Annotated in this window: 101 protein-coding genes and 1 pseudogene (2 of these 102 running past the window's edge); 41 read left to right on the top strand and 61 right to left on the bottom strand. The window is 66.4% G+C overall.

The genetic code is table 11. The features are described 5' to 3' along the window. A protein-coding gene (locus BCO18175_RS09005) for an ABC transporter permease (RefSeq protein WP_174980298.1) crosses the window boundary here: on the bottom strand, positions 1–1,379 show its 5' portion. It extends 355 nt beyond the left edge of the window; the window shows 1,379 of its 1,734 coding nt (coding positions 1–1,379); its start codon is at positions 1,377–1,379; the stop codon falls past the left edge of the window. A 258-nt stretch (positions 1,380–1,637) separates the two neighbouring features. Here BCO18175_RS09005 and BCO18175_RS09000 point away from each other — a divergent pair, with 258 nt between their 5' ends. Together BCO18175_RS09000 and BCO18175_RS08995 are read left to right on the top strand one after the other, a co-directional pair. Next, on the top strand, positions 1,638–2,558 hold the full coding sequence (locus tag BCO18175_RS09000; RefSeq protein ID WP_174949903.1) for a DnaJ C-terminal domain-containing protein: 921 nt from the start codon (positions 1,638–1,640) through the stop codon (positions 2,556–2,558). Positions 2,559–2,564: 6 nt separating this feature from the next. Further along, a complete protein-coding gene (locus BCO18175_RS08995; protein WP_174949902.1) occupies positions 2,565–2,915 on the top strand; it encodes a chaperone modulator CbpM in 351 nt (116 codons plus the stop codon). Between the two features lie 104 nt (positions 2,916–3,019). Here BCO18175_RS08995 and BCO18175_RS08990 read toward each other — a convergent pair whose 3' ends face one another. Then, entirely contained in the window at positions 3,020–4,651 is a 1,632-nt protein-coding gene (locus tag BCO18175_RS08990) for an oleate hydratase (RefSeq protein ID WP_174980297.1), read from the bottom strand. A 120-nt stretch (positions 4,652–4,771) separates the two neighbouring features. On the opposite strand from BCO18175_RS08990, the gene BCO18175_RS08985 reads away from it, so the two are divergent. Together BCO18175_RS08985 and BCO18175_RS08980 are read left to right on the top strand one after the other, a co-directional pair. Beyond that, positions 4,772–4,918 carry a hypothetical protein gene (locus tag BCO18175_RS08985; RefSeq protein ID WP_174980296.1) on the top strand — a complete coding sequence of 49 codons (147 nt, stop codon included), beginning with the start codon at positions 4,772–4,774 and terminating at the stop codon, positions 4,916–4,918. A gap of 100 nt (positions 4,919–5,018) precedes the next feature. Beyond that, on the top strand, positions 5,019–5,738 hold the full coding sequence (locus tag BCO18175_RS08980) for a Bax inhibitor-1/YccA family protein (protein ID WP_174980295.1): 720 nt from the start codon (positions 5,019–5,021) through the stop codon (positions 5,736–5,738). Positions 5,739–5,858: 120 nt separating this feature from the next. Here BCO18175_RS08980 and BCO18175_RS08975 read toward each other — a convergent pair whose 3' ends face one another. Further along, complete coding sequence (locus BCO18175_RS08975; protein ID WP_098553581.1) at positions 5,859–6,038, bottom strand: hypothetical protein; 180 nt, start codon at positions 6,036–6,038, stop codon at positions 5,859–5,861. 336 nt (positions 6,039–6,374) lie between these two features. Here BCO18175_RS08975 and BCO18175_RS08970 point away from each other — a divergent pair, with 336 nt between their 5' ends. The 4 genes from BCO18175_RS08970 to BCO18175_RS08955 all read left to right on the top strand — a co-directional run bounded on the left by BCO18175_RS08970 (position 6,375) and on the right by BCO18175_RS08955 (position 8,646). Then, entirely contained in the window at positions 6,375–7,028 is a 654-nt protein-coding gene (locus BCO18175_RS08970) for a response regulator (RefSeq protein WP_174949898.1), read from the top strand. Positions 7,029–7,228: 200 nt separating this feature from the next. Then, positions 7,229–7,702 (top strand): universal stress protein, encoded by a 474-nt coding sequence (locus tag BCO18175_RS08965; protein WP_174949897.1) that lies wholly within the window; start codon positions 7,229–7,231, stop codon positions 7,700–7,702. A 51-nt stretch (positions 7,703–7,753) separates the two neighbouring features. Further along, positions 7,754–8,029 carry a DUF1488 domain-containing protein gene (locus BCO18175_RS08960; protein ID WP_098553584.1) on the top strand — a complete coding sequence of 92 codons (276 nt, stop codon included), beginning with the start codon at positions 7,754–7,756 and terminating at the stop codon, positions 8,027–8,029. Positions 8,030–8,211: 182 nt separating this feature from the next. After that, on the top strand, positions 8,212–8,646 hold the full coding sequence (locus tag BCO18175_RS08955; RefSeq protein ID WP_174949896.1) for an Hsp20/alpha crystallin family protein: 435 nt from the start codon (positions 8,212–8,214) through the stop codon (positions 8,644–8,646). 147 nt (positions 8,647–8,793) lie between these two features. Here BCO18175_RS08955 and BCO18175_RS08950 read toward each other — a convergent pair whose 3' ends face one another. Then, the gene (locus BCO18175_RS08950) at positions 8,794–9,438 is read right to left on the bottom strand and encodes a nitroreductase family protein (RefSeq protein WP_174980562.1); all 645 of its coding nucleotides are present in this window, start codon (positions 9,436–9,438) and stop codon (positions 8,794–8,796) included. 231 nt (positions 9,439–9,669) lie between these two features. On the opposite strand from BCO18175_RS08950, the gene BCO18175_RS08945 reads away from it, so the two are divergent. Continuing rightward, on the top strand, positions 9,670–10,320 hold the full coding sequence (locus tag BCO18175_RS08945; RefSeq protein ID WP_174980294.1) for a BON domain-containing protein: 651 nt from the start codon (positions 9,670–9,672) through the stop codon (positions 10,318–10,320). A gap of 55 nt (positions 10,321–10,375) precedes the next feature. Next, positions 10,376–10,615 carry a hypothetical protein gene (locus tag BCO18175_RS08940; protein ID WP_174949894.1) on the top strand — a complete coding sequence of 80 codons (240 nt, stop codon included), beginning with the start codon at positions 10,376–10,378 and terminating at the stop codon, positions 10,613–10,615. Positions 10,616–10,679: 64 nt separating this feature from the next. Here the strand turns inward: BCO18175_RS08940 and BCO18175_RS08935 are convergent, their stop codons facing one another. From BCO18175_RS08935 to BCO18175_RS08925, 3 genes are read right to left on the bottom strand one after another with little or no spacing between them, the layout of a single operon-like run. Further along, positions 10,680–11,621, bottom strand: coding sequence for an LOG family protein (locus BCO18175_RS08935; protein WP_254608005.1), 942 nt, complete (start codon positions 11,619–11,621; stop codon positions 10,680–10,682). Between the two features lie 26 nt (positions 11,622–11,647). Then, positions 11,648–11,983: a c-type cytochrome gene (locus BCO18175_RS08930; protein WP_174980292.1), complete on the bottom strand. Its 336-nt coding sequence runs from the start codon at positions 11,981–11,983 to the stop codon at positions 11,648–11,650. 50 nt (positions 11,984–12,033) lie between these two features. Beyond that, positions 12,034–13,035 carry an Acg family FMN-binding oxidoreductase gene (locus BCO18175_RS08925; protein ID WP_174949891.1) on the bottom strand — a complete coding sequence of 334 codons (1,002 nt, stop codon included), beginning with the start codon at positions 13,033–13,035 and terminating at the stop codon, positions 12,034–12,036. 175 nt (positions 13,036–13,210) lie between these two features. On the opposite strand from BCO18175_RS08925, the gene BCO18175_RS08920 reads away from it, so the two are divergent. Continuing rightward, positions 13,211–14,200, top strand: a complete 990-nt coding sequence (locus tag BCO18175_RS08920) for a zinc-dependent alcohol dehydrogenase family protein (RefSeq protein WP_174980291.1) — start codon at positions 13,211–13,213, stop codon at positions 14,198–14,200. 34 nt (positions 14,201–14,234) lie between these two features. Here BCO18175_RS08920 and fnr read toward each other — a convergent pair whose 3' ends face one another. Next, a complete protein-coding gene (gene fnr, locus BCO18175_RS08915; protein WP_098553591.1) occupies positions 14,235–15,008 on the bottom strand; it encodes a fumarate/nitrate reduction transcriptional regulator Fnr in 774 nt (257 codons plus the stop codon). Positions 15,009–15,447: 439 nt separating this feature from the next. Here fnr and BCO18175_RS08910 point away from each other — a divergent pair, with 439 nt between their 5' ends. Next, on the top strand, positions 15,448–15,906 hold the full coding sequence (locus BCO18175_RS08910; RefSeq protein ID WP_174980290.1) for a universal stress protein: 459 nt from the start codon (positions 15,448–15,450) through the stop codon (positions 15,904–15,906). A 49-nt stretch (positions 15,907–15,955) separates the two neighbouring features. Here the strand turns inward: BCO18175_RS08910 and BCO18175_RS08905 are convergent, their stop codons facing one another. The 3 genes from BCO18175_RS08905 to BCO18175_RS08895 form a co-directional block, all read right to left on the bottom strand. Then, positions 15,956–16,789 carry a universal stress protein gene (locus BCO18175_RS08905; protein WP_174980289.1) on the bottom strand — a complete coding sequence of 278 codons (834 nt, stop codon included), beginning with the start codon at positions 16,787–16,789 and terminating at the stop codon, positions 15,956–15,958. After that, positions 16,786–17,289: a universal stress protein gene (locus BCO18175_RS08900; RefSeq protein WP_174980288.1), complete on the bottom strand. Its 504-nt coding sequence runs from the start codon at positions 17,287–17,289 to the stop codon at positions 16,786–16,788. The genes BCO18175_RS08905 and BCO18175_RS08900 overlap by 4 nt, the downstream gene beginning before the upstream one ends. Positions 17,290–17,438: 149 nt before the next feature. After that, the gene (locus BCO18175_RS08895) at positions 17,439–18,278 is read right to left on the bottom strand and encodes a universal stress protein (protein ID WP_174980287.1); all 840 of its coding nucleotides are present in this window, start codon (positions 18,276–18,278) and stop codon (positions 17,439–17,441) included. A gap of 150 nt (positions 18,279–18,428) precedes the next feature. Here BCO18175_RS08895 and BCO18175_RS08890 point away from each other — a divergent pair, with 150 nt between their 5' ends. Both BCO18175_RS08890 and BCO18175_RS08885 read left to right on the top strand, forming a co-directional pair. Next, positions 18,429–18,593, top strand: coding sequence for a hypothetical protein (locus tag BCO18175_RS08890; RefSeq protein ID WP_174980286.1), 165 nt, complete (start codon positions 18,429–18,431; stop codon positions 18,591–18,593). Next, positions 18,583–19,329, top strand: a complete 747-nt coding sequence (locus BCO18175_RS08885; RefSeq protein WP_098553596.1) for a beta-ketoacyl-ACP reductase — start codon at positions 18,583–18,585, stop codon at positions 19,327–19,329. Before BCO18175_RS08890 ends, BCO18175_RS08885 begins: the two co-directional genes overlap by 11 nt. A gap of 203 nt (positions 19,330–19,532) precedes the next feature. On the opposite strand, the gene BCO18175_RS08880 is transcribed toward BCO18175_RS08885, so the two are convergent. After that, the gene (locus tag BCO18175_RS08880) at positions 19,533–20,936 is read right to left on the bottom strand and encodes an MBL fold metallo-hydrolase RNA specificity domain-containing protein (RefSeq protein WP_174980285.1); all 1,404 of its coding nucleotides are present in this window, start codon (positions 20,934–20,936) and stop codon (positions 19,533–19,535) included. Between the two features lie 331 nt (positions 20,937–21,267). Here BCO18175_RS08880 and BCO18175_RS08875 point away from each other — a divergent pair, with 331 nt between their 5' ends. Next, on the top strand, positions 21,268–21,717 hold the full coding sequence (locus BCO18175_RS08875) for a hypothetical protein (RefSeq protein WP_174980284.1): 450 nt from the start codon (positions 21,268–21,270) through the stop codon (positions 21,715–21,717). A gap of 17 nt (positions 21,718–21,734) precedes the next feature. On the opposite strand, the gene BCO18175_RS08870 is transcribed toward BCO18175_RS08875, so the two are convergent. From BCO18175_RS08870 to BCO18175_RS08850, 5 genes are read right to left on the bottom strand one after another with little or no spacing between them, the layout of a single operon-like run. Beyond that, positions 21,735–23,207, bottom strand: a complete 1,473-nt coding sequence (locus BCO18175_RS08870; RefSeq protein ID WP_174980283.1) for an efflux transporter outer membrane subunit — start codon at positions 23,205–23,207, stop codon at positions 21,735–21,737. Next, the gene (locus tag BCO18175_RS08865; RefSeq protein WP_174949879.1) at positions 23,185–24,270 is read right to left on the bottom strand and encodes an HlyD family secretion protein; all 1,086 of its coding nucleotides are present in this window, start codon (positions 24,268–24,270) and stop codon (positions 23,185–23,187) included. Before BCO18175_RS08865 ends, BCO18175_RS08870 begins: the two co-directional genes overlap by 23 nt. Then, positions 24,267–24,971, bottom strand: a complete 705-nt coding sequence (locus BCO18175_RS08860; protein ID WP_174980561.1) for an ABC transporter ATP-binding protein — start codon at positions 24,969–24,971, stop codon at positions 24,267–24,269. The genes BCO18175_RS08865 and BCO18175_RS08860 overlap by 4 nt, the downstream gene beginning before the upstream one ends. Further along, positions 24,968–26,104 (bottom strand): ABC transporter permease, encoded by a 1,137-nt coding sequence (locus BCO18175_RS08855; protein ID WP_174949878.1) that lies wholly within the window; start codon positions 26,102–26,104, stop codon positions 24,968–24,970. Before BCO18175_RS08855 ends, BCO18175_RS08860 begins: the two co-directional genes overlap by 4 nt. 28 nt (positions 26,105–26,132) lie before the next feature. After that, complete coding sequence (locus tag BCO18175_RS08850; protein WP_174949877.1) at positions 26,133–26,324, bottom strand: DUF2964 family protein; 192 nt, start codon at positions 26,322–26,324, stop codon at positions 26,133–26,135. A 260-nt stretch (positions 26,325–26,584) separates the two neighbouring features. Between BCO18175_RS08850 and BCO18175_RS08845 the strand changes: the two genes are divergently transcribed. The 3 genes from BCO18175_RS08845 to BCO18175_RS08835 all read left to right on the top strand — a co-directional run bounded on the left by BCO18175_RS08845 (position 26,585) and on the right by BCO18175_RS08835 (position 29,930). Beyond that, positions 26,585–27,235 (top strand): BON domain-containing protein, encoded by a 651-nt coding sequence (locus BCO18175_RS08845; RefSeq protein WP_174949876.1) that lies wholly within the window; start codon positions 26,585–26,587, stop codon positions 27,233–27,235. A 39-nt stretch (positions 27,236–27,274) separates the two neighbouring features. Then, the gene (ftsH, locus tag BCO18175_RS08840; RefSeq protein WP_174980282.1) at positions 27,275–29,167 is read left to right on the top strand and encodes an ATP-dependent zinc metalloprotease FtsH; all 1,893 of its coding nucleotides are present in this window, start codon (positions 27,275–27,277) and stop codon (positions 29,165–29,167) included. A gap of 448 nt (positions 29,168–29,615) precedes the next feature. Beyond that, positions 29,616–29,930 carry a helicase gene (locus BCO18175_RS08835; RefSeq protein WP_174980281.1) on the top strand — a complete coding sequence of 105 codons (315 nt, stop codon included), beginning with the start codon at positions 29,616–29,618 and terminating at the stop codon, positions 29,928–29,930. Positions 29,931–30,128: 198 nt separating this feature from the next. Here BCO18175_RS08835 and BCO18175_RS08830 read toward each other — a convergent pair whose 3' ends face one another. After that, on the bottom strand, positions 30,129–31,730 hold the full coding sequence (locus tag BCO18175_RS08830; RefSeq protein ID WP_174980280.1) for a GMC oxidoreductase: 1,602 nt from the start codon (positions 31,728–31,730) through the stop codon (positions 30,129–30,131). 369 nt (positions 31,731–32,099) lie between these two features. Here BCO18175_RS08830 and BCO18175_RS08825 point away from each other — a divergent pair, with 369 nt between their 5' ends. Together BCO18175_RS08825 and BCO18175_RS08820 are read left to right on the top strand one after the other, a co-directional pair. Next, positions 32,100–32,360, top strand: coding sequence for a hypothetical protein (locus tag BCO18175_RS08825; RefSeq protein ID WP_174966828.1), 261 nt, complete (start codon positions 32,100–32,102; stop codon positions 32,358–32,360). Positions 32,361–33,122: 762 nt separating this feature from the next. Next, positions 33,123–33,383: a hypothetical protein gene (locus BCO18175_RS08820; RefSeq protein ID WP_174966829.1), complete on the top strand. Its 261-nt coding sequence runs from the start codon at positions 33,123–33,125 to the stop codon at positions 33,381–33,383. A gap of 150 nt (positions 33,384–33,533) precedes the next feature. Here the strand turns inward: BCO18175_RS08820 and BCO18175_RS08815 are convergent, their stop codons facing one another. From BCO18175_RS08815 to BCO18175_RS40510, 3 genes are all read right to left on the bottom strand, one after another. Further along, positions 33,534–34,511: an NAD(P)/FAD-dependent oxidoreductase gene (locus tag BCO18175_RS08815; RefSeq protein ID WP_174980279.1), complete on the bottom strand. Its 978-nt coding sequence runs from the start codon at positions 34,509–34,511 to the stop codon at positions 33,534–33,536. Positions 34,512–34,520: 9 nt separating this feature from the next. After that, complete coding sequence (locus tag BCO18175_RS08810) at positions 34,521–36,854, bottom strand: hypothetical protein (protein ID WP_174980278.1); 2,334 nt, start codon at positions 36,852–36,854, stop codon at positions 34,521–34,523. A 136-nt stretch (positions 36,855–36,990) separates the two neighbouring features. Continuing rightward, the gene (locus BCO18175_RS40510; RefSeq protein WP_254608004.1) at positions 36,991–37,320 is read right to left on the bottom strand and encodes a hypothetical protein; all 330 of its coding nucleotides are present in this window, start codon (positions 37,318–37,320) and stop codon (positions 36,991–36,993) included. Between BCO18175_RS40510 and BCO18175_RS08805 the strand changes: the two genes are divergently transcribed. Together BCO18175_RS08805 and BCO18175_RS08800 are read left to right on the top strand one after the other, a co-directional pair. Continuing rightward, positions 37,319–39,520, top strand: coding sequence for a xanthine dehydrogenase family protein molybdopterin-binding subunit (locus tag BCO18175_RS08805; RefSeq protein WP_254608003.1), 2,202 nt, complete (start codon positions 37,319–37,321; stop codon positions 39,518–39,520). The two genes, BCO18175_RS40510 and BCO18175_RS08805, sit on opposite strands and share 2 nt — an antisense overlap. Then, positions 39,448–39,906 (top strand): (2Fe-2S)-binding protein, encoded by a 459-nt coding sequence (locus BCO18175_RS08800; protein WP_174966833.1) that lies wholly within the window; start codon positions 39,448–39,450, stop codon positions 39,904–39,906. The genes BCO18175_RS08805 and BCO18175_RS08800 overlap by 73 nt, the downstream gene beginning before the upstream one ends. Before the next feature lie 19 nt (positions 39,907–39,925). Here the strand turns inward: BCO18175_RS08800 and BCO18175_RS08795 are convergent, their stop codons facing one another. After that, positions 39,926–42,028: a serine/threonine protein kinase gene (locus BCO18175_RS08795; RefSeq protein ID WP_174980276.1), complete on the bottom strand. Its 2,103-nt coding sequence runs from the start codon at positions 42,026–42,028 to the stop codon at positions 39,926–39,928. 441 nt (positions 42,029–42,469) lie between these two features. Here BCO18175_RS08795 and BCO18175_RS08790 point away from each other — a divergent pair, with 441 nt between their 5' ends. Beyond that, positions 42,470–42,688 carry a hypothetical protein gene (locus tag BCO18175_RS08790; protein ID WP_174980275.1) on the top strand — a complete coding sequence of 73 codons (219 nt, stop codon included), beginning with the start codon at positions 42,470–42,472 and terminating at the stop codon, positions 42,686–42,688. Between the two features lie 30 nt (positions 42,689–42,718). Here BCO18175_RS08790 and BCO18175_RS08785 read toward each other — a convergent pair whose 3' ends face one another. Both BCO18175_RS08785 and BCO18175_RS08780 read right to left on the bottom strand, forming a co-directional pair. Beyond that, the gene (locus tag BCO18175_RS08785; protein ID WP_254608002.1) at positions 42,719–42,961 is read right to left on the bottom strand and encodes a hypothetical protein; all 243 of its coding nucleotides are present in this window, start codon (positions 42,959–42,961) and stop codon (positions 42,719–42,721) included. Positions 42,962–43,003: 42 nt separating this feature from the next. Next, positions 43,004–43,549 (bottom strand): lecithin retinol acyltransferase family protein, encoded by a 546-nt coding sequence (locus BCO18175_RS08780; protein ID WP_174980274.1) that lies wholly within the window; start codon positions 43,547–43,549, stop codon positions 43,004–43,006. A gap of 480 nt (positions 43,550–44,029) precedes the next feature. On the opposite strand from BCO18175_RS08780, the gene BCO18175_RS08775 reads away from it, so the two are divergent. After that, entirely contained in the window at positions 44,030–44,314 is a 285-nt protein-coding gene (locus BCO18175_RS08775; RefSeq protein ID WP_174966837.1) for a hypothetical protein, read from the top strand. Between the two features lie 82 nt (positions 44,315–44,396). Beyond that, positions 44,397–45,167 carry a PP2C family protein-serine/threonine phosphatase gene (locus BCO18175_RS08770; protein WP_254608001.1) on the top strand — a complete coding sequence of 257 codons (771 nt, stop codon included), beginning with the start codon at positions 44,397–44,399 and terminating at the stop codon, positions 45,165–45,167. Positions 45,168–45,191: 24 nt separating this feature from the next. Here BCO18175_RS08770 and BCO18175_RS08765 read toward each other — a convergent pair whose 3' ends face one another. The 8 genes from BCO18175_RS08765 to BCO18175_RS08730 form a co-directional block, all read right to left on the bottom strand. Then, positions 45,192–46,502, bottom strand: coding sequence for a sigma-54 interaction domain-containing protein (locus tag BCO18175_RS08765; RefSeq protein ID WP_174980272.1), 1,311 nt, complete (start codon positions 46,500–46,502; stop codon positions 45,192–45,194). After that, positions 46,499–49,570 carry a peptidase domain-containing ABC transporter gene (locus BCO18175_RS08760; RefSeq protein ID WP_174980271.1) on the bottom strand — a complete coding sequence of 1,024 codons (3,072 nt, stop codon included), beginning with the start codon at positions 49,568–49,570 and terminating at the stop codon, positions 46,499–46,501. The genes BCO18175_RS08765 and BCO18175_RS08760 overlap by 4 nt, the downstream gene beginning before the upstream one ends. 18 nt (positions 49,571–49,588) lie before the next feature. Further along, positions 49,589–50,341 (bottom strand): peptidylprolyl isomerase, encoded by a 753-nt coding sequence (locus BCO18175_RS08755; RefSeq protein WP_174980270.1) that lies wholly within the window; start codon positions 50,339–50,341, stop codon positions 49,589–49,591. A 99-nt stretch (positions 50,342–50,440) separates the two neighbouring features. After that, positions 50,441–51,850, bottom strand: coding sequence for an HlyD family efflux transporter periplasmic adaptor subunit (locus BCO18175_RS08750; protein ID WP_174980269.1), 1,410 nt, complete (start codon positions 51,848–51,850; stop codon positions 50,441–50,443). Next, positions 51,828–53,696, bottom strand: a complete 1,869-nt coding sequence (locus BCO18175_RS40850) for an FHA domain-containing protein (protein WP_174980268.1) — start codon at positions 53,694–53,696, stop codon at positions 51,828–51,830. Before BCO18175_RS40850 ends, BCO18175_RS08750 begins: the two co-directional genes overlap by 23 nt. 191 nt (positions 53,697–53,887) lie before the next feature. Next, on the bottom strand, positions 53,888–55,315 hold the full coding sequence (locus BCO18175_RS08740; RefSeq protein ID WP_254608030.1) for an efflux transporter outer membrane subunit: 1,428 nt from the start codon (positions 55,313–55,315) through the stop codon (positions 53,888–53,890). 378 nt (positions 55,316–55,693) lie between these two features. Further along, entirely contained in the window at positions 55,694–56,155 is a 462-nt protein-coding gene (locus tag BCO18175_RS08735) for a DUF4399 domain-containing protein (RefSeq protein WP_438820488.1), read from the bottom strand. 6 nt (positions 56,156–56,161) lie between these two features. Continuing rightward, positions 56,162–56,590 carry a DUF4399 domain-containing protein gene (locus BCO18175_RS08730; protein ID WP_174980557.1) on the bottom strand — a complete coding sequence of 143 codons (429 nt, stop codon included), beginning with the start codon at positions 56,588–56,590 and terminating at the stop codon, positions 56,162–56,164. A 160-nt stretch (positions 56,591–56,750) separates the two neighbouring features. Between BCO18175_RS08730 and BCO18175_RS08725 the strand changes: the two genes are divergently transcribed. Continuing rightward, positions 56,751–58,886, top strand: a complete 2,136-nt coding sequence (locus tag BCO18175_RS08725) for an SUMF1/EgtB/PvdO family nonheme iron enzyme (protein WP_368040713.1) — start codon at positions 56,751–56,753, stop codon at positions 58,884–58,886. A gap of 260 nt (positions 58,887–59,146) precedes the next feature. Here BCO18175_RS08725 and BCO18175_RS08720 read toward each other — a convergent pair whose 3' ends face one another. From BCO18175_RS08720 to BCO18175_RS08680, 9 genes are all read right to left on the bottom strand, one after another. Then, the gene (locus tag BCO18175_RS08720) at positions 59,147–59,530 is read right to left on the bottom strand and encodes a YybH family protein (protein WP_174980267.1); all 384 of its coding nucleotides are present in this window, start codon (positions 59,528–59,530) and stop codon (positions 59,147–59,149) included. A gap of 23 nt (positions 59,531–59,553) precedes the next feature. Further along, positions 59,554–61,332: a PDZ domain-containing protein gene (locus BCO18175_RS08715; RefSeq protein ID WP_174980266.1), complete on the bottom strand. Its 1,779-nt coding sequence runs from the start codon at positions 61,330–61,332 to the stop codon at positions 59,554–59,556. Continuing rightward, the gene (locus BCO18175_RS08710) at positions 61,329–62,102 is read right to left on the bottom strand and encodes a hypothetical protein (protein ID WP_174980265.1); all 774 of its coding nucleotides are present in this window, start codon (positions 62,100–62,102) and stop codon (positions 61,329–61,331) included. Before BCO18175_RS08710 ends, BCO18175_RS08715 begins: the two co-directional genes overlap by 4 nt. Further along, positions 62,099–63,361, bottom strand: a complete 1,263-nt coding sequence (locus tag BCO18175_RS08705) for an NAD(P)/FAD-dependent oxidoreductase (RefSeq protein ID WP_174980264.1) — start codon at positions 63,359–63,361, stop codon at positions 62,099–62,101. Before BCO18175_RS08705 ends, BCO18175_RS08710 begins: the two co-directional genes overlap by 4 nt. A 3-nt stretch (positions 63,362–63,364) precedes the next feature. Then, complete coding sequence (locus tag BCO18175_RS08700) at positions 63,365–65,428, bottom strand: LodA/GoxA family CTQ-dependent oxidase (RefSeq protein ID WP_174980263.1); 2,064 nt, start codon at positions 65,426–65,428, stop codon at positions 63,365–63,367. Continuing rightward, positions 65,425–66,408 (bottom strand): ferritin-like domain-containing protein, encoded by a 984-nt coding sequence (locus BCO18175_RS08695; RefSeq protein WP_217483906.1) that lies wholly within the window; start codon positions 66,406–66,408, stop codon positions 65,425–65,427. Before BCO18175_RS08695 ends, BCO18175_RS08700 begins: the two co-directional genes overlap by 4 nt. Then, positions 66,405–67,973, bottom strand: a complete 1,569-nt coding sequence (locus BCO18175_RS08690) for a hypothetical protein (protein WP_174980261.1) — start codon at positions 67,971–67,973, stop codon at positions 66,405–66,407. Before BCO18175_RS08690 ends, BCO18175_RS08695 begins: the two co-directional genes overlap by 4 nt. After that, positions 67,973–69,703, bottom strand: coding sequence for a hypothetical protein (locus BCO18175_RS08685; RefSeq protein ID WP_174980260.1), 1,731 nt, complete (start codon positions 69,701–69,703; stop codon positions 67,973–67,975). Before BCO18175_RS08685 ends, BCO18175_RS08690 begins: the two co-directional genes overlap by 1 nt. A gap of 570 nt (positions 69,704–70,273) precedes the next feature. Continuing rightward, positions 70,274–72,553, bottom strand: coding sequence for a sigma-54-dependent transcriptional regulator (locus tag BCO18175_RS08680; protein ID WP_174980555.1), 2,280 nt, complete (start codon positions 72,551–72,553; stop codon positions 70,274–70,276). 903 nt (positions 72,554–73,456) lie between these two features. On the opposite strand from BCO18175_RS08680, the gene BCO18175_RS08675 reads away from it, so the two are divergent. Beyond that, positions 73,457–74,827 (top strand): MFS transporter, encoded by a 1,371-nt coding sequence (locus BCO18175_RS08675; RefSeq protein WP_174980259.1) that lies wholly within the window; start codon positions 73,457–73,459, stop codon positions 74,825–74,827. Positions 74,828–74,980: 153 nt separating this feature from the next. Next, positions 74,981–75,193, top strand: coding sequence for a hypothetical protein (locus BCO18175_RS08670; protein ID WP_174980258.1), 213 nt, complete (start codon positions 74,981–74,983; stop codon positions 75,191–75,193). Here the strand turns inward: BCO18175_RS08670 and BCO18175_RS08665 are convergent. The 6 genes from BCO18175_RS08665 to BCO18175_RS08640 all read right to left on the bottom strand — a co-directional run bounded on the left by BCO18175_RS08665 (position 75,180) and on the right by BCO18175_RS08640 (position 81,962). Further along, positions 75,180–75,368 carry a hypothetical protein gene (locus BCO18175_RS08665; protein ID WP_069249558.1) on the bottom strand — a complete coding sequence of 63 codons (189 nt, stop codon included), beginning with the start codon at positions 75,366–75,368 and terminating at the stop codon, positions 75,180–75,182. The two genes, BCO18175_RS08670 and BCO18175_RS08665, sit on opposite strands and share 14 nt — an antisense overlap. A 349-nt stretch (positions 75,369–75,717) precedes the next feature. Then, a complete protein-coding gene (locus BCO18175_RS08660) occupies positions 75,718–76,398 on the bottom strand; it encodes a Fe2+-dependent dioxygenase (protein WP_174980257.1) in 681 nt (226 codons plus the stop codon). A 43-nt stretch (positions 76,399–76,441) separates the two neighbouring features. Then, complete coding sequence (locus tag BCO18175_RS08655; RefSeq protein WP_174980256.1) at positions 76,442–78,814, bottom strand: TonB-dependent receptor; 2,373 nt, start codon at positions 78,812–78,814, stop codon at positions 76,442–76,444. A gap of 36 nt (positions 78,815–78,850) precedes the next feature. Continuing rightward, positions 78,851–79,681: an ABC transporter ATP-binding protein gene (locus BCO18175_RS08650; protein WP_174980255.1), complete on the bottom strand. Its 831-nt coding sequence runs from the start codon at positions 79,679–79,681 to the stop codon at positions 78,851–78,853. Further along, positions 79,678–80,760 carry a FecCD family ABC transporter permease gene (locus BCO18175_RS08645; protein WP_174980254.1) on the bottom strand — a complete coding sequence of 361 codons (1,083 nt, stop codon included), beginning with the start codon at positions 80,758–80,760 and terminating at the stop codon, positions 79,678–79,680. The genes BCO18175_RS08650 and BCO18175_RS08645 overlap by 4 nt, the downstream gene beginning before the upstream one ends. Then, positions 80,757–81,962, bottom strand: coding sequence for an ABC transporter substrate-binding protein (locus tag BCO18175_RS08640; RefSeq protein WP_174980253.1), 1,206 nt, complete (start codon positions 81,960–81,962; stop codon positions 80,757–80,759). Before BCO18175_RS08640 ends, BCO18175_RS08645 begins: the two co-directional genes overlap by 4 nt. 157 nt (positions 81,963–82,119) lie before the next feature. Here BCO18175_RS08640 and BCO18175_RS08635 point away from each other — a divergent pair, with 157 nt between their 5' ends. The 4 genes from BCO18175_RS08635 (at position 82,120) to BCO18175_RS08620 (ending at position 87,691) form a co-directional block, all read left to right on the top strand. Further along, positions 82,120–82,833: a response regulator gene (locus tag BCO18175_RS08635; protein ID WP_174980252.1), complete on the top strand. Its 714-nt coding sequence runs from the start codon at positions 82,120–82,122 to the stop codon at positions 82,831–82,833. A 5-nt stretch (positions 82,834–82,838) separates the two neighbouring features. Next, entirely contained in the window at positions 82,839–84,248 is a 1,410-nt protein-coding gene (locus BCO18175_RS08630) for a sensor histidine kinase (protein ID WP_174980251.1), read from the top strand. A gap of 482 nt (positions 84,249–84,730) precedes the next feature. After that, on the top strand, positions 84,731–85,387 hold the full coding sequence (locus BCO18175_RS08625) for a hypothetical protein (protein WP_174980250.1): 657 nt from the start codon (positions 84,731–84,733) through the stop codon (positions 85,385–85,387). Positions 85,388–85,579: 192 nt separating this feature from the next. After that, positions 85,580–87,691, top strand: a complete 2,112-nt coding sequence (locus BCO18175_RS08620; RefSeq protein ID WP_174980249.1) for a radical SAM protein — start codon at positions 85,580–85,582, stop codon at positions 87,689–87,691. A gap of 83 nt (positions 87,692–87,774) precedes the next feature. On the opposite strand, the gene BCO18175_RS08615 is transcribed toward BCO18175_RS08620, so the two are convergent. Beyond that, complete coding sequence (locus tag BCO18175_RS08615; RefSeq protein WP_174980248.1) at positions 87,775–88,977, bottom strand: WG repeat-containing protein; 1,203 nt, start codon at positions 88,975–88,977, stop codon at positions 87,775–87,777. Between the two features lie 140 nt (positions 88,978–89,117). Here BCO18175_RS08615 and BCO18175_RS08610 point away from each other — a divergent pair, with 140 nt between their 5' ends. Further along, positions 89,118–89,804, top strand: a complete 687-nt coding sequence (locus BCO18175_RS08610) for an HAD family hydrolase (protein ID WP_174980247.1) — start codon at positions 89,118–89,120, stop codon at positions 89,802–89,804. Between the two features lie 84 nt (positions 89,805–89,888). On the opposite strand, the gene gabD is transcribed toward BCO18175_RS08610, so the two are convergent. From gabD to BCO18175_RS08565, 9 genes and pseudogenes are all read right to left on the bottom strand, one after another. Beyond that, on the bottom strand, positions 89,889–91,352 hold the full coding sequence (gene gabD, locus BCO18175_RS08605) for an NADP-dependent succinate-semialdehyde dehydrogenase (RefSeq protein WP_174980246.1): 1,464 nt from the start codon (positions 91,350–91,352) through the stop codon (positions 89,889–89,891). 189 nt (positions 91,353–91,541) lie between these two features. Beyond that, entirely contained in the window at positions 91,542–92,249 is a 708-nt protein-coding gene (locus BCO18175_RS08600; RefSeq protein ID WP_174980245.1) for a GntR family transcriptional regulator, read from the bottom strand. Positions 92,250–92,263: 14 nt separating this feature from the next. After that, positions 92,264–93,352 carry an ABC transporter ATP-binding protein gene (locus BCO18175_RS08595; RefSeq protein ID WP_174980244.1) on the bottom strand — a complete coding sequence of 363 codons (1,089 nt, stop codon included), beginning with the start codon at positions 93,350–93,352 and terminating at the stop codon, positions 92,264–92,266. Between the two features lie 16 nt (positions 93,353–93,368). Then, entirely contained in the window at positions 93,369–94,163 is a 795-nt protein-coding gene (locus tag BCO18175_RS08590) for an ABC transporter permease (RefSeq protein WP_174980243.1), read from the bottom strand. 1 nt (position 94,164) lies between these two features. Beyond that, the gene (locus tag BCO18175_RS08585; RefSeq protein WP_174980242.1) at positions 94,165–95,049 is read right to left on the bottom strand and encodes an ABC transporter permease; all 885 of its coding nucleotides are present in this window, start codon (positions 95,047–95,049) and stop codon (positions 94,165–94,167) included. A 96-nt stretch (positions 95,050–95,145) separates the two neighbouring features. Continuing rightward, on the bottom strand, positions 95,146–96,177 hold the full coding sequence (locus tag BCO18175_RS08580) for an ABC transporter substrate-binding protein (protein ID WP_174980241.1): 1,032 nt from the start codon (positions 96,175–96,177) through the stop codon (positions 95,146–95,148). Between the two features lie 163 nt (positions 96,178–96,340). Then, a pseudogene (locus BCO18175_RS08575) lies at positions 96,341–96,772 on the bottom strand (flavin reductase); the annotation flags it as partial. Positions 96,773–97,036: 264 nt separating this feature from the next. Further along, positions 97,037–97,723 carry a GntR family transcriptional regulator gene (locus tag BCO18175_RS08570; protein ID WP_174966863.1) on the bottom strand — a complete coding sequence of 229 codons (687 nt, stop codon included), beginning with the start codon at positions 97,721–97,723 and terminating at the stop codon, positions 97,037–97,039. Positions 97,724–97,864: 141 nt separating this feature from the next. After that, positions 97,865–98,155 carry a DUF1330 domain-containing protein gene (locus BCO18175_RS08565; RefSeq protein ID WP_174966864.1) on the bottom strand — a complete coding sequence of 97 codons (291 nt, stop codon included), beginning with the start codon at positions 98,153–98,155 and terminating at the stop codon, positions 97,865–97,867. 110 nt (positions 98,156–98,265) lie between these two features. Here BCO18175_RS08565 and BCO18175_RS08560 point away from each other — a divergent pair, with 110 nt between their 5' ends. From BCO18175_RS08560 to BCO18175_RS08530, 7 genes are all read left to right on the top strand, one after another. After that, complete coding sequence (locus BCO18175_RS08560; RefSeq protein ID WP_047853302.1) at positions 98,266–98,868, top strand: amino acid synthesis family protein; 603 nt, start codon at positions 98,266–98,268, stop codon at positions 98,866–98,868. Further along, positions 98,837–99,655 carry an alpha/beta fold hydrolase gene (locus BCO18175_RS08555; RefSeq protein WP_174966866.1) on the top strand — a complete coding sequence of 273 codons (819 nt, stop codon included), beginning with the start codon at positions 98,837–98,839 and terminating at the stop codon, positions 99,653–99,655. The genes BCO18175_RS08560 and BCO18175_RS08555 overlap by 32 nt, the downstream gene beginning before the upstream one ends. Position 99,656: 1 nt before the next feature. Further along, on the top strand, positions 99,657–100,592 hold the full coding sequence (locus tag BCO18175_RS08550) for a flavin reductase (RefSeq protein WP_174966867.1): 936 nt from the start codon (positions 99,657–99,659) through the stop codon (positions 100,590–100,592). An 11-nt stretch (positions 100,593–100,603) separates the two neighbouring features. After that, a complete protein-coding gene (locus BCO18175_RS08545; RefSeq protein ID WP_122477889.1) occupies positions 100,604–101,641 on the top strand; it encodes an LLM class flavin-dependent oxidoreductase in 1,038 nt (345 codons plus the stop codon). Between the two features lie 12 nt (positions 101,642–101,653). Further along, a complete protein-coding gene (locus tag BCO18175_RS08540; RefSeq protein WP_174980240.1) occupies positions 101,654–103,123 on the top strand; it encodes an aldehyde dehydrogenase in 1,470 nt (489 codons plus the stop codon). 109 nt (positions 103,124–103,232) lie between these two features. Next, positions 103,233–104,645 (top strand): purine-cytosine permease family protein, encoded by a 1,413-nt coding sequence (locus tag BCO18175_RS08535; protein ID WP_174980239.1) that lies wholly within the window; start codon positions 103,233–103,235, stop codon positions 104,643–104,645. 122 nt (positions 104,646–104,767) lie between these two features. Then, positions 104,768–105,157 carry a carboxymuconolactone decarboxylase family protein gene (locus BCO18175_RS08530; protein ID WP_174967222.1) on the top strand — a complete coding sequence of 130 codons (390 nt, stop codon included), beginning with the start codon at positions 104,768–104,770 and terminating at the stop codon, positions 105,155–105,157. A 121-nt stretch (positions 105,158–105,278) separates the two neighbouring features. Here BCO18175_RS08530 and BCO18175_RS08525 read toward each other — a convergent pair whose 3' ends face one another. From BCO18175_RS08525 to BCO18175_RS08510, 4 genes are all read right to left on the bottom strand, one after another. Continuing rightward, positions 105,279–107,588: a putative bifunctional diguanylate cyclase/phosphodiesterase gene (locus tag BCO18175_RS08525; RefSeq protein WP_254608000.1), complete on the bottom strand. Its 2,310-nt coding sequence runs from the start codon at positions 107,586–107,588 to the stop codon at positions 105,279–105,281. 74 nt (positions 107,589–107,662) lie between these two features. Further along, the gene (locus BCO18175_RS08520) at positions 107,663–109,717 is read right to left on the bottom strand and encodes a putative bifunctional diguanylate cyclase/phosphodiesterase (RefSeq protein WP_254607999.1); all 2,055 of its coding nucleotides are present in this window, start codon (positions 109,715–109,717) and stop codon (positions 107,663–107,665) included. A gap of 410 nt (positions 109,718–110,127) precedes the next feature. Continuing rightward, on the bottom strand, positions 110,128–112,092 hold the full coding sequence (locus BCO18175_RS08515) for an FAD-dependent oxidoreductase (protein WP_254607998.1): 1,965 nt from the start codon (positions 112,090–112,092) through the stop codon (positions 110,128–110,130). A gap of 2 nt (positions 112,093–112,094) precedes the next feature. Then, on the bottom strand, positions 112,095–112,877 hold the full coding sequence (locus tag BCO18175_RS08510; RefSeq protein ID WP_174967224.1) for an SDR family oxidoreductase: 783 nt from the start codon (positions 112,875–112,877) through the stop codon (positions 112,095–112,097). A 776-nt stretch (positions 112,878–113,653) separates the two neighbouring features. On the opposite strand from BCO18175_RS08510, the gene BCO18175_RS08505 reads away from it, so the two are divergent. Continuing rightward, positions 113,654–113,943: the 5' end (the start) of a carboxymuconolactone decarboxylase family protein gene (locus BCO18175_RS08505; RefSeq protein ID WP_174980236.1), read on the top strand. The gene runs 451 nt beyond the window's last position; the window shows 290 of its 741 coding nt (coding positions 1–290); its start codon is at positions 113,654–113,656; the stop codon falls past the right edge of the window.

Raw genomic sequence — 113,943 nt, 5'->3', positions numbered from 1 at the left:
CCCGCGATCACGTTGAACAGGATGTACCACTGCGTGCCCAGGATCATGAGCGGGCTCAACCAGATCCTCGGCGCGAGGCCGAAGCGCACGATCAGGAAGACCGCCACCGGAAACAGCAGGTTGGCGGGGAATGCCGCGAGAAACTGCGCAATCGGCTGCACGCGCTCCGTCATCCTGGGCCGCAGTCCGATCAGCACCCCGAGCGGCACCCAGACGATCGACGCGATCACGATCAGCACGGCGACCCGCGACAAGGTCAGCAGGCCGTCGTGCGCGACGACGGTGACATCGGCCCAGGCCAGGCGCGGCACGGCGACGCGCAGCAACGCCGAGACCACGTAAGCGAGGCCGGCGGCGCACGAGGCCAGCCAGATCGCGTCGCCCGTGCGCCGGGACAAGGACAGACGCAGCGCGGGCGCATGCCGCGGCAACGCGAGGCGCGCGTGCGCGGTCCGCTGCAGGACCGAGCCGAGCGGCGCGCTTGCGTGCCGGATCAGGCTGGAGCGCCGCAGCAGATCGAGCACCCAGCTGTGCGGCGCGCTTCGGCTGACCGTCTGTTCGAAGCGGAACTTGTCGGCCCAGGCGACCATCGGCCGAAACAGCAACTGGTCGTAGAGCACGATTGCGACGGTCATGGCGAGAATCGCATAGCCGACCGCGCGGAGATCGCGCTGCTCGATCGCCTGCGCGACATACGAACCGACGCCCGGCAGCGCGATTCGCAGGGTGCCGACCGAAATCGCTTCGGAGGCCACCACGAAGAACCATCCGCCCGACATCGACATCATCGTGTTCCAGATCAGGCCGGGCATCGCGAACGGCACTTCGAGCCGCCAGAATCGTTGCCATGCCGACAGCCGCAGGCTGCGGCTCGCTTCGTCCAGATCGTGCGGCACCATCCGCAGCGACTGGTAGAAACTGAAGGTCATGTTCCATGCCTGGCTCGTGAAAATCGCGAATATCGCCGCCAGTTCCGCGCCGAGCACGTTGCCGGGAAACAGCGACACGAAAAACACCACCGTAAACGACAGATAACCGAGAATCGGCACGGATTGCAGGACGTCGAGCAGCGGAATCAGCACCATTTCCGCGCGGCGGCTTTTCGCGGCGAGCGTCGCATAAGTGAAGGTGAAACACAGCGACGCGCACAGCGCGGCCAGCATGCGCATCACCGTGCGCAGCGTGTATTCAGGCAACGCGCCGGGCGCGAGCGTGATGGGCGCGTGCTGAGCGATCACGAGCGGCCCGACCATCTGCCGTGCGCCGGCGCCGACGAGCACCGCCAGGCCGAGCACCAGCAGAACGGCGAGCGGATCGCGCCAGTCGGCCGCGCGCGGGTACCAGCGTCCGCCGCTCAGGATGTCGGCATGGTGCTCCACGTGGCTCCCCCGTTCCGTGTCGTCACATCGTCGACCACGCTTGCCGGTGGGCCGTTGACATGGGTCAATCCCGTTGCCGGATCGCTGAATACGCTGCGAAGGAGGGGGCGCGAACGCGCGTGAACGACGCTTTCGCGCTGCCGTCCCGCGCCGCGCCATGCCGGAATTCACGGCACGGGGCGCCGCTTCGGCCAGGCTGCGGCGACGCATGCGCCGGCCGGTCCGTCGCTCCATCGCTTTTCCCGTCAGGTCTTTCTCATGGAATACAAGGACTACTACGAGGTGCTGGGCCTGGCGCGCGACGCGACGCAGGACGACATCAAGCGGGCGTATCGCAAGCTCGCGCGCAAATATCACCCCGACGTCAGCAAGCATCAGGATGCCGAAGCGCATTTCAAGGAAGTCGGGCACGCCTACGAGGTGTTGAAGGACCCCGAGAAGCGGGCCGCCTACGACAGGCTCGGCGCCGGATGGCACGGCGGCGACGCATTCCGCCCGGAGCCGAACTGGGACGAAGGGTTCGAATTCAGCGGAGCCGGCGCGCCGCCCGACTTCGACGACTATCTGGCGTCGATCTTCGCCGCCGGGCGAGCCCGGCCGGACGGGCCGCTCAACGCCGGGCGCGATCACCATGCAAAGCTCGTCGTCGATCTGGAAGACGCGTATCGCGGCGCGCAGCGCGTCATTTCGCTGAGCCTGCCGGGCATCGACCCGCAGGGACACGTGCGGCTGCAGCCGCGGACGCTGAATGTCTCCATCCCGAAAGGCATCCGGGCCGGACAGTACATCCGGTTGGCGGGACAGGGCGGCGTCGGGCACGGTGGCGGTGCGCCCGGCGATCTGTATCTCGAGATCGCGTTTCGCGACCATCCGCGTTTTCAGGTGAACGACCGGGATGTGACGGTCGATCTCCCGGTCGCGCCATGGGAAGCGGCACTCGGCGCAACGGTCACGACGCCGACGCCCGACGGCGAGGTCGCGGTGACCGTGCCCGGGAATTCGCCATCCGGAAGACGGCTGCGATTGAAAGGCAAGGGGATTCCCGGCGATCCGCCCGGCAACCTGTACGTGAAGCTCAAGATTGTCCTGCCGCCCGCCGATAGCGAGCGGAGCAAGGCTGCCTACGACACCATGCGCCAGTCGTTCGATTTCGACCCGCGCGCGCATTTTTACGGGTGACGCATCATGAAAGAAACCAGAACCGCCTGTCTGCAAGGACAGGTCATCGACGAGCGCGTCGAGCTGACGTTCGTCGAGCTGTGCCGGATCAGCGGCGCGTCCGAGGCGGAACTGACGCTGTGGGTCGCCGAGGGCGCCCTCGATCCGATGGGCGCCGGCCCGCGAGAGTGGCGTTTCAGCGGGGCGGTGCTGCGCCGTGTCGCGATCGCGCAGCGCCTGTCCCGGGATCTGATGATCAACCCGCCCGGCATCGCGCTCGCGCTCGATCTGCTCGACGAGATCGATGCGCTGCGCGCCGTCACCCGGGCCACCTCGGCCGCGCATCGGGAATCGGGCCCGCCCGCGGGGCCCGCCTGATTCAAGTCAAGGACGCGAACCGGTCGCGGGCGCTTGCCGATCGGCCCGGCGCGCGTCGCGCGGGCAGATCGTGAGCGCCGCGCCCGCCGTCCTGCATGCCGCGCTCAGGCATCGTGCAGCGTCGTGAATGCCCGATACAGCACCCGTGGGTCGTGCTGTCCCTTGTAGACCGGGGGCGGCCGGCGGTCGAGATCGAGCAGTGCCGCAACGGCCGTCTGCGCGCTGCGGATCGAGTATTCGACGGTAAACACGACGTCGTCCGGCAACTCGCAGAACTGCCCGACGAAAGCAAGATTGGCCGTGCCTTCCGGCGTCACCTGCGGCCGGTCGCCGTCCTGGCGCGCCAGGAACTGGCTCGTGATGAACGGCATCATGCACGGGATGCAGGTAAGCCCGGCGAGGAGGTCGTCAGCCTGCTCGGCGAGTCGCAGATGTCCGAGCAATTCGGTCATGATCTCGCGCCCCGTGCAGGCCGCCATCGGCTTCTCGACGAAGTTGCCGGGCGCGTCGACGAACAGCCCGTATCCCCACAACACGCTGACGTCCTCGGGCTGACCAAGGAAATGCGGCTGATGCGGCACCACGATCGACATCAGCCAGTTCGACTCCGCGAAGGTGATCAGGCCGCCTTCGCCGGGCACATTGCCGGTCAGGTCGCGAATCCGCTGGAGCAGGGCGGGCTCGCGCAGCGTGGCCGTGAACGACAGCCATTTGGATTCGTCGATGTGATCGGCGAACGCGGCCGGGCGTCCGAACGCCGGCCGTCCGGCCGCGATCTTCTCCCACAGCGCCCATGCGCCGGCGTCGGCCCGGCCGTTGAGCGTCGCGGGGCGGTCCATGCCGCCGAGGCTCGATCCTTCCGTCATGGAGCCCAGCGTGACGATCGCGCAATCGCCTTCGCGCACCGCGATTCGGGTGGTGGCGCCGTCGCGCTCGCAGACGATTTCCTCGACGCGGGTGTCGCCCTCGGTGCGGCTCAACACGAGATCGGTCACGCGGGTATTCGACTCGAACCGCACGCCGCGCTCGTCGAGCCATTTCTCGAGCGGCCTCACCAGCGAATCGTACTGGTTGTAGACCGTGCGCATGATGCCCTGCAACTGGTTGAATCCGGACACCATGTGCGCGAACCGGAGCAGGTAGCGCCTGAATTCGACCGCGCTGTGCCAGGGCTGGAACGCGAAGGTCGTGCACCACATCAGCCAGAAATTCGTCGTGAAGAAACCGGCGTTGAAGTGATCGGAGATCCGGCTGTCTCCGAGCATGCTTTCCGGCTCGATCGACAGGCGCTCCAGCGCGACGATGTGCCCTTCGTCGAGCCCGAAGGGCGGCTTGTTCACCCGTCGGCCGTCGCGCACCAGGCGCGACTTCGACGCGGTCCGCATGGTCTCGTTCCAGTCGAGGATTTCGCGGGTGACGGAACCGCGCTTGTCGAGCGTCGGGATCGACGAAAACAGATCGTAGGTGCAGAGGTACTTGCTTTCGAGCATGCGGCCGCCCCGGATCACGTAGCCCTCGTCGGCCGAACCCGCGCCGTCCAGGCTGCCGCCGAGGCGATCGAGCGCTTCGATGATCGTGATATTGCAGCCGCGTACGTCGCCGTCCCGGATCAGAAAGGCCGCCGCCGCCAGCGATGCGATGCCGCCGCCCACCAGATAGAACCGGCTGTTGTCCCGATCGATGCCGGCCGCGCGTCGGCGGGCGGCTCGATCCGAATCCCGTGTGCTGCGTTGCATGGAAATGCCCCTGTTCAGATTGGGTGAAACCGCTGTCGACGTCCGGGGACGCCGGATCGCGCTGCCGTCATTGGCGAGCGCTCGCGCCACGATATCCGCGTTCCGGGCGCGGCGATTGAGATGCGTCAACCGATCCGGATGCGGCAGGCCATGCCGGTGCGTATCGCGCGCGGCTTGACGCAACTCAAGCAGATCCGCGGCTTCGTGCGCTGCAATTCGGATGCGCGCGAGGCCCTGCGGAGCGGGTGCGGCGCCGGATGGGCTTGATGTGCGTCAAGGTGCCCGGTGACCCGAGGGGCGAGATTGATCACGGGAACGGCCACGACGAAGCGCGGCCGCCACGACTGCGATCCGAGGAGAATCGATCATGGGAAACGACTTTCGACAGGGGGCGCGACCAGAAGAGTCGCAGCGCGTATCGGGCGACGACGACGTCGGCCTTCGGCAGTATGTGCGGCGCATCTACAACTATATGGCCGGGGGCCTGGCGCTGACGGGCGCTGTTGCGTACCTCGGCGCGTCAACCGGGTTTTACCGGTCGATCGCCGGAACGCCCCTCTTCTGGGTGGTGCTGCTCGCACCGCTGGCGCTGGTCATGTTGCTGAGCTTCCGCATCGAGCACATCAGCTTCGGCGCGGCGCAGATCAGTTTCTGGGCCTACGCCGCGCTGGTCGGGCTCTCGCTTTCCGGCATCTTCCTCGTGTATACGGGCGAGAGCATTGCGCGCGTGTTCTTCATCAGCGCGGCCACGTTCGGCGCAACGAGCCTCTATGGCTACACGACACGGGCCGATCTCTCGCGCTTCGGCTCCTTTCTGTTCATGGGGCTGATCGGCATCATCATCGCGGGGTTCGTGAATCTCTTCCTGGTTTCGTCGGCGCTGCAGTTCGTCGTTTCCGTGATCGGCGTGCTCGTGTTCACGGGACTCACCGCGTACGACACGCAACGCATCAAGCGTATCTACATCGCGGGCGAAGCGGACGAGATCGCCGGCAAGAAGGCGATCATGGGCGCGCTTGCGCTCTATCTCGACTTTCTCAACCTGTTCCTGATGCTGATGCGGCTCTTCGGCAACCGCCGCAGCTAGGCGAGCGCCGGGGATCGGGGCGGGGAGCCCCGTGCGGCAAACCCCGGCAGGATCATCGCTGGAGCAAACAGGGGCCGGGCCGTGATGAACCTGGCCCGGCCGTCCGCTACCGGCCGCACATCATGTCGGTCTGGTTTGAACGTTGACGCTGCCCAACGCCTCGAGCGCGCCGAGTCGGGCATTCATCAGCTCAGCATGCAGCTTGATCGCCCGGATCAGAAATTGAACATCCTCGTTTTCGCTTTTCGAAGCAAGGTCATCGAATTCGGCCCACATCTCCTTTATCCGTTCGGCGCGCATGGCGACTCCTTTGGCGTGTGTATGGATGACGTCGTACGGCAGACTGGAACACCGTTGACGCCGTATGAACAGCATCGGCACGGGCCTGCGTTGCGTGCTGATCTGGATCAAGGGGGCGCAACTTCGAGGTATCGCTCGACATTCGGCACCGGGTTTGAACGGACCGTGTCTCGCCCGGAAGCGCGCGCGCCGTGGCGATCCGCCCAGGCCGCCGCACTTTGTACGTCAGCGTGCAGACGACACGCCTTTACGACCCCATGCTTTCAAACAAACCGGTGCCTGTGAATCGCAGGTCATTGCGGGTTCGTTCACCTGCCGAATGGATGGGTGTTTGTCATGATCAAAGTGGTGATTTCCGACGCGCATGCCGTCATGCGGGCAGGGGTGCGCAACGTCCTCGAAGCGGTCGACGGCTTCGATGTCGCCGGCGAAGCGACCGATGGGGCCGGCACACTCGAACTCGTGCGTGCTTTGAAGCCGCGCGTGCTGTCACTCGGATTGATGATGTCCGGCATTCACGGAGTCGACCTGATCAGGCAAATCAAGAAGGAGTACCAGGAGGTCCGGGTGCTCGTGCTGACGGCGCATTCCGAACAGACCCATGCGGTGCGTGCTTTCAGGGCCGGGGCGTCGGGATTTCTTTCAAAGACCTGCTCGAAGTCGGATCTGATCGATGCGGTTCGAAAGCTCGCCGATGGCGGGGTATATGTGAGCACGATGGTGGGCGACTTGTTGGCGCAAGTCACAAACGGCGACAGTGGGGCGCTCGCGCATCATCGTCTGACCGAGCGGGAGTTCGAGGTCCTGGTTGGTTTGGCATCCGGACAATCGATTACGCAGATGGCCGGGAGCCTGGACATCAGCATCAAAACGGTCAGCACGTACAAGTCGCGCATTATGGAAAAACTGGATCTGACCAATGAATCGGACATGATTCGCTTTGCGCTACGTCATCAGTTGCTGGACCTTGGCGACAATATTCTCGGGTAGTCGATCGCTGCGATGGGTGAAACGCCACCCGTGTGCGAAATCGCACGGCAGATCCTGTCGTGCGGTTTCCGCATCGAAATCCGGCGCGATGCCGGACATTTCGCACGGTTGATTTCGGTCAACGTCCGATCTCGACGAGCGGTGATGATGAAGGCAAGTCCAAACGTCGCCTGTACGCCTGTCCATCCCGCGAGGTCCGTATGTACACGAATATCATGGTCGCCGTAGACGGTAGTGCTTCGTCCAGCCAAGCGCTTGACGAAGGCCTGAAGATGGCCAGGTTATACGGAGCCCGTCTGTTTGCCGTTTTCGTCGTCGACAAATCCATTTTGCTCAGTTACGCCGGACGAATCGATCCGAATGCCTTGATCGAGGAAGTCAGACGTGACGGTGTAGCCGTGCTGCGAGAAGCCGAGCGGACGATCGCGCGCGCGGGCGTGAACGGCGATACGGAAATCGCCGAAACGGAGCTCGGTCAGGATGTCGCGGAGCGCCTGCAGCGCTATGTCGCCGAACATGCGATCGATCTGGCCGTACTCGGCACGCATGGGCGGCGCGGGATCCGGCGCATGGTGCTCGGCAGTGTCGCGGAACGCTTCCTGCGCGCGGCGAGCTGCCCGGTACTGCTCGTGCGCGGCGACGACGCGGCGCGGGCAGTCGTTGCGGCCGCCTGACACCCCACCGTGCAAGCGTCGATCGGGGCGCCATCCCGTCAGGAGACCGTCATGGATATCTCGTTTCCCGCCGAACCACCGGCGTATTCCGGGATGGAGCCCGCGCTGGCCTTTTCAGCGCTCATCGAAGGTCGGCGCGTGCAATGCGTGATCACGGCCGAGGCACTGGAAGACCATTTCCGCGCCGCGTCGCCTCGCGAGCCGGATCTCGTGGCCGCGTTCTCGTGCAATCGCCCCGCCATCGAATGCGCGGCGCGCCGCATGCTCGAGGAAGTCGGCGGCCGGCCGATCCTGCTCCACAGCGGATTTTTCCGGTTCTGCACCTGACCACCGCGCGCCGTTGACACGTATCAAGCCGCAGCCGGCCGGCACGTCTACGCTGGATGCCAGACAGGACGGTTCGTTCCTCGCGCGACACGCATGTGCCGCGGCGGCGCGTCCCGCCTTCCGGTCCGGCACCGTCGGGACGAACGCGCCGGGTCGATTCAACCGTTCGAGGAGTGCACATCATGAGCAATCTGATTCACTACGATCCGTTTTCCGTCGACCCTGTCTCCGACCTGTTCCAGGGGCTGTTCAGGCCACTGCGAGGCATGGCGATGACGGACGAACCCAATCTCGCGTCGATGAAGATCGACGTCACGGAAAGCGACGATGCTTATAAGGTCAACGCGGAACTGCCGGGCGTCGCAAAGGAAGACATCGACGTCCAGGTGACGGGCCGGGCCGTCTCGATCAACGCAAAGATCGAGCGCAACAACGAGCAGAAGGACGGCGAGCGCGTGATCCGGCGCGAGCGCTACAGCGGCACGATCAGCCGCTCGTTCTCGCTGCCCGGCGAGATCGACGACGCGAACGCGACGGCGTCGTATCAGGATGGCGTTCTGGCGCTGACGCTGCCGAAGAAGACGCCGGCCGGACAGAAGAAACTGACGATCGGCTGAGCGCGCGGCAGGCGCGGCGAGGCAGGATCGCGCCACCGGGGAAAGCGAAACGGCGTGCGGCGCGATCCGCGCGCCGTTTGTTTTCGTGTGACCGCCGCCACCGGCGCGACGGCATCCGGTGCCGGATCAGGCCGCCGACGACGAGCCTCACGCACGGAAGCCGACGGTCTGCGCAACGATCGGTAACTCGTCCTCGTTCAGACGCAATGCGTCGGCGAGCGCCCGATGGTTGATCCAGCCGCGCACGACCGTCCCCAACCCGGCGGACGCGCAATACAGCGAAACGTTCTGTGCAATCGCACCAGCCGCGATCGCCGAGAACACGTCGCGCTGCTGCGGCGGCATCGCCAGGAGCGCGGCGATTCGCACGACGTAGACGAGATCGAGCGGCGCGCGGCCGACAAAATCCTGGTAACCCGTCAGGTTGCGCGCGTCGACCGCATGCTTCAGCACGAGTCGGTGCGCGGGCGCGTCGTAGCGATATACGCCGCCCGGCAGCGCGACGTAAATGTCGATCTCGTTGAAGGCATGGGCGGATGGCGCCGTGCGGCCGCCGTTCGCCGGCCGGTTGATTCCGTCCGCCGCCCACAGCATGGCGCCGAGCGTTTCCGGCGAGAGCGGCGCCGCGGCGAATTCGCGGCAGCTCATTCTTGCCGCGAGCGCCGTCATCAACGGAACGCCGCCGTCGAGATCGGGGCGGGGCAAATCGATGACGGCGGGCGACTCGCCCTGCGGCGCAACGGGGTGCGCGGGCGCCGCCGGCGAATAGGCCAACAGTTGCTGTTCGGTCATCTGGGTCTCCTTCAAGCATGTGTGCGACTGCTCGGCATCTCGCGTCGCGGCGATCTCACGATAGAACGAAGGGGCGGCGCCCGCTTGACCTTTGTCAAGCGGCGCGTCGGCTGGCAACACGTTGCGGCGCCGCCGGCACCATTGACCTGCATCAGCGTTCCCGCCGCGCGCCTGTGCAAATCTGGTGACGTGCGGCGAAGGCGAATGCCGCGGCTCACTGGGGAGCAGGCGATGAAAAGCGACAAGCAATTGAAGCAGGACGTTCAGGACGAACTGGAATCCGACCCGACTATCGACGCGACGCGTATCGGCGTCGAAGTGGCGAACCGCATCGTGACGTTGTCGGGCCATCCGCCGAGCTATGCGGAGAAACTCGCGATCGAGCGAGCGGCGAACCGTGTCGCCGGCGTCAAGGCGATCGTGATCGACATGACCGTGCATTTGCCGGACGACGACGTCCGGACCGACGAGGACATCGCGAACGCGGTGCGTTCAGTGCTTCACTGGACCGTCGGCCTGCATGACGATGCGATCAGGGTGCAGGTCGAGCGCGGCTGGATCACGTTGTCCGGGAAGGTCGACTGGGTGCACCAGAGCCATCTCGCGGTGCGCGCGATCTCGCAGATGCGCAGCGTGACGGGCGTGACGGACCACATCCACGTGCAGGGCTCGGTCGCCGCGGCCGACATCGGCGAGAGCATCAAGCGCGCGATCATGCGTCACGCGGAGCGAGAGGCGATGCATCTCGAGGTCGACGTGCACGACGGCACCGTGACGCTGTCGGGCAAGATCGGATCGGCAGCCGAACGCGAGGCGGTGCGCGGCGCCGCCTGGTCGTCGAAAGGCGTGCGGGCGGTGGTCGACAATCTGGTCGTCGACTGAACCGGGGCGGCGCGGCGGGCTGCCGGTGTGAGGGGAATGAGCGAAGGGGCACGAGATGACGCTTTCAGGCGAGCTTCACGAAGCGGACTGGTCGGTGGCGATCGAGACGATCCCCAACGAAACAGGGGGCTATCGTTGCCGGATTCATGTGACGCTCAAGTCGCCGGATGGCGTATGCGAGCACACGTTCGCGCATAGCAGGACCCACGTCACCGAGCGCGAGGCCGCCGTCGAAGGATTGCGAGCCGGGATGACGTGGATCGAGATGAGGAAATCCGACACCTTCACGCTCTGAGTTCAATCGGGCGGCCTCGAGCCGCGCGCAGGAAACGGCCCAATGAAGGCCCAATGAATTCGGCTCATTCCCGCATCGGGCGGTTCGCCCGTGAGGTCGAGCGTCGCGGCGGCGATCGCCGCTGTGCATACCAGCCGCCGATGGCATGCCAGATGTCCAGCGCGGATTCGCAATAGACGAACAAGTCGAGATCGCTGCGATCGATCATCCCGTCATCGGCGAGAAACGCGAAATCGACGGCGCGGCGCCAGTAAGCTTCGCCGACGAGTATCACGGGAAGCGGCGCGATCTTCCGGGTTTGCAGGAGCGTCAACACCTCGAACAACTCGTCGAAGGTGCCGTACCCGCCCGGGAAGAACACCGCTGCTTTCGCGCGTTCGAGCAGGTGCAGCTTGCGGATCGCGAAATAGTGAAATCGAAAGCACAGGGCCGGCGTGAGGTAGGGGTTGGGCGCCTGTTCCCTCGGAAGCTCGATGTTCAAGCCGATGCTCGGCGCGCCGCTTTCGTATGCGCCTCGATTGGCGGCCTCCATGATTCCCGGGCCGCCGCCGGTGATCACGGCGAGGCGTGCCGTGCGGGTGCGCCGGTCGGCACGGCCGACGATGCGCCCGAATTCGCGCGCGACACGATAGTAGACGCTGTATTTGACGAGACGGCTCGCGGCCGCGACGGCGCGACGCCGGCGCGCGTCGTGCGGCCGCTCCGCCAGCGCGCGGCTCGCTTCGCCCAGCAGCGCATGGGCTTCCGCGGGCGCGACCATGCGCGTGCTGCCGTAAACCACGATGGCGTGACCGATGCGTTCCTGTTGCAGGCGCTCCTCGGCCTTCCAGTAGTCGAATTGCAGCCGGAGGCCGCGCATGCCGGGGCGCTTCAGGAGCGTCGTGTCTTCATCGGCCCATATGCGGTGCGTGGTATCGGCCCGGCGCCGCGGCCGCCGCGCAAGGGGGCGCGCGGTTCGCACGCGACGTTGCGGGGCCCTGAAAGCGGTCCGTTTGACTGCGCTCATGATGGAGGGCGGGTAACGAGGCTCGGTTACTGGCTCATGACCCATTGCACCAGTTGATGCGCGTCGTCACGCGAGAGCGGACCGCCGCGCTCGGCGGCGGACGGCATCGGCGTATCGCCCCAATGCGCGCGGCCGCCGACACGCAGCTTGGTTTCGAGCTGCTCGTCGGCGTGCGGCACGCCCCGGTAGCGTTCCGCGATCTGGTGGAACGATGGCGCGAGGAACGGCATGTCGGAGGTGTGACAAAACATGCAGTGCTGTGCGTTGACGAGCTCGGTGGGTTCCGGCACCGCCGTCTGGGCGGCTGCGATGCCGGCCAGCGCGGAGAGCACGCCGGCAGCGAGTGGGCGCGTGACGTTCATGGTTTTTTCCTCGTTTTCCGCGTCGGAACGAAAGCCGGCACCGGGCGCGATCAGGCAATCACTTCGTCGAGCGGCCGGCGCGGCGAATGCGGCACGTGCGGGCCGCGCCCGATGCGCAGCAGCAGTTGCGGATGCCCGCGCAGCGCGAGCAATTGGCACAGGTGCGCACGCAGTCCGGCCGCCTCGATCGGCTGGTTCAGGTACGACGCCGTGTAGCCCGCACGCGTCGCGACGAGCAGCATGCGCTCGAGCGCTTGCCCGGCGGCGAGCCAGGCGTCGCGATCGTCGCTGACCGTCGAGATGCAAACGATCAGCGGCGACGCGCCGACGAGCTGGTGATGCAGCGCGGCCAGGCCGTTGCCGAGATCGAACGTGCGCACCGCGGTCGTCACGATCGGCGCGGCGAAATCCAGCAGCGCCGGCACGCCGGCCGCGAACGCGGGCATGCCGTCGACGTGCCGGCGCGGGTCGATCCAGCTCGCCAGTTCGCGCCGAAACCGCGGGTCGGCAAACTGCTGGCGGTCCGCTTCGGCGATGACCTCGGCCACCCGGGCGCGCCGTGCGATCGAGTCCGCACAGGCCACGTCCGCGCCTTCCGCTGCGCCCGCCGCGATCAGCTCGCGCTGCAGCGCGTCCGGAACGGGTTCGGATTCGAACGGGGCGCGCGTCGTGACGCGCTCGGGGATCGCGGCGAACAGCGTACCGAGCTCCGCATCGGTGTAGCCGTCGTCGCACACGCGCACGAGTGCCAGGATGTCGGGATCGATGTCGGACGGGAACGTGCTGATCGTATGCGCGATCCCGGCATGATCGAGCGCGACGCGGAGGTTGAGCAGCGCCGCGCCGCAACTGATGATCAGTTCGCGATCGAATGGATCGACCACCGGTAACGCGCGAACCCGGTCCGCGCATACCGCGATCGTCGTCCCGTCGACGATGAACCGCCACGGCTGGGAATTGTGGCTTGATGGCGCCAGCACCGCGTAGCCGAGCAGCGACCGCAGTCGATCGTCGAGACGGGGGATTGCGGCAAGGGGAGTAACGGATCTCATTCGACAACCTCCAGGGAGCCGGCCAGCGGCGGAACGCCATTTCATCCTGTCAGCAACCGGCCGGCGGCCGTTGACCCACGTCAAGCCCGCGTTACCGAGTCGTACGGACTCGGTTTCGCGCGCCTAGGCTTGGAACAAGCGAAGCGCGCGAGGCGATCGCGCGGGGGAGGTCCACATGCTTGCGATGATGTTCGACGGCACGACACCGGATTTGCGCGAAGCGCACGTGCCGGCCCCCGTGCCCGCGGCAGGCCAGTTGCTGATCGACGTGCATGCCTGCGGCGTATGCCGCACCGACCTCCACGTGATCGACGGCGAGCTCGTGCATCCGAAGCTGCCGCTGATTCCGGGGCATGAAATCGTCGGGACGGTGCTGTCGCCGGGTACGGGCGTGACGGGTTTCGCGGTCGGCGACCGGGTTGGCGTGCCATGGCTCGGCCAGACGTGCGGGCATTGCGCGTATTGCGCCGCCGGACGGGAAAATCTGTGCGACAGCCCCGGATTCACCGGTTATACGATCGACGGCGGTTATGCCGAGCGCACCGTCGCGGACCACCGTTATTGCGTGCATCTGCCGCGGCGCTACTCGGATCAGGACGCCGCGCCGCTGCTTTGCGCCGGCCTGATCGGCTACCGTACGTTGCGCATGGCCGGCGACGCACGGCGAATCGGGATCTACGGGTTCGGCGCGGCAGCGCATCTCGTCGCGCAGATCGCACACCATGAAGGACGCAAGGTGTTCGCGCTGACCAAACCCGGCGATACCGTTGCACAGCAGCTTGCGCTGTCGCTGGGGGCGGCATGGGCAGGCGGCAGCGACGAAGCGCCGCCCGAGCCGCTCGACGCCGCGCTGATTTTCGCGCCGCTCGGCGCGCTGGTACCGGTGGCGCTCCGGGCGGTCGACAAAGGCGGGATCGTCGTGTGTGGCGGCATTCACATGAGCGACATTCCGGCTTTCCCGTATGCGTGGCTGTGGGGCGAGCGCCGCATCGCATCGGTGGCCAATCTGACGCGCGCGGATGCCGTCGCGTTCATGCGGATCGCCGACGCGATGCCGCTGCGGGTCGAAGCCACGCGCTATGCGCTGACCGACGCGAATCGCGCGCTCTCGGACCTGCGCATGGGCCATGTATCGGGCGCCGCCGTACTCGACATGCGCGGCTGAACCGCGCGACGCCCGTGCCGGGCAATCCGCGGCGTCAGAGGCGCGCGAGCCCTTCCGAATCGACGATGCGGATCTGCTTGCCCTGCGCCGCGACGAGCCCTTTCTGCTGGAACTTCGACAGCATGCGGCTGACCGTCTCGAGTTTCATGCCCAGATACTCGCCGATCTCGTCGCGGGTCATCCGCAGCACGAATTCCGCGGCCGAGTAGCCACGTGCCTTGAAACGCGTCGAGAGATTCAGCAGGAACGCGGCCACGCGCTGTTCCGCGCTCATCGTGCCGAGCAGCAGCATCAACGCGGACTCGCGGACGATCTCGCCGCTCATCATCTGGTAGACGTGGTGCTGCATCGACTGCACCTCGCGGCACATCTGCTCGAGCTGGCCGAACGGAATGATGCAGACGGTGCTGTCTTCGAGCGCGATCGCATCGCCGTTGTGACGTCCGGTATGCACGCCGTCCAGCCCGAGCGATTCGCCGGCGATCTGGAAGCCGGTCACCTGCGCGTCGCCGTCGCGATGCATGACGACGGTCTTGAACGATCCGGTTCTCACCGCGTAGATGCTGTTGAATGTATCGCCGGCCCGATACAGGGTGTCGCCGCGCTTGATGTGACGCGTCGTGCAGATCATCGCGTCGACCCGCGCGAAATCGTCGGGTGTCAGCGCCTGGGGCAGGCAAACGGCGCGCAGTGCGCACGACGAGCAGCGGGACGACGCGCGCTTCGGCTGGTCCGACCGCTCGACGGAGTGCAGCGGAATAAAGGGGCGCGACAACGGGGGCATCGACACTTCGGCATGGCTCTGCATGATCTGCTCCGGTTCGTTGGGGGAGGGCAGCGAATCGCGTTGGCACGGTCGCGCTGGCCGCGGTACGGCGGCTTGAAACCTCGCCGCCTTCATCAAGGACGCGCCGTACCGGATCGGCGGGACGACGGATGCAGTCGACGCAGGACTGCGCCGCCGGGCTGCTCCGGAAGGCACGCGTGTTCGTTTTTCTTGATCGGAAGTATGGAGAGCCGGACGCGAGAATGAAATCAGCGGAGATTGAAGATTCAGTAGGTGACGAGGAAGGGCTGTAGGGCAATTCCTACAAGCGCGCGGCATCTTGTCGCACTCGAGACGGATGCATGGGGCCGCCATGTCCGTCGCGAGGCTCGCTTGATCGGCGTCAACGGGCCGGGCCGCGGCGCGCTCAGACTGAAATTCCCGATCCGGCCGGAACGGGATGGATCAACCGGGAGACGCCATGTATGAACGGATCTTCGCCGCGCTCGACGACACGCGCGCCGCGCGGCTTGCGCTCGACGAGGCGATTGCAATCGCCCGCGCGTCGGGCGGCCTCGTCGTCGCGGTGTGCGTCGTGTCGGATCTGCTGCAGCTGACGGGTATCGACGGCGGTTATGTCGAGCGGATCGACCCGAGCGGCGTGGGGACGGACCGGGCGGCGACGGCGGTCGCCGATGCCGAGATCGCGTTCCGGCTGTGCGGGGTGCGCGGCACCGCGCGAACGATCGACGCACGCGGCGAGAACGTGTCGTCGGTGCTGGCGCGCGCGGCCGCCGAATGCAATGCCGACCTGATCGTGATGGGGACGCACGGCCGGCACGGGGTTCGCAGGGCGTTGCTCGGCAGCGTCGCCGAGTCGCTGCTACGCACCGCGGACCGGCCCGTGCTGCTGGTCCGCGACGCGCCGGGCGCGTGGTGATCCACCAGGGCGGGGCGGCCGAATGAGGCTGCCCCGTTTCCGTTCGCGCTCAGTGCGACAGCAGCACCGGCACCGTCATGGTTTCAAGGATCGTGCGCGTCGCGCCGCCGAGTACGCGCTCGTGCGTCCGAGTATGGCTGTACAGGCCCATCACGATCAGGTCGGCGTGAAGGTCGGTGGCCCGGTTCAGCAGCGTCGCGCCGACGCCGACCGTGCTCGCGCGCGTTGTTGTCGAGAACGATGCGCGGATGCCGTGGCGCTCCAGGTACGCGGCGACGTCCACGCCGATCGGCGTCTTGTCCGGATCGGGATGCCCGTGGCCGACCGTCTCGACGTTCACGAAACGCGCCCGCGCGAGCAGCGGCAGCGCGTCGGCCATCGCGCGCGCGGCTTCGCGCCCGCCGTCCCAGGCGATCAGCACGTTCTCGCCGAGGGGGCGCACGTCGCCCGCGTACGGCACGACGAGCGCCGGCCGGCCGCTGCCCATCACGACGTCCTCGATGAAATGGCGCGCGACGTGCGTCAGGCGATCGTCGGGATCTTCCTGGCCGAGCACGAGCAGGTCGGCATGACGCGCATGCAGGATCGCCGTGTCGGTCGCGGCGCCGGCGGGCGCCCGCCATTCGACGCTGCGCCCCGCGCGCTCGGCGGCTTCGAGAAATTTCTCCTCCGCGTCCTTGCGCCGCTGTTCGCACAGGCGCTCGTACGCCGCAAGCGTGAGCGGCTCGTCGGGCCGCCGCAACGGTTCGAAGATAGCCTGGCAAACCACGTAGAGGCCGATCAGGTGAGCGTTCCAGCGTCCCGCGAGATCGAGCGCCAGTTCGACGCGCGTCGCGCAACGATCGCTGTCGTCGAGATGGACGAGCAGGGTCTTGTAGCTCATGACGGCTCCTTTTCGGTCGACGCGGCGGCGGGCGCCGCGGCGGGCACTGGCGAGCCACTCGCCGGAATCATCAGCACGGGGCACGCGGCCTGCCGCAACACGCGCTCGGCGACGCTGCCCAGGACGAGGCGGCGGAAGCCGCGCCGGCCGTGGGTGCCCATCACGATCAGGTCGGCGCCGGTTTCCTTCGCAACGAGCACGATCCGCTGCGCGACGTCTTCGCCGACCGGTTCGACATTGGCGATCTGCGGCGTGCCGGCGACGCCGCGCGCCTGCATGCGCTTCGCCGCGTCTTCGGTGACGCGCAGCCCTTCCTCGCGGAACGCGTCGATCAGGATCGACGGGTCGTAGCCGTACATGTCGTAGGCCGGCACCAGGAAATCGACCACGTAGACGGGCGTGAGCCGCGCACCCGATTCCGACGCCAGCGTCAACGCGGTATCGAGCGCGCGGGAAGACGTTTCGCTGCCGTCGAGCGCGACCAGAATGTTCGAATACATGGCGGTCCCCTTTGAACGCGTATCAATGATTTGATCATCGGCCCGCGCGCGCCGATCGCGCTGATCTGGATCAAGCGGCGCCGTCGCGTCGCGGCAGGCGCATCGCATCCGGTGTCGAGCGCTTCGCCTTCGTGCAGCGGCCGGCGTGCTCAGTGCGACATCAGTACCGGCATCGTCATCGACGCCAGCACCGTGCGCGTGGCGCCGCCCATCAGCAGCTCGTGCCAGCGCGGATGGCCGTATGCGCCCATCACGAGCAGATCGGTGCCGCTTTCATACGCGCGTGACAGCAGCGTGTCGCCGATGGACGCGCCGGGGCCGTTATCGATGTCGAGCACGTTGACGTCCGGCGCGTGGCGCGCAAGCATCAGCGCGGCATCCGCGGCCGGAATGCGGGTGGTCGCGGCTTCGGAATCGCCATCGACCACCGCGACGACCGTCGTGCGTTTCGCGTGTTCGAGGAACGGAAGCGCATCGTGCGCGGCGCGCGTGGCCTCGCGGCTGCCGTCCCAGGCCACCAGCGCGCGTTCGCCGACCGACGGGAATTCCCCGGCGTACGGCACGAACAGCACCGGACGCCCCGCCGACAGCACGAGCGTTTCCGGAAACTGGTCGTCGATATAGGTTTCGGGATCGTTCGGGTCGCTCTGGCCCGCGATCACGAGATCCGCAAGGCGCGCGAGACGCGGCACCGCGACGTTGGCGCGCGCATCGGCGCGAATCCAGGCCGACGACACCCCGGCCCGCGCCGTTTCGGCGTGAAACAGGCGTTCGAGCGCGGCGAGACGTTCGTCGCGCCGTTCGCGATGTTCGCGAAAGTAATCGGCGGAGCCGGCCATCACGTAGAACGAAGTCGGCTCCGGCGTGTAGATCGCGAACAGCCCGGTCAAGTGCGCCTTGAAGCGCCGCGCGAGACGCAATGCGAACTCGAGGCGCGAATGCGCGCCAACGCTCGTATCGAGATGCACGACCATGCTCTTGTAGCTCATCGGGATCGCTCCATCGACGGTGTATCCGCCAGTGCAATTCAGTCTACGAAGCAGGCTTCCCGCGCGCTTGACCCAGATCAACGGCCGCCGTGCCGCACAGCCGCAGAGTGACACGGTCGCGGCCGGTATCGGGCAGGCGGCGCGAGACGGGTGCAGACACCCTTCGACCGAATCGACAGAGGGAAGACCATGACCACCGACGCTTTGACGACACCGAATATGACGGAAACGGCCGGCGCGAACGGCGCGTTGGCGCTTGCCGCCGAGCGGCGCGACGGCGCGAATGCGACGCGGGAGCACGATCATGTGCGCTGATCGGGTCGCATTCGTGACGGGCGGCATGGGCGGCCTGGGCGCCGCGATCAGCCGTCGCCTGCATGCGGCGGGCATGACGGTCGCCGTGTCGCACACGGAGCGCAACGACCATATCGCGACCTGGCTGGTGCACGAACGGGAAGCCGGGCGCACCTTCCACGGCTTCGAAGTCGACGTCGCCGACTACGACGCGTGCCAGCAGTGCGCGGCGCGCGTGCTCGCGCAATTCGGGCGTGTCGACGTGCTCGTCAACAACGCCGGCATCACGCGCGACGCCAGCTTCGTGAAGATGACCAAGAGCATGTGGGACGCGGTGCTGCGCACCAATCTCGACAGCATGTTCAACATGACGAAGCCGTTCGTGCCCGGCATGATCGAAGCCGGTTTCGGCCGCATCGTCAACATCGGCTCGGTGAACGGCTCGAGAGGCGCGTACGGGCAGGCCAACTATGCGGCCGCCAAGGCGGGCATTCACGGTTTCACGAAGGCGCTCGCGCTCGAACTCGCGCGGCACGGCGTGACGGTCAACACGGTGTCGCCCGGCTACCTCGCGACCGCGATGCTCGACTCGGTGCCGAAGGACGTGCTCGACACGAAAATCCTGCCGCAGATTCCGGTGGGGCGCCTCGGCAACCCCGACGAGATCGCCGCGCTCGTCGCGTGGCTGTGCTCGGATGCGGGCGCGTTCGCGACCGGCGCGGAATTCGACGTCAACGGCGGCATGCACATGCGCTGAATGCGTCCGTCATCCGTGTGCCGGCCACGTTCTCGCTCGACGACGTCGAGCGTGACAACGACACGTTCGGCCGCGCCGCAAACACGCATGCGCTGAAGGATCATCATCGAAGCGGCGTGATTGCAGCGCGCATCGTGGCGAGGGGCGGGTGCCCGCCGCGACGGATGACGGGACGCGCGGCGTTCGTGCGCCGCGCGTTGCCGTCAGGATGAAAGCGCCGCCTGTCCGCGTGCGTCGTCGCGTACGACTTCGTCGAGATCGACCGTCTGCCCGTAGGTCGGCACCTCGCACGGCCAGTGCAGGGTCTCGGCGATGCGCCGCCGCAAGGCATCGGCCGCCGCCGGCTCGCCGTGCGTGACGAAGGTCCGGAACGGCGCGCGCTGCATCGTGCCGAGCCACTGCAGGATTTCCGCGTAGTCGGCATGCGCGGACAGCGCCGCGATCGACTCGACCCGCGCCCGCACGCGCACGTACTCCCCGTGAATCTTCACCGTCGGCTCGTGCGCGGCCAGCGCCGCGCCGCGCGTGCCCGCGGCCTGGTAACCCACCAGCGCGATCGTGTTGCGTGCGTCGGGCGCATAGCGGCTCAGATGATGCAGCACGCGACCGCCCGTCGCCATGCCGCTTCCCGCAATGATGACCATCGGCCCCTGGTGCCCGGCGATCGCCTTCGACTGGTCGACCGTGCGGACCATCGTCGCCGCGTGGCCGAGCGCGTTCGCTTCCGACAAGGTCAGCCGGTGCTCGAGGAGGTGGTGGCGATAGATCTCCGTCACGTCCGTCGCCATCGGGCTGTCGAGAAACACCGGCACGCGCGCCATGCGGCCGGCCGCTTTCAGGCGCGCGATGTAGTGCAGGATCTCCTGCGCGCGGCCGACGGTGAAACACGGGATCACGACCACGCCGCCGCGCGAGAAGGTGGTGTCGAACAGCGCGGCCAGCTCGCTCTCGGGGTCCGATGCCGGATGCAGGCGGTCGCCGTACGTCGATTCGACGACCAGGTAATCCGCATGGGCCGGCGCCGTCGGCGGCTGCATGATCGGGTCGTGATAGCGGCCGAGATCGCCGGAGAACGCCAGTACCTTGTGATCCCAGTGCATGACGACGCTGGCGGCGCCGAGGATGTGACCGGCGGGCAGCAGCCGGAACGACAGGTCCTCGCCCAGCGTGACGCATTCGTCGAATGCGGCGGGTTTCATGAGATGCAGCGCGCGCTGCGCATCCCCGGTCGTGTAGAGCGGCTGGGCCGGATGATGCTTCGAATAACCGTGCCGGTTCGCGAAATCCGCTTCTTCCTCCTGCAGCCGCGCGCTGTCGCGCAGCATGATGTCGCACAGTTCGGCCGTCGCCGGCGTGCAGTACACCGGGCCGCGAAACCCGTCGCGCGCCAGGACCGGCAGGTAGCCGGTGTGGTCGAGATGCGCATGCGTGAGGACCACCGCATCCAGGGTGTCGGGCGCGATCGGCAGCGGGCTCCAGTTGCGCAGCCGCAGGTTCTTCGTGCCCTGGAACAGGCCGCAATCGACCAGGACGCGCCGGTTGCGGTGCTCGACCAGATACTTCGATCCGGTCACGGTTTCGGTCGCACCGAGAAAAGTCAGTTTCATGGGTTGCCTCGCCGGAAGTTGAGGAGTTCGGTGTTCCGATTACATCGCGTGCGCGCGCCACCGGGTTGACGGAAGTCAGGGATTGCCGTGTCCGTGTCCGTGCGCGTGAGCGCGACGGTGGCGATTCGACGGAGGAATGGCGGCGGGCCGCCGTGCGGCATACGGGGCACGTCGTTTCGCGGGGTTGATGCCGGTCAACGCATGGGCCCGGCGGCAGTACGATAGTGATTGCATGTGCGACGGCGGCGCCGCGTCCCGGCAACCCGGGCGCGCGTCGCGCGCGAGGCGAGGTGCGTGCCGATATGACAGGATTTTCAGGGCGAGGCCCATCATGACGTTGATCGCGAATCTGGACGGCGCGCGGGCCGGCTACCGGCTGTGCTTCGTTCGCCGCCCGTGGGCGTGGTTCACCTGTCTGCCGCTTGACGAGCAATGCGGTCAAGGCTGGGCGGACGTTCCGTATCAGGACTTTGCGAAACCGCCTTACAGCGATTCGCGCGCTCAGCTGCTGCGGGTCGCGTTCGACGCACCGCGCCTGCTGACGCCCGAGACGGGGCTGCATGCGCATGCCTGCAGCGTCGAGCAAATCAACGAGGGGGCCGCGCCGTGGCTGCGCAGCGAGGATTTCGTCGACGGCACGACGCTCGTCGTGCCGGGCGGGATCGCGCTCGGTGCGTTCGTCGAGCGGATCGAGGCGGCCGGCGGCACCGTGTACGCGCCGCTCGGCTGGGCCGAACTGCCGCCGTGGCACCGTCCCGACGTCGCGGCGCCCGCGGGCTGAACCGCCGCCTCGCCGCGTCAGCCCGCTTCACCCCAGCCGCCGCCGAGCGCGACGTAGAACGCGACCGTATCCTGCAGCCGCTGGGCAACGGCCTGCAGCCACGCGACGCGCGCCTGATGGTATTGCGTGTCGGCGACGAGCAGCGGAATGTAGCCGGTGATGCCGCCGTCGTAGCCGGCCTGCGTGAGCGTCAGTGCGTCGCGGGCCGCCGCCATCGCGCGCGCCTGCGCATCGAGCGCCGCCGCGTCGTTCGCCAGCGCACGCAAGGTGTCGGCGACTTGCGAAAACGCCGACAGCACGACCTGCCGATACGCGGCGTCCGCTTCGTGATACGCGTCCTGTGCGGCGCGCCGCTGGTTCCACAACGTCCCGCCATGAAACAGCGGCGCGGTAAGTCCCGCACCGACGCTCCATGCGCGTCCGGCCGGCGCGAACAACTGGCCGGCGACGATGCTGTCGAATCCGCCCGAAGCGGACAGCGTGATGTTCGGGTAGAGCGCCGCCGTCGCGACGCCGACCTGCGCGCTGGCGACATGCAACTGCGCTTCCGCCTGCAGGATGTCCGGCCGGCGCCGCACCAGCGACGACGGCGCCGTGTCCGGCAGGCTCGCGGGTAGCGCGATCGCGTCGAGCGACACCTCGGCGGTCGTCCCGTCGGCAGGGTAGCGGCCCGCCAGCAGGGCGAGCAGGTCGTCGGCCTGCCCGCGCTTCTGTTCGAGCGCGGGCAGCGTCGCCTCGAGCGACGCCCGCTGCGATTCCAGCGTCAGCACCGCGACATAGGCGGTTGCGCCCGCCGTCACCTGCGCGCGTGTGAGGCGGATCTGCTCGTCGAGCAGGCCGATCATTTCGCGCGTCGCGGCAGCCTCGTCGCGATACGCGGCGCGCGCGATCATCGTATTGACCACGTTCGCCGTCAGCATCAGGTACGCGCCGGCGAGCGCCTGGCGTTGCGCATCGACATCGGCCGCCAGCGCCTCGACCTGGCGCCGCTCGCCGCCCCACAGGTCGAGGGTGTAGCTGACCGTCGCGGACAGCGTGAACAGGTTGAAGATCGTCGGCGGCAGCGTCTGTCCGGTGCGCAGCGGCGCGGAGCGCTGGCGCGCCGCGCCGGCCTGCGCGTCCGCCTGCGGGAAAAAGATCCCTTCGCCGGCCCGCAGCGCGTGCTCGCTGCGCTGCAGCGTCGCTTGCGCGCCCGCGAGCGTCGGGCTGCCGGTCAGCGCGTCGTCCACGGCCGAGTCGATCGCGCGGCTGCCGAAGCGCATCCACCAGTCGCGCGTGAGCGGTTCGCCGGCCGACAGCGCCTGCGTCTGGCCGCCGCCGGCCCAAGTGCCGGCCGCGGCGCCTGCGTCGTCGGGCGGCATGAAACGCGACACGCGCGGGGCAGGCGGGCGCACGAAGTCGGGCCCGACCGTGCATCCGGCCAGCAGCGCCGCGACGGCGAGCGCGCCGGTTGCGCGCCACGCCCGTTTATTTGCCGGCCACGTAGACATCGACGATCTGCCCGGGGAACAGCCGGACATCCTTGTTCGGCACGATACGGAAGATGACCGGCAGCACGCGTACGTCGACGCGTTCGGTGCGCTGGTCGGACAGTTCGATCTTCGGCGTCACGTACGGCTGGACCCGCACGAACTGGAGATCGGCCCCGACCGACGTGCCGCGCACGAACATGTGCGCCTTCAGCGCGTGCAGGTCGGGCAACTGGTGGATCAGGATCTCGTCGATATAGCAGCGCACCTGCAGGCGGTCGCCCGGCGTACCGAGAACGATGACGGGCGAATTGCCCTGCGCGTAGGTGTCGTAAAGCCCTTGCGACGTCAGGTAGGCGCCCACTGCCGCGTTCATCGCGAGCACCATGCCGTCGGACGGCGCACGCAGTGTGTAGCGCGCGAGCAGCGCGGCGGCCGCATCCGCGGCGCGCCGCAGCGCGACGACCTGCGCTTCCTGGTTGCGCACGTCGTAGCGCCACGCACCGGCTTTCGTCAGGCGAAACTGACGCGTGACGACATCGAGGTTCGCGGTCGCGACGCGCACGCCGTTCGCGGCGGTGTCGAGCGCGTCGCGGCTGACCGCTTTCGGATCGATGTCATAGGCGTGGCGCTGTTTGTCGTACTGGTCCTGCGCAAGCTTGAGGCTGGCCTGGGCGGCCGTCGTCTGGGCGCTGGCGACGTCGAGCACTTCGCGGCGCGGTTGCGCCCTCAGTTCGTCGAGCAGCGCGGCGGCCGCGTCGGCCTGCGCGGCGAGCTGCGCGGCGGTCGCGCGCTGCACCGAGTCGTCGATCGTCAGCAGCGGATCGCCAGCCTTCACCGGGTCGCCGTCATGCACCATCACGCGTGTCACGGCGCCCGATACGTCCGGATACACGTTCACGTTCGCGCCCGCAGGCTGCTCGCTTTCGACGATGCCGTTCGCGTAGACGCCGCGCACATACGGATTCGCGGCCGGGTTGAACACCGGCGGCTGCGGCGGTTCCTGGCGGCCGTACAGCCAGGCGGCGCCGATGCTCGCGAGAAAGCCGAGCAGGGCCGCCGCGAACACGAACTTGTGCTTCATTGCGCGCCTCCGCGGTCGATGCCGTTCAGCTTGCCGTCTTCCATCCGCAGGATGCGATCCGCGTACTCGAAGATCCGGGCGTCGTGCGTGACGATCACGATGCAGCGCGTGTCGTTCAGCACCTTGTGCTTGACGAAGTCGATGATCATGCGCCCGGTGTCGCCGTCGAGCGATGCGGTCGGCTCGTCGAGAATCAGCAGGTCGGGCTGGCTGACGATCGCCCGCGCGATCGCGACGCGTTGCTGTTCGCCGCCGGACAGCTTGACGGGCGGCAGTTGCGCGCGATTTTTCAGCCCGACGATGTCGAGATAGCCGAGCGCTTCCTTGATGGCTTCATCCCACGGCCGGCGTTTCAGGATCAGCGGGATCGCGACGTTCTCCGCGGTCGTGAGCTTCGGAAACAGGTGATAGTCCTGGAACACGAAGCCGATCCGGTTCAGCCGGAAATCGGCGATCGCGTCGTTCGGCTGCGCCCACAGATCGACGCCGTCGATCGACACCGAACCGCCTTCCGGCCGCAGGATTCCGGAGATCACGCTGAGCAGTGTCGTCTTGCCGCTGCCGGACGGCCCGACGATCAGCAGCATTTCGCCGAAGCGCGCCTGCATCGACACCTCGCGCAGTGCCTGCGTGCGCGCGTCGCCTTCGCCGAACCACTTGCTGACGCCGCGCGCGTCGATCGCGATGCATGTCATCGTCAGCCCCGGAAGATGTCGAACGGCTCGATGCGCAGCACGCGCCGCACGCCGAGGTAGCTCGAGATCGTCGCGATCACGACCACCATGCCGAACGCGAGCGCCAGGTTGCCGTATGTGACCAGCGCCGCATAGTCGGGAATCTGCAGCTTCGCGAGGCTGATCATCAGCACGCACAGGCCGACCCCGATCCCGTAGCCGGTGAGCGCCGTGAAGGTCGCCTGGAACAGGATCATCACGACGAGTTCGCGGCTCTTCGCGCCGATTGCCTTCAGCGCGCCGAATTTGTCCAGGTTCTCGAGGATGAACGCGTAGAAGGTCTGGCCCGAAATCGACAGCCCGATGATGAAGCTGATGATCGTCATCAGCATGATGTTGGTGCCGAGGCCCGTCTTGTATTTGTAGAAACGGGCGATCTGCGCGATGAATTCGTCGCGGGTGTACGCGAGGTAGCCGAGCGAGTGGACGACCGCCTTGATGTGTGCGATGTCCGCATCCGATTTCGGCTCGACGAGGATGTAGGACGTCGTGAAACGCGGCGACGGAATGTACTGGATTGCGCGCGCATAGGTCGTGTAGAGCGTCGGTGTGCCGAATAGCCCGCTCGCCGTGACCTTCGCGATGCCGACGATCACGCCGCGATGGTCGTTCAGTTCGAAATCGGTGCCGATCGACGGATTCTCGAGCTTGGGAAACTCCGGATCCTGGATCGCGATGAAGCCGTTCTCCGCGTAGATGTCCTCGATCCGGCCCTTCAGCATCGTCGGGCGGCCCAGCAGGCTCGCGTCGTCGAGGCCGATCACCGTCACCGCCTGGTAAGCGCCGGAGCGCAGCTTGACGAGCGCCGCGCCGGAGTAGAGCGGCACCGCATACTTGACGCCGTCGATGCTGCGCACCGCGTCGAGCACGTAGTCGGGCATGCCGATGCTGCTCGCGATCGTCTGAACGGCCGGGTCCATCACCCACATCTTGGCGCCGATGTTGATGACGGCCGCCGACGACTTGTTCAGGATGCCGGCGAACAGCGACGTCATCTCGATCATCAGCAGCACCGAAAACGTGATACCGACGGTCAGCGCGGTGAATTTCGCGCTGTCGTTGACGAGCAGCTTGAAGGCGAGCCGGAGGATGCCGTTCATGGTGTCGAATGCCGCGGGGCCGGAAGCGTCACGGCCGGTCGTGGACGGTGGGATTCAGCAGCGCGACGAATGCGAGGATGCTCGAGATCAGCGTGACGATCGCATAGCGAAAGATCCGCCCGTCGTCGAACAGCAGCGCGTGCACCACGCCGGCGAGCGAAGCGAGCGTGATGAACACGCAGAGCGTCGCAAGAACGATCCGGTATTGCTTTCGAATCATGACGGTCTCCCGGGAAGCGGCCTCCGGCCACGTCGCCAAGGCTCGCGCAAGGTCTGGTGTCATGATCGCGGCGCAGGCGCCGGCGCGGTTGATCTGTATCAATGGACAAATCCGGCCGCCGCAAAGGCGGCCGGCCCTCCGCAAGCCCGTCGCCGGTTGATCCTCGTCAAGCCGCCGGCACCGCGCTGAGCGATGCTGATCGGGAACGGCATGCGTGCGACGGCAAGACTGGCTGTCGTCATGACCGACGGGAGACCGACATGAAATCCGATGCAGCGCTGAAGCAGGATGTCGAGCAGGCGCTTTTCTGGAATCCGGCGATCGATGCGAGGCGGATCGACGTCGAGGTGCGCGACCGCATCGTCACGTTGCGCGGCACGGTGGCCGGCTGGGCCCAGAAACTCGAAGCGCAGAAGATCGCGCAGCATGTCGAGGGCGCACGCGCGCTGGTGCTCGAACTGGACGTTGAAAAGTCGTCCCAGGCCGCCTGTGCGGATCGCGAACTGGCCATCGCGATCACCTTCGCGCTCGGCTGGCAGGAAGCGCTGCGCGATCTGGCGATCCAGGTCGAGGTCGATCACGGCTGCGTGACGCTCGACGGCGAAGTGGATCATGCGTATCAACGCCACGCGGCGGAGCGGCTGGTGAGCCGGATGATCGGCGTCGTGGGTGTCGCGAATCGCATCCAGGTGCGCGCCGACCATACGGTGCCCGACGTCGGCGCCCGGATCGCCGAAGCACTTGCGCGACGCGCGCGGCGCGAATCCGCGGCCATTTCGGTCGACGCGATCGACGGCACCGTCACGCTGACGGGCAAGGTCGCGTCGCTGGCGGAGCGTCGCGCCGTGTGCGGCGCGGCATGGTCGGTCAAGGGCGTCCGGGAAGTCGTCGATCAGTTGACCGTCGCCTGACCCGCGCGGTTCTCCGCGTTAATCCTCCGGCTCCATGCGATGAAACGCCCCATCGACTACCCCGGGCTGGTGATCGTGATCGGCTTCGTCGCGCTGGTCGCGGCCCAACTGCTGATGTCGCGTCAGCCGACGACGTCGATCGGCTACAGCGATTTCCACCGGCTCGTCGAAGCGAAGCTCGTCGACGATCTGGAGATCGACCAGTCGTCGGTTTCCGGCGCGTTGCGCATGCCGGAGGCCGGGGCGATGCTGCCGGCAGCGGATGCCGTCGCGGTGAAAAAAGCCGGACCGCCATGGCGCTTCACAACCCATCGCGTGACCGACGACCATCTGGTCGACGCATTGACGGCTTCCGGCATTCGCTACCGCGGCATGCCGGAGGCCGGCTGGATCGGTACGCTCGTGTCATGGGCACTGCCCGTGATCGCCTTCGTGTTGATCTGGAACATCATGATGCGCAGGCCGGGCGGGGTGCGGGACCTGAGCGGCATGGGCAAGAGTCAGGCCCGGGTCTACGTGCAACAGGAAACGGGCATCACGTTCGACGATATCGCAGGCATCGACGAGGCGAAGGCCGAACTGCAGCAGATCGTCGCGTTCCTGCGTGAACCCGAACGCTATCAGCGGCTCGGCGGCAAGATCCCGAAGGGAGTCTTGATCGTCGGATCGCCTGGAACCGGCAAGACGCTGCTGGCGCGCGCGGTGGCCGGCGAGGCGGCTGTGCCGTTCTTTTCGATCAGCGGCTCGGCGTTCGTCGAGATGTTCGTCGGCGTTGGCGCCGCGCGCGTGCGCGATCTGTTCGCACAGGCGCAGCAGAAGGCGCCGTGCATCGTGTTCATCGACGAACTCGATGCGCTCGGCAAGGTACGCGGCGTCGGCGCGATGTCGGGGAACGACGAGCGCGAGCAGACGCTGAACCAGCTGCTCGTCGAGATGGACGGCTTCCAGGCGAATTCCGGCGTGATCATCATGGCCGCGACCAACCGGCCCGAGATCCTCGACCCGGCGCTGCTGCGGCCGGGCCGCTTCGACCGTCACATCGCGATCGACCGGCCGGACCTGACCGGACGAAAACAGATCCTCGCCGTGCATACGAAACGCGTGAAGCTTGCACCGGAGGTCGATCTCGCCGAACTGGCGTCGCGCACGCCCGGTTTCGTCGGCGCGGATCTCGCGAACGTGGTCAACGAGGCCGCGCTGCACGCGGCCGAACTCGGCAAGCCGGCGATCGGCATGGCCGATTTCGACGAGGCGATCGACCGCGCGATGACCGGCATCGAACGCAAGAGCCGCGTGATGAACGAGCAGGAGAAGCGGATCATCGCGTATCACGAATCCGGGCATGCGCTCGTGGCGCAAAGCCGCGCGCACTGCGATCCCGTGAAGAAGGTATCCATCATTCCGCGCGGCGTCGCGACGCTCGGCTATACGCAGCAGGTGCCGACCGAGGACCGCTACGTGCTGCGCAGGAGCGAGCTGCTCGACCGACTCGACGTGCTGCTCGGTGGCCGCGTCGCGGAAGAACTCGTGTTCGGCGATGTGTCGACGGGCGCGCAGAACGATCTCGAGCGTGCGACCGCAATGGTGCGCCACATGATCATGCAGTACGGGATGAGCGAAAAGATCGGCCTGTCGACGTTCGACGACGGCACGCCACAGGCCGGCCCGCCGGGCTTGTGGATGCCGGGTAACGGGCGTTGCAGCGAACATACGGCGCAGATGATCGACGACGAGGTGCGCGCGCTGCTCGCCGATGCGCATGCGCGCGTCGCGTCGACGCTCGGCAAGCAGCGTGACGCGCTCGAGCGGATTGCACGATGTTTGCTGGAACAGGAGTCGATCGATCACGACACGCTGGCGGCCCTGATCGCACCGCCGGCCGATGCCGATCTGGCGACGCGGGCGGAGGCGACGGCGCGTGTTCCGGTATAGCGCATCGTGTCGTTCTACGGGCGACGCGCACGGCTCGGTGAGAGCCCATGATGACGCGCTGATTCGTCGAACACCGCCATTGACTCAAGACGCCAAATTAGCGAGAGACGACGCCGACTCTGTTAATTGGCAGAGGGGCGTCATAATGGCCACCGGAATCTGCCGCGCTGCTAGTTGCAATTTGATATTTGACATAAGCTAAATTATCGACAAAATAGGGTCGGGCTAAAATTTCTACTTCGCGCCAAACGCTCTCGTCGATTTCCGGCTGCACCGAGATAATTTGCCTTTGGGAGGCTTGCCGGCCACGGCCACGGCCGCAGTCAGATATCGCTCGCGACGCGCTCAGAGCTCCCATATCTTCAACTTCCGTAGAACCGAGCTTCTACCTTTTTCGTTGGATCCTCGCGCAGCGTTAGAATATCGCCCCTTCTCATAGGAGACGAAAATGTCCTGGTTCGTTTACGAAGTGCCCGAATACCACGAAGACGCTGCGCGCATCGAGCCGTTGAGCGAGCTGCGTAGCCGTGTGTTGAAAATCAGCGGTCCGGCCATGGCCGACGAACTGGAAAGCATTCGCGAGAACGCCGCGGCGGCAGCGGACACCCCCGAGCGCCCCCTGCGTACTCCGGAAAATCCGAATGTCTTTCCGATTCCTTACGCCGACTCCATGATCCTGGTCGGGTTCATCTTCGATCTGAAACGCGAATTCCGGCAACTGGTCGTGTCGCCCGTTGAAATGCCCTGGCTGAAAGACGCGTAATAAGTGGCCGGTTCCGATGGGTTGATCCTAATTCTGGTGCGTCACTGCCTGGAAGGCTTCATACGCCAACCTGTCCAGGAAACCCGGAGCGCGTCCGTGTACGACGCTGACGCCACCGGCGATGGTAGCCCCTGCCTTAAGGGCTTCATTGCCCCTTTCGTGGGTATTGCCTGCCAACCATCGCCGATCCCGGCACACCTACACCGCCCCCCGGCCAAGCAACACGGCGACATTGCGCTCGGCCAACGCGGCGATCGTGCGTGACGGATTCAACCCAAGCGCACGCGGAATCGTCGCACCGTCCATCACGTAGAGCCCGTCGTACCCGAATACTTTTCCGTCCGCATTCACCACGCCATCCGCGCGCGTGAGCCCCATGTTGCAACCACCGAGCGGATGCGGCGTGATCAGCTTGTGGAAGTCGCTCCACGTCGGCGGGACGAAGGGGGCGCCGCCCGTCACGGTCGACAGGCGCCGGTGCGTATCGACCATCGCCTCGACAATCGCCTCGGATCGCGTGTACGACCAGTCGAGCCGCAACTCGCGACGCCATGGCGCAAACCAGCAGCGCCCGAGACGCATGCGCCCGTCACCCGGATCGATCGCCTGGCCGAACCAGGGCATCATGTTCTCGACCGGGTCATCGCAATCGAAATGGCGCGCGAAGGCTCGCCAGAACGTGCGCATCACCCCGCCGTGCGAGCGCTGCAGATGGCGACGCACGAAATCATGTGCAAGATTGGGCACGCCGCCGTCCTCGACGAACAGCGGCTCACCATCGTCGTCAGTCCGGTCGAGAAGATCGATCGCGGCGGAAATGGTGACGCCGTGCGATGGCGAGATCTTCCGGTGCCTGTAGAAGGCCGGCGTGACGAAATCACCGTTGAAAGCCCAGCCCCAGCCGAGCCTCGGCGATAGATTCGGCAGCGTGCGATGCTCGTCGCGACAGCGGAGCAGCAACTCGGTACTGCCGATCGATCCGGCGCTGACGATCACTGTGGCCGCCGTCGCGGTGCCGGGCATGAAGCTTCCGGCGGCGGGATCGATGACGTTGAAATGCACGCGCCATCCCTGGCCCAGCGGCTCGAGCTTCTGCACGACGTGCAACGGCAGGATTTTTGCGCCACGGCGCTCGGCCACAGCCAGATAGTTGAGGTCGAGCGTGTTCTTCGCCGACACCTGGCATCCAATGTCGCAATTGCCACAGTGGACGCACGTGCCCTGCGGTACGCCATGCACGTTGACGTGCCTGACCGAATGCCGGTCGTCGCGCGCGCCGGGCAAGGACGGATCGTAGGTCGGCGAAAACGACACGGCGAGCGGCAACTTGCGATACCGGTCGCCCCACCCGCAGGCGTCGGCAGCGTCGCGCAACAAGCGGGTGCGTTCGCTGATCTGGTTGTCGGGCACCTCCTGGACCGACAGCATCCAGCCCACGCGCTGATAAAAAGGCTCGAGCGCCTCGTACGTGATCTCCGGTGGCCAGCCGTGGTCGAAGGCGTCGGGTCTGGCCTCGACCGAGACGTTGGCGTAGATCAGCGACCCGCCGCCCACGCCCGCGGCGGCCACCACCGACATGTTGGAAAATACGCGCAGGTCGGCCCAGCCATGGAATCGTTGCGGGTTCCGCTGACTCCACAGCCACGGGTCGGCCTCGTCACGCGGATACGTGTCCGGCGTCCAGCGGCGACCACGCTCCAGCACCAGCACCCTTCTTCCCGCTTCCGCGAGGCGGCAGGCCGCCACCGCTCCGCCGAAGCCGCTCCCGACAACGATGACATCGTATTCAATCGCGCTCATGACGACGATCTCCTGACGCAGGTGCGTCACAGTTCCGATGCGAAACCCCTGAAGAATCCTCTCGTCCGCGAAGGCATCGCGATGCCAACCGCGGCGAAGTCGATGTGGCCCGTCCGGCCGCTGTCGTGTTGGATCAAGTGAAACAGCCGCTAGCGAAATTGTTTGGAGAAACCCGACATCGTCGTTTCCCGATCTTGCCCGACGAAACCGGCGAAACGTCGAAAGCCGTACAGAATTTCCTTTGTTTTCATGTGTTTAAGGCTCGTCGTGCGCACGTGATTCGCGGTTGGCACGTCCTATGCGTTTGTAGCAGCGAGCGCAACGAAAAGTGCTCTCTTCCAAACCGCAGCAAACTCAAGGAGATTTATCATGTCCGCACTGATGATCAACGACCTGTCCCGCGCCCACGAACTCAGCCGCAAGGAAATGGCTTCCGTCAGCGGTGGTAGCGTGTTCCAGAACCTCGGCATCAACAACATCACGACCGGCAGCGGATTCTCGTTCGCCAGCCCGAACACCATCACGGCCCCGGTTACCCAGGTCGATGCATCGACCCACCTGGATCTCACCAGCGTGACCAACTCGATCAACAACCTTGGCGGCCTGGTTGTCGGGAAGCTCGGCCTGTAAGCTTCACCCTGCTTTCTCGCAGCGGCAGCAGTGTTCGATCGCGTTGTACCGAACTACCGACGTTCTCCAGTCCGCCGCGGGGTTGTCCTCGCGACGTTCAAAGCCCGCCAGGCCGTATCGCTTGGCGGGCTTCCTTGCATGACGAGAACGAAGCCGGCATGAACAAGCCGATTCGCTGACGTCATCAGCACCGCTTGTTCCCCCACCTGCGGCCGTGCTGATCCCGACGCACTTTTCATCCTCCCTCCCCTGCACGCGGCGCCAGTCATCGAACTGCGTGGCGCGTCGATGCGTCGTTGACCATCGACGCGGTATTCCCGCTACGTCCCGCCGTTCTACCGATTCTCAGAAAATTCAGCTATCCGAATCACATGATTCCCGATCCTCGCATCGATACGGGTTGCATCCGCCCGTCGGATCGCTTGCGCGTTGGCAAATTTTCGCGCAGGCGCGCCTGCATCGCTGCTGCCGCACATGGATACCGTCGACGCGAATCGCAAGCGCCACGCTTCATTTCATGTTGGCCGAGACAAGACAGCAGCCACGGAAATTGTTTGGAAGAACCCGACATCGTCGTGCTTCGATCCTGCTCGACGAACCCGGTGAAGCGGCGTCACGCAGATTGAATTTCTTTTGTTTTCATGAGGTTGGGTCAGTCGCCAGCACGCACGCGTCGAGGCTGGCACGCCCCGTGCATTTGTAGCTGCGAGCGCAACGAAACGTGCTCTCTTCCAGACCGCAGCAAACCCAAGGAGATTTACCATGTCCGCACTGATGATCAACGACCTGTCCCGCGCCCACGAACTCAGCCGCAAGGAAATGGCTTCCGTCAGCGGTGGTAGCGTGTTCCAGAACGCCGGTATCAACAACATCGCTACCGGCAGTGGATTCTCGTTCGCCAGCCCCAACACCATCACGGCTCCGGTTACTCAAGTCGATGCATCGACCCACCAGGATCTCACCAGCGTGACCAACTCGATCAACAACCTTGGCGGCCAGGTCATCGCCAAGCTGGGTCTGTAAGTTTCGCCATGCTTCCTCTCAGGGGTAGCCGTATTCGATAGTGTCGTACCGCACCACCGATGTTCTCCAGGCCGCCGCGGGTTCGTCCTCGCGGTGTTTCAAGCCCGCCAGGTTCCGTCTCCTGGCGGGCTTTTTTGCATGACCGGTGTATCAACTGCCGAGCGGCAGGCAGTCCGATCGACGAGCTGCGTCGTGCCATCCGATATCCAGCCCCGCTCGCGTATAACTCTGCGCCAACACGGCTCTGTTGTACTCGTAGCTTTGCGTCACCCAGTCGCGGTACAGCGCGGCCAGCAAGCCCGCCCGATCCGGATGACGTGAAACCTCGATGGCCATTGCGCCCGCGCGCAGGCCGGAAGCGAGGGCAAAACGCAGACCATCGCCGGTCGCGGGATCGAGATAACCCGCCGCGTCGCCGCACACGATATAGCCGGGTCCCGCGGTCTGGTGCACGCACTGCCAGCGCCTGCACTCGCGCCACACCGGTCCGACGGGCATCGTGTCGATTGGCCACGCGATATCGCCATCGCGCAGCGTCGATAGCGACGTCCAGATTCGAAACGTGGAAGTTGCTTTCATCCATAGCCAGCCGCCATGCGCGATCGTCCAGTATGTGCCGGGGTGCGCCCCATGCCCGCGCGCGTAGCCGCGGCGAAGCCAGAACGGCGAAGAGTCGGTTGCCACATCGAGCCGAATCGCGCGATGCAACCAGCCGTTGATGCCGGTCGCATCGATCACGATGCTTGCGCCGACCTCGCTGTCACCGTGCGTGATGCCCGTGACCGCTCCGTGTTCGACACGGGCGGCAAGTCCGCCGGCGGGCGCACGCGAATAGCGAACGCCTGCGGTCAGCGCCTCGGCACGCAAGCCGTCGTCGAGGCGGCTGCGGATGACTGCACGCCCCTGCTGCGGATCGGCGCGACCATCGAGCCATGTATGCGGTTGCCGGGCCAACCTCGGCGCCAGTCGATCGAGCAACGTGAGCGCGGCGCCGGACACGCATTCCGGCGCCGTACGCGAACGCCCGCGGCCCAGCATCCACACGTTGCCGCCCGCTCTCGCCGCAGCGATCGCAGCAGCGCATCCGGCAGGCCCGTCGCCGACGACGAGCACGTCACACGCATCCATCGCCATCACTCAGTAAAGGCCGAGCGCGTCGGGCCCCGGTGCGCGGCGCAGCACCGGCCCGATCACCCGAGCGTCGGTCGCATCGCAACGGATCGCCTCCCCGTAGCGCACGCGCAATCGTCCCGGCGTGTGCTGTGTCGGCGCCGCGGCATCAGCAGCAGGAAGCACAAAAAGAAAGCGATAGCGCCCGGCAATACCCGGCGAGTCGCCGAGTTCCCGTGCGGATACCAGCCACAGCTTCGTATGCGAAGGTGTTTGTCCGTTGTCGCATGCAGCGACGGCATGGCGCAACGCACTGATCCGACGAATCAGCTCGGCCGAGTCGACGTGCTCGAATGCGCCGTACAGCACCTCGCCGTGCAATGCGTTGGCGACGTAGTCCGAGCGCTCGATGTCCGCGTAATCCACGCTGCCGTCGGGCGTCAGGTACGGGCCGTATTCACCGTCCCATCCGCGCCGCGTATTCGACTCGTCGCCACGCGCGACCAGCGGATGGCACGGATGCAACCCGAGTTCGCGGTCGAGCATGGGAATGGCGGTCGGCGCGTCGGTCCGATTGAAGGTCCTGGACGCATCGGGACTCACGGCGGGCCAGAAGCTGTTGGAGGCCGCGCACAGCTTGATGTCCTCGGCGAACGGGCTGCCCAACCCGAAGGTCGCGAGGAAGATGCCCCGCCGGTTGCCCGCATAGGTGACGTCCCAGCCGGGCGCAAAGACACCCGAAGACGCGTCCGACAGAAACGAAGTCATGCGTGGCGTATGCACGTCCCTGTCCTTCCGGCGCGTTGCGCGTGCCGCCAGGCTGAACGCGACGGCGACCGTCCGGTCACGCGGCGAAAACGCCTGCGTGTTGCTGAATGGATCGATGTGGCCGGGATTGGCCGGGAGTCGCTCGGCGCTGAGCGATATCGGCGAGCCGCTCCTGAACTGCGACTTCGGATCGATCCGCCGGTCCTTGAACCAGCGCTGCAGTTCCGCCTGGTCGGCGTACGGATAGAAATCCGGCGCGGCAACGACCGAATAGGCCGGGAGCACGGCGCGTTCCGCCAGCTCGGCGATACGGATCGTCACGACCCCTTCGGAGCAGTGATCGAGAAACAACTGCGCGCGGTAGCCGCCTTTGCCGACCTCTCCGAGAAATGCCTGCCGGTCGACGGGATGTGCGCGCATATCCGTATAGGTACCGTCCTCATGCGCCTTGTGCCGGATGTTGATGAACTCCGGTGCATTGCGGGGTTCGGGAAATTGCAGCCACCCGGGCGCGAAATGCGGAAAATATTGCTGCCGCACCTCGTCGATGGCGGCCAGCACCAGCTTCCACAGGTTCGTGATGATTCTCATCGTCGTGAAGCGCCGATTGGCGAGCGGTACCAGCCACCATTGAGCCGGCACGCCAAAGCCGTGTACCCCGAAGTTGGCCGAGGTCATGGGCTCGATCAGGGGCCGCGCGGCCGGCATCAACAGCACGCCTGCGCCCGAGCGCTTCAGGGCCACTGACGACGCGGTCGGGCCGGCAGGCGTGACGGTGCCGGGATCCTGGCAACTGATCGCATACGGCGCGCCACACAGATCGCCTGATGGCGACGGCTGCACGCCCCAGCGCGCCTCGGCGGCCCGCTTCAATTTCTCGCTGACATGGCGGTGGCCATATTCCAACGTCAACCGGCGTCCGGGCACGCACTCATCGGGAAACAGCTTGCGCACGGGCTCGACGAAGGTTCGCTGATGGTCGCCCGCTCGCCTGCCCTCGATCAGTGCGAGCCTGTCGGAACCGGTGACCCGACGGACGAGAAACGCGCCATAGCGCGCCGGCATCACGCGGACATGCTCGATCGCGTCCCGCACGTGCGGCACGAAGCTTCGGGTCTGCTCTTCGTAGCATGCGTCGGTGTCGCCGTTGCGTGCGATGCCGAGCCGCGAGAACACGAGATCCGCATGCTGCTGATGTCCCGTACGGCGCGCCGGCCGGTACTGATATGCCAGCACCGCGACGTCCAGCGTCTGCCAGTCGGGTGGCAACGGCGCCAGCGAAGCGATGTAGTTCTCCAGCAAATCGAGCGCTTCGAGACGTACGCCGGCATCCGGCGACGGGCACTCGGACAGTGCCAGCATGTGATAGATCAGGCTGCGCGCGGGGTCGCCGGGCTCGATCGCGCGCGTGGTGTTCGCGCAGAGATCGTGAATGCGGGGATCGTCCCAGTCGATCGGCAGCGGCCGGCCCAGTCGATTCGCCGTCTCCTCGGGCGTGCCCGAACCGGCCAGGTCAAGACCGTGACGTTTGAACGCTTCTCGCCACGGAGCCGGAAGGTCAAGCAGCAACGCGTGAACCTCATCGACAAGCATCAACGACCTCCGGTTGGCGGTGCGTTCGAAGCGGTTGGCACGACGCGCTTCGCGCCCCGGCAGCCACGCATATTCATCCGGCCGCGGCAGGCAGCGTCTTCAGCGCTTGTTTCAAACCGATATCACATTCAGGTTCTCAGTTGCCGATATCAGTGACTAATATAGGTGATTGCAGCAGCAATGAAATGACGGATTGTGTTTGAAACATTGAATTGTCGAGACGCGCAGCGTGATGCGCTGGATGCGCGGTGACTCGATCAACGCATGTCGGCGGCCACATCATGGTGAAGCGCAGAACCTTCCTGTTGGGCAGTGCGGGCGCGGCGGGGATGCTGGTGATCGGCTGGGCATGGTGGCGTCCCGACGACCGGCTGGGGATACCCGCACAGCTGGAGATGTCTCGTGTCGATGTGCCGCTGAACGGTTGGGTGATGATCAGTTCCGCTAACGACGTGACGATCGTCATGAGCAAATCCGAAATGGGCCAGGGGATACATACCGGCGCGGCCATGTTGCTGGCGGAAGAGCTCGATGCAGACTGGTCGCGGGTCCGCATCGTCATGTCTCCGCTCGACACGATCTACAAGGACCGTGAATCGCTGGCCGACGGCCTGCCGTTTCGCCCCGATGATGACAGCCTGCTCGCCCGCGGCGCAGCGGCGCTGGTGCGCCATGGAGCACGCTATCTGGGTTCGATGGTCACGGGAGGATCGACGAGCATGATCGATCTGTGGGGGCCCATGCGCGAGGCCGGCGCCACGGCCCGCATCATGTTGTGCAGCGCTGCGGCGAAGCTTTGGCAGGTGCCCGTCGCGGAATGCGAGACGAAGGCCGGCATGGTGCTGCATCGTTCGGGACGCTCGGCGACGTACGGCGCACTTGTCCAGCTCGCGCGGGACGTGCCGCGCCCGACACACGTCGACCTGAAGGACCCGAAGACGTTCACGCTGGTCGGGAAACGATTGGGTCGCATCGAGGCGCACTCGAAACTCGACGGCAGCGCGCGCTATGGCATCGACGTGCTTCCGGACAAGCTCCTGTACGCGAGCGTCACGATGTGTCCGACACTTGGCGGAAAGGCGCTGGATTTCAACCCGTCCGGCGTTGCCAGCCGGAAGGGCGTGACCGGCATCTTCAGGATCGAGCCATACAACGGCGGAACGGGCGGCGTTGCCGTCATTGCCGACAATCCCTTCATCGCGATGCGGACGTCGTGCCAGTTGTCGGTCACGTGGGATCACGGGCCGGCTGCCGGCGTGAATACCGCAGGTGTCCGCACGGCGTTGACGCACGCCCTCGACGACGATGAGGGCCGCCACGTGTTCTACGCCGCCGGCGACGCCGATGCCGCGCTGAGCCACGCGAAGCCGCTGGTCGCGCAGTACGAAGTGCCCTACCTGGCTCACGGGCCGCTGGAGCCGATGAATTGCACGGTGCTGGTCGAGGACGAATCGGCAACGATCTGGTGCGGCACGCAGGCCCCCATGGTGGCACGCAAGGCAGTCGCCGCGCTGCTGGGCCTGGACGAAGACAAGGTGGCCGTGAATCAGCAATTGATCGGCGGCGCATTCGGCCGGCGGCTCGAGGTCGACTTCATCACGCAGGCCGCCGCGATCGCGCTTCATGCGAAGGGAAGGCCCGTGCAGACGATCTGGTCGCGCCCGCAGGACATGACGCACGACTTCTACCGCCCGGCTTGCGTGGCGAGATACAGCGGCGCTATCGATGCGAGCGGCAGGCTGGTCGCATGGAAAGGCGTGTCGGCGAGCCAGTCGATCAGCGCGCAGGCGATGCCTCGCACGTTCGGCATGCCGAGCCTCGCCGCGAAATGGTTGCCCGACGCCACCACGGCGGAAGGCGCATTCGACCTGCCCTACGAATGCGAGAACATACTCGTCCAGCACAATACGGTGACGCTCCCGGTTCCGGTTGGCTACTGGCGCTCCGTCGGGCACTCGCATCAGGCATTCTTTGTCGAGAGCTTCATCGACGAGATGGCCGTGCTGGCACGGAAAGACCCGATCCAGTTTCGCCTCGACATGCTCAAGCAGCCGGCGCACCAGCGCCATGCGGCCGTGTTGCGCGCGCTCGTCGCGCTGTCCGGCTGGCGTTCGCCGCTGGCATGGCGTGACAAGACGGGCGCGCGGCGCGCACGCGGCGTGGCGATGCATGAGTCGTTCGGTAGCGTGGTCGCGCAAGTCGCCGAAGTCCGGCAGGAAAGTGACGGCTTTCGCGTGACGCGCGTGGTCTGCGTGATCGACTGCGGGCTGGCCGTGAATCCGAACCTGGTCGAGCAGCAGATGGAAAGCGGGATCATCTTCGGGTTGTCGGCCGCGCTCGAGCAGGCGATCACGATCGAGAACGGGCAGGTCGCGCAGCATTATTTCGACAGCTATCCGCTCGTCAACATGGAGACGTGTCCCGAGATCGTCACGCAAGTCGTGGCAGGCGGGACCGAGCCGCACGGCGTCGGCGAAGCGGGCACGCCGCCGATCGCGGCGGCCGTGGCGAATGCGCTGTATTCGCTCACGGGCGTGCGTCATCGCACGCTGCCGTTCGTCACGCCGAGCCCACCCGACCAAGGAGATGACCGATGGTGTCAGTCCGTATCAACGGGGAAACCGCTCACGTCGATTCCGAGCCCGCCACCCCGCTGCTCTGGGTGATTCGCTGCGAACGCAAGCTGACCGGCACGAAGTTCGGCTGTGGCGTCGGGGTCTGCGGTGCATGCACGGTGCTGCTTGACGACCGGGCCGTGCCTGCATGCCAGCTCCCGGTCGGTACGCTGAACGGCGCGCGCATCACGACCGTCGAAGGGCTGAACGGCGTCGAAGCGCGCGCACTGAAGGACGCGTGGATTGCCGTCGACGTCGTGCAGTGCGGCTATTGCCAGAGCGCACAGCTGATCGCCGCCACTGCCCTGCTCATGCGCTGCCCGCGCCCCGACGACAACCAGATCAACGAAGCCATGAAGGCGATTGCCTGCCGGTGCGGCACCTTTCCGCGCATCCGCAAGGCGATTCACCAGGCGGCGGAATCGCTAGCTCGCTAGTCTGGGCGAACCGGCTCGATCAGTTGCCGTTGGCATGCGTCGTGATCTGGATGAAATCGGCGGCAATGCGCCCCGCGCCGTATTTGGCCTCGAACAGCTTCAATTGCCGATCGATTGCCGCGAGATAGGCGGCGCGCGGCTCGGATGGCGGGCGCATCCCGTCGAACAGCGGCGCGGGCGTAACGAGGAGCACGATCATCTCGGTACCGAAAGGCTTGCCGATCACCCACTCGCCCATGCTGCCGATCGTCGCGGCGTAATTCGGCGGCGCCTGGTTGTCGCGCTCGCGGCTGCTTGGCACGAGATGCACGACGCTCCCGTTCAGCACGTAGTAATCGACGTTCACATACGAGTCGTAACCGGGTGTCGTGATGTCGATGACCAGCGGGTTGCCTTCAGCGAAATGTGCATCGGGCGCTCGCGTGCGGATCGAAGCCGCATGTGGCGCAGCCCGATTCGATCGCCAGTACGGAGCAAGCGCGCTCACGACCTCGCAGTTGTGCGCATCGATCGGGCGCACGTCGAGACTGGCCGCCTGTCCGCCCGCCAGGCTGCTGAGCGCGGTTCGCACGCGCCCGATGCCGACACCGGCTTCCGCAAACCCGCGCACCTGCAGGACGTGATCCTGCACCGACGCATCGAGTGCCGAACACGGGATGCGTGCCAGCGCCGCCATCACGGATGCCAGCGAGATCGCCGGTGCCGGTGCCGGCGGCGGCGCGCTGGCCGCAGCGGGCACGGCGTTCGCGACGCTCGCGGGCGCGCTGCTCGCCGCGGCACCGGCCGTCACGCCACTGCCTGCGCCGGCAGACGCGTGCACGGCCGTGTCCGCGGCGGGGCGCCTTTCGCCGCTGCGCGAAAGTGCCTGGTAGCCGTACCAGAGCACGGCGATCGCCGCCACCGTGCAAGCGCCCACGGCCGCCCCGGTGCGTGCGCCCGATGCACGCATGGGGCGCTTGAGCACGCCCATGCCTTCCAGGAACAGGTTGACGCTGGGCGTGCGCGTTGCGCGGTCGAACGACAACGCGGCGCTCAAGGTGCGCCATTGCGTGCGATCGAGACCGGGGTGGCGCTCGGGCCGCAAGTGGTCGTGACGCGCCTGGGTGGCCGACAACCGGTTGAACGGATGGTGTCCGGTCAGCAATTCGTAGGTGACGCAGGCGAGCGCGTAGACGTCGTCGCACGGATCCGGCTCGAGATGCTCGAACATCTCCGGGCTCGCGTAGGCCGGCGTGATGCCGCCGAGGCTCGCCGGGTCGAACACGGTGACGTCGGGATCCTCGTCGCGCCGCTGGAATGCGCGTGCGATCCCGAAGTCGATCACCTTCACTTCGCCACGGTCGGTGAGAAACACGTTGGCAGGCTTGAAATCGCAGTGGACGAAACCGCGTTCGTGCGCGTAGGCCAGCGCCTGGCCCATGCCGGCAATGATCGGCAACGCGGCATCGAGCGGCATGCCCTTGAAGTCCGGCGCGCGCAGCACCTTGCTGAGCGGCCGGCCCGACAGATACTCCATCGTGAGATAGACGAGCGGACCGTCCCGATCGAAGTCGTAGACGGTGACGATGTTGCGATGGGCGAGCGTCTGCGCCTTGCGGGCTTCGCGCTGAAGGGCGATCAGTGAAGTCGGCTGGCCGCGGAACTGCACGTTGAGCACCTTGATCGCAATGTGCGGCTTGCGATCCGACGCCTCCAGCTTGCGCAGGTCGAGCGCCTTGTACACGGTACCCATCCCGCCGACGCCGAGGCACTCCTCCAGCACGAAGCGTCCGTTCAGCGTATCGCCGATGCCTTTCACGCGTTCGCTGTCGATGGACATTGCGCCGTCCGACGGCCCGGGCGGAGGGGCCGGACGTGCCGCCGGCCGAGGCGGGCTTTCGTGGATCCGGGTTGCGTCGCCCGCGGATGCCGTTCTGTCATGACATCGCTCGATGCGCTTCAGCACTTCCGCATAGATATCGTCCGACAGCGGCTGCGTGGTTTGCGTCTGGTCGAGTACTTCGCGCAGACGGGCGCAATCGACCTGATCGGTTGCCAGCACCCGGTCGATCTCCGAGAAGAACGCGTCCTGCGACAGCGTCCCGCTCTGGAATGTCTGAATCAGCTCCGCAAAGCTCATCATTCGTATGCCGTGTACTCAGCTTCAGCTTGCCGACCCGTTTCGGCGCCTCACGGTGCCGCCAGGGCAAGGACTGTCCATGGCGGCCCCCTGCAGCGCGACGTAGCGGCGATGCACCGGACACGATCGATCCCGCCGCCACGTCATCGTCAGACGAATTCGACTGCGCGCCGCACCGGCCGCGGGCCTTCTGACAGGACGTCTAACAAATCATACTAGTCTGCGGTAACGCCCTGTGCAATCGGTGCCGGAACTAGAATTCGGGCAGATTCATCGCGAACCGGCTTCGGGTGTTCGCCGTCCGCATCGCCTGCGCCCCGCCTTCCATTTTCCGGCGCGCGTGGCCGTGCGACGGAACCTATACTGGACAGATTCCCGGCACGTCGGCGCATCGCATGATGCCGCGCGGCTGCCCTTCTCCCGTCCGATATCGTGGAGCCAACCATGGGCGTGCTCGTCATCAACGATCTTCCCGAAAGCGTCGACCTCGACAGGCAGGCGATGGCCACCATCACCGGTGGCGCGAAGGTACGCGCGCATCAGACGATGCTTGCGCCGCAACCTTTCCCCTACCTGCACACCGACGCCCGCAATGTTGCGTTGGCGCGTGCACCGGTGGCCGAAGCCGTGGCGTCCCCGGCCCGTCCGACGCTGTTGCGTTGACGGACGCACCGCTCGACCCGGCGCGCACGCTCAGGCCGCTCGCGCCGTCATCTCGGGCCGCCGGTCGGCCGGCGGGAACACCCACCATGAGCCGTCGTCGTGACGAAAGAAGAAGATGACGATCGTGCCGGCCGGATGCACGGCCTCGACGCAGACAAAGCGCCGCCGTTGCGCAGGCATGCGGCTGAAGCGCACGACGCGCGCCGGCACGCGCGTGCTCGGCGCGAGCCACTTGTCGACCTGCATGCGCAGCGAAGATTCGATCCCGTTCATGTGAGCCTCCTCGTGGCGATGTCGTACGCATCGGGACGTCGCTCATGCGGTGGCGATGGCGGCCGCGGCGCCCCGTCCGCCCGCATGCCGCGCGACGAGCAACGCGCGGCAGACCGACAGCGCGAACCGGAATGCCGTCCGCGGATGCATGACGCACGTGCGAACCTGCTCGCTGTGGCCTGTCCCTTCCACACACCACGTGCAGAAGTGCTCGCAGTTGTTCGTCAGCAGGCGGTAGCGGTCTTCGCCCAGGCGGGAACGTGCGCGCAGCACCGCGGTGCGCCCTGCATAGGCTGCGGACGGATGCGGCATGACGCGAACCGCGTGACCGTCGGCGAATCGTTCGAGCGTGACTTCCTCGATCGGGCCGCGATGCAGCGATGTGCAGAGCCCCGCGTAGTGGACGACGCGTCCGTCGCCGACATAGATGCCGTGATGGCTGTAGCAGCCGCGATCGGAAACCAGGTGCGCGCCAAGCGGCAGTGCCTCGACGCCGCCCGGCAGCGAAACCGCATGCGCGATTGCGTCCGCAGCGCCAGCCGCCGCACAGGGCGCGGTGCTGTTCGCTGGTTGAAGATCGCGTTCCATGACGGGCTCCATCTGCAGGTTGGCGGCCGCCCGTGGTGCGCAAGGGTTCGCCGGTTGCCAACTAACCTGCATCAAGCGTGCCAATCACCGGGAGCCCGTCGCGCAACGCTCGGCGGGCGATGCGCGGCGAACCGGGCACCGCGCTGTCGCCGCGCAGCCAACCATTTGCGGGAGCGTTCGTTGGTGCGACAACACCAGTTGGCGCGCCGGACAGCCGTTTGCGTCCGCCGGCGCATGTGTCGGTTTCGCGGCCACGTTCGGGCGCACGACTGTTGGCTGGCGCACAACCATTGCAGGACCCGGTCGCGACGCACTAGCATGCAAGCAACGCGTGTCGATAACGCCTTGCCTTGCCGCGTGCGGCGCTCAGCGGATCGACGCACGTGCCCGGGCAACGCACGCGGGTTGTGTCACGCATGGCACGGGGTTTGCACGTATCGGGTACCCGGTCCGTCGGCCAGCCTCTTTCGGAGACTCATCATGACCACGCTCGCAATCACCGACCTTCACATGCAGCACGACATCGACCGCAAGACGATGTCGTTCATCCGCGGCGCAGGCGCGCCGTGGGTATTCGGCTGGATCCAGCCCTACGCGCCGCCGGCTCCGTCGTTCGGGCCCGTCGTGAACCTCTATCAGACGTACAACACGTTCTACGCGAACCAGGTCCTCAACCAGATTCAGAACGTCGACGTCACGAACTCGGCGCCCGGCGCGAACATCGCGGTCGGGGTTGGCGCGGACGGCAGGAACCGGCTCGTCTAGCGCCTTCATGCCAACCGGCAACGCACGTTCACCTGCCCGTTATCGGCATGAGCGGGCACTGGACGAAAGGGAATGGCGGGCCGTGAGCGCAGAACTGCAATGGACTTCGGCGTCACGCACTGACGTGGGCCTGGTCCGCGAGATCAACGAAGACGATTGTCTCGCGTTGCCGCACCGTGGCCTGTGGGCCGTTGCGGACGGCATGGGCGGACATTCGGCCGGCGACCTCGCGAGCCGGACGATCGTGCAGGCGCTGGAACGGCTGCCCGCCCCGGCCACGCTGGCGGACTTCATCGAGGCAGCGCGCACCGCGCTCGATGCCGTCAACGTGCGCTTGCGCGTATCGGCCGCCGAGCGCGGCGTACGCCTGATCGGCAGCACGGTGGCGGTGCTGCTGGCGAGCGGCCGCCAGTGCGGCTGGCTCTGGGCCGGAGACAGCCGGATCTACCTCTATCGCGACGCACACCTGACCCAGCTCACGCTCGACCACAGCCACGTCGCGGAATTGCAGGCCCAGGGCCACCTGAGCGCACAGCAGGCGCGCCATCACCCGTCGCAGCACGTGATCACGCGCGCCGTCGGCGCCGCCGAGCAGCTGCATCTCGACGAACGACGCATCGACGTATGCGACGGCGACATGTTCCTCCTGTGCAGCGACGGCCTGAGCAACGAAATGGACGAAGCCGACATCTCGGCCGCCCTCGCCTGCGGCGATTGCGCGTACGCAACGGACGCGCTCGTCGACCTCGCGTTGCGCGAAGGCGGCCGGGACAACGTCACCTGCATCGTGATCCGCGCCGACGATCCCGAAGCGTCGGACCGGACGCTCGCCAATCCTGCCGTGCAACGCTGAGCGATCGAGCGGCCGCGGGTGCGTTCACGCGTCCTTGTCGGGCGCCGCGCCGTCCTGATGACGGAACGCTTTCGAACGGATGCCGTGCTTCTTGAGCAGCATCTGCAGGTGCGACCGGTTCATCTCGCAACGGCGCGCCAGTTCGGCCACGGTTCCGCCGGTCTCCTGCAACCCGCGTTCGAGAAACGCGCGCTCCGCCTCGTCGCTTGCCGCGCGCTTCGCGTCGCTGAGCGACATCGGCCTGCCCGGCGCACCGTCATCCGTCGCACGCACGGCGCCCGACACGGCCTTCGGACGGATGTCCTCGGGCAAGTGCTCGATATCCGCGATGTCGCCGGCCAGGCACGACAGCCGGTAGACGAGGTTGCGCAGCTCGCGGATGTTGCCCGGATACGGATAGGTCAGCAGGAAGTCGCGCAGTTTCGGTGTCGTCTTGATGGGCCGGCGCTTCAGGGCCCCGGCTGCCTCGTCGCCGAAATAGGCGAGCAGCAGCGGAATTTCATCGCGCCGTTCGCGCAGCGCCGGCAACGTCAGATGAATGACGCTCAGGCGGTAGAACAGGTCCTCGCGAAAGAGCCCCTGTTCGCTCAATTGCCGCAGGTTCTTGTTGGTGGCGGCGACGATGCGCGTATCGACGCTGATCGGCTCGTCCGAGCCGACCCGCTGGATTTCGTGCGACTCCAGGACACGCAGCAACTTGACCTGGCCCGACAGCGGCAATTCGCCGATTTCGTCGAGGAAGATCGTGCCGGTATGCGCGCTCTCGAACTTGCCCTTGCGATCGTTCGACGCGCCGGTGAACGCGCCGCGCCGATGGCCGAACAGCTCGGATTCGAGCAGGTTGTCGGGAATCGCGCCGCAGTTCACCGAGATGTAGGGGCGGTCGGCGCGCGCCCCGTTCGCGTGGATGACTTTCGCCATCAGTTCCTTGCCGGTCCCGCTTTCGCCGTCGATCAGCACCGGCAGGTCGGTCGGCGCAGCCTTTTCGGCGATTTCGAGTGCGGCGAGCAACTTCGGATTGTCGCCAAAAATGCCCTCGAAGATGAAACTGCGCTCGATCAGGGCCTGTCGGCGTCGCTGCACCGGGGCCGCGGCCGCTTCCAGCGCCTCGGGTGTCTCCGGCGCGGCCACGGCGGCCTCGACGAAGCGCTCCTTGCGCGACATCTGCATGACTTCGTCGCGCAGCACGTTCGCCTGGTTGAGCAGCTTCTCGATGTCGGCACGCTCGAGCTTGGGTGCCCAGCGCAGCATCGAGCGCAGGATCTCGATCTTCTCGAGCAGGCCGGCATACGAGATCGCGGAGTTGCCGAATCCGTGCGGGTCGAAGAGTTTCATGCGGCACCCAGCTGTTTCTGCACGAGCTGGTAATACATGCCCTTGAGGGCGACCAGCTCGTCGTGCGAGCCCTGTTCGACGATCGCGCCTTCGTACAGGACGAGGATCTTGTCCGCACGCATGATCGTGCTGAGCCGGTGCGCGATGATCACCGCGGTGCGCCCTTGCAGGATTTCATGCATGTTCGCGAGGATGTTGCTCTCCGACTGCGTGTCGAGCGACGAGGTTGCTTCGTCGAACACGAGCAGGCGCGGATCGTGATACAGCGCGCGTGCGATGCAGAGCCGCTGGATCTGGCCACCCGACAGGCCCACGCCGCGCTCGCCCACCACCTGTTCGTAGCCGAGCGGCAATTTGCTGATGAATGCATGCGCGTCGGCCATTCGTGCGACCTCCTCCATGCGGCGCCAGTCGGGGCTCGTGTCGCCGCATGCGATGTTCTCGGCAATCGATCCGGAAAAGACCAGATTGGATTGCATCACGTAGCCGATCTGCGCACGGTAGCAAGCCTTGTCGATCGCGCTCATGTCGTAGCCGTCGACCACGATCTTGCCGTCGGTGGGCGCATAGAATCCCACGAGCAGCTTCGCCAGCGTGGTTTTCCCCGAACCGCTGCGCCCGACGATGGCCACCATCTCGCCGCGCTTGATCGTGCAGTTGATGTTCTCGAGCACGTAAGGCGTTTCGTTGCCGCCATAGCGGAAATACACGCCGTCGAAGCTGATGTCGCCCTGCAGGTCGGGCAGCAGCACGCGTGAGGCCAGCTCGGCCGGCTGCTGCTCGGGCTCGATGTCGAGGACGTCGCCGAGCCGCTCCATCGCCACCGCCGCGTCGTTCATCAGGCTCCACATGCCGACGAGCCCCATCAGCGGCGCCAGCACGCTGCCCATGAACGCATTGAAGGCGATCAGTTGCCCGATGCTGAGTTCATGCGCGAGCACGAGGTTCGCACCGACCCACAGGATCACGATGGTGGTGGCCGCATTCAGCAGCTGGCTGCACAGCGCCACCACGATATTGAAAGCCTGCGCACGATACTGGACGTCGAGCGCCTTCGCATACTTGCGCTCCCACTTCAGCCGTACCGACCGTTCGATGCCCATGCCTTTCACGGTCTCGACGCCGCCGAGCGTCTCCATCAGCAGCGACTTCGCATCGGTGGACGCGGCAAACACCTCGCGCGCATAGCCTTTCAGCTTCGGGGTCGCGAGCGCCGTGAGCGCCATGATCGGGATCACGAAGGCGATCAGCACCAGCGTCATCTTCACGTTGTAGAGAAACATGATCGTGAAGTAGATGAAGATCATCAGGAGATTGAGCGCGGTCGTCACGGTGGACTCCGTCAGGAACGCGCGGATCGTCTGGTTCTCCTGGAAGCGCGCGAACACGTCCCCGCTCTTGCGGCGAGCGAAGAACGAATACGGCAGCGACATCGTGTGTTTATAGAACTGCGACATCATCGCGAAGTCGAGACTGCGCACCATGAAATTGGAAAGATGCGCGCGGATCGTCGTCATCAGCTGGGTAAACACGTGTGAAATGACGAGCCCCGCAATCAGCAGGTGCAGCAGGCTGACGTTCTGGTGCACGATCACGCCGTCCAGGATGCTCTGGATGATGATCGGCGGTATGACGCCCAGCACCTGGATCACGAAGGTCGCCAGGAACAGATGCGCGAGGATCTTCCTGTAAGGGCGCAGATAGCCGATGAAGCGCACCCATGGCGAACGTGACTCGGCCGGCGCCGCGGCCGGCCCGCTCGCGGTGAACAGCAGGCACGTGCCGCTCCAGCCGCGCTCGAACGCCTCGACGCTCAGCTTCCGGAAGCCGAGCGCCGGATCGGCGATCCGCACCCACGACTTCGACACACCGTACACGACGACGTAGTGGTATCCCTCCCAGTGCACGATGAACGGAAGGTCGAACCCGAGCAGCGCCTCGTAGGTGCACTGCACGCCGCGCGTCGCGAAGCCCACCGCCTCGCCGGTGCGCGCGAGACTGTCGAGCGTCGCGCCCTGCGTCGTCACGTTCGCGAGATCGCGCAGCTTGCCGAGCGTCATCGCGACGCCGTAGTGACGGCAGATCATCGCGAGGCACGCCGCCCCGCAATCCATTTCCTCGGCCTGCTCGACCAGCACGAAACGCTTGATCATGCGCTCGCCGAACGCGGCGTCGGAGCCGATATCGATCTGCAGCGGGTGGCGACGCCGTTCGGCGAGCTTCTTCTGTCGCTTCAGTTCCTGCTCGACGAAGCGGATGCGCTCCTCGAGCACCTCGCGCAGTTTCGGGTTGCGCTCGAGCATGAAGTGCACGGTCTTTTCCGGAATGACGAGCAGGCGCGTGTCGGTGACGGCGGTGACGGTCGCCGCCTGCTCCTGTCGCAGCAGGCACGCGCGCTCGCCGAAAATCTCGCCCGCGCCGAGCGTCGCGAGCGGATAGTCGCTGCCGTCCTCGTGGCACGAGACGCTCACCTCGCCCTGGCGCACGACATACAGCCGGAGGTCGCCGCCCGGCCCCTGCCGGACGATCTCCTTGCCGGCCGCCACGCGCTTCACGCCGACGCTCGACACGTACTCCTCGAGTTCGGCGCGCGTCAGCTTGCCGCGCAGGTCGAACAGCCGCGTCACGAACCCGCCGGCCGAGCTGATCGCGACATAGCTCGTCACGAACGCCTGCGCGGCGGGATTGTCGCGCAGGATCGGCTCGATCGCGCTGCGCGGGATGCACAGTACCTCGGTCTTCGTCGACGCGCGCACCGACACCTCGTGCCAGTAGTCGCGCAGCATCGCCATTTCACCGAACACCTCGCGTTCCTTGCGCACGCCGACGCTGGTTTCCTTGCCGCGCTCGTCGGCGATCAGGCGCACGGACCCGAAACGCAGCACATACAGGCCCTCGGCCGGCTCGCCGCGATTGCAGACGGTGTCGCCGAACGCGTAGGTGCGCACCTGCGCCTGCGCGGCCATGCGATCGAGCTCTTCGGGCGAGAAGAGCGACAGCGGCTCCACCGACGCGAGAAACGCCGCGAGCGGCGGGATGCTGGCCGGGGCGGGGGCGTGTGCGTCCATTGCTGCGGGTCTCCGTGATCAGCGTGCGTCGATGACGTGTTCCTGCGCGCGCTCGGCAAGCCACTCCTCGCGCAGCAGGCGACGCACCTCCGACGCGACGTCGGCGTCGAGCGTGGCCGGGTGTTTGGCGGTAACCGAGAAAATCTCGAAGAACGCGCCGTCGGGCGCGGCGAACGGCCCGAGCAGGTCGCCTACCCGCGCGTTGAACACCTTGGCCTCGATATCCGTCTTCAGCGAGCCGCGCAGCACCTTGCCGATCACGCCGCCGCGCTCGCTCGTGTCGGCGATCGAATGCTCGTGCGCCATGTCGCCGAAGCAGTCCGGGTCGTCCTCCAGGATCGCCATCATTTCGCGGGCCTTGCCTTCCGAATCCAGCACGATGTGACTGACCTCGATGCTGTCGAACTTCGGCGAATTGAGCTTGAAGTACGCTTCGACGGCCGCATCGCTGCACACCGTGTCGAGCGTCTTTTCCTGGTACAGCGTGTCGGTAATGAAGCGCTCGAACTCGTCGAGACTGATGCCGAACACGTCCAGGTAGCGGTTCATGTCCGCGGCGCGGTGCAGGCCGCGCACGCGGCGAAACTGGTCGGCGCGCTCCTGGATTTCTTCAGGCGTCACCTGCATGCCCATCTTCCGCGCCGCGATCACCGTCAGCCGGTCGCGAACCTGCTGCTCGACGAGGCCCTCGAACTGCCCGGTGAGCTTCAGCACGCGGATGAAGTCGTCGGTGCCGATCACCTCGTCGTCGATACGCACTATTGCCGTCATGTCGTTCCCCTTGGTCCTGTAAGCGGCGATCGCCCTGATTCGCCGCCGATACCTCGCATCACCACCCGCCGCCGCGCCGCTACGACGTGGCAGGCGCCATCAGCCCGCGATCTGCCTGAACGGGTCCAGCGCGAACCCGATCACGCGGCGCTCGCGCACCACGATTTCAGCGGTGGCCGTCATCCCGTAGCGCAGCGGGTATTTCGTGCCGGCAATCGTGTACGCGTTGCGCCCGAGCGCCACGCGGCCTTCGTAGACGGGTTCCTTCGTCTGCGCCTGCGGCTTCGTCGCCGGCGAGATGTATTCGAGCGTGCCGTCGATCACGCCGTAGCGCTGATACGGAAACGCATTGAACTTGAGCTTCACGGGCAAGCCTTCATGCAGGAACGCGCGGTCCTGCTCCGCGATCGCGACCTTCACCACCGGCCGCGCATCGGACGGCGCGATGCTGCCGAGCGGTGTGTTGGCGAGTATCTTGTCGCCGGGCTGCGTCGTGGTCACATCGGTGATCACGCCGGAGACGGGCGCGAGCACGAGCAGGAAATTGTCCTTGTCGATGTTCTCGAAGCGGATGCGCGCGGCGGCATCCGCGGCGAGGCGCGCCGTCTGCACCTGCAGGCGCAGCTTCTCTTCGGTGTTCGCGATGTCGCGCAAGGTTGCGTCGTACTGGATGCGCAGCCCGGCCAGCGTCTCGCCGCTGCCCTCGAGTTGCGCCTTCGCCTGCGCGAACTCGTGGCTCTGCTGCGCCTCGAGCTGCGACAGCCGCGCCTGCGCGACGCGGTAGCTGTCCTGGGCCTGCAGGTAGGCACTGCGCTTCTGTTCCACCTGGCTCTGCGACACGCCGCCGCCGCCGGGCAGCGCGAACAGGCGCGCGTACTTGTCCTGTTCGTCTTTCGCGAGATCGAGTGCGTGGCGCGCGTTGTCGATATTGCTGCGGGCTTCGTCGATCTGGGCCCGCTGCGATTGCGCGAGCTTGCTGGTGCCTTCGGCCATGCGGTTCTGGTGCAGGTGCTCCTCGACCTCGATCTGTTGCTTCAGGGCGTCGGCCTTGCGCTCCATCAACTGCTTCTTGTCCGGAAACTGCTTCCATTCGCGCTCCGCGTCGTCGAGCTTGAGGCGTGCATCGAGCGCGTTGGTCGCAGCCTCGATCGCGCCGCGCGCGTTGATCCGGCCGATCACGTCGTTCTTTTCGACCGGTTGACCTTCGGCGATATAGATATCCACCAGTTCGCCGTCGACGGGCGCGTAAATGCGGCGCACCTCGGACTCCGGCGCGAGCGCACCCTGCGCGGTCACGATCACGTCGGCGCGGCCGACGAACGACCACAGCAGTGCGCACACGACGAGCCCGACCATCGCGATGATGGTCGCCTGCGTGAGCCGCCATGGCCGCGCGGTCAGGATCGCGATGCCTTCGACGCTGTGATCCTCCAGCGCTTCACCCAGCGAGCGCGGCGGCTCAGGCGGCGTTGCCTGCCGCGCGCGCTTAAGGAGACTGTCGAGCTTCACCGCGCCCTCCCGACGAAGCGAGCCGTTCCAGCGTCGCGACATGTGCAGCGAATTGCGGCGTCGCGAAGCGGAACTGCTTGAGGCGATCCAGTACGGCCGGACCGTGCCCGGCCCGCGCGTCGCTCTCGAACTGCAGGTACTGCTGCAGATCGGCGCGCACGGCATCGAGGCCGCCGAGGCGCGGATAGCGCTGCTCGTCATCGGCGAGCAGTGCCGGGAGCGCGTCGAGCCGGTCGTCGTCGAGTGCCGACGCGATCGCGCGCTGCAACCGCTCGAGCGCGGCCACGTAGACGGAGTTGTCGCTTTGCAGCTTGCGCAACTGACTGAGCGCGTCGGCATACAGTACGCCGAACGCGGGAACGTATGACGAAATCCGGTCGAGCAGCCGCTGATGCGCACCCGGGTCGGCGTTCCAGCGGCCGGTCAATGCCTTGATCGGCGCTTCGTCGCGATAGATGCGGATCGGCGCTTCCGCCCCGCCGCGCCCCGCAACGAATGCCTGCAGTTCGCCGATCCACGCAACTTCGTCGACGAGCGGCCGTGCGTCGGCGTTATGGCGGGCCAGCGTGCGCATGTCCTGCACGACGGCGCGGGCGCGGTCGAACGCGCGCACGTTCATCGCGGCGATCCAGTCCGGCACTTTCGAGCGGATGAGTGCCTCGGTACCGAGCGCGCGGAACGCCGGGTCGTCCGGATGGCTCGCGAGATAGCGGTCGGCCAGTTGCGTCGCCTGCGCCGTATCGCCCCGCGCCAGCATCGCGTGCATCTCGCGCAGCGGCGCGTCGTGGAAATACAGCGTCGCGAGCAGCAGGACGAGCGCCGCGAGCAGCCCGCCGCTCCACCAGCCGAGCCGGCGCAGGTTGACGTGCCCGCTACCGCCGAACGCCTCGCTCAACTCCGACAGGAAGACTTCGGCCCTGCCGCGCCGGCGGCGCGCGTCATGCGCGGTTTCGGCGGCACCATGCGCGGCGTGCGGATTGATCTCGTCGTCCTGCTGGACGGCCGGAACCGTGCAGAAGATGTCGAGGAAAGAATGCGCGGTATCGACGAAGGTCGTCCGGTCGGGGTCCACGGCGGCCCCGTTCGCGGCGGCGCCGGGCGGCGACGTGGCCGTCACGGTCGAGTCCGGCCCCGTCTCGCGCTGCAGGCCGACGCGATAGACAAAATGATCGCCGCCGAACGCGAGCATCGCGCCGTCGTCGAGCGGCACCGCATGCTCGTCGAGACGCCGCCCGTCGACGAACGTGCCGTTCGTGCTGCCGAGGTCTTCCACGAATACGTCGCCGTCCTGCACGTAGATGTGCGCATGACGCCGCGACAGATAGTTGACCTGATGCGGATACGCGTTCCGGTAGCAGGCGAACGTGTCGTCGGTCTTGCTCACGAGAAACGGGAAGGCGGTAATGATGACCGGTTGCAGGCCGAGATCGCCGCGCTCCGGTGCCAGCGTGACGATGGCCGGCCGTGCCGGCTGATGCGTCGCACGCGGCACGAACGAGACGCGGTACGCCAGCGCGCCGGCGAAGCGCAGTTCGTCACCGTCGCGCAGCAAGTGCGGCTTGTCGCCGACATCGACGCCGTTGACGGCCGTGCCGTTCTTGCTGCCGAGATCGGCGACATAGGCGGCGCCATCTTCAAGGAAGATGCGCGCATGCCGGCGCGACAGGTCGGCCACCCGCTCGGGGCGCGCGGACGCGAACGGCGTGTTCGTGCGCCCGACGGCGAACAGCGCCTTGTCGATCCGGATCTCGCTCAGTTCCGGATCGGAAACCGGCTTGAGCACGATGTCGAACTGCCGGTCGAGGGCGGCCTGTTTCTCGGCAATCGAAGCGGCGTCTGGAATCATGATTCTGCCAACGATCGACATGCGCCCGCCAATGGGCACGCCGCGCAGGAAGCGCGACGCGCTTTCGAACCACCTGGGTGAAGCCGCGCCGCCACGGCACATGGCGGCACGATCGTGAAAAAAGTTTAGGCGACGGATGACGGTAGTCAATCGGCTGGCACCGATCGCGCAGTGACGCAAGGCTGGCGTGTTCATTGCATCGCTTGCCGGACGGGCTCGCTGCTTGCATTCGAGATTTCGACCGCGCGCCAGCCGCCGCCGATCGCCTTGTAGAGCGTGACCGTGTCGCTCAGAATCTGCTGATGATTCGCGAGCAGCGCGAGTTCCGCGGATGCCACCGAGCGTTCTGATTCGAGCACCTCGAGCTGCGACACGAGCCCTTCCCTGAGCTGCGCCTCGACCTGCGCGGCGACGGTGCGCAGACGCTCGCTCTGCTGCTGAAGCTGCACGCGCTGCTGCTTGTGCGCGTCGAGATCGACGAGCGCGTTTTCCACTTCCTTGAACGCGGTGAACACGGTCTGCCGGTACTGTTGCTCGGCGACCTTCGTCTGCGCGTCGGTCGTCTTGATGTGCGCGCGCACGCTCGGGTCGAACATCGGCAGGTTGATGCTCGGCAGGAAGCTGAACGTGAATGCCTTGAAGAGATCCGACAGCGCAAACGCCGCGGTGCCGCCGCGCCCCGTCAGGCTGATCGACGGCAGTTGCGCCAGCTTCGCCGCCCCCACTTCGTCATACGATTCGAGCACGCGATACTGCGCGGCGACGACATCCGGCCGGCGCGCGAGCAGTTGCGCGGGCAGCCCCATCGGCACGTCCGGCAGCTTGACGCGCTGCCGGAGATGGCCGGCAGGCATCCTGAATTCGCCGGCCGGCACGCCCAGCAGCGTCGCGAGCGCGTTCTCGGCCGTGTCGCGCGATCGGTGCAGCTCGATCAGCTGGTTCGCCAGCCCGTTGATCTCCGCGCTCTGCCGCAGGACTTCCGTCTGCGGCGCGATGCCGTTCGCCAGCATCGACTGGTAGATCGCGAGGATCTTCCGGTTCTTGTCGAGCGTGCGCTGCTCCTGTTCGATCTGGTCGTCGAACTGGAGGATCTCGAAGTACGTGCTCGACACGTCGGCGACGAGCGTCAGATAGCCCGCGCGCCAGTCGGCCTCGGTCGCGTGATATTCGGCCTTCTGCGCCTGCACGCCTTTCTCGACCTTGCCCCAGATGTCGATCTCCCAGTTCACCTGGCTACCGAGGTTGTAGGTCCTCGACGGCGCTTGATGCGTGTTCTTCTCGAAGTCCACGCCCGCGCCGAGGTCGGCGCTCGGCAGCGCGCCGGCCTGGACTTCGCCGACCTGCGCGCCGGCCACGCCGATGCGAGCCGCCAGCACCCTGATATCGGCGTTGCCCGCGATGGCCTTGTCGATGAGCGCGTCGAGATACGGATCGTCGAAACTCTTCCACCAGTCGGCATTGACCGTGTCCGACGCGGATACCGGCCCGTGCGCGTGTGCCCAGGTGGTCTTTGCCGGCATCTCCGGGCGCTGGTAGACGGGCATGTTCAGGTCCATGCATCCGGACAGCAACGCCGCGCACGCGCCGGCGGAACCGGCCATGCGGGCCAGCGAACGCATGAGACCGCGGCAGTTGCGCGTGGCTGTCGGCGACAGGTGGATGTTCACGATCGACTCCTTCGGGGGGACGCGGCGACGATGCGGGATCGGGTGGATGTGTTGGTGTTCGTGCTGCAGCGTTGCACGCTCGTGTCTCATACCGCATGGGGCGTGCCAGCCGCCCGCCGGACCGGCGGGAATCTTGCCGGACGGCTTGCCGGCGCGGGGCCGGGCGACGAAGACGGAGGAGAAGCCACGTGTGCGCGGCACACGGATCGAGGATGCGTGATGGGTCGTCGCCGACAGTTCCGGCTCAGGATGTCGGGAACACACCGACACTTGCGGAAGCGCGGCCGCGCGCTCGCCGCGCCACACGACCGGAGATCGGTGTGTGCAACGTCACTTCACGTAGACCGTGATTTTCTTCGAGTAGATGGGGGGATTGTGCGGCACGTGATTGGCGTCGCCCATCAGCAGCTGCAGCGTGTGCTTGCCCGGAGGAAGGTCCAGCGTGGTTTCGGTCTCGCCCGCGCCGAAATGCAGGTGATTCCGGTCGGACGGAATCGGCTGGTCCATCGGCGGCAGGTCGGTGTCGACCAGCAGGTGATGGTGGCCCGTGTTCGGAAACTGCACATGCGACGGCGCGACACCCATGTCGCGCAAGCCGAACCACACCCGGAACGGACGTCCGGCCGGCAGCACCTGGCCATCGTTGGGCCATCCGATGTAGACGACGGCCTTCGGGGGATGCGTGCTGGTCTCCGCGGTCGTCGCCCCCGTCCATAGCAGCGTCACGGCAACGGCGAAGAGGATGAACTTGTTCATGGCGGCAATTCCCGGTTCGTGCGGCAGGCGCGGCATGGCACGCTACTTGACCGTGATCGTGATCTTCTTCGAATACACCGGCGGATCGTGCGGCACGTGGTCGTGGTCTCCCATCAGCAGCTGCAGCGTGTGCTTGCCGGGGGGAAGCTCGATGCGCGCCTCGGTTTGGCCGGCGCCGTAATGGAGATGATTCCGGTCCGACGGTATCGGCTGGTCCAGCGGCGGGAGATCGGTATCGACGAGCAGATGATGATGGCCCACGTTGGGCCGATCGATGCCTTTCGGGCAGATACCCATGTTGCGCAGGCCCATTCGCACCCAGAACTTGCCGCCCGTGATCGTCGCACCGTCCGACGGCCAGATGATGTATGCCTCGGCGCCGGGCGGCGACGGCGTACGTCCGGCGGCAAACGCGATCCGTGGCGCCAGGACGGTGGCGGCCAAAGCCAACAACGTAGCCCTTCTTCGCATCGTGTTGCTCCTCGCGTTGGTGGCGGCGCGCGGCGTCGGACAGTGGAGCGTGTCTAACAGCTTAGGACGTAATCGACCGGAAGACACATAGCGATGTCCACGGGTGACAGGCCGGCGTCGATGCGTGTACGCATATGTCTGTTTTTCGCGGAAACCGCGGGTGGATCCGGTGATCGCCGCCGAGCGCACGTGCTATCTTGAATGTGTCCCGGCCGTGCCCGCGGCAGCCGCAAGCCGGCAATACGCGCGCCGCGGCCGGACACCCGGCAACGGCTGCGCTCCGCCTTCGGCACCTCGTCCGACGGCGCACCCTGGGGGGCTGAATATGTGGCGAATACTCTTGCCCGCATGCCTGTTTGCGTCGATCTCCGTGACATCGAGCACCTGCTCCGGCGAGGACATGCGTCCTTTTTCGATGCCGCCGGCAGCCTCCGCGCGCGCTGGGTCGATCGAACCGCATGGCGTCGCGCTCGTCATCGGCAACGGCGCCTATCGTGACCATCCGCTTGCCAATCCCGTCCACGATGCCGATGCAATGGGCGATACGCTGCAGGCGCTCGGCTTCGACGTCATCACGTTGCACGACGCCTCCCGGCAGCAAATGCTCGACGGGCTGGCAGCGTTCGAGCACCGCATCGCGGCCGGCGGCACCGCGCTGGTCTATTTTGCGGGCCACGGCGCCAGCGCGGGTGGAACGACATGGCTTGCACCGGTCGATGCCGACGTCGGTTCTCCGGCCAGCCTGTCGCGAACGGGTATCGACCTGCAAACCGTGTTCGACGCGACGTCGCGGCCGCACGGCGAACGGATTGATCTGATCATTCTGGATTCCTGCCTGATCGCGCCGCCCGGTGCCGGCAACATGGCGCCCCGCAAGCCGCCGCCGCATACGCTCGTCGCCTACGCGGCAGCGCCTGGCGAAGGTGCGGCCGACGGCGCGACGCACGGTGTCTACACGGCGGCGCTGCTGAAGACGCTCGCGTTGCCGGGGCTCGGGATCGCACAGGTCTTCGATCGTGCCGGCGCGCTGGTCGAACGTGCCACCGGGTATCGGCAGATGCCCTGGATCGCGTCTTCCCTTTCCGATGCGGCAGGGGTGTTCACGTTCAACGGGGCCCGTCGTGCAGGAACCGGCGTGGTGCATTCCGGCGGCGGCACGGAGCACGGATCCGACGTGTTGGCGGACGTCGGCGCCGTCGCGCTCGATAGCCGGGGCGTGATGCCGAAAGACAGCTCCGAACAGTATGAAATTACGTTCTGGGAGTCGATCAAGGACAGCAAGGAGGCGGGCGATTACGAGGCCTATCTGAAGACTTACCCGAACGGCCGCTTCGCACAGTTGGCGCAGGCCCGTCTCACACGACTGCGCGCAGCCGCGCCCAAGGCGCCTGCGGCGTCCACACCTGCGCCTGCGCCCGCGCGGACGGCGAGCCCAACGCCCGCCCCCGTTCCGGCTCCTGCGCCGCCAGCGTCGACGTCGGCGCAACCGGCGCACACGGCCGGCTCACCGCCGAAAGCACCACCTCCCGTTGCGGTGGCGGCGCCATCGGCACCGGCTCAGAAAGGAGGTACGACGGCCGCCAATGAAATCCGGGATTGCGCCGCATGCCCGGCGATGCTGGCGGTCAGTCCGGGGGCCTTCGCAATGGGTAGCAATTCCGGCGACCCGTCGGAAAAACCTGCGCATCGCGTGACGCTCGATCATTCTTTCGCGCTCGCGAAGTACGTGGTGACTGTCGCGCAATGGAACGCGTGCCGCGATGCGGGTGCCTGTCCGCGCCTGCCCAACGACAGCAATACGGTAGCGAACGCACCGGCGCGCGATTTGAGTTGGGACGACGCGCAACTGTACGTGAAGTGGTTAGCGAAAATAAGCGGCAAGTCTTACCGGCTGCCGACCGAGGCTGAATGGGAATTCGCGGCGCGTGGCGGCACCGCAACGCGCTACTGGTGGGGCAACGAGATGCATCCGGGCAACGCAAACTGCAAGGACTGCGGCCCACCGTGGCGTGCCGATGCACCCGCTGACGTCGGCACGTTCGCGGCCAATCCTCTCGGCTTCTACGACATGGCGGGCGGCGTGTGGGAATGGGTCAGCGATTGCTGGCACAACTCGTACAAGAATGCGCCTGCCGACGGGCGCTCGTGGGACGAGCCGAATTGCCAGGTACGCGTGATTCGCGGCGGTTCGTGGAGGGATGGTGCGACCTACATGCCGGTCTCGACACGCTTCAAGTACGACAGCAGCGTACGCTTTTCGGCAAACGGATTTCGCGTGGCCCGCGACGTGAAGTAGAGCGATATCGGTCGCACCGAGGAACCGCGCGGAAGCCGCGGTTGCCCCGGTCGATCCTCGGCACCACTTCGCCAGGACGCGGGTCGTTGTCAGCATGCGCCCGCCGTCCGGCGGGCGCGTTTCACCTGGATCGAAGCCGGGCGGCGGGATCCGCGTAACCGGGTTACCGCCCGCTGACCTTCACGCGCGGCAGCCATTCGACCTCGGCGCCCTGCGTGCCTGTCAGACGGGCGGGAGATCAGATCAACGCACCCGGTCGATCACGACGGCACCTGGTTCCAAATCATCCGGCTGATCTTCGTCACCCCGTCTTCCTCGCGAAATTCCCAGATTTCGCGCGAACGCACCACCTGCGTCGGATCCCCGTTGTCGAACATGATCGTGATGGTGCCGAGCAGCGCGGCGGAGCCAACCTGCCCCGAGACGTGAATCTGCGTCGCCTCGAACACGGGCTCGAACCGGCAGCCGCGCGTCAGCTCGGCAAATCCGTCGCGAATCTGCCGCGGACCGATGCGCGTCGCGCGTCCGAGCGGCCACCACACGCCATCGCTCGTAAACATCTCCGCATAACCGTCGATATCCGCGGTGCGAACGAAGTGCGGCTGAAGTTCCTTGTAGATCTGTTCGATCTGTTCCCTGGTCACCAACGGTCTGCCCTCGCAACGGTTCAGATCACGGTCTCGATGCCGTGGAAGTTCTCGTAGAAATCGAGCGAAACGCTCTCGCCTGCCGATGGCGCGAACGGCTGTTCCAGCCATTGCGAGATCAATGCGGCCTGACGCGCGGTGCCCGCCCAGCTCAACCCCACCAGGGTGGTTCGCTCGCCGGGGCGAACCGTGTAGCGGCGGGCCTGGTTGCCGCGCAGCACGTCGAGCGTGATGTCGGCGCCCTGGCGAACCGCGCCGTTCAGCGCCTCCAGCGAGAACGGATAGGCATCGACGGCGACCACCACGTCCTCGGCCGCGAGCCCGCTGCGGCTGGCCGGGCTGCCGTCGAGCACGCTGTAGACGGCAGGGCCCGTATCGCCCGCGAGAATCACGCCGCAATACGGCACCTGCCCTTCACTAACGGCGAAACCGAGTGCGCGCAGACTGTCGGGCAGCGAAAGCCGCGCCGGCTCGACGGCCTTCGTCCGCAATCGATCGCCGAGGCCGGGCCGGTAGCGTTCGAAGAAATCGCAGATGTCGTCGACCGTGTAGCCCGCGCCCTTGCCCGCGAAGGCTTCGTAAAATGCGGCGAATGCCGTGTCGAGCGATTGCGTGCCGTCGCTCTCGATGCGCAGCGCCGCATCGAGTTCGAATGCGATCACCATCCCGGCGTCGTAATAGTCGATCGCGCTGTTGGCCCGCCCCGGATACTTGTCGTGATTGAGGTACGACGCCGCCGATGCATCGGCCGGGCTCACATGGTGATAGGCCGGCAGCGCGGCCAGGTGCGTGTAGTAGCCGGTCACCGCGCTCAGGAACTGCGCCGGCGTGTAGACGGCGGTGCGCGTGCAGGACAGGAATTCGTAGTAGCGCGTGAAGCCCTCCGCGACCCACAGCCCGTCGCTGAAACAGCCGCGTTCGAAGTCGAGATGGCCGAGCGGCGCCGGCCGCAGGCGTCGGACGTTCCATGCATGGAAAAGCTCGTGCGCGCAGACCCGCAGGCTGACGTTGTACTGGTCGGCGTCGTAGAAGGTCGACGGATCGAGCCCGACCATGGTGCTCGTCAGGTGCTCGAGTCCCCACGAGTCGTTCGGATTGAACGACAGCACGTACGTATAGTCCTCGAACGGGAAGCCGCCGAAGATGTCGCGATAGACGTCGGCGATCTTGCACAGATCGTCGACGAACCTGTCGACGTGCGCGTCGAAACCCTGTGCGCGTGTCAGGAACACATGGTGGAACGGCGTGCCGTGCACGTCGCGTGTGATCGTATCGAAGTTCCCGAACGAGACGGGCGTATCGACCAGACGCGCATAGCCGTCGTATTCCCAGGTTTTGTCGGGCAGCGCCAGCGCGCCCGACGGATGGTGGATCGCCCAGCCGTCGGGCACGTGATAGCGCACCGTGCAGCGCCCGTCATGTGCGGTCACGCGCAGATACCGCGTGCCGAGCAGCACGCCGTTCAGGTCGCCGAGCACGCCGCATTCCTCGCTCATCTCGACCGAGGCGGCCGCGGCGCGATAGCGGATCACCACGCTGGCGTCCGAGGTGCGCCCCGCCGGCACCTGGATCGTGTAGGCGGGCCAGCCGCGACGGTGCACGTCGAGTGCCGTGCCGGTCGTCCCGTCGGTCGCGCGCACGTCGAACACGTCGCGGCCGAACGGCTCGAAATCGTAATCGCCGGGCACCCAGGTCGGCGTCGCGAGCACCAGCTCGCCGGGCGGTACGCCGTCGATCGCGAGTTCGATACCCAGTTCGTGGCGCGCAGGATCGAGCGTCACCTCGTAGTGGACTTTCATTGTGCGACCTCACTTGAACGTACCGACGGCGCCGCATGCGGGGCGCCGCATGGATCGACCGCATTGAGCATGTTGCCGGTGCTGTACCAGAAGGTGTTGCCCACCGTCAGCGGCACGGCCGCATTGGCGAGGCCCTGGAAGTACACGGTGTGCACGCCCGGCGCGACGGGCGACGTGCAGCCGATCGGCGCGCTCGGCTGCGGGAAGCTCACCAGCACGCCCGCCTGCAACTGGGTGACGTCGAGCCAGTCGGGCACGGCCGGCAGCGTCATCAGATGCTGGAAGTCCGGATCGAGCGCGATGTAGTGATCGAGGTGCGCCTCCTTGCCGTCGCCGAACAGCACGTAGGTCAGATTCGCCGGGCGCGGAATGCCCTGGTCGAACGCGCGGTACACGACGACGCGATCGACGAACACGGTCGCCTCGTCGACGATCGGCGTACTCGGCGTGCCGCCGCCGTCATTCGAGTAATCGCGGTAGATCGCGGCGACATACTGCCGGATCTGGCCGCACGCCACCTGCGGCAGCGTGAACGCGCCGCTTTCGAGATTGGTCAGGTTGTACGCGGAGCCGGGATGCTGCGCCTTGTCCGCCAGATACGTCGACATCGACGTCGGGTCGAGCCGGATCTGCAGCGTCATCTGATAGAGGTGGTCCTCCTTGTCGAACATCGGCATGTGGCACAGATACAGCGTGGTCGTGCCGAGCATGAACATCCCGTGCGTATTCGGTGTGTCCTTGATCGGCCACGGCTTGAGATCATCGTTCATGGTTGAGTCTCCGTTGCGTGAATGGCGCCGGCTGCCGGCGTCGTGTCGCGATGGCGTCGCCGGCGCCAGAACGGCGCATTGGCCCAGCGGCGCTCCCGGGCGTAAAAGTCGTCACGCATCCGCGTGTAGTCGGCGAACCGTTCGCCGATCCGTTGCTCGTGCCGGTCGGCGATGGCGTCGTCGCCCCGCTCACCGCCGGCGACGGGGGCGCCTCCCGACGAGCGGTCTTCGCGGGTCGCCGCGTGTGCGACGAAGGCCGGATGGCCCGCGATCTCGCGTGCTGCGGCCAGCCCGTCGAGCATCGCCTTGATCACGCCTTGTGACGACAGCGGATCGAAACTCGATGCCGCGTCGCCGATCGCGAGCCAGCGCCGCCCTGCGGAGCGGCTCAGGCGTGTCGAGCGCGCCTGGCGGACCGTCAGCGCGCCGGGTATTTCCCGTACACCGTCACCGAGCGCAGCCGCGACGTGTCGCGTGTCGCGCAGCCGCGCATGCCACGACGCCGGCAGATGCAGCGCATGCCGGCGCAGCATCTGCGCATCGGTTGCAACGACCACGATCGCCTCGCCAGGTGAAAAGCGCGCGACATACCACCAGCCGTATTCGACCGCTTCGAGCAGCGAGCGCTGCCCGAGCCCGCTGTCGGCGCCGACCGGCACGCAGGCCGACACGCAGACGAGCCGATCGCCGTCGAGCCGCTCGGCGCCCATCGCGCGTGCGATGCAGGCGGCATGACCGCTCGCATCGACGACGAAGGCCGCGTCGACCCGTTCGGTCGCGCCGCCCGGCAGCGCGACCTGCAGCCGCACGCCGTCGTCGGTCGCGCTGCATTGTTCGACCCGACCGGTCGTCCAGTGCGCGCCGGCCCGGATCGCGCAATCGCGCAGCAGCGCGTCGAAGCGGCGGCGCTCGACGTGCCAGCCGAAGCCGTGCGGATTGAACAGGAAGTCGTTGTAGCCGAGCGCGTCGTCCCCCCACGACGACGCGCTGCCGCAACACGGATCGAATGCCTGCGTATCGAACGCGTGCTGCAGGCCGAGCGCCGCGAACACCAGCCGGATGTCGGGCGGCAGGCTTTCGCCGAAGCGTGGCGGGCGCGGGCCGCCGGCCGCCGGCCGCGCCCGCTCGCCACTGCCACCGTCATGGCCGGCCGTATCGATCAGCCGCACCGGCCCCACGCCGGCTCGGGCCAATGCGATCGCCGCCGCGCAACCGGCGGGGCCGGCGCCGACGATCGCGATGCCGTGACCCTGGGTCATCGCTCAGCCGCCGAGTGAATTCGAGTTCATCGGCCACGGTTCGATCGGCGGATCGTCGAGCTGGCTCGCCACCTCGAGATACAACTCCGGGCTGTAGCGGGTTTCACCCGCGATCGCGCTGCCCTGGATCACGAAGCCGATACGGTGCCAGTGCTTCACGATGTCGAGCAGATCCTGATACCGGCCGGCTTCGCCGAGATCGTCGGTGGCGGTGCCGGGGCCGCGAATCGAATAGCGCTGCGGGCCGGGCTGACCGTCGTGCACGTCGGCCGCCACATGCACGGCGACCGGCCGCTGCGACGGCCACGACCAGTAGAGCGCGGTGCTGTTGGTCGGATTCGGCGCCGAGTTGTGGGTGGCACACGCGTTGTAGTCGGTCTGCCACGGCACCGCCATGAACTTCGACACGTCGCCCGGCTCGAGCGGCGCCGGATGGATGCCGTCCGGCCCCGGATGCAGCGGCACATAGCCGACCGTCAGGAACGGCGCGCTCGCCTGCACCGTCGCGTAGTCGAGCGGGCGCGCGCGCAGCCGGAACGGCCCCGCGCCGGAGGTCTGCCAGTCCTGCTGGTAGATCGCGGGATCGCGGATGATGAAGGTCATTTCGATGCCGGGCGCGAAGCGGCCGCCGAGACAGTTCACCATCACCGTGCGGTCGAGCGCCTCGCCCGGCCCGAGCGTCAGGCGCGCGTCGCGGTCGTACCGCCCTTCGTTCCACTGCTGGAGGAAGAAATACTGGGTCAGCGTGACGCTCATGAACGCCTTGCCCGCATCACCCATCGACAGCGGCATCAGCGGCGCGCCGAGATTCGACTGCTCCGGCACGTTCGGATTGCGCACGTAGGCGAGGCCCGTCATGATCGTCTCGCGCGGGTCGTCCTGCGCGCGGATCGCGCCGACCGCATCGTGCGCGGCGATCGCGCGTGCAGGCAGGTTCGTGTTCCAGCGCTGCAGCGCGGGGGCACGGAAGATCGGCAGAAGATGATCGTCGAACCTCGGCCGGTATTCGCGATTGAAGCGGTGATCGAAGATCTCCGGCATCAAGTCCATGCGCCGCACCCAGGTGTCGAACATGTCGTCCCAGAGGCTGGTCACGTTCAGCGTCTGCGGCGCGTAGCCGGGATCGGTGCTGACCACCCACGCAGGCACCACGCTCGCGGTGGAGTCGTCCTCGAACACGAGCGTGGCCGACACCGGGCCATCCGCGGTGTCGTCGAACCAGCCGTCCGCGTTCACGTCGCCGTATTCCCCCGGCGCGATCAGGCCGCCGATCAGCGGGAACGGCGTGCCGTCGGGGCGCAGCCAGCCGCACGCGCGGCCCCACGCCGGCAGCACGAGCAGGCGTCCCTTCTCGTCGGTGCGCAGTTCGCCGAGCGTGTCGATCATGCCGGTCGGCGTATAAAGCTGGGAGAAGCCGTCGTCGGGGAACGTCTTCGGATAGTTCGGCATCGGCTTGATCGAGCCGTGCTCGGCCACGTAGGTCGCGATCGTCGCCTTGTCGAACCGCACGCTGCCGTGGTGTGTTCCGCGGATCGCGCGCGGTCCCGCGTCGATCACGAGCTTCTTGAGCCGCGCCGCGTTGTTCGGGTCTTCGCCTTCCGCCGCGTTGCGCAGGTTCAGCTGGTCGGCGTTCGTCTTCTCGTACACGGCGAGGCCGAGTTCGTCGTTCAGCAGGTATGCGTTCGCCTTCTTGTTCGCGAGATGCACGGACCAGACGATGTCGCGCACGGTTTTGCCGTCGATCACGCTGCCGATCGCCACCTCGGTACCGCCGCCGTTCGGGTAGTGCTCCTCGCCGCCGTCGGTCGCGTAGTGATAGATGCGAAAGCGTGCGGCCTGCCGCTTCATGCGCCCGCCACGATCGCGCAGGTCCTCGCTCGAGATCACCTGCGATTCGGTGCCGGCCTTGATCGGCAGGCCACCCGTCACATGCGGGTTGCCGACGTCGACGGACGGATCGATCGGCAAGCCTGCCATCGTTTCAGGCCCGAGGTAGAACTCTTCGCTCGTGCCGACGCGCGCGATGCCGAAAGCCGGATGGATACGGAAGTGGGATGACAGGCTCATGCTTGCTCCTGCGAGAATCGGGGAATGGCCTGGTGCTTCCAGCAGCTCAGGATGTCACCGCCGAGCTTCGCCATCAGGACACCGAACGAAGGCGGCGGGGCTTCGCCGCGGAACATGCCGTCGAGCACCTTGAGGAACGCCGCGAAATCGCCGATCAGCACCTGCTGGGCGGCGTGTCCGGCGCTGCCCGACGGCGGATTCGCTTCGCCCGAATAGGTCGCGGGCAGCGCCGGCAGGCGCCGGATGGCATCGAAGCGCTGGAAATGCGGCGTCTTGTTGTGAAAGCCGTCCGCCGTGTTCTGGAATTCGACGGGCACGGTCTCGGCGGGCTCGGTCTGGCCTTCGCCCTGCTCGACGATCATGTCGAGCAGCGTCAGCGCCTGCCGGAACCCGGCGTCGCCGTCTTCGGTCACCGTGAGCCCCGGGTGGTTCCGGTAGAACGGCCCGAACTCGTCGAACTGGCGGCGATTGCCGACCACCTCCGAGCGCAGCGCGCCCATGCCGTAACGCAGCGCCGTATAGAACTCGGCGATCGAGCCGTACTGGTCGGTCGTGTCGGCCACGTCGGGTTCGCGCCCCGTGCACCACTCCGGATACTCGACGAGGCACATCGTGTTGATCCGCGCCGCGTCGAGCGGGCCGAGCTCCGCGCTGTACGGCGTGAACTCGGTCGTCGGATTCGGCTCGTCCAGGTCGAAATCGAGATGGGGAACGTGCTGCCCCTTGTACACCGGTACGCTCGCTTTCGGCGAGAAGCCGTACGCGTTGGCGACGTTTGCGACCAGTTGCGCATGCAGCATTTCCTGGTAGACGGCGGCCTGGATCAGTTGCGCGGCCCGCGAGCCGGGCTCCTTGATCGAATACAGCACCGTCAGGTAGTACGGAATCGTCCACAGTTCGAGATCGATCGCATCCTGGAGGTGGATCTTCAACGCCGGCAGGGTCCACTCGCGCGGCAACTCCAGCTTTTCTCTTTTCACGGTTTTCTCCTGAAACAACCTCGGTCCTTCGGTTGGCCGGCGCGCGCGGCCGCCGGTTTGCACGGCGCCGCCACGAGCGACGCCGCTGCCCGTGCTTCCGCCTCGCTGAACAGAAAACTGTAGTCGCTCGCATAGGTCTTCGGCCGGTTCCCCCAGTCGGGCGGAAAGCCGCGCGCCGGCAGCTTCGCAACCGTATGGCACGCAAGACAGTTCGGTTGCGTGAGCAACGGGTTCGGCGATGCGGAGTTGAGCGTCTGGAAGTAGGTTTCGAGCACCGCGTTCGCGAGCCCGCCGACCCCGTTCGGCGGTTGCGGCGTACCGGCGGTCAGGGGGGCCAGCGGCGTGCCGCTGATCGGTGTCGACGAGGACGGCCACATCACGCTGATCAACTGGTAGTACTGCATCACCGACTTCGGATTCGCGCCGCGAATCACGTCCTGCACGTACGCGTTCAGCGCCGCGACGTCGTCGCGGATCGGCTCCACGCGGGCAATCTGGGTCGGCTGCGCGTAGTCACACGCGTTGCCGGTGCAAACCGGCGCGGTGTTGACTTGGCACTGGTACGGATCCGAGGCCGGATTGCACCGCGGGTTGTAGTAGGTGTACGGCCCCGCGCCGACCTGACCTTGTACCGGCACGTTGTCCACCTGCTCGAACGTCGCCCACGTGAACTGCTGTGCCGTGCGCGTCTTGTGGATGATGTGCAGTCCGACGAGGCCGACCACCGCTTTCTCGCGCTTGCCGCTCGCCGGATCGATCAGCGTGGCCGGCCGCGTCAGGTAGCGCGCATACAGCGACGGATCGGTGAGCGGCAGCCAGGCGGCCTTGATTTCGATCGCACCGACGGTGCCGTCCGCGGAGCCGTCCGGCAGCTGAATGCCGGTGCCGTCCGCGATCCGCTGCCACTGTGCGCTCGCATCGTAGAGGCGGTTGCCGACGATGTAGTCGTACTCTTCGACGTTCATGCGCTTCTCGTAGTACGTCGGCTTGCCGTTCTGCGCCGTGATCCACGTTTTGATGAATGCCTGGAGAATATCCGTGAGCGCATCTTCGGCGGCCGCGCCGCGCACGAACCCGGTCGTGCCGGGGCTGGCGCGCCCGCCCGCCTTCCGGTTGACGCCGTTGAACGGCAGCGGCTGGGCCGCGTTCTTGCGGAACACGTTCGAGCTCAGCGCGTAGGTTTCCCAGACGGTCGGCGCGGGCGCACCGGACGCCGCCGGCATGCCGAACGACGCCGCCGTCACGCTCGTGTCGGGTTGGCCATTCCGTGTGGCCGACGCCTGCCAGTTCAACGCGATGAATTGCTGCCAGGCAAAGCAATTCATGTCGTCCTGATCGGAGATGGCCGCATCTCGGGGCAGCGTGTAGGACACGGTCGGCGGCTCGACGCAGGCGTTGTAGGACGGTGTCGCGGCACGCGCCGTCGTCGCGTAGCCGCTCGCGTCGGCCGGGACGGGCGACGGCGGCGCTTTCGCGTGCACGCTGCCCGCCGCGAACGCGAGGCATGCGCCGGCCGTCGCGGCGATGCGCGCCGCCGGACCGGCTCCTTGTCGTGCGCGGCTCATCACTCGATCCAGAGGAAGCCCGGGGCGGCCTGGCCGGCCGCTTCCCCGTGGTTGCCGACGCGTACGCCCCGTAGGCCGGGCGCTGCGCCGGCGGCAATCGTCACGTCGATCGACAGCACCTGGTTCGTCGACGGATACGAATCCCCCGGCACGGTATAGGTGACGTTGTCGACCAGCCCGGTCACCACCGCCGTCACGTTGCCGTCCGGTCCGTCGAAACCGACGGTCGGCAACTCGCCGTTGGGGCCGACGCTCGCGCCGCGGCACACGAGGCTCATCGGCACCGCCTGCGTGCCGCGCCCGACTGTCGGCGGCAGGATCACCGTGTTGCTCGCGAGCACCATCGGGTGCCCGACCGGATTCACCGGCGCGGCGGTGCCGTAATACGCATTCCACAGCGCCGTGTGCCACATCTGCAGCGGCTGCGGCGAAGGCGTCGGCGCGTCGCCCGCGCAACCCTGCTGGTTCAGCGGCGGGTTGACCGGAATCGCCGTCGCGTTGATCTGCATGAAGAAGGTCGCCGCGACCTGGGCCGCATAATCGATCGTCGCGCCGCCGATCGTGATGTCGCCGACGGTGAAGCCGAGCTCGGCCGGCACCTCGAACACCGCGTGCAGGATGAAGTTGCCCGGCAGCGGATTGCCGTACATGTCGTTCAGCGACATCGCACCGCGCACGACCCGCCAGTAATCCTGCGCTTTCGCGCCGGCCGGCGCGTTCGACGGCAGCGCGTACTGGCTGAAGCTGGGCATCTGCATGTAGAGTCCGGGCGGATCGGCGATCGTGATCTTCTTGTTCGTCCCGACCACCTGGTTGACGACGAACCCGATGTGCGGATCGCTGTTGCGATGCGGCTGGCCGAACTGCGCGCAGCACAGGAGCTGCTCCGCGCCGCCCGGATGGCTGGACCGCTGGATGGTTGCCGCACCGGCGAGCCCGGCCAGCTCGGTCTGCAGCGTGTTCGGCGTGCTCGTCAGGTGCATCGCGCCACCCGAGGCCGCGGTACGCTCCGTGCCGCGATTCCAGATGTTCAGCGGGTCGTATGCGGGGTCGCCCGTCGACGGATCGAGCACGGGGTTGCCGCCGGCATCCTTGAGCCACAGGTCCGACAGCTGGATGGCCTGATTGTCGAGTGTCGCGCGGTACAGGTCGAGTACGACGTCCGGCGCGACCCGCCACAGCGTGTACCAGTATTCCGGGTTCTCGCAGGTGAAATCGATCCGCACGATCTTGTTGGTGGTCGGGTCGCGCACGACGCTCCACTCGCAATACTCGTCCTGCCAGCCGCGCGGGCCATAGGGGCCATACGCCTTGACGTCCGGGTCGCCCGAGCACGGATCCGTGGTCAGGTTGGGGAACGTCTGCCGGCCGGCCGCGCTGGGCGACGGCGTCCACCCGTAGTCCGCGAGCTGGTTGATCTGCGTGAGCGACAACTCGCTGTCCCAGTCCGCCTGGTCGTAGTACGCGATCCGGCCCGGCATCGCCGACCACTGGACGGGCTTGGTCGGCGCGTCGGTCGGGATCACCGTCGTGAGCGGATTGAAGTAATACGGCGTGTTCGCCGAATTGCTCGCCTGCCACGGATTGCCGACGATCGCCTGCTGCGAGATGGCGTCGAGATACGCGTTCCAGAGTGCCGCGAACGCGGTGAGCGCGGTCGGATAGTCCGCGAGATCTCTCGCGGCCTGATTGGCCGGCGATCGGAAAGCGGGAAGCGGAATGGCATCCATGTCGACCTCGTATCGGAAGTGAAGTGCGCCGCGGCAAGCCGCATCGTGCGGTACCGCGCTGGCGTCGGCGGCACCGACGCACGGCGTGCTTCTTTAGCGAATCGCGTGCCAGCCGCGTGCTGCCCCACCGGCAGGCCGTTTCCGGCGGACGGGGGCGTGGCGGGCGTTCGGCGGTGGACGCCGGCGTCCGGTGAATCGATGCCGGATGGACGAATTCGTCCGCTCGCACGTCCCGACAGCACGCGACGTCGCCGTCGTTCGCATCGCGACGGCACGCTTGCGGCCAACAGGTATCGCTGCCCCGCATGAGCGCGTTCACCCGCCGGGGTCATGAAAAAGCAGCATGCGGCCGCGCTCGTGTCGGCAGGCGCAAACATCGATCAGGCGATGCCGGTCGCTGTCGTATGGGGGATGTGGCTCGGCAGGTCGCGCACGTGGCGCACCGCCGGCTCGCGCCCTCGTGCTTCAGCCGAAGAACGCGCAGCCTGACGTCCGGGCGATCGAGGATCGCGCCGAACCGGTCGATATGTCGTCAGCCGGCTTTCCCGTGTGGAGAGCGTCGCGGATCGATCACGGATGTGCCGGACGTGCGACGGCGCCACGATCGTGGCGCGGCGGCGGACAGGACATCAGCGCATGCGCGCGGCGCAGCTCGGCAAGCTGCGATGCCGCACGCTGCGTCACGGGCGCCGCCTGCAGCGGCGGCGTGCCGCGCAAAGCGCGTTCGAGCGTCTGGATCGCGTCGACGTGCCGGCCGGTTCCGGCCAGCAGATCGGCGAGGTGCGTCGCGGCGGAGACGCGTGCCGGCACCGAGCCGAGCGCCTGGGCCGTCGAGATCGCGCTGCGCAGCTCCTGTTCGGCCCGCTCGAGCCCGCCGCCGGCACGCACCGCACGGGCGCGGGCCACCAGCAATTCGCCGAGATACACGCGCTCCTGCCCCTCGAGCACGACGTCGAGCGCGGCGCTCAGGATCTGCTCGCAGTCGCGGTAGCGGCCCGCGCGCAGCAGCAGTTCGCCGTGCTGCCAGGTCGTCAGCGAATAGAACAGCGTGCCGCCGTGGCCCGTCATATGCTGGTGGCCGCTCAGCAACATCTGCTCGGCCTCGCCAAACCGGCCGTTTGCGCCGAGCCAGCAGGCCCGGAACATCTCGCCCGCGCCCTGGCAGAACGAGAGCCCGGTGCGTTCCGCAACGCGGACGAGTTCGGCGGCAAGCTCACCGAGCTGTGCGAAGTCGTCGAACAGGCATGCGAGCCACGCGGCGCCCAGCAGGTCCGGCACGTGCACGCCCGGCCGGGCGGCGCGCGCCATCAGCACCGCCATCGCGTGTCGCGCGCGATCGTCGGCCCCCGTCTGATAACAGGCGAGCCCTTCGAAGGTCAGCGCGAGCCCGGCCAGGTCGAGGCCTTGCGCGCCGACGCGATGATCGTCGAGACCGACGCCGAGCAGGTTGCCGCGCGCCAGGCACGCGATGACCTCGCTGCTGTCGCCGAGGCAAAACAGCGTGCTGGTCATCGCGACGTGTGCGTCGTCGAGCGTCGCCGGCGTGCCGCCCCGGTGTGCGCGCTGCAACATGTCCTGCGCGGTTGCACGCGCGTCGCTCAGATGCATCGTCATGAGCTGGGCGGCCCAGATGCCGAACTGCGTCGACGCGAGTTCGGCGGCGTCGCACACGCCCTCGCCTGCCGCGAGCGCCGCCGCATAGGCAGCGCTCACCTCCGGATAGAGCCAGCCGTGCATGCTGCGCAGGCTGACGGCCAGCGCGAGATAGGCGTCGAAACGCACGCACCGCGTATCGGTCTCGTCGCCGCTCTTCATCAGGCAGTCGAGGCAGCGCCGCAGCAGTGGCACCGCGTCGCGGAACCGCGCGTTCCGGATGAGTGCCTGTGCGTGGCCCAGATGTCGGCGCGCCTCGTCGTCGCGATCGACCCGCGCCTTGAGCCGCCGCTCGACGACCTTGCGGCTGACACCCAGCAGCGCGGCGGCCGCACTCTTGTTGTTGTCGGTTCTCTGGAGCGCGCGATCGATCAGCAGATATTCGGCGGCCGCGAGCTTGTCGTCGCCGTCAAGCTGCAACAGGCGGTCGGCCAGTTGCTCGCCCCACTCGGCGCCGCGTGTCTCGGTCGCGAGGAACGGTTCCAGCACGTCGACACCGACCAGGGTATCGGGGGCGAGCACGCTGAGCCGGCTGACGAAATTGCGCAACTGCCGCACATGTCCCGGCCATGCGTGGCGACGCAGCCGCTGCATCGCGGCCGGCGTGAAATCGATCACACGCTGCTGCTGCGCGGCAAAGTACCTGACGAGCGCGGGAATGTCGTCGGCGCGCTGATCCAGGCCGGGCACCGCCAGCACGAATACCGCGAGCCGGTAGTAGAGATCCTCGCGAAAGTGACCCAATCGGACTGCTTCGTGCAGATCGCGATGGGTAGCCGCGACCACGCGCCCATCGAAACGCAGCGGAGCCGACGCGCCGATCGGACGAAAGCTGCCGGTCTCGAGCACGCGCAGCAACTTCGGTTGCAGCGCGAGCGGCAATTCGCCGATCTCGTCGAGAAACAGCGTGCCGCTTCCGACCTGCTGGAACACGCCGGCTCGACTCCCCGATGCGCCGGTGAACGCGCCACGCACATGACCGAACAGTTCGGCTTCGACCAGGTTCTCGGGAATCGCGCCGCAGTTCACGTCGACGAATGGCGCGTCGGGCATTTCACTGAGCGCATGGATGCGACGCGCGACGACCTCCTTGCCGGAACCGGTCGGCCCCGTCACCAGCAACGCGTGGCGTGTCGGTGCAACGTGGTCGACCAGCCGGATCAGTTGCAGGAGGGTGGGCGACTGGCCGACCAGCATCGGTTCGGAGAGCGTGCGCGGCGCCGGTCCGGCACTGTGCGCGGCGAACTGCACCGCACCGCACGGCGTATTCATCGCTGTGCTCCGGTGTACCGCGACGGGAAATCCGACTGCAGCGCCGAGAACGGACAACGGAACGCACATTGGCACGCCATGAGCTTCACCCCGGAGACAATATTATTTTCGGTGACCTTACACCGGCGCCGATCGCTTGCCGCGCGGCCGCCGGTACGGTCACTCCATTCAATCCGTCGCTCGCCCTTCATTCATCGAGGGACGCATCGTTGGTCGATGCTGTCCGCATTCTCGGCGCGCGGCGCGTCTGCTTCATGTCATTTTCGGGCGACGCGAATCCGTCGCGAAACACCGTACCAAGCGTAGCATGGCGTGCTCGCTGCATCACGCATCTGCCATCCGGCGGCCGCAATTTTTTATGACAGCGCGCACTGATTCCAGGTGACGGCTATTCGGTTTGCAGACTATTCGCGATTTTGTATTCGATCGAATTGATTGCAGCGAAGAATGCAACCAGTGACCGACCCACTGACGCCGGCATCAACGCGGCCTTCGCACATACGATGCGCTGCATCGACCGCCGACGAGACGCCGCTGCGATCGGCGCATGTAACCGGCTCCGATATCGCCCACGCGACGACAAACGACACGCTTGCCGGTGCTGAAGAGATACTCGTGCTCGGCACAGGCCGAGCTTCCCGCTGAACGCAAATCGCGCCAACCTCATCGCGTCGCGGCGAATGCCGATTTAGTATCATTTAATGATATATAAGGATGGCTGAATGAAAACCCGTGAGCTGCGGGATTCATTCCCGGCTCGCGCTTGCCGGAACCTGTTGCGGGGCGTATGGTTTATTTCTCTATCGCCCTTTTTCGGGAGATATCAAAATGGCTGCCATGCAATCCGCGGCCACGCCCCTCTCCGACGAGGAAGCCCGGCGCCAGTTGCACCGCGCCGTCATCGCCAGCACGATTGGCACCACGATCGAATGGTATGACTTCTTCCTCTACAGCACGGTCACCGGCCTGGTCTTCGCAAAGCTGTATTTCCCGCAATCCCACCCACTCGTCGGCACGCTGCAGGCGTTCCTGATCTATGCCGTCGGCTTTGTCGCACGCCCGGTCGGCGCGGCGATCTTCGGCCACTACGGCGACCGCATCGGACGCAAGGCCACACTGATCGTGACCCTGTTGCTGATGGGGCTCGCCACGTTCGCCGTGGCCTTCGTTCCGACCTACGCCGCGATCGGCATCTGGGGCGCCGTCATCCTCACGGTACTGCGCTTCATCCAGGGCGTCGGCGTGGGTGGCGAATGGGGCGGCTCGGTCCTGATGTCGATGGAGTGGGCGCGCACCAATGCGCATCGCGGTTTCGTCGCGTCGTGGCCCCAGTTCGGCGTGCCGGCGGGATTGTTCCTCGCCAACCTTGCCGTGCTGGCCATGAGCTGGATTTCCGGCGGTGCCTTCCTCGCGTGGGGCTGGCGCGTGCCGTTTTTCCTGAGCATCGTGCTGGTGGGGATCGGGCTCTACATCCGCCTGAACATTCTCGAGACGCCGATCTTCGCGAAGCTGCTGGCCGAGCGTCGGATCGAGAAGACGCCGATGCTCGAAGTGCTGCGCAAGCAGCCGAGGGATATCGTGCTGTCGGCGTTCGCGCGGATGGCCGAACAGGCGCCCTTCTATATCTATACGGCGTTCGTGTTCACTTACGGGATCACGGCGCTGGGCGTCACGCGCGAACTGCTGCTGGCGGCGGTGCTGGCCGCATCCGTGGTCGAGTTCTTCACCATTCCGCTGTTCGGGCACGTGTCGGACCTGATCGGGCGGCGGCGGATGTACATGATCGGCGCGGCTGCCGTCGGCGTGTTCGGATTCGTCTACTTCGCGATGGTCGATAGCCGGAATCCGGTCTGGATCTTCGTGGCCATCGTGTTGTCGCTGGTTCCGCATTCGATGATGTATGGACCGCAGGCTGCATTGATTGCCGAGTCGTTCACGGGGCGGTTGCGGTATAGCGGCGCGTCGATGGGTTATCAACTCGCGTCCGTCATTGCCGGTGGCCCGGCACCGCTGATTGCAACGGCGCTGTTTGCCTACTACCACTCGGGGTATGCGATCGCGGCGTACGTGCTGGTGTGTGCGGTGCTGAGCGTGGTCGCCGCATCGAAGCTCGGGGACTATACGAACAAGGATATTTCGCGGGAATACGACGACGCTCGGGGGCTGGGGGATCATGGGCACGCGCCGCCGGTGACTTGACGAATCGGCCGGCGCAGGCCGACTACGACGACCGCAGCCGCGATCCGGTGGCGCCCCGGGGCGCAAGACGGTCGTTGCTTGCGGGCGCATCGACGCACCTTTGGCGGGCCATCGTGCGTGGCCGGCTGCGGCCCGTACCGGCATGTCAGCGAATTGGCGCTCAATACGATCCGGGTCACGCGCGGCACTGGCGCCGCGATAGCGTCGATGGCCGCGGGCGGCGAAATTGCCGCGACGTTCGTGATCCGGCGCTCGCCGTCCGGCGAGCGCGTTTCACATGGATCGAAATCGGGAGAGCCGCCGGACGGCGAGATCGGCGCTGTCGCGCAGGGGTTCGACCGGCGTAACCGGGTTATCGCTCGCTGACCTTCACGCGCGGCAGCCATTCGGCTTCTGCGCCCTGCGTGCCTTTCAGATGAGCGGGAATCGCGTCCTGCGCGTGCGCGCCGAGGCGACGTGCTGCCTCGGTGTCGAGATGCCGGCCGTCGAACGTCGACTGGCGACGGGTAATCATGTTGATGCGAAGGCGTTTTGCCGCCATGGTCGGTATTCCTAGAGGAAACGGGACCCCGCCGACTGGCGAAGTGCCATAGATTTACGCGAGAAAGATGTCGCGGCGATGACGCGGCGCGCGACGCCGCCGCCATCACATCGAAACGATCAGCGCCATCCCGTCCCACCTGCCCCGGCGCCTCAAGATCGCGATGGACCGGCACGGCGGCAAGCAGCTCATGATGGACAAGAAACACCGCGTCGAGTTCAGTGCGCTCAGCGACCGTCAAAGTCCGCGCGTCACCGCTCTCTGTCCCTCCGCCCCTTTACCGTTCCTGGTGGATTCCCGTCTCATCCATCCTCGTGCCGTTCATTCCAGGATTGCATCGAGCCCCCCGTCAAGCATCCGCCCACATCCTCAACAGGTTGTGATATGCCCCCGTCAGCTGCAGCAACGACTCCCCGTCCGCGTCCTGCTGCGTCAACCGCTGGATCGCGACATCCATGTCCAGCAGCAGACTCCGCTGCGCATCCTCGCGCACCAGGCTTTCCACCCAGAAAAACGAGGCCAGTCGCTCGCCGCGCGTCACGGCCTCGACCTTGTGCACGCTCGATCCCGGATACAGGATCATGCTGCCCGCGGCGAGCTTCGCGCGGTGCTCGCCGTACGTGTCGCGCACGACGAGTTCACCGCCGTCGTAACTCGCCGGATCGTTCAGGAACAGCGTCGCCGACAGATCGGTACGCACGCGCTCGCGCGACGCGCGGATGCCGCGCACTGCGTTGTCGACGTGATAGCCGAACGACTCGCCGCCCGCATACCGGTTGAACAGCGGCGGATAAATGCGCTTGGGCAGCGCCGCCGACATGAACACCGCGTTCTGCGCGAGACGGCGAATGATCTCGTCGCCGATCTCGCGCGCGAGCGGATCGTCGCCGTCGAGCTGCCGGTTCTCCTTCACGCGCCGCGATTGCGCGCCGGCCGTCGCGCGGCCGTCGATCCATTGCGCGGCCCGCAGCCGCTCGACGAGCTGGGCGGCCTCCGCCGGGCTGAACACGCCCGGAATCTCGATCATCATCGTGTGCTCTCCTTCGAAGCGGATGCGGTGGCGCTCGCGCGCATCAGAACCGGACGTCGGCGGTTGCCATGACGGTGCGCCCGGCTCCCGGCACGCCGTACAACTGGAAGCCGTCGAGCGACGCGCCGATCGCCGAGTAGTAGAACGTGTTGAACAGGTTCTGCACGTTCAGGCCAAGCGTCAGGTGCTTGTCGACTTCGTAGCGCGCGGCGATCGAATGCAGCCAGAACGACGGTGCCTTTTCGCCGTCCGCGACGTACACGGGATGCTTGCCGCTTGCACCGTTCACGGTGCTGCTGTTGTTGCTCTGGCCGCCGACGTAGCGGTTGTCGGTATAGCGTCGCGTGCCGACGTACTGCGCACCGTAGCTGACCGACAGCTTCGGCGTGACGGCATACGTCGTCCACAGGTTGAACGTCGCGTTGGGCACGTTGGCGGGCCGCAACCCGGCATTCGCGCCCTTCGTGATGCGGCCGCGCATCGCGGCAAACCCCGCGAATGCGGACCATCGGTCGGTCAGGTTGCCCGACACGCCGAGCTCGAGGCCGTCGACCCGGCGCGGCGGCAGCGCACGCACGACCGTCGTCGTGCCGTCGCCGTAGTCCCACGAATCGGACAGCTCGGTGCGAAACAGCGCGCCCGTCAGCGACAGCCGGTGGTCGAACAGGTCCCATTTCGAGCCGAGTTCCCAGGTTTGCGCGACGGCCGCCTGCAGGTCCTGGTTCGACGTGTTGCCGTAGATCACGTTGTTGGTCGTCGCGCCGACCGCCGACGGTTGCGCGGCCCGGCTGTAGGTCGCATAGACGCTGCCGAACGGCACCGGCTTGTACGTGATGCCGATGCGGCCGCTCAACGCGCCGTCGTTACTGCGCGCGACGGTGTGCGCGTCCGCCGCGCCGTTGACCTGTTTCAGCGAGAAGCGGTCGTAGCGCACCGCGCCCTCGACGATCCACTTCGGCGTGACGGTCACGGTGTCACGCAGGTACACGCCTGCATCGGTGAGCGACGCGTAGTCGCCCGCGCCACCTTCGAGCGTCGGCACGCCACCCATGTTCGTACCGTATGCGTTCGTCAGGTTCATCACGGGATTGACCGACGGCGCGAGAATCGTGCGCGCGAGATCGCCGTAGCGCTCGTGATACACCTCCGCACCCGCGACGACGTCGTGATGCAAGCCGCCGGTGTCGAACGACAGGTTCAGGTTGGTTTCGTTCGCCACGATGTCGTAGCGCTTCGACGTGCCGTAGTTGCTGCCGCGCAGCACGGCCAACGGTGACGCATTCGCGATCGGCGCGTAACCGCTGTACGACGCAAGCCCCGCGCCGCTCGTGACGAGCGGCCCCGTGCCCGTGTAGCCGTACGACGTGCCGCCGGTCGAGTTGAAGCGCGCCGGCGAAAGGACGGTAATGCGATCGGTCTGCTCGAAGCGGCTGATATTGGAAATCCGCACGTTGTCGTTGAAGTCGTGCTCGACCTTGACCGTCGCGCGATCCGTCACCTCGCGATCGGTGAACAGGTTCGGGTCGCCGTACCAGCCGTTGCGCGGCACGCCCGGCATGCGCGCGCCGCCGGTGCCGCGCTCGATCGGCACGCCCGTGTCGGGCGTGTTCACGTCGTTCTGGTGCAGATAGTCGATCGTCACGCGCGTCGGCGTGCCGAGGCCGAGCGCGAGCGAACCGGCCACGCCCCAGCGGTCATAGTCGGTCACCGCGCGGCCGTCGACCGCGTTGTAGTGGCGCATCAGGTTCAGCCGGAACGCTGACGTCGGTGTGAGCTGCTTGTTGAGGTCGGCCGTCACGCGCCGGTAGCTGGCGGTGCCGAGCGTCGTCGACAGGTGGTACGCGTCGCCGGCATGCGCCTCCTTGCTGACGAGGTTCACGCTGCCGCCCGGCGCGGCAACGCCGGACTCGATCGTGCCGGTGCCCTTGAATACCTCGACGCGCTCGACGTTGAACGTATCCGTGCGCCCGGCGAGGCCCGCGTCGCGAATGCCGTCGACGGTAATGCTCTGCTCGCCCGAGAAACCGCGGATCGTGAACATGTCGCCCCAGCCGAGATTGCCTTCGCCCGACGTGAACGTGATGCCGGGCACGTTCTTCAGGATGTCCTGCAGGCTCTGCGCCTGCTGCTCGTCGAGCACTTTCTTCGGGATGACGGTGACGCTCTGCGCGACGTCCAGCAGCGGCGCGGTGAACTGGTCCGACTGCAGGAACTCGGTGCGGTATGGCGACGAATGCGCGTTGACGTCGATCGCGGGCAGCGTCGCGCCCGGCGACGACGAAGCGTCCGGCGCAGCGGCCGAAATGCCCGACTGCGCATGCGCGGCCGACAGCATGGCCAGCCCGAGCGTAGCGCCCAACAGGTTCGACAGCACGGCCGACGGCGATCGGCCGGCTCGTTGATGAGACGACGACATGAATCCTTCCGGTGATGAGAGAAGTGAAGAGGACGGCTAGCGCGATGGAGCGGCAACCGGGTCGTGGGCCGCGAGCCCGTCGATCAGCACCTGGAGCTGGCCGCGCGAGCAGCGCTCGATGCGCGCGGCGACGCCGAACACGTCGGCGAGGCTGGCCGGCGTCACGACGTCTTCCGGCGTGCCGAAGCGCACGATGCGGCCACGGTGCAACAGCATCGCGCGGTCGCAACCGCGCAGTGCGGCGCTGATGTCGTGCAGCACGACGACCGTCACGAGCTGCCGTTCGCGCGTGATGTCGCGCAGCGCGGCCATCACCTGATGCTGGTGATTCAGGTCGAGCGCCGACAGCGGTTCGTCGAGCAGCAGCACCTGCGGATCGCGGGCAAGCGCCTGCGCAAGGCCGACGAGCTGGCGCTGGCCGCCGGAGAGTTCGTCGAGCGTGCGCAGCGCGAGCCCGTCGATGCCGAGCCGCGCGAGCACCGCAAGGGCGGCCGTATCGTCGCCCTCCCCGCTCCCGGCGCGGCCGGCCGTCATGAAGCCCTGCCGTGTCGCGCGACGCGCGACGACGACCGATTCGAGCACCTGCAGGCGTACGCCGGCCGGCAACGCCTGCGGCAGGTAGACGACGCCATGCGAACGCGCGTCGCGCAGCCCCGGCACGAACGGCGTCGCGCCATCGAACGCGAGCTCGCCCGACGCAGCGCGTGTGAGCCCGCCAAGCGTGCGCAGCAGCGTCGACTTGCCGCTGCCGTTCGGGCCGAGGAGCGCGGTGATCCGGCCGCGCGGCAACGGCCCCGCACTCAGCGACGTGAGCACGTCGCGCCGCCCATAACGTACGGTCAGCCCTGCGATCGTCAGCCCGCTCATGCTTGCCCTCCCTGCGACCGCACGACGATGCCGAGGAACAGCGGAATGCCAACCAGCGCGGTGACGATCCCGACCGGGATCAGCACGCCCGGCACGATCAACTTCGATGCGATCGACGCAAGTGACAGCATCAGCGCGCCGAGCAGCAGGCTGCCGGGCAGATAGAAGCGATGGTCCTCGCCGAACAGCGTGCGCGCGAGATGCGGCGCGATCAAACCGACGAAGCCGATCGTGCCGACGAACGACACCGCGAGCGCAGACAGCGCAGACACCCGCAGCAGCGTCGCGAGCCGCACGCGCTTCACGTCGACGCCGAAGCTCGCCGCACGATCCTCGCCGAGCCGCATCGCAGTGAGCGTCCATGCGTTGCGCATCGACAGCGGCAACGCGATCGCGAGTGCCGTGCCGAGCACCGCGAGCTTCGGCCAGTCGGCGCGCGCGAGCGATCCGAGCGTCCAGAACACGAGCCCCTGCAGCGCGTCGGCCGATGCGATGAACTGCATCAGCGACACGAGCGCGTGGAACGCGAACACCAGCGCGATGCCCATCAGCACGACGCCCGTGGTGTTCATCCCGCGCCAGCGCGCGACCGCATCGAGCAGCAGCGCGGACAGGAACGCGAAAACGAACGCGTTCGCCGATACGACCCAGGTTTGCGCGACGCCGGGAATGGTCACGTCGAGCACGATCGCGAGCGACGCGCCGAACGCGGCGGCCGCCGATACGCCGAGCGTGTACGGGCTGGCGAGCGGATTGGCGAGGATCGTCTGCATTTCCGCACCGGACAGCCCGAGCGCCGCGCCGACGAGCACGGCCATCGCCGCGTACGGCAGGCGGATCTGCCAGACGATCACGCGCGCGGCCGGATCGGCGCCCGCGCGTTCGACGAGCGTGCGCAACAGCGTCGCGACCGGCATTCCCGATGGCCCGGACGACAGGTCGAACAGCACCGACACGACGATCAGCAGCGCGACGACGACGAGCGCGGCCGTGCGCCGCCGCGTGAGGCGGCGGTAGTCGCGCAGGCTCGCCGCACGGATACGGCCAGGCGCGAGATCCTGAAGCACGGCGTCGCTCATCGTGCCGCCTGCGACGTGGCGGCCGGTAGCGGCGCATCGACCCACTCGGCGCCCTGCGGCGCGATCGCGAGGAAGCGGCGATGCAGTTCGGCCTGCGTCGCATGTACGTCGAGATCCTTGAACTGCTGCGGATAGAACCACTTCGAGAACGCTTCGATCGCGAGGATGTTGTACGGCGAGTCGTAGTAGTTGTGAGAGATGCCGTGCACACGGCCGTCGTGGATCGCCTTGATCGCATCAAAGCCCGGCCGCGCGGCAAGCTGCGCGAGGCTCGCCGCCGCATCGTGCGCACTCGTCTGCGCGCCGACCCGCAGCGACGCGAGCCCCGGCTTCGAGCGGCTGCCGGTCGCGATGTACACGTCGGGCCGCGCGGCGATCGCCTGCTCCATGCTGATGTCGCCGAGCACGCCGGGCAGCAGCCCCGTGGCAATGTTGCGGCCGCCCGCGGCCGTCACGAACTCGCCGAAATTGCCGTTGCCGGCCGTGTGGCAGCAGCCGGCATCCCACACGCCCGCGAGCAGGTCGACGAACACCTTCGGCCGCTGCGCGTCGGGAATCCGGTTCACGACCGCCTCGATGCGCGCGAGATGCGCTCGATAGAACGTTGCATACGCATTCGCTTGCGCGGTGCGATGCATGACCGCGCCGAGCAGCGTGATGCTCGGCAGCGTGTTCTGCAGCGGATGCAGCCGGAAATCGACGAATACGACCGTCGTACCGGTCGCCTCGAGCTGCTTCACGAGCGCGTTGTAGCGGCTCGGCCCGTGCCCGCCGAGGCTGAAGATCGCGAGATCGGGCTTCAGGCTCAGCGCCTTCTCGGCGCTGATGCTGTCCTCGGTTGCCTGGCCGATCAGCGGGATGCGGCGGATTTGCGGAAACGCCTGGGCGTACGCGTCGTAGGTCTGCGGGTCCATCAGCGGCAGGTCGCCCTGCCAGCCGACGATGCGCGCGAGCGGCTGCTTCCCGTCGAGCAACGCGACGGCCGACAGCAGCCGGCTCTCGCCGAGCAGGATACGGCGCGGCGCCTGTGCCGGGACGCGCACCGTGCGGCCCGCGAGATCGGTCACGGCCGCCGGCGCAGGCGACACCGAGGGAACCGGCTCGGCCGTCGCCGCCGATGCGTGTGCAACGGTCGCGCCGAGCATCCATGCGATTGCGCCGATGCACACGCGCCGCGCCCACGCCTGTCTGAAAATTGCCATAATGTCGCCTCTGAATGAGAATCATTGCCATTTGAAGGGCGACACTGTAATCACCGCGTGTAATGGCGATGTGTTGGAAGCGCGGCCTTTTGTAATGGAATGTGTTGGCGCGCCATTCCTTTCAAAATCATTTCGATTTATCCGGAAGCTTCTCCCGATGGACCACATCCTTGTCGTCGACGACGATCCGAACATCCGTACGCTGCTCGGCGACTACCTGCGCGGCATGAACTACCGCGTCACGCTGGCCGAGAACGGCCAGCAGCTTCGGCAGGCGCTCGGGACGTCGAGCGTCGATCTCGTCGTGCTCGACCTGATGCTCGACGGCGAGGACGGCCTCGACCTCACGCGCGACCTGCGGCAGCGCCACGACGTGCCGATCGTGATCCTGAGCGCGCGCGGCGGCCTGCTCGACCGGATCCTCGGCCTCGAGATGGGCGCGGACGACTACCTGCCGAAGCCGTTCGACCCGCGCGAGCTCGTCGCGAAGATCAAGGTCGTGCTGCGCCGCACGCGCGCGATTCCGGGCACGCGGCGCACGGAAGCCTCGTCGCGCGTCAGCTTCGCCGGCTGGCATCTCGATACGCGGATGAAGCAGATGATGTCGCCCGACGGCGTCGTCGTGTCGCTCGGCGGCTCGGACTACCGCACACTGCGCGCGCTGCTCGATCACCCGAACCGCCCGCTGTCGCGCGAGTTCCTGCTCGATCGCGTGTTCGGCAAGGAGCTTGCGCCGCTCGATCGCTCGATCGACGTGTGCGTGAGCCGGCTGCGCCACCACCTGAAGGATGCCGCGCGCAACGCGGCGCTGATCCGCACGGTCCGCAACGAGGGTTACATGCTCGTCGCCGACGTCGTGCACGAAGCGTGATGGGCATGCGGCGCATGAAGCTGCGCGTGTGGCCCGACTCGCTGTTCGGGCGGCTCGTGGCCATCCTTGTGGCCGGCATGTTCGCCGGCCAGATGCTGACCGGCACGATCTGGTTCGACACCCACGACAACCGCATGCTGGAAATTCCGGCGCGCCTGTTCGCGAGCCGGCTCGCCGATACGCTGCGGCTCGTCGACGCCACGCCGGACCCGGCCGCGCGCGACGCGGCCATCGCCGCGCTGGGCGACGCCCGCTACCGCCTCGAGCGCATCGATGCGCCCTCGCCCGCCGGCACGCTGAGTTTCGCGCAGCACGCAACGGCTGGCCTGATCGCCGGCGTCCTGTCGCGGCGGCTCGGTGCCGATGTGCCGTTTCGCCTCGTCGAAGCCGCGTTGCACGACGACGCAGGCCATCATGCCGGCCCGCTGAGCCTGTTCGATTCGCGGATGCCGACGGGCGAATTCCACGTCCAGGTCGGCCTGCCGTCGGGCGGCTGGCTCGACGTGCGTGCCGACGAAGGCCAGGCCGGCATGCATGCGATGCCCGCGTCGCTCGTCGTCGACTACCTGCTGAGGCTTTACCTGATCCGTTTCGTCGCGGTGTGCGCGGTTGCATTCGTCGCCGTGCGCTTCGCGCTGAAGCCGCTCACGCAGCTCGCGCGTGCCGCCGAAGCGCTCGGCCGCGACATCCACCGGCCGCCGCTTGCCGTCGACGGGCCGTCGGAAGTGCGCCGCGCGGCCGAGTCGTTCAATGCGATGCAGCAGCAGTTGATCGACAGCTTCGCCGGGCGGGCGCGTTTTCTCGGCGCGGTGTCGCACGACCTGCGCACGCCGCTCACGCGCTTGCGGCTGCGCACCGAGATGCTGCCGGATCCCGAGTGGCGCGACCGGCTGCGCGGCGATCTCGACGAAATGGAATCGATGGTTCGCGGCGCGCTCGACGCGGTGCGCGGTGTGGAGGTGACGGAACCGCGCTGCGGCATCGATCTCGATTCGATGCTCGAAGGGCTGGCGGAAGATGCGCGCGATACCGGCCAGGCGGTCACGATCAACGGACACGCGACGGCGCCGGTGTCGGGCTTTGCGCGCAACCTGAAACGCTGCCTGCAGAACCTGCTCGACAACGCCGCGCACTACAGCGGCGGCGCGCCGGTGACGATCGACGTGCGCGACAGCAAGGATGCCGTGCGCATCGTCGTCGGCGATACCGGCCCCGGCCTTCCCGACGACTGGCTCGAACGCGTGTTCGAGCCGTACCGGCGCGGCAAGCACGCCGACCTCGACGACGGCGGCACGGGGCTGGGGCTCACGATCGCGCGCAGCATCGCGACGCTGCACGGCGGCACGCTGATTCTGCGCAATCGGGACGGCGGCGGGCTCGATGCGGTTCTCACGCTGCCGCGCGACAGTGCATGAACGTTGCTGGCCCGTGCTCCGTGGCTTAGGGCCCCGAGGCCGTGTGGCGGTGGTTGCGTGGGCATGACGTCGACAAATGTGCGCAATGGGTGACGACGGTTGCAGCGCACCCCGCGCCCGTGAATGCCGGCCTCGCTGAATCGGTCATCCCCTCGGGTCGAGAGCGCCGTTCGACAGATCGACCCAACAGGGCCAGAAATTTCCGAACGATAACGGTCCGCTGTCCGACACCTTCGTTCTCGATTCCCGCAAGCAAGCATCGCAACCCGCTCCTCTGCGATCCGCTTGCGGCCCGACACGGGATCAGACAGAATCGCGACGATCGAATCGGACCGGACGTCCGCTGTGCGCGGCGCAGCGGATCTCAATTGGGCGGGTCAATGACTCCTTTAATCGAAGCCATCGTTGGCTGGGTCACCGTCTCACTCGGTGGACTGGGTTTGCTCGCCATGATATTGGGCGTGCTGGCCCCGGACCGGTGGATGTTCGACGCCGGCTACGGATGCGTTCCCGACGGCGGGGATCTGGTGCTGTCGCCGCGCCGCGTGCGCATCAACCGCTTCGTCTGGTGGCTGCTCGGCTTCGGCTTCAGCACGCTGGGGCTGGCCTGTCTGATCGGCGTACCCGCGCTGACCGGGCTCCTGACCGGCGACGAGCTGCATGCCTGGTACGAATGGCTCGGCCTCGGCATCGCGGTGCTACTCCTCGTCGGCGTGGGCGTGCTGATGATCTGGATCGGCTGCAAGCTGATGCGCGCGCGCTGGTTCGGCGGCCCGCTGCGTGAAACCCGCTTCTGCTGGCGAGACGGGGAGCGCTGGATCGACGTCACCACGATGCGGCTGCTGCGCACGCCGGTGCGGCATACCTACGCGTGCCGCGATCTCGAGCGTTTGCTGATTGGTGCTCGCCGGAGTCTGGACGGCGCAGTCGTGGGCGGCTCGTGGACGACTCTCCAGCAGGATCTTGTGCAAGTCGTGCTGGTTTTTCGCGCCTGCCCGCCGATCGATTTGATGGGCCGGTTCAATGATGGCGCCGGGGCGCGCCGCATGATCGACATGATCGGCACCTGGTGCGGCGTCGCCGTACAGCGGGTCGAAGGCTTGCCGGACGTGACGCCGTTCAATTTCGACCGGATTTGATCTTGCCGGCCGGGTTTTGATCGGGTCGCCGCTGTCATCGCGGCGACGCTACAGCGGCGGCAGCTTGTCGCTTGCCGGCTACGCCGGGATAATTTCCGCTTCGCGCGCAACGCGCTCAAGACAAATACAACGGTTTCCCCTGGCATCACCGGGTTCACGGGGATCCCCGGGAAAAAAGAGAGGGCCTCGCCGATGCCGGTTTCCACGAGTTTTGATCGCAACGCATTCAGGGACTATCCGCTGGATGGCGCACTGCTGCGCTTTCACCCCGCGACGGGAACGCACATCCGGATCGAGAATGCAGCGACCAGCGATTTTCGACGCCCCGCCCCGCGAGTCGTGATGTTCGGGATAACGAACAAGTGCAACCTGTCCTGCGATTTTTGCTCGCGCGACGTGCAGCGCGACAGCGCCTGGTCCGTCCAGTCGGCCGTTGACGTCCTTCGCGGCCTCAGCGCCGCGGGAACGCTGGAAGTGGCCTTTGGCGGCGGCGAGCCGTTCGCGTTCCGTGGCTTCGCCGAGTTGATCGACATTCTCCATCACACCACGCCGCTTGCACTGAACGTCACGACCAACGGAACGCTGATCCGGCGAAACACGTTTGCGCCCTACGCCGGCCGCTTCGGTCAGGTCCGCGTCTCGCTCTACGATGACGTGCGCTGGCGCGACGCGAGCACGGTCCTGTCGGAATACGGGCAACGATGGGGCGCCAACCTGATCGTCGATGATGCCGTGCTGCAGGGGCTGCCCGCGCTTTTGGCTGAACTGGCCGTGCTGGGTTGCCAGGATGTCTCGTTGTTGTCTTACATCGGCCCCGATCCGCGCAGGCACCTTTCGCCACGCGGGCGGGCGCAGCTTGCGGCGATCGTGCAGAATTCGCCGATTGCCTGCCGACTGTCAGTGTGCTTTGGCGATGCGGTTCCCGTACCCAGATTGTTCGATGGCGCCGACGGAAGTGGCGACTGCGGCGCAGGTCTGGACTTCGTTTCCATCACGCCGGATCGACGCATGCAGGGCTGCTCGTTCCATGACGGCGGCCTGCCTGCGACCAGTGCGGAGGAAATCCTGCATGGATGGCGGAACGAGCGCGCGCGTCTCGGGCAGCCAAGCGCGCGGCGAGGTTGCGCACGTCGCGGCACGGACGCGTATCGAACCCGGTCCACGCCATCAGTCAGTGTGTGGCAGGCATTCTCCGGCAACAACAGCGGCGAGTGCGTGATGGTCGCGAAGTTCGAGACCATCGCGGATGCGGACGCCTACCTCGCCCAACTGCTGCCGTCATGGGCGCCGGATGCCGAGTACTCGTCCGAGTGGAAGCGCCTGTTCAAGGAAGAAGCGGTGGCGGGCCCGCGATTGTCGGGTGGAGGATCGCCTCGCGAGCTGGCGGCGATCGGTCGCTCGGTGATCGCGACGGGATACGAAGCAGACGACCTGTTTCCGGAGCTGCGCGCGCTGGCCTGGAAGAAAGGCGCATACGTGGTGCCCGAAGGAATCCACGCCCATGACGTGTACCTGCTGGCGGCGGTGCGTGCGTCGAGCGCCGACGACGCCCGCAACCTGGCCAGCCTGACGCCCCGTCCCGCCGCCAGGACCTGGCTGCATGGCGATGTCATCCTCGTCACGCTCGAATTGCAGGGTGACAGCGTGCCAGGTGAACTCGTCGAGATTCGGCAATGGCTCACCACCTATGCGGCCGGTCGCCCGCTCGCCGCGGAGCTCGTGTTTGACGAGATGAATGAGACGGCGGTGCTGTCGGTCATGAAGCGACTCGGTGCGGAAATCGGCAGAACGCCAAGGCTTGCGGTGCATTTCGGATGGCGCGACGATTCCGGCCAGAGAGCGGTTCGATTCGCGCAAATGATCGGCGAGGGCCAGACGGACGTCGCAGGCACGTGCGTATTGGTATCGGGACTCGAGCGGCGCAAGCGGCTCGCCGTGCTGGCCTACCGACAGGGTGCGCATGTCAGCGCCATCGACGGCCAGGAAGTACGTGTCAGCGCCTATTTTGTCGTGCCGGGTACCAAGCCTCAAAAGGGCCGGCGTACCGAACCCGGCGAGATTGATATCGGCCGGGTTCGCGAAGCCCTCCACCAACGGCTCCCGAGCGGCACACGCATTGAAGTCAAGCCGGGATATCGCCGAAGCATGGCCTTCGTGAACATCGTCACCGCGGATCCCGGATACGCCTTCGCTCAACTCGAACAGCTTGCAACGTTGTTGGGCGCCACGCTTTCCGTCGGGGTTCACGAGGTCGATCCGCTGGCGTTTGCGGTTCGACGCGTGATCGCGGACGTCCGGTCCTGATCTGCCGCGCAACCCGTCGAACCCACGCCATCGTCATCCCCGAATTCGCGTACTTCGGCGTCAGTCGATGCGAACCCGTTGACTCAGGTGCGAACCTGCACACCATCTTCGTCGAACACGGTGATCGCACCGGTATCCGCATGCGTCACCTTGTAGTGAAACACCTTGGTGTCGTCGTCGCGTTTGACCTCTAACACCTCGATATCGTTGTCGGGCATTGTCCCGAGCCGAACGAGGCGGCACGTAAAGATCTCCGGCACGTCGTTGCCCGGACGGATCGCAACGATCCGGCCGAACGCGTCGTCGATTGAATCGTACTCGGCCGGCAGACGCCATTGCCCTGAAGCATCGAGCACCCCCCAGCGCTCGTGCTCGCAGGCGGCCCAGCACCTGCTGCCGGAGTGTTGCAGCACGGTCAACGCCGCATAACGGCACGGGATGACCTGTACCCCGTTGCGATCCACCACTCCGAACTTGCCGTCGTGCTGCACCCGCGCATATTCGCCGCGCCAGAATGCCCAGACACGCTCGTACTGCACCGGCGTAATCTCTTTCCCCTGGCTATCGACATGTCCGTAACGGTCGCCTTGCCGGACGATGGCGACTTCCATCCATCGATCGAAACCAATCTCGTCGTAATGCGGCGGCACCAGCACCTCGCCCGTGATCGCCATGATGCCCATTTTTTCGTCTTGCTCGAACACTTCGACCTGGTCGTAGTAAATCGACGTCAACGGCTCCCACCCGTAGTCGTAGTGATCCTGGTTGATCAGTTCGCGAAAGCTGGTGACATCTTCTTCCGCCAGGCCCTCGCACTGGTCGAGCATGGCGGGATCGTCGGCCTCGATCGCGTGCTCGATCCGCGCGCTGTCGCGCTCGATGCGCGCCAGCAGCATCCGAGCCTGCTCGACGTGCGGATCCACCGACAGATTGAACACATCCCATCCGTTCAGGTGAAAGTAGCGATGCACCGCGCGATTCCCGAGGAATGCGAATATCCGTCGCTTTGCGTCCCGGAAGGCGTCGAGATCGTCGATGAGGCGGTCGGCATGGCGTTCCAGGAACGCGTACAGCCTGGCCATCCGTGCCTTGCCGCCTTCCGCTTCGGCATAGATCCCGTCGTCGTCGCCGGTATCGTTGCAACGATTGCGTGCAAGGAATGGCGCCGCCGCGAGCAGCGGACTCAACACCGTCGGGAAATCGTAGTTCCACTCCACCATGTTCAGGCATGGCGTGTCGGCCGGGCCGACGTCTTGCAGATTGAACATGTACATGCGATGCGCCATCGGAGTTCCTTGTTTTTTATGAGTGAAGCGTTGGCATTCGGCATCCCGGGTGCCTATGATAGCGGCTTGCCGGCCCACCGATCGAACCGGCCGGTCGGTTCTGGAAAACCTTCACGCCGTCTCTTTCGCGATGTCATTCAATGAAAACCGAACACATACTTGTTTTGGATATCGACGGCACGCTGACGGATTCGGTCGCCGTGCATCAGTCCGCGTTCCTGGCGGCGCTGCTTGCGTTGAACCTGCCTGCCCTCGACACCGACTGGGCACGCTATCCGCATCACACGGACACGGGCATCCTCGCGCACGCACTGGCGACCAATGGCTGGAGCCCGATGAATGCATCGGCGGTTGCTGCCTTCGAGCAGGATATCGACCGCAATTTCGTGGATGCGCTTTCCCGTCAGGAACTCCAGGAAATCCCTGGCGCCCGCAGGTTCGTGCGGGAGGCGATGGCTTCCGGCTGGGGAATCGTCTTTGCGACGGGTGGCGTACGGCGCGTCAGCGAGCGGAAACTGCAGGCCGTGGGAATCTCGTTTGACGACCACCTGCTGGTTACGGCGTCGGAGTACCCGTCACGGACGGATCTTGTTGCCGCTGCCGTCGAACGCGCTCGGGAATACCATGGCGTCGCGTCAGCTTGCCGGACCGTTTCCGTCGGAGACGGGCTTTGGGATCTCGAAGTCGCCGACCATCTCGGCCTCGAATTCATCGGTATCGGCATGCCGCCGAAGGCGGACGTTCTGACCACGCGCGGTGCGGTTGTCTTTCCGGATTTCGACGATGACCGGCTTGCCGATCGGCTTGGGTTCGCAACGGCTGGCTGAGAAACATGGCAGTCACTCAGGGCATGTCTAGTCCACGCAGACTGCGTGCCGGATTGCTCTGGCACGCAATTGCGATTGCACGAATCAAACCGCCAGGCACAGATATTTGATGACGACGTAGTCGTCGATGCCGTAGTGCGAGCCTTCGCGGCCGAGGCCGGATTGCTTCACGCCACCGAACGGCGCGACTTCGTTCGAGATCAGGCCCGTGTTCACGCCGACCATCCCGTATTCGAGTGCTTCCGCAACCTTCCACACGCGGCCGATGTCGCGGCTGTAGAAGTACGCGGCCAGGCCGAACTCGGTGTCGTTCGCGAGGCGGATCACTTCGTCGTCGTTGCTGAACTTGAACAGCGGCGCGAGCGGCCCGAACGTCTCGTCCTTCGCGACCTTCATCGCCGACGTGACACCCGTCAGCACGGTCGGCTCGAAGAAGCCGTGGCCGAGCGCGTGGCGCTTGCCGCCCGTCACGACGGTCGCGCCCTTCGCGAGCGCGTCCTCGATATGCGCCTCGACCTTCAGCACCGCTGCTTCGTTGATCAGCGGACCTTGCGTGACGCCCGGCTCCGTGCCGCGGCCCACCTTCAACTGGCCGACGGCCGCCGCGAGCTTCTGCGCGAACTGGTCGTACACGGCTTCATGCACGTAGAAGCGGTTCGTGCACACGCAGGTCTGGCCGCTGTTGCGGTACTTCGACGCGATCGCGCCCTGCACGGCCGCGTCGAGATCGGCGTCGTCGAACACGATGAACGGTGCGTTGCCGCCGAGCTCCAGCGACACCTTCTTGACCGTCGCCGCGCACTGCGACATCAGCAGGCGGCCGACCGGCGTCGAGCCGGTGAACGACAGCTTGCGAACGATCGGGTTCGACGTCAGCTCGCCGCCGATCGCCTTCGGGTCGCCCGTGACGACGCTGAACACGCCGGCCGGCACGCCCGCGCGCTCGGCCAGCACGGCCATTGCGAGCGCGGAGAACGGCGTGGCCTCGGCCGGCTTCACGACGATCGGGCAGCCTGCCGCGAGTGCCGGGCCGACCTTGCGCGTGATCATCGCCGCCGGGAAGTTCCACGGCGTGATCGCCGCGCACACGCCGATCGCTTCCTTCGTCACGACGATGCGCTTGTCGCTCGCCGGCGTCGGGATCGTGTCGCCGTACACGCGCTTGCCTTCTTCCGCGAACCATTCGAGGAACGATGCGGCATAGCCGATCTCGCCCTTCGCTTCGGCCAGCGACTTGCCCTGCTCGGTCGTCAGGATCAGCGCGAGGTCATCGGCGTTTTCCATCATCAGGTCGTGCCACTTGCGCAGGACGACCGCGCGTTCCTTCGCGGTCTTCTTGCGCCATGCCGGCCATGCGGCATTCGCGGCTTCAATCGCGTGACGCGTCTCGGCCGCGCCCATCAACGGCACTGTACCAACGACGTCTCCGGTTGACGGGTCCCGGACTTCGAAGGTTTCGCCGCTTGCCGCGGCCTGCCATTCGCCATTCACGTAGGCCTGTTGGCGAAACAGCGCCGGATCCTTCAACGCACTTCCAAATTCCATCATCGTTCCTCGACTCGCAGAGACTTGTATCGGTTGATCCAATGCGGATCCAATATTAAATCCGGCCACGAAGCGACACGTCGACTGCCGTGGCGCGCCGAAACCGGGTCAAGCATTGCAACAAATTCAGGACGGACTTGAGTCAGAGAAGACACTCCCGCGTCAACCAGTCCGATCGACGCGTCTGCGCCATCATCCGGCGTGTTTCCCACTGGCGTGCTCCTGCCCTTCGCCCAACAACGTCCGGGCAATTTCGGCGACGCGGTTGACGTGCGCAAGCGCAGCCTCGCTCGCGGCCGCCGCGTTCCCGGCCCGTATCGCAGCCACGATCAGGCGCATCTCCTGCACCGCCTGCTGCCCGCGATCGTCCGAGGAGATGGTCATCGCCCTCAGGCGGTTGATCCGCGCCATCAGCGACTGCACGATCTCCCACGCCACCTGCTTTTTCCCCGCGAGAAACATGCGCTCGTAAAACGACGTCGTGAGCATCCGGACGCTGCGGTAATCCCGGCTTCCGAATGCATCCCGAATGCGATCGATCAGCGCTTCCAGTTCCACGATCGTCCGTTCGTCCGCCAGCCGCGCACACGCCGAAGCGGCCTCGCCTTCCAGTAATCCCCGAATCTCGTAGATCTCGGCTGCCCGATCGAGATCGAGCACGGCGACGATCGGGCCCTGGTTGGGCACCGTATCGACGAGCCCTTCCGCTTCCAGATGGCGCAACACCTCGCGCACGACGGTACGGCTCACGCCCAGTTCCTCGCACAACGTCCGCTCGACGAGCCGTTCGCCCGGCAGAAAGCGTGCATCGAGGATGGCCGTGCGCATTTTCTCGAGGACGAGTTCCCGCAGCGTGGTCGTACGGCGCTCGACCTTCAGGGATGGAAACGATTCGTGCATCGCCGGCTACCGGTTCATGCCTGCGCGAACAGGCGCACGTCACGTGCGTCCCAGTCCACCAGCGCACGGGTACCGACGACGATGCCGCTGTCCCGGTGATCGCCTGCCGGCATCCGGACGGAGATCTCCTGCTCCCACGGCGTCGTGACCGAATAGTGCATCGCGTCGCCCAGATACGTGATGTCGCGAACGGTCACCGGCAAGCCGGCCGTGTCTTGCGCCGCCTGGGCCGCGCGGATGCGCATCTGCTCGGGGCGAACCATCAGCGTGCCGTCGCCGCCCACGGCGACGGACGCATTGCCCGCGGTCGCCACTTGGTGGCCGCTCGGAAACACCGCGTTCGATTGCGCGGTGCCGCTCGACGTGACGCGCACCGGAAGAAAATTGGAATTGCCGATGAAGTTCGCGACGAAGCGCGAAGCCGGGTTCGCATAGAGCTCCTCGCCGGTCCCGCATTGCTCGATGCAGCCCTTGTTGAATACGGCAATCCGGTCCGACAGGCGCAACGCCTCCTCCTGGTCGTGCGTGACGTAGAGAATGGTGACGCCGGTTTCCTGGTGAATGCGGCGCAGCTCAAGCTGGATCTCTTCGCGAAGCTTCTTGTCGAGCGCGGAGAGCGGCTCGTCCATCAGCAGCACCGGCGGATCGTAGGCCAGTGCGCGCGCGATCGCCACACGTTGCTGCTGCCCGCCGGACAACTGGGCCGGCATGCGGTCACGAAACTCGGAAAGATGGACCAGCTCCAGCATCTGGTCGACTTTCTTCCGGATTTCCGCTTCCGGCTGGCGGCGCACCCGTAACGGAAATGCGACGTTCTGGCCCACGGTCAGATGCGGAAACAGCGTGTAGCGCTGGAACACCATGCCGATGTTGCGCTTGTTCGGCGCAACGGCGAGCAGCGGCTTGCCGTCGATCAGCACCCGGCCCTCGGTCGGCTCCTGAAAACCGGCAACGATATAGAGCGTGGTGCTCTTGCCGGAACCGGACGGCCCCAGGAACGTCATGAATTCGCCCTTTCGGACATCGAGCGACACCTGGTCGATCGCGACGACATCGTCGTAGGTCTTGCGCAGGCGCTGGATTTGCAGGAATGCGGAAGTCATGGCTCGGTTACCTCATTTATCGAGCGCGGCGCAGCAGCGCGCCCGCCAACATCAATACAGTCGTCAGGCCGACCAGCAACGAAGAGGCTGCTGCGACCACGGGCGTCAGGTCCTGGCGCAGCGTCGCCCAGATGCGTACGGGCAGCGTCTGCAACGTCGGGCTCGACATGAAGATCGACACCACCACTTCGTCCCATGACGCGAGGAACGAGAAGATCGCGGCCGCGAACAGGCCCAGCCGGATCGCCGGTATCGTGACGCGCAGCTTGACCTCGAGCGGCGACGCGCCGCAGATCAACGCGGCGTCTTCGAGCGCGGTGTCGAAGCTCGCGAGCGAGTTGCTGATCGAAATGATCGAGAACGGCAACGCGATGATCAGGTGGCCGATCACGAAGCCCGTCATCGTGCCGTCCAGGCCGACGCGCAGGACGAACGCATAGAGCGCCACGGCCAGCACGACCACCGGCAGCACCATCGGCGTGAGGAAGAACGCCTGCACGGCGGCGCGGCCGCGAAACTTGCCGCGCACCAGCGCGAGCGATGCGAGAAAGCCGATCAGTACCGACAGCACGGTCACGATGACGGCGAGCTTGGCACTCGTCATCAGCGAATCGAGCCAGCCGGCGTCGGTGAACAACTGGCGGTACCAGTCCAGCGTCCAGCCCGGAGGCGGGAAGATCAGCCACTGCGAATCGCCGAACGACAGCGCGACGATGAACAGGATCGGAAGCAGAAGAAACAGGGCAACCGCGCCGCCGATCGACAGCAACAGCCAGCGCACTGCACCCAGACGGTCGAAATCCAGCAACATGTCAGCGCCCTCCCATACCGTTGCGCGCGGCGCCCGTGAAGCGCAGCTGAAGCGCATAGAGCGAAAGCGTCACCGCGAGCAGCACCAGTGCCGCGGCGCCGGCGAGCCCCCAGTTCAGCAACTGTTGAACGAGCTGCGCGATCAGTTCCGCCAGCATCATGTATTGCGCGCCACCGAGCAGCGCCGGCGTCACGAAGTAGCCGAGCGCCATCACGAACACCATCAACGCACCCGACGCGATGCCGGGCATCGCGAGCGGGACGAGGATGCGCCAGAACGCCTGCCAGCGGCTCGCCCCGCAGACCGCCGCGGCGCGCAGCGTGGACGGGTCGATGCTGCGCAGCGTCGCGTGCAGCGGCATCACGAGGAACGGCAGCATGATGTAGGTCATGCCGATCGTCACGCCGACCAGGTTGTTCACCAGCGCCAGCGGCTCGCTGATGAGGCCGAGCGCCATCAGCATCCGGTTGATCGGGCCGGTCGCCTGCAGCAGGACCATCCACGCGAACGTCCGCGCGAGCAGGTTGGTCCACATCGACAGCAGCAGGATCGAGAACAGCACCGAACTCAGCTTCCTGGGCGCGATCGCAAGCAGCCATGCGGTCGGAAAGCCGATCGCGACGGTCACCACCGTCACGACGGTCGCAACCAGGAACGTGTTGCCGAACACGCGCAGATAGGTGGTCGAGCCGAGCAGCTGCACATAGTTCTGCAAGCCGGGCGCCGGCTCGAGCACGCTGCGCAACAGCAGCGACAGCACCGGCAGCAGGAAGAAAATCGCGAGCAGCAACATCGCCGGGATCAGCAAGCGGATGTTGCGCCAGTCGGGCCGCCGGCGCGCGGCCTTCGCCGGCGGATGAGCGACGGAACTCAGAACATTGGGCATGGTGTCTCCTGCATCTCTCCTGTTTCAGTCATGCACCGCCCGTGTCACGGCCGGGTCGGGGCATGCCTGCGTCAATCGTATTGACGTCGAGTCGTGCTACTTCGATTGCCACGCATACCAGCGCTTCGCAATCGCATCGCGATGGTCGGCCCAGTACTTCATGTCCAGGTTGATCTGCGAATCCTTGTACTGATCCGGCAATGTCTTCGCCACTGCGGCGGGCATCTGCGCCGCCGACTTCACGTTGATCGGCGCGTAACCCGTATCGGCCGCGAACTTCGCCTGTGCCTGCGCGCTGGTCGCCGCCGCGAGGAACTTCATCGCCTCGGCCTTGTGCTTCGCGCCCTTGGGAATCACGAGCATGTCGGCGGCCGTCAGGTTCTGGTTCCACGAAATGCCGACCGGCACGCCGGTCTGCGCGAGCGCATGCAGGCGCCCGTTCCAGAACATGCCCATCGGCGCCTCGCCCGACGCGAGCAGCTGCTGCGATTGCGCGCCGCCGCTCCACCACACGATGTTGCTCTTGATCGTGTCGAGCTTCCGGAAGGCCCGGTCGAGGTCGAGCGGATAGAGCTTGTTCGCCGGCACGCCGTCGGCCAGCAGCGCGATTTCGAGCACGCCGGGCGCCGACCACTTGTAGAGCGTCCGCTTGCCCGGGAATTTCTTCGTATCGAACAGATCGGCCCACGACTGCGGTTGCGCACCCTTGAAGCTCGACTTGTTGAAGCCCAGCACGAACGAGTAGTAGAAGCTTCCCACCGCATGGGTCGTCGAGAAGCGCGGGTCGAGGTCGTCCTTCTTCACCACCGAGTAATCGATCGGCTCGACGAGGCCGGCCTGCGCGGCTGCGTAAGCGAAGTCGCCCTCCACGTCCACCACGTCCCAGTTGACGTTGCCGCTGTCGACCATCGCCTTGAGCTTGCCGTAGTCGGTCGGCCCGTCCATCAGCACGTTGATGCCGCTCGCCTGCGTGAACGGCTGCGCCCAGTCCTTCTGCTGCGACGATTGCGTCGTGCCGCCCCAACTCGTGAACACGATCTGCTCCGCGGCCGGCGCCGGCGCCGCAACCAGCGTCGCCGCGCAAAGCATGGCCATCGGGGCGAAACGTGTAAGGCTTCTGCTGCTCATGGTCTCTCTCCAGGGGGAAACGGTTGCGCGTCGCGACCACCGGGGCGGCGGCCATCCGAACACGCGTATTCAGGCCGGCGACGCAGATCGCGCCGGCTTCATGATCTTGTCGCTCATCGCCGAGCCGCGATGGCGCCTGCGCATTCCGGTTCGACAGGTGTCCTCAATGTGCAAGCGCGAGCGTCTGCACCGTTCCCGCTTCCGCATCGCCGACATAGATGCCGTACGCGTCCTGCCTGCGTTCGCGCACATAGCGCTCGAGCATCGAACGCACGGCGGCGTCGGCGATGTCGTCCCACGGAATCTGCCAGAGCGGCACGATGCGGATGCTGTCGTCGAACCACGGCGAACCGGTGTGTATCACACGGCCGCGGTAATAGATGTGTACGCCCGGCTCTTGCTCGTCGCTCGCCTCGAACACCGCGAACAGGAAGTCGAGATGTGCGTTGAGGCCGAGCTTCGCGAGCACGCCGCGCAGGCTCGCCGGGTTGCTGGCCGGTTCGAGCCGGATGCCGGCCGGCAACCGCAGCCCTTGCGCGGTGTCGACGAGCACCAGCCCGTCGCGATGTTCCAGGATCGCGCCCACCTGGGCACGCGCGCCGAGCGCACGACACAAGCCGTGCGCATCGAATGCCTGTTGCGCGGTGTGTCCGGTCATCGACTCAGCCATGGCGTTCTCCCGTGATCGCTGCGTTACCCGATGAGATTATGGTATGCCATCTTATGGCCCACAACAATGCGCATCGTATTATGGAATACCATGAGTCAAATCGGCAGACAAAACAAAAGGCCGCCGGCGTGTTGCGCCGGCGGCCTTTCGTGTCGAACGTCGCGCGCCGACCCGGCGCGCGGGATCCCGTCAATTGTCGGCGACTGCCTCGTTCTGCTCCGCAAGCGCCGCCAATGCCAGTTCGGAAACCCGTTTGATGTGCGCGGCCGACGCCGCCGAAGCCGCGTCGCCGTCGCGCCGCTCGATCGCGTCGAGCAAGCGGTTCATTTCGGCATTCGAGTCGCCGCCGCGCCCCGGCATCGCGATGGTCAGCGCGCGCAACCGGTTGATACGCGCGTTGAGCGTCTTGACGACCGTCAGCGACACCTGCTTCCCGGCTGCTTCGAACAGCGTTTCGTAGAAGCGCTCGGTGTACTCGAGCACGCGCGGCAGTTCCCGCTTCTCGAACGCATCTTCGATCACCGCGCGGACCTCGCGCAGCTGCCGCACGACCTCGGGTGTCGCACCCTCGGCGCAGGCTCGCGCGGCATTGGCTTCGAGCAGGCCGCGCAATTCGTAGATTTCGCCCACCTGCGCCGGATCGAGCCGCGCGACGACCGGGCCTTGCCGCGACACGGTCTCGACGAGCCCTTCGGTCTCCAGATGGCGCAACACCTCGCGCACCACAGTGCGGCTCACGCCGAGCTCGTCGCACAGCGTGCGCTCGACGAGCCGCGCGCCCGGCCGGAAATAGCCCTGCACGATCGCACCGCGCAGTTTGTCGAGCGTCAGTTCACGCAGGGTCTTGGCATTGCGGTCGATCTTGAGGTCTTGCATGGGCGGCACTCTGGAAACAGGTTGGTGGCCTGCGCCGGCCGGGAGGCCGACGCAAACATGGAATGCCATATTATGACTTAACTGTCATCAGGCTTTCCATCCCGCGCGGCCTCGGCCCGCAGCCAGCCGTCAGTGCGCGGATCAGCCCTCCAGCCCTTCGACGATCGCGATCTGCGCGCGGCAATACCCGTCCCGCTTCGATTTCGCCGCCTGGTACTCGGGCGAGTGATAGCACGCGAGCGCCGTTTGCATGTCGGCAAACCGGATCACGACGTGGCGCTCGAACGACTCCCCCTCCAGCACCTGCGACGGGCCTCCGCGCGCCAGGAAAACGGCACCGAACTTCCTGAACGCCTGCGGCGCGATATCCGTGTAGTCCTTGTATTTCGCGGCATCCAGCACCGTCACGTGGGCAATCCAGTACGCAGTCATTTTCCACCTCCACTTTCGAGAAATTTCCGGACGAGGGTTAACACTCATGGTATGCCGTAACATGGTATACCACAATCAAATCCACAATCAACGCACGAAAGGAAGGTGCCATGAGCCTGATTCGGAAATCCGTCCTCCATGTCGAGACCGTCTACGTCGATGGCGACAAGGTCGCGGCCAAGCCGCTGAAGATGATCGGGGCGGTCGCCGTGATCAAGAACCCGTGGGCAGGCCGCGGATATGTCGAGGACCTGTCGCCGGAGATCCGCGCGCTGGCGCCGCAGCTCAGCGAACACCTGACGAAGCTGATCCTCGACGAAGCCGGTTCGGGCGAAGCCGTCGAAGCGTTCGGCAAGAGCGCGATCGTCGGCCTCGACGGCGAGATCGAGCATGCGTCCGCGCTGATCCACACGCTGCACTTCGGCAACACCTATCGAACGGCCGTCGGCGCGAAGTCGTACCTCGCGTTCAACAACACGCGCGGCCCGGCCAATGCGCCGCTGCTGATCCCGATGATGGACAAGAACGACGAAGGCCGCCGTTCGCACTACCTGACGCTCCAGTTCGCGATTCCGGACGCACCGGCCGCCGACGAACTGGTCATCGCCATCGGCGCCGCCACCGCCGGCCGTCCGCATCACCGCATCGGCGACCGCTACAAAGATCTCGCAGAGCTCGGAAATGACGTCAAGAACCCTGCTGCTGTCAAATAAGCGCGCCGCCCACTTTCTCGAGCAAGGTGCCGGCGAACCGCTGGTCCTGATTCACGGCGTGGGCATGCAGGCGAACGCGTGGTATCCGCAGATCGATGACCTGTCGCGCGAATTCCGCGTGATCGCGGTCGACATGCCGGGCCACGGCAAAAGCGATGCGCTCGCCCCGGACGCCGACCTGCAGCAGTTCGTGCAGTGGGCGATCGAGTTCATCGAAGCGCTTCACGCCGGCCCCGTGAACCTGGCCGGCCACTCGATGGGTTCGCTGATTGCCGCCGGCGTGGCCGTCACGCGGCCCGACCTGGTCAAGCGGGTGGCCGTCCTGAACGGTGTCTACCGCCGCACCGAGCAGGCTCGCGAAGCCGTGCTGCAACGCGCCGCGGAACTGCGTTCGGGAACCATCGACGTGGAAACGCCGTTGCGGCGCTGGTTCAACGCCGACGAAGCGCAGCAGGTCGCCGCGCAGAAGGTCGAGTCGTGGCTGCAGTCCGTCGACCTGGAGGGTTACGCCACCGCGTACACGGCGTTCGCGAAGGGCGACGAAGTGTATGCGGACGGCTGGCACCGGATCGCGTGCCCCGCGCTCGTGCTCACCGGGTCGGACGACCCGAATTCGACGCCGGAGATGGCCAGGCAGATGGCGCAGGCCGCACACGACGGAAAGGCCGTCGTGATCGAGAACGAGCGCCACATGGTGAACCTGACCGCGCCCGACGAAGTCAATCGCGCCCTGCGTGCCTGGTTGCAGACCCAGCCACAGGCGGAAACCCTGAAATCGGAAGTGTGACATGAGCCAAGCAACCAGCCAGGAAGCCCCGACGATCAACACCCGGGAGCTGCGCGACGCGTTCGGCGCGTTCATGACCGGCGTGACGATCGTCACCACCGCGCGCGACGACGACCAGCCGCTCGGCTTCACCGCGAATTCGTTCTCGTCGGTGTCGCTGGACCCGGCCCTGCTGCTCGTGAGCATCGCGAAGACGTCGAGCAATTACCAGACGTTTTCCGCCACGGGCCATTTCGCGATCAACATTCTCGCGGAGGGGCAAAAGGACCTGTCCAACACGTTTGCCCGGCCGAGCGAAGATCGCTTCGCGAAGGTCGACTGGCAACTGAGCGCCCATCGCAATCCGCTCATCGACGGCGTCAGCGCATGGTTCGACTGCACGACGCACGCGGTGATCGATGCGGGCGATCACGCGCTGCTGATCGGCAAGGTCGAGGCGTTTCATTCCGCGGGCTACGCGGGCCTCGGCTACTACCGCGGCGGCTATTTCACGCCGGCGAAGGTGTCGGCCGAAGTCATCGCCGGCCCGAAGGTGATCGTCAGCGCGATCATCACGCGCGACGACAAGGTGCTCATGGTGAAGACGGCCGACGGCAAGTGGGCGCTGCCCACGAAGGAGATCGGCAACGAAGGCGCCGACAAGGCGCTCGCCGAACTGTTCCGGCGCTACCAGCCGGACGCATCGGCAAGCTTCATCTATTCGGTCTACAACAATACCGAGACGCACTACCAGTACATCTCGTTCCTCTGCAGCGCACCGGACGAAGCGGCGGTCGCCGGCGAATTCGTGAGCCTCGACGACATCGAGCCCGACGCGTTCCAGGACAGCGCGCTGGCCAGCATGCTCGAACGCTATCGCAAGGAGAGCCAGTTGAAGAGCTACGGCCTGTACTTCGGCGATCACAGCACCGGCACCGTCCGCCCGCTTCTTTCCTGAAAGGTCACATCATGCGTTTTTCGCTTTTCGTTCACATGGAGCGCGTCTCCGACCAGACCAGCCAAAAGCAGCTGTACGACGAGATGGTCGAGCTGTGCCAGATCGCCGATCGCGGCGGCATGCACGCCGTCTGGACCGGCGAGCACCACGGCATGGATTTCACGATCGCGCCGAACCCGTTCATCAACCTCGCCGATCTCGCGAACAAGACGAAGCGCGTGCGGCTCGGCACGGGCACGGTCGTCGCGCCGTTCTGGCACCCGATCAAGCTCGCCGGCGAAGCCGCGATGACCGACATCATCTCGGGCGGCCGCCTGGAACTCGGGATCGCGCGCGGCGCATACTCGTTCGAATACGAGCGCCTGATGCCGGGGCTCGATGCATGGGGCGCCGGGCAGCGCATGCGCGAACTCATTCCGGCGGTGAAGAAGCTGTGGGAAGGCGACTACGCGCACGAAGGCGAGTTCTGGCAATTCCCGGCGACGACGTCGTCGCCGCTGCCGCTGCAGCAACCGCATCCGCCGATCTGGGTGGCCGCGCGCGACCCGAACAGCCACGAGTTCGCGGTGGCGAACGGCTGCAACGTGCAGGTCACGCCGCTGCACTTCGGCGACGAGGAAGTCGAGAAGCTGGTCGGCCACTTCAACGCCGCGTGCGAGAAGTTCAGCGACATGCCGCGCCCGAAGATCATGCTGTTGCGTCACACCTATGTGGCGAGCAGCGAGGATGACGCGCAAGTGGCCGCCGACGAAGTCAACGTGTTCTACAACTACTTCGGCGCGTGGTTCAAGAACGAGCGGCCCATCAGCCGCGGGATGATCAAGCCGCTGAGCAAGGAGGAAATCGCCGCTCACCCGTTCTATACGCCGGAAGCGATGCGCAAGAACAACGTGATCGGCACGCCCGCCGAGGTCATTGCGCGCCTGAAGGCCTACGAGGCGCTCGGCTTCGACGAGTACTCGTTCTGGATCGACACCGGCATGAGCTTCGAGCGCAAGAAGGCTTCGCTCGAACGGATGATCCGCGATGTGATGCCCGCGTTCCAATAAGGTCCCGACGCCATGAATGTGCATTTTCAGCTGTATATCGACGGCCGGTTCGAGCCCGGCGCCGCGACGTTCGGCAGCGTGAATCCCGCGACCGGCACGGTGTGGGCGCAGATGCCGGAAGCGCGAACCGACGAGGTCAACCGCGCGGTCACGGCGGCCGGCCGTGCATTGACCGATCCGCAATGGGCCGGACTATCCGCGTCGGCGCGCGGCAAGCTGCTGCACAAGCTCGCCGATCTCGTCGAACAGGCCGCGCCGCGGCTCGCTGAAATCGAAACGACCGACACCGGCAAGATCATCCGGGAAACGTCGAGCCAGATCGCCTATGTCGCGGAGTACTACCGCTACTACGCCGGCATTGCCGACAAGCTCGAAGGCAGCCACATCCCCGTCGACAAGCCCGACATGCAGGTCTGGCTCGAGCGGCAGCCCGTCGGCGTGGTCGCCGCGATCGTGCCCTGGAACAGCCAGCTGTTCCTGTCCGCGGTCAAGGTCGGCCCGGCGCTCGCGGCGGGCTGCACGGTGGTGCTCAAGGCGTCCGAGGAAGCACCGGGCCCGTTGCTCGAATTCGCGCGGCTCGTGCACGAGGCGGGATTTCCGGCGGGCGTCGTCAACGTCATCACCGGCTTCGGCCCGGAATGCGGCGCGGTGCTGAGCAGCCACCCCGGCGTGGACAAGGTCGCGTTCACCGGCGGCCCCGAGACCGCGCGCCACATCGTGCGCAACACGGCCGGCAATCTCGCGAAGGTGTCGCTGGAGCTCGGCGGCAAGTCGCCGTTCATCGTGTTCGCCGATGCCGATATCCAGAGCGCGGTGAATGCGCAGGTGGCCGCGATCTTCGCGGCGAGCGGCCAGAGCTGCGTGGCGGGTTCGCGCCTGCTGATCGAGGCCTCCGTCAAGGAGCGGTTCCTCGCGCTGCTGGTCGAACGCGTGTCGCGCATTCGCGTGGGTTCGCCGGGCGAGATGGCAACGGAGTACGGGCCGCTCTGCACGGAGCGACAGCTTCGCCACATCGAGGCGGTCGTCGCGAGTTCGGTGAGCCAGGGCGCGAAAGTGCTCGCCGGCGGGAACACGCTGGAGCGCGACGGGTACTACTACGCGCCGACGATTCTGGACTGCACCGGCGTCGACCAAGCAGACAGCATCACGACCGAGCTGTTCGGCCCCGTGCTGTCGGTCGATACGTTCGAATCCGAGCAGGAAGCGATCGACAAGGCCAACAGCACGGCCTATGGCCTCGCGGCCGGCATCTTCACGACCAACCTCACCCGCGCTCACCGTGTGTCGAAGCGCGTGCGCTCGGGCATCGTCTGGATCAACACCTATCGGGCGGTGTCGCCGCTCGTGCCGTTCGGCGGTTTCGGCTTGTCGGGGCACGGCCGCGAAGGTGGCCTGAGCGCCGCGCTCGAATATACGACGACGAAATCCGTGTGGCTTCGCACGTCGGACGAGCCGATCAGCGATCCGTTCGTGATGCGTTGAGCAACGGCGCATTCACCCGCAGTACCGATCAAAAGCCTCGAAGGTTCGCCGGGCCGCACACACGAACGTGCGCGCGCCGGCATGCCCGGGCAATAAGGATGGAGACAGCATGACACACCCGGAAAGCGATAGCGGCGTTCTGGCTATCGAAAGCAATTCGATCGACTACGTTGCACCCGAGGCCCGGCACGGCAAACCGGCCGACCTGTTCACCCTGTGGTTCTGCACGAACGTCGCACCGTTGGCCGTGATTTCCGGCGCGACTTCGGTGCTGGTGTTCCACCTCGACCTGGTGAGCGCGATCCTCGCGATCGTGGCCGGGCAATTCTTCGGCGCGATCTTCCATGCGCTGACCTCCGCGCAAGGGCCGCTCGTCGGCGTACCGCAGATGATCCAGAGCCGCGCCCAGTTCGGCCGTTACGGGTCGCTGCTGGTGGTGGGATTCACGACGCTGATCTACCTCGGCTTCTTCGTGTCGAACATCATCCTCGCGGGCAAGACGCTCCATACGGCAGCGCCTTCGGTGCCCGTGCCGGTCGCGACCGTCGTCGGCGCCATGCTCGCGACGCTGGTCGGCGTGATCGGCTGCCACTTCATCCATCGCTTCAACAAGGTGGGCGCGTGGTTCATGGGCGGTGCGCTCGTCGTCGGTATCGCGCTGATGGCGCCGAGCCTCGACGCCCGGATCTTCCAGCAGGGCCAGTTCGATCTCGCCAACTGGTTCGCGATGTTCGGACTGTGCGCGGTATGGCAGATCAGCTTCGCCCCCTATACGTCCGATTATTCGCGCTATCTCCCCGCCTCCACCGGATTCGCGAAGACCTTTGCATACACGTACTTCGGCACGTCGCTCGGCACGATCTTCGCGTTCCTGTTCGGCGTGCTGGCCGTCAGCACCGGGCATTCCACGGACGCAATGCAGGCGATCCGCGATCAGACCGGCGTGTTCGGCTACGTGCTGATCTTTCTGTTCCTGGTCAACATCATCGGCCACAACGGGATGAACCTGTATGGCGCGGTGCTGTCCTTCATCACCGCCGCGCAGACCTTCCGGCCGCACTGGGTTCCCGGTCGAAGCGTACGCGTCGTCGTGTCGATGGTCCTGCTGGTCGCGTCGACCGCCACCGCGCTGTGGGCATCGAGCAATTTCATCGCGATCTTCCTGAATGCGGTCTTCGCGATGCGCATCGTGCTCGCGCCGTGGATCGCGATCGACCTGATCGATTTCTACCTCGTCAACGACCGGCACTATCGGGTCGCGGAAATCATCGGCAGCCACGGCGGTGCATACGGATCGTTCAACGTCAGGAACATGGCGATCTACGTGTTCGGCATTGCCGTCCAGGTGCCGTTCATGGACGAGAGTTTTTTCCACGGCCCGTGGGCGTCGATTCTCGGCGGCGCGGACGTGTCGTGGATGGTCGGCCTCGTCGTCACGGCACTGGCCTGCTATCTGTTCGCGTCGAAGGACGGTTCGCGTGCCCATCGCGGGTGCCCGGCCGCCGCCGAGGCATTGGAGTAAGCGGGCGTGTCGCTCGTCGGCGAGGTTCGCGCGGAACGGGTTCGAATACCGCTTCCCGATCTCGTTCCGGCGGTGACGGCAGGCTTTCAAGGACGCTCGTGCGTCAACAGGAGAAATCGATCATGAACGAAGATGATGCGCTGTTTCAGAAGGGGTTGCCGATTCGCCGCGAAGTGCTCGGCGCCGAATATGTCGATGCGTCGATGGAAAAGGCCGATGCCTTCATGATGGCGTTCCAGCGTGCAACGACCGCCTGGGCCTGGGGATGGGCCTGGGGCGACGACACGCTCGATCGCAAGACCCGCAGCCTGCTCAACCTCGCGATGTTGACGGCGGCCGGCCATACCAACGAACTCAAGCTGCACGTCAAGGGGGCGCTCAACACCGGGGTGAGCGTGGATGAAATCAAGGCGACGCTGCTGCACGCGACCGCTTACTCGGGCATCCCGCACGGCCTGAGCGCATTCAAGGCCGCACACGAAGTGCTGGTGGCCGAAGGGGCGTTGAAGTGAGTATCGCGAGCTGAAAAAGGTTGGGCAGACCGTGCCGATGACAGGGCGGCCGTGTCTGCACTCGCGCGTGACGATCCGTATCGGGCATCCGGTCGTCCAGTCGTTCGTCGACTGGTGACGCTCACGCCTGCCTGGCCGTGGCCTGCGCCGCCAGCGCGGCCCGCTCGATCCAGCGGATCGCCGGCGCATCCTGCTCGCCCGGCGCGGGCTTGCCGATCAGGAAGCCCTGCACCTCGCGACAGCCGGCATCCGTGATGCACGCCAGTTGTTCCTCCGTCTCGACGCCTTCCGCGACGGTCGTCACGCCGAGGCGCTTGCCGAGATCGGCCACCGCACGCACGACGGCCGCGCAGTCCGGGCGCGTGACCGCATCGCGCACGAAGCTGCCGTCGATCTTGATCTTGTCGAACGGAAACGCGCGCAGATGCGCGAGCGACGAGAAGCCCGTGCCGAAGTCGTCGAGCGCGACGCGCACGCCCATCGAGCGCAGCGCGCGCAGGTCCGCGATGGCCTTGCCCTCGTCGTGCAGCAGCGCGGTTTCCGTCACCTCGATTTCCAGCCGGTCGGGCGTGAGGCCCGCGCCGGCCAGCGCCGCCGCGAAGGTCGGCACGATCGTGCCGTGGCCGAGCTGCGCCGCCGACACGTTGACGGCAACACGCGCGCCGTCCGGCCAGCGCGCCGCCTCCCGGCAGGCCTGGTCGAGCACGAAGCGGCCGAGCCGCTCGATCAGCCCGCCGCGCTCGGCCACCGGAATGAAGCGGCCCGGCGAAATCCAGCCGGCGCGCGGGTGATGCCAGCGCAGCAGCGCCTCGCGCGTCGTGATCTGCCGGGTGCGGACATCGACGATCGGCTGGTAGAACACGTACAGCCCCTGGTTCTCGTCCAGGGCGACGCGCAGCTTCGATTCGAGCGCGATCCGCTCCTGCGCGCTCGTTTCCATGTCCGGCGAGAACATCCGGTACGTACCCTTCCCGGCTTTCTTGGCCGCATAGAGCGCCATGTCCGCGCGCGACAGCAGCACGCCGGCGTCGTTGCCGTGATGCGGCGCCAGCACGCAGCCGATCGACGCGCCGATGCGGAACTGCCGCTCGGGCGACGTCGCATAGGGGGCGACGAGCGTGTCGACGAGCCGCGCGGCCGCGCCCATCGCGCCGTCCACGTCGGTGTCGCGCAGCAGCACCGCGAATTCGTCGCCGCCGATGCGCCCGAGCATCATCCCCGGCTCGGGGCATTGCCCGCGCAGGCGTTCCGCGACCTGGCGCAGCACCGCGTCCCCCGCCGAGTGCCCGCACGCGTCGTTGATCAGCTTGAAGCCGTCGAGATCGATGAAGAGCAGCCCGAGCACCTTGTCCGCGCGCCGCAGGCTCGCGTCGAATTCGGCAAGGAAGGTGGCACGGTTCGGCAGGCCGGTGAGCGAATCGTGATGCGCGAGCTGGTGGATGCGCGCTTCCGCCTCGGCCTGCTGCGTGACGATCGACCACGACAGCATCGGGCCGATGTAGCGCCCCTGGGCGTCGCGCACGGCCGAGACCTGGATGTCGAGCACTTCCGGCCCGAGCGGAATGCGGGCGCGATGCGGCAGGTTCGCCGGATCGGCGAGCAGGCGGCGCTGGTGCTGCGGGTGCGGGTGAAAGAAGTCGATCGACGCGCCGAGCGCGTCGTCCGCGCGGATCGGCAGCAGATGCTCGATCGAGCGCAGCAGGTTGCGCGACGTCGCGTTCAGGTAGTTGATGCGGAACGTCTCCGGGTCGGCCGTCATCACGGCCACCGGCATGTCGTCGATCATCCGCATCAGCCGGGTCTGCGCCTGCTCGCGCAGACGCGATTCGGCCTGGGCATCGATGGTGCGCAGGAAGCCCCGGTAGTTGACCGTGATGACGGCGATCAGCGCCGCGGACACGAAGGCCATGTTGACCGCGGTCGCGACGAGCGTCGGCTGGCGCGTCGAGAGGAAGAACGCGATGAACGCGACGTTGACGATCACGGCCACGCTCAGCGCGGCCGTGCGCAGGTACATCAGGCTGAAGATGCAGCCGATCACCGTGATCGCCATGTAGAACGCGACCTGGGCCTTTTGCCACGCGTCGCCGTACGGGAACAGCAGCAGCGCCCAGGCGGTGAACGTCACCGCGATCGGGATCACCAGCCAGTTCGTGACCGTGAGCGCGCGCAGCACGGTGTCCGGTGTCGGTTCCATCTGCCGGGCGCGGTGCCAGTGCAGCAGCCGCGCGAGCGACACGAGCGTCATCGCGGCCGGCATCGCGACCGACAGCCACCACGGCGTACTGCCGAGGTGCGTGACGGCGAGGCTCCAGGTACTCGAGATGAGGATCAGGTACATCACCGGGAGCTGGCTGGCGAATACCCGGTATTGTGCCGCGAGCAGGTCCGGGTTCCGGGCCGGCGCCGCGATGCTTGCCAGTCTAGTCATCCGTGCGTGGTGGATTTTCATGTGAGCCTGCGTGCTGCAACCCGGGTTCAGGTTGCCGTGTCCGGCGTCGTCGGTTACCCGCGCGGGCCCGCGTCCATCTCGGCGTTGACGGCCGATTCGGACGCGGGTACCGGCGCGCTGGCGCGCTTGCTGCCGGTCAGCGTGATCTGCCCGCTGCCGACAATCTCGTTGAGTGGTGCGGGCCTGCCGAGCAGGAAACCCTGCGCTTCGTCGCAGCCTTCGTCGGCCAGCAACGCAAGCTGGTCGTGTGTCTCGATGCCTTCGGCCAGGATCGGAATGCCCAGGCTCTTGCCGAGCGCGAGCACGGCGCGGATGATCGCGCGGTCCTGCGGTTTCGCTTCCGCGTCCGCGACGAACGACTGGTCGAGCTTGATGCGGTCGAACGGGAACGAGCGCAACGTGTCGAGCGACGAATAGCCGGTACCGAAATCGTCGAGCGCGATGCTCACGCCCAGCGCCTTGATCTGCCGCAGCGTGTCCAGCGCGCGCTCGCGGCCGGCGAAGATCGTCGATTCGGTCAGCTCCAGCTGCAGGCGCGAGGCCGGCAAGCGGGTTTCTTCGAGCACCTCCGCCACGAGCGCCGTCAGGTCCGCGTGCATGAATTGCACGGCCGATACGTTCACCGCGACGGCATAAGGCGGCTCCCACGTCGCCGCCCGCGCGCATGCCTCGCGCAGTACCCACGCGCCGATGTCCAGGATCACGCCGTTTTCCTCGGCGAGCGGAATGAACTCGGCGGGCGGAATCGTGCCGAGCGTCGCATGCTGCCAGCGCAGTAGCGCCTCGTAGCCGCGGATCTCGCCGGTCGCGAGCGAAGTCTGCACCTGGTAGTGGATGCTCAGCTGGTTGTCGCCCACCGCGCGGCGCAGGTCGGCCGAGAGGCTGCGGCGCGCGCGGACGATCAGGTCCATCGCCGGCTCGTAGAAGCAGATCGACTGCGCGATGCTGCCCTTGGCGCGGTACATCGCGAGGTCGGCATTGTTGATGAGGATGGCCTTGGTGGCGGCGTCGTCCGGGTAGATGGCGACACCGAAGCTCGCACCCGGCACGACCTCGTAGTCGTCCAGCCTGACCGGCTTGTAGAGTGCCGGCTCGAGCCGCTCGAGCAGATCCATCAGGCGTGTGTCGTCGTCCATCCGGCACAGCGCCGCGAATTCGTCGCCGCCGATGCGGGCGACGAATTCGCCGTCACGCAGCAGGTTCGCCATGCGCCGCGCGAGGATGCGCAGCACCTCGTCGCCGGCGTGGTGGCCGCGCAGGTCGTTGATTTCCTTGAAGCGGTTCAAATCGATGCCGATCAGCGCGAGCTTCGTGCGTTGTTCTTGCGCAAGCGCGATTTCGAGGTCCAGCCGCTCGTTGAAGCTTGCCCGGTTCGGCAGGCCGGTCAGCATGTCGCTCAGCGCCAGCCGGCGCAGGTGTTCGAGCGATTCGGCCCGCACGTTGCTGTCGATCAGGTAGCTCACGAGCCCCGTGCAGACGATCACGAGCGACGTACCCGCGACCGCCAGCGCCAGCGGGCGCAGCGCGCTCACGTCGGTCCAGGTGCCGTCGAGCATCAGCGGCGTGATGCGCAGCGCGGACATCCCGGTGAAATGCAATGCAAGGATCGCGAGCGACAGCACGCCGGCCATCTGGTTGACCGCGTGCGGCGACGGCCGCATCGCAAGGTGCAACGCGAGCGCCGCGAGGGTCATCGCCAGGAGCACCGACGCGATCAGGTAGCCGACATCCCACGACACGATGCCCTCGACCCGCCACGCGAGCATGCCGGTGTAGTGCATCAGCACGATCGCCACGCCGACGATCGCGCCGCCGAGCGCGGGCGCGACCTTGACGACGCGGCAGGTCGTCAGCGCGAAGCCGATCGTGCTGCCGCCCACCGCGATGAGCAGCGACACGAGCGTGAGCGGCAGGTTGAAGTGCACGGGCGCGCCGGCGTCGAAGCCGAGCATCGCGATGAAGTGCGTGCACCAGATCGCCACGCCGGCCGAAATGGCCGTCAGCACGTGCCAGCCGAGCCGCTGCGTGCCTGAGGTGTTCACCGTGCGCTGGAACAGGCGCGCGGTGACCCACGAGCCACCCCCGCACAACAGTGCGGCAAGCAACACCAGCCAGTGATTGTGCCGATGAACGATGCACCCGAAAACTGTCGCCAAAACCTTCTTTCCCCTATCCGTCGCATGGGCTGATGCCGTGCCTGATCGACGCGGCGGGGGCGATGCCGCGCTCGATCAGGAGCGCCTTCAAGATATCGGCATGTGATGAATAAACTGAACGCCACGCGGCTGGGCGCAAACGATTGCCGGCAACTATTTTTTGTGGAAAAAAGTGCCGGAACGAGGCGGGATGGGGAATCGAAGGTTCGGCCGATGGCTTGCCAATCGAATGGGGGCGGTAGGCAACGGGTGATGCGGCGGGAATCCGCGGTCAGGCAACCGCCAGCTCGACGGGGCTGCTGGTACAGTCTGCAGCGATCCGTCGAGGCTGACACGTTCCAGTCAATCGACTTGCCGGTTTCCTACTTTATCGATCGTGCCGCGATGTGACCTTCCCGGATCGCGGGTTGAATGTCTCGAGCCGACAGCGCATCGCCAACCAGATGCAACTGCGGCACACGCCCGCGCAACGCCTCCCAGATTTCGTTCTGTGACTCCCGGTAGCCCACCAGCACCACCGTGTCGGCCGGGATACGCTCGGTCTGATTCCCGAAGAGCGGCCTGATCTCGGCACTGCCGCTGTTGATCGACACCAGCGCCGATTGCGTGACGATGCGCAGCGTGCCCGCGCTGTGCAGGCGGCGCAACGCGGCCTGCGTGCGCCCGGTGGTCTCGACGGCCGGGGCGAACATCAGGTGGCGCGTCACATAGGTCACCTCGACGCCGCGATTGATCAGCGCTTCGCAGCAGCCGATGGCTTCGTAGTGCCCGACGTCGTCGAACACCAGCGCCGTGCGCCCCACGTCCTGCGGCGGCGCCATCGCGAGATCCAGCGGCGTCAGCACCGTCGCCTCACGTGCAATCCGCACCTGCGCGGCGGGGTCGGCCGTCTGCCGGAACGCGCGCACGTCCGCGGGCTGCGAGCCGGTCGCCACGATGACGGCATCCGGCTCCTCGGCCAGCACGTCGTCCGCGTCCACGTATGTCGACAGCCGCACGTCCGCACCGAGGCGATAGATCTCGTTCTCCAGCCAGATCGCGATGTCCCCGATCGGGTGGAGTTTCGGCAGGTGTTTCGCGCAGTTCAGCAGGCCGCCCAGGTCGGACATCGCCTCGACCAGCGTCACGCGGTGCCCGGCGAGCAGTGCCGTGCGGGCGGCTTCCATGCCCGCCACGCCGCCGCCCACCACCAGCACCTTGCGTGGTGTTGCGGCTTTCGCGATCGTCTCGTCGGACAGCGTCCGCTCGTAGCCTACCGCCGGATTCACCGCGCAGCCCATCCGGCCGGCGAACGCGCCGCCCAGGCACCCCTGGTTGCAGCCGATGCAAGGCCGCACCTCGGTGCCACGCCCTTCCCGGCTCTTCACGACCAGCATCGGATCGGCGATCATCCCGCGCACGATGTTGATCATGTCGGCCTGCCCGGTCTTCAACGCCTGCTCGGCATCGTCCAGCGTCGCGTAACGGCCCACGACGATGCGCGGCACCGTCACGCCCTCCGATATTCGCTCGACGTGCGGCATCTGGTAGCCGACCGGCGCGTCCATGCCCGCATAGCGGTCGACGTGAAAGTAGTAGTCGCCATGCGTGATGTTGACGAAATCGATCAGCCCCTCGGCCTGTGCCCGCAATGCAATCGCGTTGACGTCCTCGTCCGTGAGAATGCGCGGGTCCGAGCTTCCGCCGATACGCACGCCAAGCGCGAAATCCGGCGACGTCGCCGCGCGAATCGCGCGCAGCGTTTCCAGGAACGCCCGGATGCGGTTGTCGAAGCTGCCGCCGTACGCATCGGTACGCTGGTTCAGTACCGGCGAGAAGAATTGCGAGAACAGGTAGCCCGCTCCGGCCAGCACTTCCACGCCGTCCAGACCCGCGGCCTGCATCCGGGCGGCCGCCTTGGCGTACGCATCGATCACCTCCTCGATCTGGTCGGTGGTCATCGGAATCGGCGGCGCAACCGAGTAGCGCCCCGCCAGTGCCGATACGGCCCACGGCAGGCCGCCGTCCGCCGCCGGATCGGTGTAACCGCCGTGCCAGAGCTGCGTAAACAGCTTCATGCCCGTCGGCGCGATGGCATCGACCAGCTTGCGCATCGGCGCAATCGATCCATCGTCGCTCGCCGTCAGCGAAAAGGTCGATGAGCGGTGAACCGACGTGCTTTCGATGATCGACAACCCCGCGCCACCTTTCGCGCGCGCCAGGTGATAGGCAATCAGGTCGTCGTTGACGTAGCGGTCGGCCAGGCGTGTCGCATGCGCGGTGCGCACGATCCGGTTCGGAATCTCGACGGCGCCGATCCGAAGCGGCGAGAAAACATGCTTGTACATGGTCAGGCTACCGAGCGCTTGGAAGTGATGCCACCGTCGACCGTGACGATGGTGCCGCTGGTGTAGCCCGAGCGGGGCGACGCCAGATAGACGAACAGATCGGCAACTTCGTCGACCGTCGCCGCACGCCCCAGCGGATAGCCGGCCATCAGCTCGTCGGAGCGCGCTTCGTCACCGAGCAGGCGCGCCGCGTGGTTTTTCAGCACCTTGGCGATTCGCTCGGTGCCGACCGGCCCCGGATTGACACCCACCACGCGGATGCCATCCTCCAGGCTGCGGCCACCCAGCGCACACGTAAACGCCATCAACGCGGCGTTGCCGGTCGAACCCGCGATGTAGTTGAAGTCGAAGTTCTGCCCGCCATTGCCGATGTTGTTGAGAATCACGCCGCCGCCGCGTGCCTTCATCCGTGTGTAGATCGCGCGCGTCAGGTTGATGTAGCCGAACACCTTCAGCTCCCAGCCCTTGCGCCACGCCTCCTCGTCGACGTCCCACAGCGTGCCGCCCGGAATCGCGCCGGCGTTGTTCACCAGCACATCGACGTCGCCCGCGAACGCGACGACCTCGTCGATCGCGCCGGGCGCCGTCATGTCCAGTGCCAGCACGTCCACGCGCGCGTCGTGCGCGGCGCGCAGGTCGGCGGCCAGATTTTCCAGCTTGTCTGCCGAGCGTGCGGTCAAGACGAGGTGGCATCCCTCTGCGGCAAACGCCTTCGCGAGGCCCTCGCCGATGCCCTGTGATGCGCCGGTGATCAGGACTCGCCGGCCTGCAAGTTTCATGTCCATGTTGGGTTTCCGTACTTTCACTACACGAAATGCGTCATTCCAGTGTCGACCCGGGGCGTGCGAGCGTGACGGCAACGTCCCTGCAGCCTTCTTCGAATGTTGAACGCGGAACCGGGCCCCGGATCATCAGGCCCGTGCAACCCTTCCGTACTTTGATACGTCGCCAGGAACCGTTCCGTACGCGTTCGGGAATGCGCCGTCAGGCTTTCCTGAACGACGCTTCACCGGCGCCACCCGGATACGCTCACTACGTCGATTCGCCGATCCGCTCCCCCGACTGACAGGCACACGCTCGTGCGGACGTCGATGCGAAAGACGGCTTCGATCCAGAAACCGGCACATCGGGAATCGCTTCGCTCGAATGCCGATAGCCCGATGCGCAGGCGTGCGGCTGCACGATGTAGCCGATCTGGATAACGACTGACCGTGCCTGGCGGGGATGCATGAAATTCGTCTCCGGAGTTCTTATCCTCGTTCATGCATGGTCGAGTGTCGGGTTAGCGTCGTCAATCGAGCGACGTGCTCTGTCCCGTGCTTTGGAAGCCTCCGTTCTACAGGCGCGTGCGCGTTCATTTCGCGTTCCGCCGTTACTTTCAAAGTACGGAAACGTGAGCCGGTTTCAATTGCGGCGCATTCCTCTCGTCCCTTTCAATCGGGGCTGACGTGACGCAAAACGGGAACGGCAACGGGCGCATCCCGGCGGTCGCCGGAAACGCTTCGATTTCCCGGGCACACGTCGATACGCGTTACCCGACACGCTTCCAGAGGAGACACTCATGACAGACAAATCAGCGCTCAAGGCCGAATTCGAACGACTACACGGCTACTGGAGCGACGTGCACGACCAGGCGCTCGCAGAGGATCCCGTCTTCTTCAACGATTACCTCGTGATGGCCCGCGCCGCACTGGATGCCGGCCACCTCGAGCCCAAACTCTGCGATCTCGTCATGATCGCGGCAAGCGCGAGCGTCACGCACCTGAACGGCGACGCGGTTGCGCTGCACATCCAGGGCGCGCTGCGTCACGGCGCCACGCGCCAGGAAATCGCGGAGGCGTTGCAGATCTC

The sequence above is a fragment of the Burkholderia lata genome, assembly GCF_902499335.1.
GTDB classification, from domain to species: domain Bacteria; phylum Pseudomonadota; class Gammaproteobacteria; order Burkholderiales; family Burkholderiaceae; genus Burkholderia; species Burkholderia lata_B.
This window is presented reverse-complemented; position numbering and strand designations above follow the sequence as displayed.

Bases quoted from the DNA above. Each gene is read 5' to 3' on its own strand.
- BCO18175_RS40510 (WP_254608004.1), bottom strand. From the start codon at position 37,320: ATGACGATCGTCACGTCGTTAGCGGAACTGATCATCACCCAACCGTTC.
- BCO18175_RS08910 (WP_174980290.1), top strand. From the start codon at position 15,448: ATGTATGAACGGATCTTCGCCGCGCTCGACGACACGCGCGCCGCGCGG.
- BCO18175_RS08685 (WP_174980260.1), bottom strand. From the start codon at position 69,703: ATGGATGCCATTCCGCTTCCCGCTTTCCGATCGCCGGCCAATCAGGCC.
- BCO18175_RS08785 (WP_254608002.1), bottom strand. From the start codon at position 42,961: ATGAACGGGATCGAATCTTCGCTGCGCATGCAGGTCGACAAGTGGCTC.
- BCO18175_RS08665 (WP_069249558.1), bottom strand. From the start codon at position 75,368: ATGGCGGCAAAACGCCTTCGCATCAACATGATTACCCGTCGCCAGTCG.
- BCO18175_RS08555 (WP_174966866.1), top strand. From the start codon at position 98,837: ATGACGTCAAGAACCCTGCTGCTGTCAAATAAGCGCGCCGCCCACTTT.
- gabD (WP_174980246.1), bottom strand. From the start codon at position 91,352: ATGATGGAATTTGGAAGTGCGTTGAAGGATCCGGCGCTGTTTCGCCAA.
- BCO18175_RS08980 (WP_174980295.1), top strand. From the start codon at position 5,019: ATGGGAAACGACTTTCGACAGGGGGCGCGACCAGAAGAGTCGCAGCGC.
- BCO18175_RS08965 (WP_174949897.1), top strand. From the start codon at position 7,229: ATGTACACGAATATCATGGTCGCCGTAGACGGTAGTGCTTCGTCCAGC.
- BCO18175_RS08675 (WP_174980259.1), top strand. From the start codon at position 73,457: ATGGCTGCCATGCAATCCGCGGCCACGCCCCTCTCCGACGAGGAAGCC.
- BCO18175_RS08950 (WP_174980562.1), bottom strand. From the start codon at position 9,438: ATGACCGAACAGCAACTGTTGGCCTATTCGCCGGCGGCGCCCGCGCAC.
- BCO18175_RS08885 (WP_098553596.1), top strand. From the start codon at position 18,583: ATGTGCGCTGATCGGGTCGCATTCGTGACGGGCGGCATGGGCGGCCTG.
- BCO18175_RS08580 (WP_174980241.1), bottom strand. From the start codon at position 96,177: ATGAGCAGCAGAAGCCTTACACGTTTCGCCCCGATGGCCATGCTTTGC.
- BCO18175_RS08730 (WP_174980557.1), bottom strand. From the start codon at position 56,590: ATGCGAAGAAGGGCTACGTTGTTGGCTTTGGCCGCCACCGTCCTGGCG.
- BCO18175_RS08930 (WP_174980292.1), bottom strand. From the start codon at position 11,983: ATGAACGTCACGCGCCCACTCGCTGCCGGCGTGCTCTCCGCGCTGGCC.
- BCO18175_RS08880 (WP_174980285.1), bottom strand. From the start codon at position 20,936: ATGAAACTGACTTTTCTCGGTGCGACCGAAACCGTGACCGGATCGAAG.
- BCO18175_RS08600 (WP_174980245.1), bottom strand. From the start codon at position 92,249: ATGCACGAATCGTTTCCATCCCTGAAGGTCGAGCGCCGTACGACCACG.
- BCO18175_RS08990 (WP_174980297.1), bottom strand. From the start codon at position 4,651: ATGCAACGCAGCACACGGGATTCGGATCGAGCCGCCCGCCGACGCGCG.
- BCO18175_RS08975 (WP_098553581.1), bottom strand. From the start codon at position 6,038: ATGCGCGCCGAACGGATAAAGGAGATGTGGGCCGAATTCGATGACCTT.
- BCO18175_RS08905 (WP_174980289.1), bottom strand. From the start codon at position 16,789: ATGAGCTACAAGACCCTGCTCGTCCATCTCGACGACAGCGATCGTTGC.
- BCO18175_RS08560 (WP_047853302.1), top strand. From the start codon at position 98,266: ATGAGCCTGATTCGGAAATCCGTCCTCCATGTCGAGACCGTCTACGTC.
- BCO18175_RS08900 (WP_174980288.1), bottom strand. From the start codon at position 17,289: ATGTATTCGAACATTCTGGTCGCGCTCGACGGCAGCGAAACGTCTTCC.
- BCO18175_RS08615 (WP_174980248.1), bottom strand. From the start codon at position 88,977: ATGGCGCATCGCATGTACATGTTCAATCTGCAAGACGTCGGCCCGGCC.
- BCO18175_RS09000 (WP_174949903.1), top strand. From the start codon at position 1,638: ATGGAATACAAGGACTACTACGAGGTGCTGGGCCTGGCGCGCGACGCG.
- BCO18175_RS08810 (WP_174980278.1), bottom strand. From the start codon at position 36,854: ATGCTTGTCGATGAGGTTCACGCGTTGCTGCTTGACCTTCCGGCTCCG.
- BCO18175_RS08595 (WP_174980244.1), bottom strand. From the start codon at position 93,352: ATGACTTCCGCATTCCTGCAAATCCAGCGCCTGCGCAAGACCTACGAC.
- BCO18175_RS08895 (WP_174980287.1), bottom strand. From the start codon at position 18,278: ATGAGCTACAAGAGCATGGTCGTGCATCTCGATACGAGCGTTGGCGCG.
- BCO18175_RS08805 (WP_254608003.1), top strand. From the start codon at position 37,319: ATGAGCAAATCCGAAATGGGCCAGGGGATACATACCGGCGCGGCCATG.
- BCO18175_RS08825 (WP_174966828.1), top strand. From the start codon at position 32,100: ATGTCCGCACTGATGATCAACGACCTGTCCCGCGCCCACGAACTCAGC.
- BCO18175_RS08700 (WP_174980263.1), bottom strand. From the start codon at position 65,428: ATGAGCCTGTCATCCCACTTCCGTATCCATCCGGCTTTCGGCATCGCG.
- BCO18175_RS08630 (WP_174980251.1), top strand. From the start codon at position 82,839: ATGCGGCGCATGAAGCTGCGCGTGTGGCCCGACTCGCTGTTCGGGCGG.
- BCO18175_RS08640 (WP_174980253.1), bottom strand. From the start codon at position 81,962: ATGGCAATTTTCAGACAGGCGTGGGCGCGGCGCGTGTGCATCGGCGCA.
- BCO18175_RS08740 (WP_254608030.1), bottom strand. From the start codon at position 55,315: ATGCGTTCGCTGGCCCGCATGGCCGGTTCCGCCGGCGCGTGCGCGGCG.
- BCO18175_RS08920 (WP_174980291.1), top strand. From the start codon at position 13,211: ATGCTTGCGATGATGTTCGACGGCACGACACCGGATTTGCGCGAAGCG.
- BCO18175_RS08855 (WP_174949878.1), bottom strand. From the start codon at position 26,104: ATGAACGGCATCCTCCGGCTCGCCTTCAAGCTGCTCGTCAACGACAGC.
- BCO18175_RS08830 (WP_174980280.1), bottom strand. From the start codon at position 31,730: ATGAGCGCGATTGAATACGATGTCATCGTTGTCGGGAGCGGCTTCGGC.
- BCO18175_RS08875 (WP_174980284.1), top strand. From the start codon at position 21,268: ATGACGTTGATCGCGAATCTGGACGGCGCGCGGGCCGGCTACCGGCTG.
- BCO18175_RS08625 (WP_174980250.1), top strand. From the start codon at position 84,731: ATGTTCGACGCCGGCTACGGATGCGTTCCCGACGGCGGGGATCTGGTG.
- BCO18175_RS08550 (WP_174966867.1), top strand. From the start codon at position 99,657: ATGAGCCAAGCAACCAGCCAGGAAGCCCCGACGATCAACACCCGGGAG.
- BCO18175_RS08755 (WP_174980270.1), bottom strand. From the start codon at position 50,341: ATGACGGCAATAGTGCGTATCGACGACGAGGTGATCGGCACCGACGAC.
- BCO18175_RS08735 (WP_438820488.1), bottom strand. From the start codon at position 56,155: ATGCCGCGCCTGCCGCACGAACCGGGAATTGCCGCCATGAACAAGTTC.
- BCO18175_RS08760 (WP_174980271.1), bottom strand. From the start codon at position 49,570: ATGGACGCACACGCCCCCGCCCCGGCCAGCATCCCGCCGCTCGCGGCG.
- BCO18175_RS08960 (WP_098553584.1), top strand. From the start codon at position 7,754: ATGGATATCTCGTTTCCCGCCGAACCACCGGCGTATTCCGGGATGGAG.
- BCO18175_RS08635 (WP_174980252.1), top strand. From the start codon at position 82,120: ATGGACCACATCCTTGTCGTCGACGACGATCCGAACATCCGTACGCTG.
- BCO18175_RS08795 (WP_174980276.1), bottom strand. From the start codon at position 42,028: ATGATGAGCTTTGCGGAGCTGATTCAGACATTCCAGAGCGGGACGCTG.
- BCO18175_RS08660 (WP_174980257.1), bottom strand. From the start codon at position 76,398: ATGATGATCGAGATTCCGGGCGTGTTCAGCCCGGCGGAGGCCGCCCAG.
- BCO18175_RS08940 (WP_174949894.1), top strand. From the start codon at position 10,376: ATGACGCTTTCAGGCGAGCTTCACGAAGCGGACTGGTCGGTGGCGATC.
- fnr (WP_098553591.1), bottom strand. From the start codon at position 15,008: ATGCAGAGCCATGCCGAAGTGTCGATGCCCCCGTTGTCGCGCCCCTTT.
- BCO18175_RS08710 (WP_174980265.1), bottom strand. From the start codon at position 62,102: ATGAACGATGATCTCAAGCCGTGGCCGATCAAGGACACACCGAATACG.
- BCO18175_RS08935 (WP_254608005.1), bottom strand. From the start codon at position 11,621: ATGAGCGCAGTCAAACGGACCGCTTTCAGGGCCCCGCAACGTCGCGTG.
- BCO18175_RS08945 (WP_174980294.1), top strand. From the start codon at position 9,670: ATGAAAAGCGACAAGCAATTGAAGCAGGACGTTCAGGACGAACTGGAA.
- BCO18175_RS08925 (WP_174949891.1), bottom strand. From the start codon at position 13,035: ATGAGATCCGTTACTCCCCTTGCCGCAATCCCCCGTCTCGACGATCGA.
- BCO18175_RS08610 (WP_174980247.1), top strand. From the start codon at position 89,118: ATGAAAACCGAACACATACTTGTTTTGGATATCGACGGCACGCTGACG.
- BCO18175_RS08705 (WP_174980264.1), bottom strand. From the start codon at position 63,361: ATGACCCAGGGTCACGGCATCGCGATCGTCGGCGCCGGCCCCGCCGGT.
- BCO18175_RS08650 (WP_174980255.1), bottom strand. From the start codon at position 79,681: ATGAGCGGGCTGACGATCGCAGGGCTGACCGTACGTTATGGGCGGCGC.
- BCO18175_RS08870 (WP_174980283.1), bottom strand. From the start codon at position 23,207: ATGTCTACGTGGCCGGCAAATAAACGGGCGTGGCGCGCAACCGGCGCG.
- ftsH (WP_174980282.1), top strand. From the start codon at position 27,275: ATGAAACGCCCCATCGACTACCCCGGGCTGGTGATCGTGATCGGCTTC.
- BCO18175_RS08955 (WP_174949896.1), top strand. From the start codon at position 8,212: ATGAGCAATCTGATTCACTACGATCCGTTTTCCGTCGACCCTGTCTCC.
- BCO18175_RS08690 (WP_174980261.1), bottom strand. From the start codon at position 67,973: ATGAGCCGCGCACGACAAGGAGCCGGTCCGGCGGCGCGCATCGCCGCG.
- BCO18175_RS08995 (WP_174949902.1), top strand. From the start codon at position 2,565: ATGAAAGAAACCAGAACCGCCTGTCTGCAAGGACAGGTCATCGACGAG.
- BCO18175_RS08815 (WP_174980279.1), bottom strand. From the start codon at position 34,511: ATGGATGCGTGTGACGTGCTCGTCGTCGGCGACGGGCCTGCCGGATGC.
- BCO18175_RS08620 (WP_174980249.1), top strand. From the start codon at position 85,580: ATGCCGGTTTCCACGAGTTTTGATCGCAACGCATTCAGGGACTATCCG.
- BCO18175_RS08645 (WP_174980254.1), bottom strand. From the start codon at position 80,760: ATGAGCGACGCCGTGCTTCAGGATCTCGCGCCTGGCCGTATCCGTGCG.
- BCO18175_RS08780 (WP_174980274.1), bottom strand. From the start codon at position 43,549: ATGGAACGCGATCTTCAACCAGCGAACAGCACCGCGCCCTGTGCGGCG.
- BCO18175_RS08585 (WP_174980242.1), bottom strand. From the start codon at position 95,049: ATGCCCAATGTTCTGAGTTCCGTCGCTCATCCGCCGGCGAAGGCCGCG.
- BCO18175_RS08765 (WP_174980272.1), bottom strand. From the start codon at position 46,502: ATGAAACTCTTCGACCCGCACGGATTCGGCAACTCCGCGATCTCGTAT.
- BCO18175_RS08715 (WP_174980266.1), bottom strand. From the start codon at position 61,332: ATGAAAGTCCACTACGAGGTGACGCTCGATCCTGCGCGCCACGAACTG.
- BCO18175_RS08850 (WP_174949877.1), bottom strand. From the start codon at position 26,324: ATGATTCGAAAGCAATACCGGATCGTTCTTGCGACGCTCTGCGTGTTC.
- BCO18175_RS08525 (WP_254608000.1), bottom strand. From the start codon at position 107,588: ATGACTAGACTGGCAAGCATCGCGGCGCCGGCCCGGAACCCGGACCTG.
- BCO18175_RS08655 (WP_174980256.1), bottom strand. From the start codon at position 78,814: ATGTCGTCGTCTCATCAACGAGCCGGCCGATCGCCGTCGGCCGTGCTG.
- BCO18175_RS08790 (WP_174980275.1), top strand. From the start codon at position 42,470: ATGGGCGTGCTCGTCATCAACGATCTTCCCGAAAGCGTCGACCTCGAC.
- BCO18175_RS08865 (WP_174949879.1), bottom strand. From the start codon at position 24,270: ATGAAGCACAAGTTCGTGTTCGCGGCGGCCCTGCTCGGCTTTCTCGCG.
- BCO18175_RS08970 (WP_174949898.1), top strand. From the start codon at position 6,375: ATGATCAAAGTGGTGATTTCCGACGCGCATGCCGTCATGCGGGCAGGG.
- BCO18175_RS40850 (WP_174980268.1), bottom strand. From the start codon at position 53,696: ATGATTCCAGACGCCGCTTCGATTGCCGAGAAACAGGCCGCCCTCGAC.
- BCO18175_RS08590 (WP_174980243.1), bottom strand. From the start codon at position 94,163: ATGTTGCTGGATTTCGACCGTCTGGGTGCAGTGCGCTGGCTGTTGCTG.
- BCO18175_RS08835 (WP_174980281.1), top strand. From the start codon at position 29,616: ATGTCCTGGTTCGTTTACGAAGTGCCCGAATACCACGAAGACGCTGCG.
- BCO18175_RS08680 (WP_174980555.1), bottom strand. From the start codon at position 72,553: ATGCTGGTCGGCCAGTCGCCCACCCTCCTGCAACTGATCCGGCTGGTC.
- BCO18175_RS08985 (WP_174980296.1), top strand. From the start codon at position 4,772: ATGCGTCAACCGATCCGGATGCGGCAGGCCATGCCGGTGCGTATCGCG.
- BCO18175_RS08570 (WP_174966863.1), bottom strand. From the start codon at position 97,723: ATGCAAGACCTCAAGATCGACCGCAATGCCAAGACCCTGCGTGAACTG.
- BCO18175_RS08545 (WP_122477889.1), top strand. From the start codon at position 100,604: ATGCGTTTTTCGCTTTTCGTTCACATGGAGCGCGTCTCCGACCAGACC.
- BCO18175_RS08515 (WP_254607998.1), bottom strand. From the start codon at position 112,092: ATGTACAAGCATGTTTTCTCGCCGCTTCGGATCGGCGCCGTCGAGATT.
- BCO18175_RS08530 (WP_174967222.1), top strand. From the start codon at position 104,768: ATGAACGAAGATGATGCGCTGTTTCAGAAGGGGTTGCCGATTCGCCGC.
- BCO18175_RS08775 (WP_174966837.1), top strand. From the start codon at position 44,030: ATGACCACGCTCGCAATCACCGACCTTCACATGCAGCACGACATCGAC.
- BCO18175_RS08510 (WP_174967224.1), bottom strand. From the start codon at position 112,877: ATGGACATGAAACTTGCAGGCCGGCGAGTCCTGATCACCGGCGCATCA.
- BCO18175_RS08535 (WP_174980239.1), top strand. From the start codon at position 103,233: ATGACACACCCGGAAAGCGATAGCGGCGTTCTGGCTATCGAAAGCAAT.
- BCO18175_RS08845 (WP_174949876.1), top strand. From the start codon at position 26,585: ATGAAATCCGATGCAGCGCTGAAGCAGGATGTCGAGCAGGCGCTTTTC.
- BCO18175_RS08800 (WP_174966833.1), top strand. From the start codon at position 39,448: ATGGTGTCAGTCCGTATCAACGGGGAAACCGCTCACGTCGATTCCGAG.
- BCO18175_RS08540 (WP_174980240.1), top strand. From the start codon at position 101,654: ATGAATGTGCATTTTCAGCTGTATATCGACGGCCGGTTCGAGCCCGGC.
- BCO18175_RS08565 (WP_174966864.1), bottom strand. From the start codon at position 98,155: ATGACTGCGTACTGGATTGCCCACGTGACGGTGCTGGATGCCGCGAAA.
- BCO18175_RS08820 (WP_174966829.1), top strand. From the start codon at position 33,123: ATGTCCGCACTGATGATCAACGACCTGTCCCGCGCCCACGAACTCAGC.